Source organism: Streptomyces sp. NPDC096013 (assembly GCF_044763565.1).
In the GTDB taxonomy this organism is placed as follows: domain Bacteria; phylum Actinomycetota; class Actinomycetes; order Streptomycetales; family Streptomycetaceae; genus Streptomyces.
On record NZ_JBIWGK010000001.1, the window covers coordinates 112365 to 226687 of the forward strand.

A 114323-nucleotide genomic window follows, 5' to 3' on the forward strand; every position below is an offset into this window, starting at 1 on the left:
GGAGCTCGGCGGCGGTGCGGGACCAGTCGCGGTGCTGGGCGGTCGTACGGCTCACCGTGCGTTCCAGGACGGCGAGTTGGACCGCCAGATGCCCGGCGAGGCCCACCGCGAGCAGGGCCACGGCGACCCGCCGCCATGCCCCGGTCGGCACGGTGACCAGGTGGATCAGGGCGTCGGCGACGGGGATCGCCACCAGCGCGTAGGCGGGCAGGAGGAAGCGCGGAGCCGCGTAGCCGATCATGAACAGATACGGGAAGGCCGCCGTCACGGCACACGCGAGCGGGACGAGGGTGGCCGCCGTACGCCGTGCGCGGACCGCGACCACGAGGCCGACGACGGCGAGCACGGGGAGGACGAGCCACCACACCTCGACCGCGGGGTTGGGCATCGCCCCCGTGCACGGGCGGCACAGCGCGCGTCCGCCGAGGCTGCGCAGCTGGTCGACGACCGCGACATGCCAGCCCAGCCCGCCCTCGATCGCCGACGCCGCGTGCAGCCGCTCGGTCAGGCCGCCGTAACTGACGTACGCCTCGATCACCCACTCCACGGCGCCGGACGCGAGCCCGGCGAGGAGGGCGACGAGCAGGCGCCAGTGGCGGACGGTCAGGGCGAGGACGAGCAGGGGCAGCGTCCCCCACACCGCGTCGGTCGGCCGCATCCACGCCATCAGGGACGCGCTCGCGGCGAGACCCCACACGGCGGCCCGGTCGGAACGGTCGGCCCAGGCACGCAGACAGCAGCCGGTCGCGGCCAGGGCGCCGACGGCGACCCAGTAGTTGGGCATGGCCTGCGGGCCGTAGAAGAGGGTCACCCAGAGGGAGGCGAACAGGGCGCCCGCCAGGGCGAGGACGCGGACCGGGAAGAGGCCGCGCCAGGCGCGGAGGGCCAGGTACAGGGCCAGGCCCGCGAGGACGGCGAGGTAGACGCGCAGGAGCGGGGTGGACGAGGACCAGGAGGTGACGGGGGCGACCAGGAGGGAGATGCCCCGGGCGCGGGGTGCGCTGAAGAAGGCGGCGGGGGCGTGCGCGCTGAGCTGGCTGACGTAGACCGTCTCGTCCCAGCCGAGGCCCAGGCCGGGGCGTACGAACACCAGTTGGGCGAGTGTGAAGGCTCCGGCGACCGCCGCGAGGGGTCCCGCGCCGCGCGGGGACTCCGATCGGCGGGACGCGGTCGGCGGTCCGAGCCGACGCGTCCCGGCGAGTGTGGCGTATGCGCTGCCGGACATCTGCCCACCCCTCCCCCTACAGTTTGTAGGGTTTCCAGCACCCTACAGCCCGTAGGAGCAGTGACGTCGGGAGCCTGTGGAAACACGGACAAATTACCGCGCGGCGGGCGTGACGGGGGGCTCTGATTCGGCCAAGCGAATGACGGCCCCGTGGGCGGCGACGGGTTCGCCGGGCTGCTTCCCGCCTCTCGCCGGGCTCCGCGCAACCCGGTCACCTTCGACTCCTGAAGCCGCCGCGCGTGGCCCGTGGACGGCATCGAAGGTCGTCGCCCGGGCGGCAGGTCCTCCTCTCCGATGGCGTCGGCACGGAACCGCAGCTCAATGGCGCGGAGCCGGGCGCGGCCGACCGCCTGAGAGCGCTTCGCGGCTTGGCGGAGCCTGGTTCGGACCAGTTCCGGGGCTCCAAAGAGCGTCGTCAACAGTTCCGCCCTTCAACGGATCACGTTGAAGCCATTGACGCACCCAGGGGCGCGCCGGACACTCCTGCATTGACACGGCGATCCCTGCACGGTGAGCGGCCAACTCGGGCCGCTACCGGACGAGATGACGGATCGTCCGTACTCAGCCGCGCGCACCGGGCCTCACCGTGCTGCGGCGGCGTGGACGCAGAGGAGGACAGCGCACACCGCGAACCCATGATCCCTCTGAGAGCGCTCTCACACGCAGCAGCAGACCGTGCCGACAGGACCCGCTGAAGCCATCGCCCGCATGTTCCGGGGCGGTTGACCCGACGGCGGGGGCGACCTGATCCCCGGCCCCACCCGGAGCCGGGCCCCTGCGGCACTCCCCACCCGCACGCTTGACAGGGAGAACCACCACGATGACCACCTCCCCACCGCCCGCCATCGCGCCGGCCGGCCGGCAGAGAACCGTCCCCCTCGTCCTGGGCAGCGCCCTGCTGCTGCTCATCGGCGCGCTCGCGGGCCTGATCGGGTCCGGCGGCAGCGCCTCGGCGGCCGTACCGGGTGCTCCGACCGGCTGGAGCACCGTCTTCTCCGACGACTTCAACGGCTCGTCCGGCAGCGCGCTGAACCGGGCCGACTGGCTGTACGACCTGGGCACCGGCTACGCGGGCGGTGCCGCCAACTGGGGCACGGGCGAGATCGAATCGGCCACCGACTCCACGAACAACGTCTACCAGGACGGCCAGGGGCACCTGGTCATCAAGGCGATCCGGGACGGGTCGGGCCACTGGACCTCGGGGCGCATCGAGACCCAGCGCACCGACTTCGCCGCCCCGGCCGGCGGACAGCTGGAGCTGAGCGCGTCCATTTTGCAGCCCAACCCGCAGAGCGGACTGGGCTATTGGCCCGCGTTCTGGGCGATGGGCGGCGCGGCCCGGCCGGTCGGCGCCACGAACTGGCCGAGCATCGGCGAGCTGGACATCATGGAGGACGTCAACGCGCTGAGCCAGCACTCCACCACCTTCCACTGCGGTGTGTGGGCGGGCGAGTGCCACGACCCCGACGGCATCACCAGCAACCTCCAGCCGTGCGCGGGCTGCCAGACCGGCTACCACACCTACTCCGCGATCATCGACCGCACGAACACCGCCGCGGAACAGCTCCGCTTCTACCTCGACGGCAGCCTGACCTTCACCGTCAACGAGAACCAGGTGTCGGTCGGGACCTGGCAGGCGGCCGTCGACCACGGGTTCATGGCCATCTTCGACCTGGCGATCGCCGGTTCCTATCCGGACAAGGTCTGCGGTTGCAGCTCGGCCGCGCAGGCGGGCAGCATCACATCGGGTGCCGCGATGAGCGTCGACTGGTTCGCCGTCTACCAGCAGAACCCGGGCGGCAGCATCACCGGCGGCACGACGACCGGCGGCACCACCGGCAGTACGACAGGCGGCACCACGACGGGCGGAACCACCGGCGGGACCACGACGACGCCCGACTACACCGCCGGGGTGACACGGGTGAACGCCGGCCAGGCGCAGATCACGTTCGCTCCCACCACACCCGCGGCCTACGTCGACGTGCACTACCTCGTCAACGGCGCCAACCAGCAGAACTTCCGGATGACCAACAGCGGCGGCACCTGGACCCAGAACGTCTCCCTCGCCACCGGCTCCACCCTGACCTACTGGTTCACCTACGAGAAGAACGGACCCCAGTACGACAGTCCGCACTACACCTACGTCCAGTGAGCCTCCCGGGCTGGTCCGCCAGGACCAGCCCGGTCCCGGCCGGCCGTCAGGGAGCGATCCCCACCCCGGGAATCCGGCTCCACTCCCGTTCCCGCGCCGCGGTCATGGCGGGCCAGACGAGCCCGCCCGGCCGGGGGCGGATGCGTGAGGCGTACGGCGCGGGGTGGAAGGCCGGGTCGTAGAAGCACCCGGTGCCGTACGTCCGGTCGAAGGCCGCGCACGAGGCCGCGAGCGAGCGCGCGGTCGGCTTGCGCCCGTGACGCACCCAAGCGTCCAGCGCCGCGAGGGAGTTGGCGTACTCGGAATCGCTGAGCGCGCTGTGTTCGGTCTCCTTCGTGAAGGTCTGGACGAGGTTGCCGCCCCGGCCCGCACCCTGGAGCGTGGCGCGGTACGCCGCCTCGTGCTCGACGAACGCCGTCGGGTCGTCGATCGCGTGCAGGGTGAGGACCGGGAGGGAGACCTTGCCCGTCAGATCGCTGTCGTAGGAGAGGTCGCGGCGTGCGGTGGGGTCGGCGGCGAAGCGTTCGACGCCCGCGTTGAGCGCCTTGTCGTCGTGTGAACCGGAGTACCGCACGCCCTGGTTGCCGAACGGATTGCGGCCGCCGAGGCGGGTCGACACGATGTCCCGGAACGTGAAGGTGGCGAACCGCAGATGTGATTCCAGCGCGCGCTCCGGGATGCGGGTGACGGCCAGGATGTCGTCGAGGTTCCGCTGCTGGAGCGCGGTCCGCTCCGCGGGGGCGGAGGAGAATCCCGTGCACTCCTGGAGGCGGGTACGCAGACCGGCGCTGGTCATGGTGGAGTCCGCGCGCAGGCCCTCCCACAGCGGGTACTGCGGCTCGTTCGGGCGGGGGTGGTTGTGGCAGTAGTACTGGTAGACCACCCGGAGGTCGACGCGGTAGTCGTAGCCGCGCGAGCCGCCGCCGAGGACACCGCTCGTGAGCAGCGCGCCGTCGTAGGCTCCGGGGCGGTCGCCGTAGGTCTCGGCGACCTTGGCGGCGACGTCGCCGCCCCAGGACTGGCCGTGGACATAGGTTCGCTTGGGCTTGCCGAACTCCGCGACGAACAGCTTTCGTACGTTCTCGGTGTCGGCGGCGGCCATCCGGGTGCCGTAGCCACCGCGGCGGTACGACGAGCCGGCCCAGGCGTAGCCCTCCTCGACCATCACCGCCCAACGGTTCAGATCGTCGGTGCTGCGGGCCGGGTCGGAGGAGTCGCCGAGGTCGGGTCCGCCGTGCGCGTGCACGACGAGGGAGCCGTTCCAGCGGGTCGGAACGGCCATCGTGTAGTACGCCCCGTTGGTGTCCTGGCCGGTGTAACAGGTGGCTTTCCCCAGCAGGTCGGGCGGGCACGGGGCCACGGCGGGCGGCTCGGTCCGCGCCCGGGGCGCGGGGGCGTTGCCGAGTGTGCCGAGGAGTGCCGCGGCCACACCGGCGGCGAGTACGGCCCGACGGCGGCAAGGGGCCGGGCGTCTCCGGCGTACCGGTTCGGGCGCGTCGAGTGTCGTCACGGGAGCGGCTCCTATGAGTGCGCTGTGCGAAGTTGCCCTGCGACCCGTGATGCTAGGAACCGCCGCGTGCGGGGACTACCCGTCGATCATTGAGTTCATAGTGTTCGCCCGCCCCGCCTCCGCCCGTCCGGCCTCCGCCGGCCGCGCGGTCAGCCGCCCTGTGCCGGGGTGACGGTGACGAGCTGGTGTTTCATCAGGGGCTGGTCGCTCTGCCTGCTGTAGTCGTCGAGCCCGCAGAGGATGTTGAGTTCGGGCATGTAGCCCGCGACGCTGCCGGCCGGGATGTCATAGGCGATGACGCGGTAGCCGTAGACCTCGCGGGTGCTGCCGTCGCGGGCGTGGCTGGTGATGTCGATCAGGTCGAACTCGACGAGGCCCCGCGCGTCCATGTCCTTGAGGTTCATGAAGAGGAGGGTGCGCAGGTTCTTGACCCCGCGGTAGCGGTCGTCGTCGGAGTACACGGTGGTGTTCCACTGGTCGTGCGAGCGCATGGTGGAGAGGACGAGCATGCCCTCGGGCGGTGTCACGTCGGGGAGTTGGCTCGCGTGGAACTCGGCGCGGCCGGAGGGGGTGTGGAACTCGCGCTCGCGGGCGGGCTGGGTGATGCGGAAGCCGAGCGGTTCGCGCACCCGCCGGTTGAAGTCCTCGAAGCCCGGGAGGACGCGGGCCATGGTGTCGCGGATCCGGTCGTAGTCCTCGACGTACCGCTCCCAGGGTGTCGCCGAGTCGGGCAGGGTCGCCCGTGCCATTCCGGCGACGATCGCGCACTCGGACCGGAGGGTCTCGGCGGGCGGTCTGCGCATGCCGAAGGAGAGGTGCACCTCGCTCATCGCGTCCTCGACGCTCACGCCCTGCTCGCCCGTCGCCTGGGTGTCCTTCTCGGTGCGTCCGAGGCACGGGAGGATGAGCGCGCGGCGGCCGTGGACGAGGTGGCTGCGGTTGAGTTTCGTGCTCACCTGCACGGTGAGTTCGGTGGTGCGCAGCGCGGCCGTGGTGGCGTCGGTGTCGGGGGCGGCGAGGACGAAGTTGCCGCCCATCGCGACGAACACCTTCACCCGGCCGTCCCGCATCGCCTTGATCGTGCCGACCGTGTCCAGCCCGTGCTGTCGGGGCGCGGAGATCCCGCACACCTCGTCGAGCGCGTCGAGGAACGCGGGCGCGGGGCGGTGGTCGATGCCGCAGGTGCGGTTGCCCTGGACATTGCTGTGGCCGCGCACCGGCGAGGGTCCGGCGCCCTCGCGGCCGAGGTTTCCGCGCAGCATCAGCAGGTTCACGATCTCGCGGACGGTGTCCACGCCGTGGTCCTGCTGGGTGACGCCCAGGCACCAGGAGATGACGGTGCGGTCGGCGCCCATGTAGCGGTCGGCGACCTGCCGGATCTCGCTCTCGCTCACCCCGGACTGCCGCACCAGCTCGGCCCAGTCGGTGGCGCGGACCAGGTCGCGGTACGACGCGAAGCCCGCCGTGTGGCGTTCGATGAAGTCGGTGTCGAGCACCGCCGGGTTCTCCTCGGCCCGTTCGAACACCGCCTTGGCGACCCCGCGCAGCAGGGCGAGGTCGCCGCCGATGCCGACCTGGACGTTCTGGTCGCCGGTCGGGGTGGCGCGGAAGGCGGCCATCGCGGCGAACTCGTGCGGCACGATGGTCCGTCGCGCGCCGGCCTCGAGGAGTGGGTTGACGTGGACGATCTGGGCGCCGCGCCGGTGTGCCTTGGCGAGGGTGGTGAGCATGCGCGGGGCGTTGGACGCGGCGTTCACACCCATGATGAACAGCAGGTCCGCCGCGTCCCAGTCGCCGATGTCGCAGGTGCCCTTGCCGGTGCCCAGCGCGGCCTGCAACGCACGGCCGGAGGCCTCGTGGCACATGTTCGAGCAGTCCGGCAGATTGTTGGTGCCGAACTCGCGCACCCACAGCTGGTAGAGGAACGTCGCCTCGTTGTTGAGCCGCCCGGACGTGTAGAACGCGGCCTGGTCAGGGGTGTCCAGGTCACGCAGTGTCTGCCCGACGAGCGCGAACGCGTCCGGCCAGGAGATCGGGACGTACCTGTCGGTGGCCTCGTCGTAGACCATCGGCTCGGTCAGCCGGCCCTGGTCCTCCAGCGCGTAGTCCGGCCAGTCCGCCAGCTCGGTGACCGTGTGGGCGGCGAAGAACTCCGGGTCGGCCTTCTTGCGGGTCATCTCCCAAGTGACGTGCTTGATGCCGTTCTCGCAGATGTCCAGATGCAGGCCCTTGCGGTCGTCCGGCCACGCGCATCCCGGGCAGTCGAACCCGCCGTTCTCGTGGTTCATCTTCACGATCGCCCGCGGCCCGCTGACCGGCTCGCGCGTCCTGGCCAGCACCCGCGTCACACTCCGCGCCGCACCCCACCCCGCCGAGGGCGCGGTGTCGTCCTCCTGCGAGATGTCACCGGGCCGATTCGGCCCACGGCCGCGCGCCGGGACCCCCGGCGCTCCCCGCCCCAAGTCGTCCCCAGGACGGTTTCCGGCATCCGAGCGGTCCATGGTGCTGCCCTTCGCTGTCACGACGCCGGTCATCGGTTACGCGTGCTGACGATGCCTGCACCTGTCCGGTTTGGTGGGATTTTACAGCTGGGGATGGAAGGCGCACATGGCCGCAAGCCCTGATCGAACCCGGAAGACCCTGAGGTCACCGCCCCCGCTCCAACTCGGCATACCGCGCCCGCATCCCCTCGCTCGCGGCCGGCCCGGCGGTGAAAACATACGCCTCACTGTCGTCGAGCCGCTTCCCGGTGCGGGCGTCGACCACCACCGGCTCGGCCTCCTCGCCGGTCTCCGCGTCGACGAGGATCATCGACCGGTCCCGCGGGTCGAGGTGCCGGTTGCCCCAGGCGGCCAGCGCGACGATCACCGGCCGCAGGGAGCGCCCCCGTGCGGTGAGGACGTACTCGTGGCGGACCGGGTTCGTCTGATAGGGCCGACGTTCCAACAGGCCATCGCCCACCAGGGTCTTCAGGCGCGCGGTGAGCATGCTGGTGGAGATGCCCAGGCTCTGCTGGAACTGGTCGAAGCGCGTATAGCCGTCGAAGGCGTCATGAAGGATCAGCAGCGTCCACCACTCACCGACGTGCTGCACCGTCGTCGACAGCGGACACTCGCGGTCCTCCAGTCGGATCCTGCTCGGCATGGCACCCTCCGGGGTTACTGCTAAAGTGAAAGTCACTGGCTTCTATTTTAGCAGTAACCGGGGCTGCGCGCCTTGAGCGGATACCAGGGGCTGCACGTCGCGCCGCGCGCGGGACATCGCCCCGGACCTGGCGGTACGCCCTCCGCGCAACAACCGGCCCCACCCCGACGACAACCCGGGCCACCACCGTCCAACGCACATGCGAGGCAGCAGACATGACCGAACACCACGACACCGTCGATTTCGCCGACCTGCCGGAGGTCGTCAGCCGCTATCTCCACGCCCACGACGCACGGGACATCCCCACCGCCGAGACCGCCCTCGCCCCCGAGGCCACCGTCACGGACGACGGCCGCACCTACGAGGGGCAGGCCGCCATCCGGCGCTGGCTGGAGCGGGAGGGCTCCCAGTACACGTACACCACCACACCGCTCGGAGCCGAGCGCCACGGTCCCGCCGAGTACACCGTCGTCCAGCGCCTCGAAGGCGATTTCCCCGGCGGGAAGGTCGATCTGAGGTTCCGCTTCGCCCTCGACGCGGACGGCCGGATCAACCGGCTCGTGATCGCCCCCTGACGCCAGCCGACCGGTCACGGAACCCACGACTCATCGACTCATCCACTCATCGACCCGCCTGCCCTCGGTTCACGGAGGAAGCATGAAGACCTGGTTCATCACCGGCGGCACCCCGGGCGGTTTCGGCCCGGCCTATGCCGACCTCGCCCTGGAGCGCGGCGACAACGTCGTCCTCACCGCCCGCCGCCCGAAGCTGCTCGACGCCTGGGCACGCCCTCACGGCGAGCGGGTACTCGTCCTGCCGCTGGACGTCACCGACACCGAGCAGATCCGTACAGCCGTCCGGGCCGCCGAGGACCGTTTCGGCGGGATCGATGTGCTGGTCAACAACGCCGGCCGGGGCTGGTACGGCTCGGTCGAAGGCACACCCGACGCCGATGTCAGACGGTCCTTCGAGCTGAACTTCTTCTCCGTCACCGAGCTGCTGCGGGCCGTCCTTCCCGGCATGCGGGCCCGCGGCAGCGGATGGATCGTCAACATGTCCTCCGTCGCGGGCCTGCGGAGCGCGCCCGGCTTCGGCTACTACAGCGCCGCGAAGTTCGCCGTCGAGGGCCTCACCGAAGAGCTACGGCGCGAGGTGGCGCCCTTCGGCATCCACGTGCTGGCCGTCGAACCCGGCGCCTTCCGCACCCGCGCCTACTCCGGCTTCACCGACGAGCCCGTGTCCGAGACGGTCGACGCCTACCTCCCGTTCGTCGAGTCCGTCCGCGCCTCCATGGTCGACCAGGACGGCAAGCAGCCCGGCGACCCGCACCGAGGAGTGCGGGCCGTCCTGGACGCGATGGACCGGGATGACCCTCCTCACCGGCTCGTCCTCGGCTCGGCCGGCTACGACGCCGCCCATGGCCAACTGACCAGCATGATCGAGGAGTTGCGCACCAACGAAGCCGCGTCACGCAACGCGGACTTCCCTGCCGCGCCGTAGGGCGAGTGCGGAGCGTTCCGCTCACTCAACGGCGGCTGTTCCGTGATCCGGCCCGCGCCATTCCTCGACGGCGGGCTCCCGATCGGGGAGCGCGCGCAGCTTCGACTCCGGCGCCCGCCGGCCGGCGAGCCACCGCATCCACCGGCCATCCGCCGCGAACCCGGCGCGCGGTCCGGGTGCACTCCTCCCGGTCGAGCACCTCCAGGTAGGTCACCCGGAGCGCCTCCCGTGGGGCTGCCGTACACCCCATGGCCTCGGGGCGTGCGTCCCATCCCTCGCAGTCGCTCATGCACCACAGCAGCCGAACGACGTGATCGGCCGTCTCGGTGTCCGTGTCGAGTTCCGCGAGCGCTTCACGCAGTCCGGCGACGGTGGCGACCTTCCCGGTGACGTATCCGTTGAGTCCGTCGCCGTCGCGGGCCCGTCGGAGCGGCCACGGGCGGGCGGCCGGGTCGTCGAGACGGCAGAGAGCATCTAGCGCAGACGCGCCCCCAGCCCGTGACGCGCTCGGCGAGCCGGAGCAGCGCCGCGACGCCTGGCGGGCATGGCCGTTCGGTCCTTCCGTCCGGCCGCTCGACCCGGCACCGGTGAAACGCTCTTCGGACGCCCCGGCCGACTCCGGGAACGAAATCGGCGGCCCGACGCCGACAACCCTCCGCTCCCCGAAGGCCAACTCCAGGCGGCCTACGGTCCGTTGAGCCTTCGCGCACCAGCCGTTCCGGCGCCTCCCCGTTCCCGGTCAAGGTCCAGTTCACCAACTGGTGTGACGTGCGGGAGAGTTGGTGCGACTCGGGGCCGCCGATGGCCTTCCCGCCACCCCGACGGCCGTATGATCGGCGACCGCGCCCTCGCCCGTCCCGTGCACCGGCGCACCGATCACCCTCAACCAGGGCAAAGCCCCTGGTCAGAGCACCGACGCTAGGCAAGCCCCGCCCTACACGCTGTAAGGTGGCGCACATGGCTGGCACAGACCCGCGGAGCCGGGCCGAGCGGCGCAACGCCGGTGCGCTGGAGAGCGAGGTCCTCGCCTCGCTGTGGGCGACCGAGCGCCCTCTGACACCGGCGGAGATCCAGTCCGGAATCGACGGGCCCCTCGCGTACAACACCGTGCACACGATCCTCAAGCGGCTCTACGACAAGGGGCTCGTCGTGCGGGACGCGGAGGGGCGGCGCGGCGCCTACCGGCCGGCGAAGAACGCGGCCGAGTGGACCGCCCAGGCGATGCACGAGGCGCTGGACCGGGGGCCGGATCCGATCGGCGCGCTGCAACAGTTCGTGACCGGGCTGAGCCCCGAGGAGGAGCGAGCCCTGCGCGATCTGCTCGCCGGAGAGTGAGCGGCGAGGGGCGGACATCGGGCTGTTCTCGTGGTCCGGGACTCGACAGCGAGGTCGGCCCGTGCGGACCGCGACCGCATCCCCTCCCCCCCGTCCCCCTGTCAGCGGCCCCTAGGCTTACCGCGCTTCGCGCCCTTGGCACCGCCGGAGGAACCGCGGGGGTTCCTGCCGCCCGACTTGCCGGTCGTTTTCCCTGCCGCCGGTGTGCGCCTCGGCGGGGTTTCGGGCCGCTTCGCCTTGGTCTTCGGCTGCGGCGGCGTCGGCGTACGGCCCCGCGTGCTGTTGACCGTGCGACCGCGCACGATGCCGATGAAGTCCTCGACCAGGTCGGTGGTCGCGTCCTCGGGCCAGGACAGAGCGACGTCCGACTGGGGGGCGTCGACGACGGTCCGGTAGGTGAGGTCCTTGCGGTGGTGCAGCCGGGCCAGGGACTGGGGGACGTAGAGGATGCCGATGCCCGACGCCACGTGCTCGATGGCGTCCTCGGTGGTCGCGGGACGCTCGAACGCGGGCTCCCCCGGCGGCTGTTCCCACCCGAGGACGTCGTCGAGGGGGTGCAGGACGACCTCGTCGGCGAGTTCGTCGAGGGACACCTCTTCGGCCGCCGTGACGACATGGTCCTTCGGGGCCACGACGACGGTCGCCTCGGTGTAGAGGGGGATCGCGCTGAGGACCGTACGGTCGACCGGCAGGCGTACGAGTCCGGCGTCGGCCTCGCCGCGCCGGAGCACATCGGACGCGTCCGCGGCCGGGACCGGGACGAGGGTCAGGGGGATGTCGGGCAGGCGCTCGTTCCAGATCCGCACCCACTTGGCGGGCGTCACCCCGGGGACGTACGCGAGCCGGAACGTGGGGGATGCTTCCGAGCCTGTCACCCCGCAAGGTTACCCGCCGTGGTCAGAGGTCTCGAACGCGGTCGATACTCTTGACGGTATGAAGTCGCACCAGACCACCCAGACCATGAAGCCCGCCACGGCGGCGAAGAAGCTGGGTGTGTACCTCGAGGCCACCCCCGCCGAGTTCCAGAAGGGTGACGTCTCCCGCGCCGAGCTGAACGAGTTGCAGGCCAACCCGCCCGAGTGGCTGCGCGAGCTGCGCGCCAACGGCCCGCACCCGCGCCCGGTCGTCGCGGCCAGGCTCGGCGTCTCCATCGCCGGACTCGCCCGCGGCGGGGTCACCGAGCCCCTCACCACCGAGCAGATCGACGCGCTGAAGACGGCCGGCCCCGAGTGGCTGGAGAAGGAGCGCGCCACCCAGGCGGAGGTCCGCAAGGAAGCCGAGCGGATCAAGAACAAGAAGAGCGCCGAGAACGCCGACAACAGCTGACGGCCGCGGGGCCGAGGCGTTCAGGACGGAGATCCACGCGGTGCCGGACGGCCCGGCCGGCACGGGAAACCCGAGGCGATGTACCGGAAGGCCGCGGCCGACCTCGGCCGGAAGATCGGTGAGGGGCGCTACGGCTCCGGCGGCCGGCTGCCCGCCGAGGCCGACCTCGCCGAGCGCTACGGCGTCTCGCGGGGCACGGTCCGCCAGGCGATGGCCCTGCTGCGCACCGAGGGCCTGTTCGCCTCCCGGCGCGGCACCCGCCGGGTCGTGATCGGCTCGCCCCGGCCGCAGAGCTTCGGCGAACTCCTCAGCTTCACCCGCTGGGCACGGTCGACCGGCGAGGAGCCCGGCGGCCGGACCGTCGCCGTGGAGACCCGCCCGGCCGACCCGACCGAGCGCGAGCAGCTGCGGCTGGAGGCCGGGGCCGAGGTGTACGAGGTACGGCGGCTGCGCACTCTCTCGGGTCGCCCGGTGATGATCGAGCGGACCGTATACCCGCCCGCCGTGGGCGAGTTGATCGCCGAGCTGCCGGCCGACACCGTGTCGCACACCGTCGCCCTTGAGGAGTCGGGCGTGCTGATCGCGAACGCCCAGCACACCATCGACCTGCGCCGGGCCGACGAGGAGGACGCCCGGTTGCTCGGCTGCCGGCCCGGCGACCCGCTGCTGCGCGAGCGCCGGTGCAGCACCGATCCCGCGGGCACCCCGGTCGAGTGGTCCGAGGACCGGTATCTCCCGGAGACGGTGGCGTTCGCCGTGCACAACTCGGCCGCCGCCGGTTCACTGGCCCGCCGCCCGGCCGACGGCGCCTGACCTCAGGCACACAGGGTCTTGCCGTTCTCGGCGCGCCGGTCCCCGGAGTCGTCGCCGGCCTCGGGGCGGTGGGCGGTCAGCCAGTGCGCGGAGTGCGCGGACCGGTGTCCGTCGGGCGCCCAGTCGATCTCGACGCCTTCGGCGGTCGGCCGTACGGCGCCGAGCGCGAGGCCGGTGGGCAGTTCGGTGATCCGGAACAGCTTCGATGACAATCCGGCGACCCGTTGACGAACGAGGGCGGCGGCTCCGTCAGCGGGGCAGGCGCATGCCCGCGACGAAGACGTCGACCAGCCGGAGCGCGTCGTAGCGGTCGTCGCCCTCCGCGCCGGCGCAGAGGTTGCCGACGCCGCGCATGATCTCGTAGCCCGTCAGATCGGCCCGGATCTCACCGGCGGCGACCGCCGCCTCGAACAGCTCGGTGCATACGGGCAGCAGGCGGTCCAGGAAGTAGCCGTGCAGGGCCTCGAAGCCGGCGGTGTCGGACCTCAGTACGCCGGCGAGGCCGTGCTTGGTGACCAGGAAGTCGACGAAGAGATCGATCCACTCGCGCAGTGCGGTGTACGGCGTCGCGCTGCTCGCCAGCAGCGTCGGACCGGCTTCGGCGCAGGCCTCGACCTGGTGCCGGTAGACGGCGATGACGAGATCGGCGCGGGTCGGGAAGTGCCGGTAGATCGTGCCGAGTCCGACCCCGGCCTCGCGTGCGATGTCGCGCACCGGGGCGTCGACGCCCGACGCGACGAAGACCTTGGCGGCGGCGTCGAGAAGGATCTCCTTGTTGCGCCGGGCGTCGGCACGCCTGGACTGGCCGTCCGCCGCCTTCGACGGGGTCACAGGCCCCGCGTCCGCGCTGTTCTCACTCACCGCGCAACTCCTCCACCTCACGACTTGCCAAACCGGAACATCGTTCCGTATCGTTTCCGGAACAAGGTTCCGCTTGCCCATGATGCCAGAGCGGAGGCCGGCCGACCAAGCCACGCCCGCCCGAGCCTGCCGCCCCGCCCTGTCGAGGAACGGACGACCCATGCCCGACACACCCCGCCCCAGCTTCGGAATCATGACGGCCCCCATGCAGGTCGGCTACGACGACCTGCTCCGCGTCTGGCGCGAGGCGGACACCGTCCCGGAGATCGAGCACGCCTGGCTGTTCGATCACCTCATGCCGATCGGCGGCGACCCGGACGGCCCGGCCTTCGAGGGCTGGACGCTGCTCTCGGCCCTCGCCGCCCAGACCCGGCGCCTGCGGCTCGGCGTGATGGTGACGAGCAACCGCTTCCGGCCGCCCGCACTGCTGGCGAAGATCGCCACGACCGTCGACATCGTCTCCGGCGGACGGCTCGACTTCGGCATCGGCGTCGGCTCGCGCCCGGATCATCCGCTGGCCCGACGGGAGTACGCGGCGCACGGCCTCCCCTTCCACGACTCCGCGGACGCCGTCGCGAGCCTCGCCGAGGCCTGCACACTGATCCGGCGCCTGTGGACGGAGGAGAAGCCGTTCGACTTCGAGGGCACCCACCACCACCTGACCGGGGCATTCGGCAACCCCAAGCCCCTCCAGCGCCCCCACCCGCCGATCCTGATCGGCGGACGCTCGGCCGCGACACTCCGCGTGGTCGCCGAGCACGCCGACCTCTGGAACATCCCCGGCGGCGACATCACCGACGCCATCGCCCGCAGCGCCCTCCTCGACCGCTACTGCGCCGAGACCGGCCGCGATCCCGCCGCCATCATCCGCTCCATCCACCTCTCCGTCTCCTACGACCGACCCGAGGCGACCCGGGCCGCGATCCGCGAGGCGCTCGACGCCGGCTTCCACCACATCGTGCTGGGGCTCTCCTCGCCGTACCCCGCCGAGGTCGCGCACTGGATCGCCGACGAACTGATCCGGAAGGTGAGCTGAGCGGGTGAGCTGAGCGGGTGAGCTGAGCGGGTGAGCTGAGCGGGTCGGCTGAGCAGGTCAGTCGTGCGGGAACGAGTGGTGTTCGTGAGCGACCAGCCACCGGCCCCGCTCCTTGCGCAGGCCGAAGGTGAGCCGGAGCCGCAGGGTGGGGTGTTCGGCGAACTCCTCGGGGGTGCCGCACCGGAGCAGGGCATGGGCGTAGGCGACATCCGTGCCGGCCGTGATGTCGAGGGAGTCGATGTCGAAGCAGGCGCCCTGGGCCTGCCAGTCGAAGAACGGCGGCCAGGTGGCGCGGTAGGCGGCGAGGCCGTGGATGCCCGCGTGCGGGGGCGGGACGTCGTACATGACGAGGTCCTCGGCGTGGTCCGCCATGACGCCTTCGAGGTCGCCGCGGTGCACGGCCTCGGCCCAGCCGGTGATGAGGGCACGGATCTGTGTCGCGTCGTCGGACATGGCGTCGGCTCCTGTTCCTGTCCCCCACTCCATGGTCTCTCTGCCGGGTCGCCTCCCCGATCTTCGGCGCGTCATCGCCTCGGCCGGGCCGCTGAGACGGATGGCACACTCTCCGTGTGCCGCTGACTTTCGACGACCTCCTCGCCCGTGCCACCGCGCTCACCGCCCCCGGCCGACGTGCCGTCCTCGGGATCGCCGGCAGCCCCGGCGCCGGCAAGACGACCCTCGCCGAGCGCCTGGTGCGCGAACTGAACGGCACCGGGGAACCCTGGGTCGCGCACGTCCCCATGGACGGCTTCCACCTCGCCGACGTCGAACTGGACCGCCTCGGCCGCCGCGACCGCAAGGGCGCCCCGGACACCTTCGACGCGGCCGGTTACGCGGCACTGCTGCGGCGGGTGCGCGAGGAGACGGGCGAGGTGGTGTACGCGCCGGGCTTCGAACGGGAGCTGGAGCAGCCGATCGCGGGCGCGATCCCCGTGCTGCCCTCGGCCCGGTTGGTGGTGACGGAGGGCAACTACCTGCTGCTGCGGGAGGGTTCATGGGCGCGGGTACGGCCGTGCCTGGACGAGGTGTGGTTCTGCGAGGCCGACGAGGGCGAGCGCGTCCGCCGACTCGTCGCCCGGCACGAGGAGTTCGGCAAGGACCACGAGACGGCGGAGGCCTGGGTGGCGGGCACCGATCAGCGCAACGCCGACCTGGTGGCGACGACACGGGACCGGGCGGAGCTGGTCGTGCCGGCCGGCGCGCTGCCCGCGCCGGAGCGGAACTCGGCGGCGCGGGCAGGCGGATGAGGACCCTCAGGCGCGCAGGGTGAGCTCCGGCTCGGCGTCGGCGCCGCCCGCCGCGTCCCCGATCACCGCGGTGAACGCCTCGGTCCGCACGGTCAGGCCGTCCTCGCCCGCCTCGAACGCGGGCGTGAAGGCGGCGTCGCCGGGTCCGTACCGTACGGCGAACACGTGCAGGTGCTCCGGGGCTCCCGGTGCCGGTTCGGCCTCAAGGGCCGAGGAGCTGACGAGGTGGCGCCAGCCTTCATCCGGGTTGCCGTAGCCGCGCGGGTCGGCGGCGAGGGCGAACGCGGCCTGTTCCTGGGTGAGTTCGGAGCGGGCGTCGAAGTGCTCGGCGCCCTCGGCCGCCGGGTGGGTGAGGCGCAGGGTGCCCGCGGAGGTGACGTCGCCCTCCGCCGTCCTGCGCACCCGCTCGCCGTCGTCCGCCGCGTACGGCAGGCCGGCCAGCAGGTACGGTGCGCCGTCGAGCCGTTCGACCGCCACGACGGTCCACAGCCGCGCGCCGTCGGTGACGTACAGGGACTGGAGGTGCCGCAGGACGTGGTCGCGGCCGACGACCGGCTTGGTGACCAACTTGGCGGTCAGGCCGTCGGCTTGGACGTCCCTGACCCGTACCTCGCCCATCGGGCGGCAGAGCAGGAAGCCGTCGAGCACCGGACCGAAGCCGTGCTGCCGGTTCACGGCGGCGGCCAGGTAGTACGTGCCGTCCGCCTCGACGAGCGACGGGGTCATCCTGCTGTCGAAGGCCACGGACACGGTTCCGGCGCGGAGTTGGTGGCGGGCCGCCTTCGTGGACGGGGTGCGGTGCCACCGTGTGCCGTCCTGGATCTGCCAGACCAGCATCCAGGCGAAGTGGCCGTCCACTCCCCCGTCCGGCTTGACCGCGTGCCGGCCCCAGCGGCTGTCGCCCCGGTAGCGGCCGATGTCCGAGCCGATGCGGTCGCCGAAGTAGCGCAGGCCGAGGACCGATTCGAAGCCGGAGTGCTGCTCGCTGTAGCGCGGGCCGCCGTTGTCGAAGCCGCCGTTGGTGAGGCGGGCGTCGATGTAGCGGGCCAGCGCCTCCCCGTCCTCGGCGAAGACCTCCTCGCCGCTTTCGATGTGGGCCTTGGCGAGGAACGACAGGGAGATCGGGCCGTAGTTGTTGTCGTAGGCGCCGCCGTGCTCGGGCGGGAGGAGGGCGCCGCGGTCGCTCACGCGGTGGGCGCGGATCTCGTCGGCGTACACGCCGAGCGCACGCGTGCGGACCGACTCCCCTTCTTCCGGGGGGAGATGGCGGGCCAGCAGCAGGCCGCCGACGACGCAGCCGATGGCCTGGTTGCCGGCCTCCTGCGGGTTGAAGAAGGTCGCCTCGGTGAGCCAGCGCCAGTAGCCCTGCGCCAACTCGACGAGCGCGGTGCGCTGTTCGTCGTCGACGAGGCCGTCCGTCGCGTCCAGGATGTTGACGGCCTGGAGCAGCGCCCATGCCGTGCTCGGCCAGTCGCCGATGGGGTGGGCGCCCGCCTCCAGGACGTAACGGGCGTACGGGAGTCCGGAGTTGCGGACCTTCAGGTTCGGGTAGCCGGGGTTGTCCTCGGTGTAGACGCGCTCGCGGAGGTGGAAGGCGAGGCTGCGCCGTACCGCCTCCGGCAGCCGCGGGTCCTTGCCGCGCTGCCAGGCGAGGGCCAGCAGGGACGTGATGCCGAGCGAGGTGTCCCCGATGTCGTCCTGGCAGTCGGGGTGTTCGAGGTTGCCCTCGGGGGTGATGCGGCGGAGGGCCTGTTCGGCGACGTCGGCGAGCACCGCGTCGTAGTCCTCCGGGGTGTCGGGGAGGTGGTGCAGCGGGCCGCGCTGGTGGAGGAGGTGCACGGGTGGGTCAGCCCTTCATGCCTGAGGTGGCCATGGCGTGGGTCGTCGGGGTCAGGAGACGGGTCCGGGACGGCGGGTGCGCAGGGCGACCGTCAGGGTCTGCGGGCCGTGTCCACCGAGGTAGACGCGGTTGCCCGTCGTCGCGTCGGTGCCGCCGACCACGGTGTGGTCCTGGCCCGGGTCGTACCGTAGTACGTCGTCCTGGCCGGGTCCCGCGAGTGGGCCGCCGGCCTCGACCGCGGCCTCGACGCGGATCTCGTCGTCGCCGGCCCGGTAGGTCATCGGGGCGTTGGTCAGGCACCAGCGGGTGTCGCCGATCGGTGCGGCTCCGTCCACAACGCCCCCTGGGCGGAAGGTGAGTTCGAGGCACCAGGGCACCTGCGGGCCGCTGATGTCGATCCGCAGGTCGGCGCCGTCGTCCCGCAACTCGACGTCGACGCACGTCGTGTGGGAGACCTCGTCCTGTGGGCGGTCCGCGAAGGACAGCGCGGCGGAGAAGCGGCCCTCGTCCTCCAGGCGGTAGGCGGCGTCGTCGCGTCGCCGGTCCGGCGGAAGGGGCTGGTAGTAGGCGGCCGACTGGGTCTCCGTGAGCCGGTACCGGTTGTCGGCGAGGCGTTGCGTGTCGGCGGCGCGGAACGGGCCCAGGTCGAAGAAACCGCGGGAGAGGCGGACCGCGTCGAGGACGGCGTCGCCCGCGAACAGGCGCAGGAAGGTGGGGTTGCAGGCGAGGCCCGAGCGGATGCGCCGGTGTGCGGGCACGTCCGAGCCGCCGTACAGGACGCCGTGCGTGGTGACGGAGGCGTGGGAGGCGAGGCGCGCGGTGGTGAAGTACCGGTCGCGGGGCAGGAGTTCGGGCTCCGGCGGCGGCAGCTCGCGGCAGAGGTCGGGGGTCAGGAAGGTCTCGGCGAGGAGGTTCGGGTCGTCGATGCCGTCGGCCGCCGCCCGGTGCGCCGCCCTGCTGAGGTCGCCTCGGCCGGTGCGGATCGCGAGCAGCCGGTAGTGCGCCAGGTAGGGCGCCAGCGGGAACGGGTGCTTCTGGTCCTGGCGCCGGGAGTGGAGGGTCTCCACCGTGCCGTCCGGCCTGATGAGGTCCAGGGTCGCGGTGAGGTTGCGCTCGACCGCGTCCCGCAGGTCGGTGCGGCCGAGGACGTCGGCAAGCAGCAGGAGCGAGGGGTTGGAGACCTGGGAGGCGTAGACCGCGCTGCGCTCCGAGTAGAGACCCTCCGCGTCGATGTCGACGCCCTCGGCGAGCCACTGCTCGGCGCGGTCGAGGAGACGGCCGTCGGGGAAGGACCGGTGCAGCCTGGCCAGTGCCGCGCTCAGTTCCCAGCGGTGGTTCGGGGTGTGCACCCCGCCGGTCAGGAGGCTCGCGGACGCCGCGCCGGCGATCTCGGCCAGGGCTGCGGCGACCTCGCGCGCCTCCGGACCGGCGCCCGCCGCGAGGACGTGGGCGTCGCACACGTCGTTGACGGTGAACGCGGAGTCCGGCGGAGACTGCACGTTGTCGCCGCCGGCGAACAGACCGGTGCCGGTCTGCGCGGCCCGGAGGGCGCGGAGGTGGGTGAGCGCGGCGGCGACGGCCTGGCCGCTGCCGTGCAGGGCCGAGTCCGGGGAACGGTACGCCGCGACCAGGGTCTTCACCCTGCGCGCCAGGACGCGATGGGTGACACCGGCGGGTTCCTCGTCGGGGACGGCCGCCGTCGGTACGGCCGTCCGGTCGGCGGCGCGGGCCGCCGACCGGACGAACGCGTGGTCGAGCGCGGTGGGCACAGTCAGTCCTTCAGTCCGGCGTTGATGTCGGCGCTCATGACGTACCGCTGGAAGACCAGGAAGATGGCGATCAGCGGGATCATCGAGATGACCGAACCGCCCAGCAGCACCGACCAGTTGATGTTCTGCGCGCCGACGAGGCTCTGGATGCCGATCTGGACGGTGAACTTGTTCGGGTCGTTCAGCATCAGCAGCGGCCAGATGTAGTCGTTCCACCGCCACTGGAAGGACAGGATGGCGAGGGTCAGCATGATGGGCCGGGAGATCGGCACCATGATCCGCAGGAAGATCGACAGTTCGCGGGCGCCGTCGATGCGTGCGGCCTCGACGAGTTCGTCGGGGACCGTCAGGAAGAACTGGCGGAACATGAAGCAGCCGGTCGCGGTGAGCACGGCCGGGAGGATGATGCCGGCGAAGGAGTTGTAGAGGCCGAGGTCGCGGACCACGAGGAACTCGGGGGCGAGCATGACCTCGGACGGCAGCATCGTGGTGGCCAGGATGCAGAGGAAGAAGAACTTCAGCCACCGGTTGTTGTACTTGGCCAGCGCGTACCCGGTGCAGCAGCTGACCCCCACCGTGAGGATCGTCGTGATCACGCACACGAGGGCCGTGTTGACGAAGTACTGGGAGAAGTTGGCGCTGTCCCACGCCGCCTTGTAGCCCGACACGGTGGGGTGGTGCGGCAGCACCGTCAGCGGGAGGGAGAACAGGTCCCCCGCCGGCTTGAAGGAGCTGAGGACGAACCACGCGACCGGCAGCCCGTAGAGGGCGGCGAGAATCCACAGCAGTGTCGTCGCGGGTACCGCGCTCCGGAGCCCGCCGTCGCGCGCGTTGCGCCGCCGCCTCTTGGAGACCGTCCGGAGGGCTTCGGCGTCGACCGGACGCGGCGTGTCTGTGGTTGTCATCGGTTCTCCACCCGTCGGTTGACGACCAGCTGGATGATCGCGACGGCCATCAGGATGAGCATGAGCACGAACGACGCGGCGCTGGCGTAGCCGATCTGGCCCCGGTTGAAGCCGGTCTCGTAGATGTACTGGACCAGCAGGTTGTTCGAGGTGCCCGGTCCGCCGTTGTTGAGGGAGACGAACAGGGGATATTCCTTCATGGCGTTGATCGTGTTGAGCAGGATCACGATGAAGGAGGTGGGCGCGATGCTCGGCAGGGTGATGCTCATGAACTGGCGCCAGGGACCGGCTCCGTCGAGCGAGGCCGCCTCGTAGTACGACACCGGCACGTTCTTGATCGCCGCGATGAACAGCAGCATCGAGAACGCCGTTCCCCACCAGGCACCGGCCATCACCACGACGCCCAGTGAGAGGTCCGCGTTCGACTGCCACGCGATCGCGTGCCCGCCGAACTTCTCGATGACGTAGTTGATCAGTCCGAAGTTCTCGCCGAACAGCCAGCGCCACAGGACGCCCACGACGATGGGCGAGATGAGCCACGGGACGAAGAAGACGACACGCGCGACCGAGGCGCCCTTGGCCTGCTTGCTCACCACCAGGTTGGCGATGAACAGCGACAGCACGAAGTTCAGCGGGACGACGAGGACGGTGTACAGCAGCGTCCGGAACAGCGCGTCGTAGAAGGTGGAGTCCCCGAACAGGTGCTGGTAGTTGTCCAGTCCGATGAACTGGAAGGCCCCCACTCCGGTGTAGTTCGTGAACGAGTAGACGAGCCCGATCACCGCAGGCCACACGAAGAACAGCGCGAAGAGCACGACATTGGCCGCGATGAGGACGAGCGGCGCGAGGGTGTAGGTGCTACGTCGTTTCCTGGGCGGCCTCACGGACACGTCCGCGGCGCTATGTGTCATCTTCCTGACTTCCGTGCTGGTGGAATGGATCGCTGTGGGCTCACGCCGTGAGCCCGGCATGCCGTGGGCGACCAGGGCGGGCGGCGGCGTCTGGACCCCGCCGCCCGGCCCTGTGGCCCACGATCAGCCGCCGACCGCCTGGTTGTAGCCGTCCACGATGTTCTTCAGCGCCTTGTCGACCGACTGCTGGCCGTTGATCGCCTTGCCGAGCTCCGTCTTGGTCGGGTCGGTGGTGAGGCTCTTGCCCTTCAGCACCCAGTTCGTCTGGGCGTTGTTGAAGTAGCCCGAGATCGGCGCGTAGAGCGGGATCTCCTCGTTGTAGAGCTTGAAGGCCGCCTGCGCCGCCGGGGACTTGAAGGGGTACTTCGGGCTCAGGCCGCTCTCGACCGGGAGGAACCCGGAGGTCTCGACCAGCTCGGTGTACTGCTTGGGCTCGTACACCCAGGACATGAACTTCTGGCCCGCGGTGGCCGCGGCGCCGTTGTTGTTGAAGCCGACCATCATGCCGCCGCTGTTGACGTCACTGGCCTGCACCGGCTGGGCCGGGGTCGGGACGCTCGCCCAGTCGAACTTCTTGATGCTGTCCGCGAAGGCGGGCACCTGCCACACGCCGGACCAGTAGGCGACGACGTCACCGCTCTGGAACATGGCGGACGGGTCGGCGCCGCTGGTCCACACCGACTTCGGCATGACCTTGTCGTCGTTGAGACCGACGAAGTACTCCACGGCCTTCTTGGTCGCGGCGTCCGCCGAGAACTTGCCGGAGGAGTCCGCGTGGATGTACTTGCCGCCCATCTCGTACACCATGGCGCGCAGCCGGGACGGGGACTGGTCGAACGTGAGGGAGTACTTGGCGCCGGTCTTCTCGCGGACCTTGTTGGCGGCCGCGATGAACTCGGTCCACGTCCAGGTCTTCGCGGGCGAGGCGGGGACGGCGACGCCGGCCTTCTCGAACAGCGACTTGTTGATGAACAGGCCGGACGCGGTGACGTCCGAGGGGATGGCCAGCACCTTGCCGGACGAGTCCTTGGCGAGGAAGTTGGAGTTGATGTTGTAGCTCTTGTTGTTCGCGATGGAGCTGAGGTCGATGAGCTTGCTCGACCAGATCGGGTCCAGCGCCGGCACGTCCGCCACGTCGGGCAGCGAGTTGGCCTGCGCCGCGTTGTGCAGCTTCGTCGGGTACCCGTCGTAGGGGATGTTGACGAGCTTGACGCTGACGCCGGTCTCCTTCTTGTACTGCGCCACCAGCTTCTTCCAGCCCGCGTCCTGCCCGGGAACCGTGGAGATCCAGAACGTCAGGGACTTCGCGTTCCCGCCCGAACCGGAGCCCGATCCGCAGGCGGAGAGCAGCAGGGCGCCTGCCGTGGCGACGGCAGCGAGGGGAACAAGGCGGCGCATGCCGCCGCGGCCGAGTCGGCTGGAGCGCCGCACACCCACAGTGGTCATCTTCGATCCCTTTTTCGTCGTAGGGGACGGAGCACGGCGCCGACCGATGCGGCACGGGTGCATTTTGCAAGAAAGGTCGCTTTCCGGGGGCGCGGCCTCGCCCGGCCGTGTCTTCCACACGGGGCGAGGTCCCCGGCCGTCGTGGCCGTCACCGCATGAGCACACCCTCATGCGGCTGCCGTACGTCGCGTACGGGCTGAGAGGCTCACCCCAAGTCGGCGTCCCGACCGACTTAGAAAGCGCTTGTCCGGACATTGGCAGACCAAGTCGGAGGCCGTCAATCCTTGACCCCCGCACCATCGGTCACGGTTTGGACTCCTCTGGCCACGGCGAGCCGGGCGGCGCCCACCACGGTGCCCAGATCACCGACCGTGCTGCTGACCACCTCGGTGGGCCAGCTCAGCCGCCCCAGTTCGGCCCGCACACCGGGCAGGAGCTGCGGGTCCGTGCCCGTGCTGCCCCCGAGGACGATCAGTCCCGGGTCCAGTACGGCGGCCACGGCGGCGGCCAGCCGGCCCACGTCGGCGGCGTGCCGGCCGACCACCTGGGCCGCCGTGCCGTGTCCCTGCCGGGCGAGGGCGAAGAGCCGGTCCACGCTGCCCGGGCGCGGCCCGTCGGTGTCCTGCCAGGCCGCGGCGGCCCGGCGCAGCAGCGAGCGGGCGCCCACGTACTCCTCCAGGGCCTCCCGGCGCGGTTCCACGGCGTCGTCCCAGGGGTAGGGCAGCCGGGCCAGCTCACCGGCCGCGCCGTTCGCGCCGCGCAGCACCTGGCCGCCGACGACGATGCCGAGACCGATACCGACGCCGATGCGGAGATAGCCGAAGGTGGTGCGGCCCCGGGCGGCGCCCTCGTGCAGTTCGGCGAGGGCAGCGCAGTTGACGTTGTTCTCCAGGTGCACCGGCACGCCCGGCGGCAGGGCGACCGCCATGGCGTCGAACACCGGGCCCGCCTTGGCGGTCGCGGGGCGCATGCCGGCGCCCGCGCGGTCCCGGGCGGCGACATCACCGACGGCGACGACGACCGTGCGCAGCGGGGTGCCGGCGGGCAGCGCGCCCAGGGCCTCGCGGACGGCGTCGGCCGCGTCGTCCCGGGAGCCGGTGGCCTCGGCCAGCAGGGTGCCGTCCAGGGCGCAGCCGCGCACCCGGGTCAGGGCGGGGCCCAGATCGACGGCGAGTACGGCGCCGGCGGCCGGGCCGAGCCGGTAGACGGCGGCGTTGCGTCCTGTGCCGCCGGAGGCGGTGCCGGAGTGGGCGGCGAGCCGGAGGTGCTCCAGCTCCACGACGGCGGAGGACACCGTCGGCTTGGACAGGCCGGCCAGGCTGGCGAGCTGCGGCCGGGTAGCGCTGCCGGCCCTCGCCAGCACCTCGAAGACCGCGCTCGCGCTCTCGGTCAGCCGAGACTCCCGCGCCACGACGTGTTCCACACTTCCCCCAGTTCACGGGCCGCGCTCCTGGAGGGTGTCCGTGGGGCGCGGCGATGGGATGTCCTGACGTCACGCGGGCCCGGACGACGGTCCCTGTGACCGAGTTCGCGATGACTCTTGACGCACTGTACTTCGTTAGTTAACTTCCTAACGAACGTCACGGTACTCGCCTGCCGTGGTCCGTCAGAAGCCCGTCCCGGGGCTTCCCTAGTGCTCCAACCACCGTTCCCCCGGACACGGTTCGCCCGCCGTCGCAGCACCGCGCAACGACGAAAGAGGTTCCGTGCAGGACTCCACGCCCCTCGTGGTCGGCATCGACGTGGGTGGCACCAAGACACATCTGCGCGCCTGCGCGGGTACGGATGTCGTCGCCGACCACATCCGTGCCAGCAGCGGCTGGCGGCCGCACGACCCCGTGGCCGCCGCCGACTGGCTGACCGCCCTCGTCCACGACGCCCTGCCCGCGCACGCGCGCCCGTCCGCGGTCGCCGTGGGCGGACACGCCTGCGAGACACCCCGGCAGTGCGCCGGTATCCGTGCCGCGCTGGAGGACCGCCTCAGCGCACCCGTACTCGTGGTCGGCGACGCCGAACTCCTCGTCCCCGCCACGGGGTTGGACAAGGGTGTCGGCCTGGTGGCCGGCACCGGTTCCGTCGCGGTGGGCCTGCTCGCGGACGGCGGCCGGCTCCAAGTGGGCGGCTGGGGCGCGGTTCTCGGCGACGAGGGCGGCGCCGCGGGACTCGTCCGCGAGGCGGCCCGCGCCGCCTGGGCCGCGCACGACCGCGGCGAGGTTCCGGACCAACTCGCCCTGGGACTCGTCGAGGCGTTCGGCGTGGCCGAAGTCCCCGCGCTGGGCGCCGCGTTGGAAAGCGCTTCCGACGTCTCCGCCGACTGGGGCCGCCACGCCCGCGTCGTCTTCACCGCGGCCGACGCCGGCTCGCTCCTCGCGCGCGAGGTGATAGCGGAGGCCGGCCGGTCCCTCGCCGCACTCGTCGTACGGCTCGCCGAACGCGGTGTCCCCGTCGACGACGTGGTGGTCTCGGGCGGCACCGTCCTCGCCCAGCCCCGGCTGTACGACGCCCTCACCGCCGCGCTCGCCGAGCGGCTGCCCAGGGCGCGTCCGCGGCCCATCCAAGTACCGCCCGTCGAGGGCGCGGTGGCGCTGGCCCGATCGATCCTGTGAACCGCACGGCCCCCGTTCACCCGGGGGCCATGTGCTGGACGCCGTACCCCTTCCCACGGGACACGGCCCGCCGCGAATCTTCGCACGTACGCGCCAACCGACGTATGCGCTTTCTCGCGTCGTACCGCGCACCTCGCACCACAGCCGACCGCACGACCCCGCCGGCCTCACCGCCGTAGAACTCAAGAGAGGCACACCCATGCCGTCACCCGCCGGGCAGCGCACGAACGACGTTCGACCCGCCGTGAACAGACGTGGTTTCCTCAAGACCTCGCTCGGCGCCTCGGCCGCCGTGGTCGCCGCGCCCACGCTGGTCAGCTGGCTGGCCGCCGCGGACGCCAAGGCCACCACGGTTCCGCTGCCGTTCGTGGACGACTACCGGACGAACGTCGGCACGAACCTCACGCCCGAGACCAACGCCGTGGTCCGGGTCCTCGGCGGCATGGCGCAGATATGGAAGACCGGCGGCGCCTGGAACACCGGCACCCCGCTGCGCCCCGAGATCCTGCGCGCCAACATGCGGTACTGCATCGACCTCACCGCCCGCCGCACCCAGGCACAGGCGAAGGAGGCGTTCCTCTACGACCGCCAGCACCAGAGCTACGCGATGATCGCGGGCCTCGGTCCGCTGGCCGACCTCTACAAGTCCGGTGCCCTGGCGGTCACTTCGATCACCAGCGCCCCCGACGGAACGCCCGCCACCACCATCAGTGACGCCGTCCCCGCCGACGCGCCCGCCGGTGCCGCGCTCGGCGCCGGCTCGCACGACTCGGCGCTCGGCAAGGTGGCCGAACTGGTCGACACGCTGCGCGGCACCTACGCGTCGGGCAACCCCAGCAAGTACGCCTACCAGTACCCGCGTCCGTGGCGCATGAACGAGCGGAGCGAGGTCGTCGACACCGGCAAGGTCGACGACCTCGGCTACCCCGTCTACGACTCCGAGGTCGTCGTCGCCCCTCAACTCCTGCGCCAGCGCAGCACGTCACCGGTCGACGACGGCGGTTTCCCCAGCGGCCACACCAACGCCTTCCACCTGGCGGGCCTCGCCTACGCGTACGCCGTACCGGAGCGCTTCCAGGAACTGGTCACCCGCACCCTCCAGTTGAGCCACACCCGGATCATGGCCGGCATGCACTCCACGGTCGACGTCATCGGCGGCCGCATCATGGCCACCGCGCTGGCCGCCGCCACACTCGCCGACCCGGCCAACGCCGCGCTCAAGGCGGCTGCTCGCGCCCAGGCCCTCGCCTACTTCGAGGCACGAACCGGCACGACGGCGGACACCCTGTACGCGTACGCCCACTCGGGAACCACCGCGACCGACCCGTACGCGGACCGGACGGCCAACTCCCGTCTGGTGGAGCCCAAGTTGACCTATGTGCTCACCCGCAGCGGCCGTAACAAGGCGCTGACCGTGCCCAAGGGCGCGGAGGTGCTGCTGGAGACCCGGCTGCCCTACCTCGACGCGGCGCAGCGCCGCGAGGTGCTGCGCACCACCGCGCTGCCGTCCGGGTACGTCCTGCTCGACGGGTTCGAGCAGTGGGGCCGCCTCAACCTCTTCGCCGCTGCGGACGGCTACGGCTCCTTCGACTCCGATGTCGTCGTCGCCCTCGACGCGGCGGCCGGCGGCTTCGGCGCGGCCGACGCCTGGCGCAACGACATCGACGGCTGCGGCGGTCTGACCAAGCAGGGCACCGGCACCCTCACCCTGACCGGCCACAACGCCTACACCGGCGGGACGGTGCTCACCGACGGTGCGCTGGTGGCCGGTTCGGCGCACGCGCTGGGCCACGGTGACGTGAGCGTGCTCGGCGGTGCGCTGCGGGTCGCGGAGTCCGTGCGGATCCACGGCTCGTACACCCAGCGGTCCGCCACCCTCGATGTCACGCTCCGCTCGGGCCGCCGGCCCGCCGTCGAGATCACCCGGCGCGCGTCCCTCGGCCGGGGGAGCGCCCTGTCCCTGCGGTTCGACGCCGAACACCCGCCGGCGCCGGGCTCGACGGTGCGGGTCCTGGGCGCGTCCGCGCTGCGCGGCCAGTTCGACAGCATCACGGTGAACTCGGACACGCTGCGGGCCGTACCGGTGTATACGACGGAAGGTCTGTCGGTACGACTCCTGAAGCGGTGACGCCCCTGGTGACGGGAGCGGTGCGACAGTAGGGCCATGCCCCGGCTCCGCAGCGCTCCCGCCACCGCACGGCCGGCCTCACCGCAGGGCGGATGATGGCGCGCGAACAGCACTCGGTCCTCGACCCCGACACGCTCGACGACGGTGGCGGCGGGGACTCGCCGCCGCGCACAGACGGCTCGTGGTCGACCCGCCTCTACGCCGGGCTGCGGCGCCATAAGCGCCGGCTGGTGCCCCTGCTCGTGGTGGTGCTCCTCGCGCAGCTGGCCGCCGTGATGATCACGACCGCCATGCAGCAGACACCGACCATCGACGAGCCGGTCTACGTGGCCACGGCCACCGTCTATCTGCGCGAGCACAGCCTCGACTACAACCCCGAGCATCCGCCCCTCGGGAAGCTGGTGATCGCCGCCGGAATCGCGATCGCCGATCCGCACTTCGACGCCGACTACCGAGGCGATCAAGGGGCGTTGGGCCGTCATCTGCTCTACGAGTCGGGCAACGACCCCTGGCGGCTGATGTTCTGGGCACGGCTCCCGGTGATCGTCCTGACGCTGCTCTTCGGGCTGGTCGTGTTCGCGTTCGCGCGGGAACTCGTGGGCCCGGCACGGGGGTTGATCGCGCTCGCGCTGTACGCCTTCTCGCCGGACGTCATCGCGCACGGCTCGCTGGCCACGCTCGACGTGCCGGAGGCCGGTTTCCTGCTGACGTCGGTGTGGATGCTGTGGCGGGCCAGACGGCGACCGAAGTTGTATCTGCCGCTCGCGGGGGCCGCGCTCGGGGCCGCCGTGGCGACGAAGATGAGTGCCCTGCCCGCCGTCCCCGTCCTCATGCTCCTCGCCGTCGCGTCGGTGTGGTCCGCCCGCCGCCCGGCCGAACGCGCGGCCCGGCTGCGGATGTTGGCGCTCGGTGCGGTGGGCGCGGCCACGATGGCGGTCGTCGCGCTGGCCGTCGTATGGGCGTCGTATCTCGCCGTCGATCCGCAACTGCGGTTCACGGCCACGGAGCCGGTGCCCGTGATCCACGGCCTGCGCGGACAGGTGGTGCAGCTGCTGCCGTTCCCGCGGGCGTTCCGGGACGGGATGCTCATCCAGTTCGGCATGGAGGACTACCCGTGGCAGGGTTTCCTGTTCGGGCACCTCTACACCGGGTCGCACTGGTACTACCTCCCGGCGGCCCTGCTGGTGAAGACACCGCTCGGCATGATCGCGCTGTGGGCGGCGGGTGCCGTCGCGGTCGTGGCGGTACGGCGGTTGCGGCCCGCGGCGCCGTATCTGCTGGTCCCGACGGCCGTGCTGCTGGCCACGGCGATGGACGGCTCACGGGACTTCGGCACGCGCTACGCGATATTCGTGCCGATGTTCCTCGCGGTCGCGGCGGCCTGTGTGCCGGCGCTGCGGTCGTGGTGGCGGTGGGCTCCGCCGGCCACGGGGCTGCTGGTGGCGTTCGTCGCGGTCAGTTCGCTGCGGACGTTCCCCTACTATCTGCCGTACTCCAACGAGGCGTTCGGCGGTCCTTCGAAGACCTATCTGCGGCTGCACGACTCCAACGTGGACTGGGGCCAGGACCTCGGCCGCCTCGCCGACCGGCTGCGCGACCGGTACCCGGGCGAGCGGGTCTGGCTCGTCTACAAGGGCAGCGGGGTGCCGTCGTACTACGGCATCGAGTCGTCCGATCCGCGCAAGGCAGGCGTGCGCGAGGTGCACGGGCTGCTGATCGTCTCGGACACCGCGATCGACAAGGCGCAGGGGAAACTGGCCGAGTTGATCGACAGCAGTCGCCCGATCGATCAAGTCGGTCATTCGATCACGATCTACCGGCGCTGATCACTCTCTGGTCACAACGCTCTGTGAGCTATGTTGAGTGGCTGTGGGAGACAAAGGAGGCGCACCGGTGCCATCGCCGCAGCAGGCACGCGCCCAGGCATCGGCGATCACCTCGGGAAAAACCGACCCGGAAGTCGGCGCGGCACCGACGTCCCAACTCAGGGAACTCTTCGACGGGCCACGGCTGTCACCGGGTCAGCGGCGTATCGCCCAGTACCTGATCGAGCACATCACCGAGGCCGCGTTCCTCTCCATCACCGACCTCGCGGAGCGCGTCGGCGTCAGCCAGCCGTCGGTGACCCGGTTCGCGGCGGCGGTCGGCTTCAGCGGTTACCCGGCGCTACGGGAGCGGCTCCAGGCGATCGCCCTGCGCACCCTCGCGGGCGGCCCGGCGGCGGCCGAGGTGAACCGCAGCAACGAACTCCAGGCCGCGGTCGACGCCGAGATCGAGAACCTGGAGAACCTGCGCCGCGACTTCGCCGACCCCGACCGGCTGATCGAGGTCGGCCGCGAACTGTCGGCGTCCACCCCGCTGACCGTCCTCGGCCTGCGCATCTCCGTCTCGCTCGCCGAGTACTTCGCGTACGCGGCACGCCGTATCCACCCCGACGTACGACTGGTGACCCGGGGCGGCACCGTCGCCTACGACGCGATCCTTCAGTCCCGCGAGGCGGGCGGCACCTGGCTCCTCGCGTTCGACATGCCGCGGCACGCGCACGAGACGCTCACCGCGATCCGGGTGGCGCGCAGCGCCGGGCTCAAGGTCGCCCTCGTGACCGATCTGGCGCTGGGCGCGCTGGCCGACGAGGCCGACGTCACCTTCGCCACCGGCACCGGCTCCCGCCTGGTCTTCGACTCGTACGCGGCCCCCGGTGTGATGGCCTCCGCCCTGCTCCAGGCCATGACGGACGCCGATCCCGAGCGGACCCAGGCCCGCCTGGAGGACTACGAGCAGATCGCCGAGCAGCACCAGTTCTTCATGCGGGACTGACCCGCCACTCCCCCCTCATAGGTATACACACCGGGACGATTCCTCCCATTTCCCGCATGAATGTTTTCATACGCCTTGCAAAGCGGACGGCATATATAAATACTGCTCACGGATCGCACCCGCCCCGAGAAAGCCCGGCCCGCCCATGCGCACCTCCGCTCGACCCGCCGCGCCGGCGACCGCCGTCTCCCGGGGCTCTCGCACGAGCACTCCCCGGCGCCGATTCCTACCCGCCTCGGCGCCGGGCGTGTTCGGTAGGGCATCGCCTCCGCGAGCGCCCAAGGCGGCCTCGGTCATCCCCTGGGCCGGGGCCGCCTCACACCGTCGACCCACCCCCGCGACGCCGCACATCGGGAAGCGATGACATGCAACTGACCACCACGCGCATCAGCCAGGACTGGCCCTGTCAGGTCAAGACACCCGGCAGCTACGACTGGGAGCGCTCGGCGGCCAAGTGGCTGCGCGAGCTGGTGCCGGCCCGCTACGCCAGCTATCCCGCGTTCATCCGCCACCCCGTCCTGCTCGCCCGACACGCGCAGATCCAGGTCCAGCACGAGATCCGGGTGGCCCGCACCGCCCTGCAGACCGCGCGCGCCGACCTGCCCGGCATCGGCCTCCCCGAGTCGGTCATCGAGCACACCATCAAGCTGTACGCCGCCGAGGTCCTCCAGCTCCAGCACATCGCGCGCAGCGTCCGCGCGGTGACCGAGGCCCTGGTCGGGCACAGCACCGGCCGCTGACCCCGACTGCGGGTCGCGTTCAGTCGTCGTCGCGGTGCCGCCAGTACCAGAACGCGCCCACGACGAGGGCCAGCAGAAGGACTCCGGGCAGGATCAGACCCGGGACGCGCGAGCCGTTCATCGGCGTGGCCTTCGGTTCGGAACGGGCACGACACCACCGACCTGCGGCGCCGCGCTGTCCATGATGAGGCTCCGCGGCCCCACCAGCAGCGACTTTCCCCAGGCCTTGCCGCGCGTTCGAAACCCCGTTCGCCTACTGGCCGTTGTCGAGCGTGGTGCGGGACTCCAGGTCCTTGCGGGTGTCGTCGCCGTAGACGCCGTTCTCGTCGCCCCGGATGCCGTACCAGAGCTGGAAACGGGCGACCGCCGCCGTGAGCGTCGCGTCGTACCGGCCGCTGGTCGAGCCGTTCTCGTAGACGTTGGGGATGCGCAGGAGTCGCTGTTCCAACTCCGTCACCTGGGGGCCGCTGTCGCCCTCGCGGAGCGTGCCGGCGCCGTCCGGGTCGGCGGTCCCCGCGCTGGTGGCCGGCGCGGAGGTCACCGGAGTGGGCGTGCTGACCGGCTGGGACGTGCTCGCCTCGCCCTTGCCCGGCAGCAGGAGGGCGCAAGCGAAGCCGACCAGCGCGGCGGCACTCACACCGACCACGATCGCGGCCCGGCGCAGCCCCGGACCGAAGGGACTCGGGGGCGGCAGCGGGTGCGACTCGCCGGGTACGGGCGGCAGTTCCTGTGTCTCGGCCTCGGAGGCGAAGAACGGCCGGGGCACCGGCACCGACTCGAAGACGGAGGAGTCCCGGCGGGGCTCCCGCATCAGCGCCGCGAGGTTGTCGGAGCGGCGGCGGCGCAGCACACGCGCGGGTTCCAGGACCGGGCCACCTGACGAGGACCCCGGTTCGGGCGGTGTAGACACGCTGCTCTCCTTCCGTTCCGCGCGCACGGACATCCACGGTCCCCCGCAAGAGATACGCGTGGACAGCCGCCGGAGTTCAGCGCGGGGTCACGCGCGCACGAACCGGTGCAGGGACGCCTTCAGCGCGGTGATGAACGCGTCCCGCCGGGTGTCGTCGAGCGCGTCCAGGGAGAGGTACGGGTTCAGGTCCTCCAGTTCGACGAGGAGCAGTCGGCCGTCCGGGGCGCGGCAGGCGTCGACGCGCTGGATGCCGTGGTCGATGCCGTTCCAGTCGATGAACCGCTGCGCGAACTCCAGGTCCGCGGGGGCGGGTTCGTACGGTTCGAGCTGCCAGCGCTTCTCGGTGTCCGGGGCGTGGAGGGCGTACTGGAAGTCGTGGTCGACGAAGTAGAAGGACACCTCGTACGAGAAGTCCACGCACGGCTGGACCAGGACGCTCCCGTCGGCCAGCGCGGGCAGCCGCTCGGCCGGGACGATCTCCAGGCCTATGGAGTCGGCGCCGAGTTTGGGCTTGACGACATAACGGTCCGTGCGGGGCAGCAGCTCCAGGTCCTCGACGCGGTCGACGGTCGGGATGACCGGGAACCCAGCGGCGCTGAGGTCGAGGAGGTACTGCTTGCCCGCCATGTCCGCGCGGCCCGACAGCTGGTTGTAGACGCGGGCCCCGGTGCGGAGCGCGTGCTCGCGGAACGCGTCGTACTGTGCCTGGTATCCGAGCACGGGCCCGCTGTTGCGGACGACGACCGCGTCGAAGCCGTCCATCAGCGCGGCGGCGTCCAGCGGATGACACAGCGCCAGGTCGAAGTCCTCGCGCAGCCGGGAGGTCAGGTCGATGTCCTCGTCGCCGTAGCGTCGTCCGCGGGCCGGGTAGGCGAGGTCGGTGACGTACAGGACGCGGGGGCGGGCGAGGGGTGGGGTGGGCATGCCGGTTCTCCTTGGTCGAGAGCGTTCGCGCGGAATGATCAAAACGGTCGGCCCGTGGTCAAGGGGCGAGCGTTGTCGCTCCGCAGGACGAGCGAATCCTCAACTCGGGGAGGAGCTCGATGTGTTGACGCGGGGCCGGCCCCTGTCCGCTGCCGCGCTCGGCGAGCCGGCGCAGCAGGAGCTTCGCGGCCCACTCCCCCACCGACCGTTTCGGCGGGGCGACGGCGGTGAGCGGGACGTCGGCGAGGCCCGCGACCTCGTCGTCGTAGGCGATGAGCGCCAGGTCGTCGGGGACGCGGATGCCGCGGGCCTGGAGGCGGGGCACGAGCACGATCGCGTCCTCGTCGCCGTGCACGAGGGCGGCGGTGACTCCGCGCTCGCGCACCGCGTCGACCAGGTAGTCCACGCTGGACGCGTAGTCGCCGTGTTCACGGACGGAGGGGGCGCCCCGGGCGTCGTCGAGACCGAGCGAGCGTACGGCCGACTCGTAGCCGGCGAGAATCCGGTCGGCGTGCGGGCCTTCCTGGAGTACCGCGGTGATCCTGCGGTGGCCGAGGGCGGCGAAGTGGCCGACGGCGACGGCCGCTCCGTGGGCGCGGTCGGTGCGCACCCGGTCGAGGGCGGCGGCGGGGTTGCCGGGCGGGGCGGCGCGTTCGACCAGGACGGTGGGCACATCCCGGTCGAGGAGCCACCGCTCCTGGCCGCCGACGGGTACGCCCGCCGACCAGCTCGGCGCGACGAGCAGTCCCTCGGCGCCGCCCGCGAGGAGATGCCCGGCCTGGACGGCGTCCTCCGTGTCGACGTGTCCGGAGACTCCGAGGACAAGTCGGCCGCCCTGTGCGGCCACGGCCTCGCGGGCGCCGCGCACTATGTCGGCGAAGATCGAGGCGGTGGTCGGAACGATCATTCCGATCACGACGCCCTCGGCGGACCCTGGCCGCGCGGATCGCTCGTTTTCCACGGCGGGTTCCCGCCGCTCCCGCGTATCCGCGGTGTCTGCGCCGCCGGGCCAGACCACCGCGCCGTGCAGTCGCCGTACCCGGCCCTGGGCGGCCAGGGCCTCCACGTCACGCCTCAACGTGACGGCGGAGACGCCGAGTTCGGCCGCGAGTTCGGCGACGCGCAGGCTGCCGCGCTCGCGGACGAGTGCGAGCACCCGTTCATGGCGCTGGTCGACATGGAGTCGCATGGGTCCCCCTGAGAGCCGTGCCGGTCGCGGTCACTCTATGCCGCGGATCGTATCGACCGTCTCGACCGCATCGATCGTTCCGAGCATATCGATCACCTACCGATCGGAGCCCGCGAGGGGACTCAGTTCCCCGCCGTCGGCGCACTCAGTGCCATCCGTGTCGGCCTGGTGCTACGTTCCCGTCCATGAGCTCCAAGCCGCCCATGCGGGACGCCCTGGTGGCGGCCGCGTTCCAGTTGTTCCTGGAGCGGGGCTACGAACAGACCACCATCGACGACATCGTGGCGCTGGCGGGGGTCGGACGGCGGTCGTTCTTCCGCTACTTCCCCTCCAAGGAGGACGTGGTCTTCCCCGACCACGAACGCTGCCTCGCCGACATGACGGCCTTCCTCTCATCCTCCGGCGACGAGCACGAACCCGTGCGGCGGGTCTGCGACGCGGCCCGGCTGGTGCTGCGCATGTACAACGAGAACCCGACGTTCTCCGTGCAGCGTTACCGCCTCACCAAGAAGGTGCCGGGGCTCCGGGCCTACGAACTCTCGGTCGTGTGGCGCTACGAACGCGCCCTCGCCGACTATCTGCGCGGGCGCTTCGCCGGGCGGCAGGACGGCACCCTGCACGCCGACGTGATCGCCGCCGCCGTGGTCGCCGCGCACAACAACGCCCTGCGTTCCTGGCTGCGTTCGGACGGAAAGCGCGACGCGGGCGCCGAGGTGGACCACGCGCTCGGGTATGTGCAGTCCGCCTTCGGGCAGCCGGCGGCACCGCCCGTCATCGCCGAACAGGGCCCCGAGGACGTCGTGGTGGTCGTCTCCCGGCGGGGCACCCCGCTGTGGCGGGTCGTCCAAGAGATAGAGACCGCGCTCGACCACGGCTAGAGCACGACCGGAAACAGCGCAGCAAAGGGTACGCAGTGTCTTTACGCCTGGCACTGAGTGCCATACGCTGAGGCCGTGCACGGTGGCACGGGGTACCGCGCACATGCGTGCCCGGCTCGGCCGCGCACGCGGGATTCCGGCCGAGCGCAGGGAGTTGACAGCGTGTACCACCACTCAGGATTCGCGACCCGTCCGGCAGGCGGCTCCCCCGCGGGCGTGCTCGACGCGCACACCCCGGACGGCGAGACCATCCACTTCCAGCGCTGCACCTGGTGCGGAACGGCCATGTACCACCGCCTGTTGTGCCCGGTCTGCCAGGGCGGCGACCTGCGCACGGAACGCAGCGAGGGCACCGGCACGGTCCGCCACTCCACGACCGTGCACCGCAACACCCCGGCCGCCCGCAATGTGTCGCTGATCGAGATGGCCGAGGGCTTCGTGGTGCGCGGCCGGGTCATCGGCCCGCCCATCGGCATCCACAGCGGCGACCGCGTCCGGCTCTCCACAGCGAAGGACCCGGTGCGGGGCGAGCCGGTCTTCCAGCTCGTCGACGAGCCGTACCGGGCCTGGCACTGACCGCCCCGGCCCGCCTCGCTCGACGGGCACTCTCCCAACGGCCGTAGCGTGGGCGCGAGTTCGAGCCCGACCGACGAAGATCGGACGAATCCTCCTCCACAGGCAACCCACAGGCTCTGTCCGCCGTCCTCCGGGGCGCGAGAGGCTCCCGTGACCGACGGGACGCCTGAGCCTGGGGTCAGAGGAGGAGAACACTTTGTTCCGTGCCCGGCGAATATGGGTCACGGCCGCGACGGTGCTCGCGGTGGCGGGAGGGATGTCCGGGTCGGCGCAGGCGGCGCCGGTCTCGGACGGCGGTCCGTTCACGGCGACGGCGACAGCCGACGACGGTACGCTTCCGCCCGGTTGGCGGATCACGGGGAAGGGTTCCGCGCAGCAACTGGTCTGGCGCTCCGGCACCCGGGTGCCCATGGGCGACGCCCGGGTGGAGTTCCACGCCGGCGGTCAACTCCTCGGAGTGCCGAGACCGGCGAAGGACGGCCACACGTTCCGGCTCGGCCTCGGTGCCGTTCCGCCGAAGAAGCTAACGGACCTCCAAGTGCTGGCCGCAGGGCGCCGGTTGGACGCGGCCGGTGACACCACCGGCTCCGGCGCCGGGCGTTCAGGAGCCGCCGCCGCACAGCCCGCGGCGCCGCTCCCGGCCGGTGCGATCGACCCCGGCAAGCCGGGCTCGTACCGTACGACGACCGGCGAGTACGCGCTCAACTCGGTGAAGCTCCCCGGGTTCCCCACGCCGGTCGAGATGCGGGCCGTCGTGGTCGCGCCGAAGGGCGCCACCGGCAAGCGGCCCCTCGCCCTGTTCCTGCACGGCCGCCACTACACCTGCTACCAGCCGGGCACCGAGGACATCACCGGTGACTGGCCCTGCCCCACCGGCCTCAAGTCGGTGCCGAGCTACCGGGGTTACCTGCGCGACCAGCGACTCCTGGCCTCCCAGGGCTATGTGACGGTGTCGATCTCCGCGAACGGCATCAACGCCCAGGACGCCGACGTCGAGGACGCGGGCGCGCAGGCCCGTTCCTCGCTGGTCCGGCTGCACCTGGCCCACTGGGCCGAGTGGTCCGCGCACCCGGCGACGGCCCCGGCGGCCGTCCGGAACGCGCCCCGCGCCGACCTCTCCCGCGTCCTGCTGGTCGGCCACTCGCGAGGCGGCGAGGGCGTCAACCGGGCGGCGATGGACAGCCTCTACCCGCCGCCGGCCGCCCAGGACGGCTACCGCGGCCCGGTCCGCTGGAAGATCCGCGGCACGTCCTGATCGGCCCCACGATCTTCGGCCAGAACCCGGTGGCCGACGTCCCCTCGACGACGATCCTGCCCGGCTGCGACGGTGACGTCTCCGACCTCCAGGGCGAGGTCTACGTCGACGGCACGCGCGGGGTCAGCAAGGGCACCGCCCTGCACAGCGCGGTCTACGTCGAGGGCGCCGACCACAACTTCTTCAACACCGAGTGGACGCCCGGCCAGGCCGAGGCGCCCGCGTCCGACGACTTCTACGACGACCCCGACCAGCGGGACCCGGTGTGCTCGCCGGGCGCCGCGACCCGGCTGACCGCCGACCAGCAGCACCGGGCCGGCTCCACCTACATCGCCACGGCGGCACGGCTGTTCGTCGCCGGGGACGACCGGGCCCGCGAGCTGCTCGACGGTTCCGGCCGCCGCGCCCCCTCGGCGGACCCCGCGCGGGTCCTCACCCACGCGGTGGGCGCGAACCGCAACGCCGGGTTCCTGCCCGACGGCCAAGTCGCCGTCTCCGGCGGCAGGTTGTGCTCCGCGGTGGACCCCGACCCGGCCGTCGCCTGCCTCGGCCCCGACACCAAGGGCAGCTCCCCGCACTTCGCGAGCTGGGAGACCTCGAAGGAGATCGGCCGCCGTGCCGTGGCCCTGCACTGGTCCGCCGCCGGCTCGAAGACGACCGTACGTCCGAACAAGCCGGTCTCCCTCGGCGGGGACAAGGATCTCGCCCTGCGCGTGATCGTGCCGCCCAACACCACGGGCACCCAGCTCGACGTGTCCGTCACCGACACCGCGGGACACCGCGCGACCCTCGGCCGGGTCCGCGTCGACGGCCTCCCCGGCACCGAGCGCACCGCCTCGTACTGGGCCCGCGAGGTCCGCGTACCCCTGACCGCCGCCACCCGCGCCGGACTCGACCTGCGGCACGTCAAGTCCCTTGACCTGACTCCCCGTTCGCGCTCGGGGCAGGCCTGGCTGATGGACGCCTGGGGCTGGCGCCCCGGCACCCCGGCGGCCGTCCCGGCCCCGCTCCCCCGCGTCGACATCGGCCGACTCACCGTCAAGGAGGGCGACTCGGGCGTGAAGACCTACCGCGTCCCCGTCCAGGTCTCCGGCCGGGGCAGCGGCCAGGTCCGGCTCTACGTCACCGACCCGGTCACGAACGAGGACACTTCACGGCTGGTGACCGTACGGCCCGGCGGCAACACCATCGACGTGCCGGTGAAGGTGGAGGGCAACACCCGCTTCGACTACGGCGTCCAGCACGACATCTTCGTGAAGGCGGTGCACGGCGCGGTCGTCGGCGCCCACCGGGGCGGGGTGACCACCGAGAACGACGACCCGATGCCGACGTTCAAGGTCACCCCGGTCGCGGACCGCGTCACCGAGGGCCAACCCCTCACGTGGAAGGTGACGCTGTCGGCGCCCGCCGACGTGGAGCTGGACCCGTCGTTCATCGTCCGACCGGTCTCCACAGGACCGGAGTTGTCCACCCTGGACGTCAACCCGACGTGGCTCAGCGAGAACTCCGGTGAGGAACCCGCGCCGGAGCGGGCCCTGTCCACCCTGCCGGGCCTCTTCCTGTGGACGTCCGTCCCGGCGGGCCAGCTCAGCGGGGAGATCAGCGTGCCCACGATCACGGACCAGGTGACGGAACAGCCCGAGTCCGTACGGTTCGTGGCCGTGGACCAGAACGGGGACCCGCAGAGCGGCGGACCGGAGCTGACCGGGACGGTGCTCGACGCGTCGTAGCCGAAGGTCGTAGCGGATCGTCCAGCAGGACGCCGTAGGAGGTGAAGGGGTCGCGGTGCGAGAGCCGCGGCCCCTTCGTCGTGCGGCTGACCGCGTCGCGTCGATGCTCAACTCCGCTTCTGCGCGCCGCCGTTCATCTTGGCGCGGTTCTCGGTCAGGAGTTGCTGGACGCGCTGTTCGACCTCGCGGGGGTCGAGTCCGAGGGTGGCGCCGATCTGGGCGGACCAGACCTCGGAGCGGAGGTTGGTCTCGAAGTCGAGGTCGGCGCGGACGTTCTCGCGGGCCGCCTGGCGGTTCTGGCTCACCATGACGAAGGTCGACAGGAAGATCGCCTCCAGGCTGACGATCATCGTGAGCAGCCCGAAGGGATACGGGTCGAAGATCCCGGCCCGGCCGAGGAGTCCTTCGTTGAGGGCGATCCAGACGGCGAACCAGAACGCGTGGAGATAGACGAAGAGCATGGTGCCGGCGAAGGCGGTGATCGCGTCGGCGACCCGGTCCTGGGTACCGCGCATCCGCGCGAAGACGACGCGCTCCTGCCGCAGCGGCAGGTCGTCCGGGTTCAGCGCGGGGTGCACGAGCGCTCCCTGATGTCGATGGGTGAGGGGATCGCCGTCAGGGCGTGAGTCTCACGCGGATGCCGACGGTGCCGTCCGCCCCGCGGCGCAGACGGCTGCCGAGCAGCGTGATGCGGCCGGTGAGGCCGTACTTCCGCTTGATCAGGGCGCGGTAGCGGGCGGTGGTCTCGGCGTCGACGATCTCGGCGGTGCCGGGGACCGGGCTGCCCGTCGGGTTGCCGCGCAGGTCACAGGGGCCGACGAGGACATCGGCGCGGGCCCGGATGCGCTTGACCTTCCAGGAGTCGGCGACCGTCCACACGCCGAGGGAGTCGCCGTCCCGCACGACCCACACCGGGGTGGCGACCGCGCTGCCGTTCTTGCGGTAGCTCGTGAGCAGCAGGTACTGGCCTGCGCCGAGCCGGTCCAGCGGGGTCTCGTCCATGGTCGGCAGTCTAAGCACCCGGGGCGTCCCGCAGCAGAGCGAGATACCGGCGGGCGAAAAGGTATGCGTCGCCGGGCCAGCGCGCCGAGAGGTAGGCGCCGTCCTGGACGACGAACGCGTGACTGTCGTCGCTCGCGGTGCCGCGCCGGGTCAGCTCCCTGGGGCCGCGCTCGAACTGCGCTCCCGGGTCGTCCAGGGCGGCCCGCACCTCGTCCTCGACATAGGCCGGGTAGGTGCGGTAGTAGCGGCCGAGGCGCCAGGCGGTGGTCAGGTAGGCGGTGCGTTCCATGTACGCGGGGAGGCAGGTCGTGCGGCGTCCGGCGAGCACGCTGCGGCCGGTGGCCGGGTCCTGGGTGCGGGCGAGCACGAGGACGCCGTGGCAGATCGCGCCGACCGGGCGGCCCAGCTTCCAGAACTCCCCCACCTTGGCGCCCAGTTCGGAAGAGCCCAGGTACTGACGCATGCCGGGCGCGTGTCCGCCCGGCAGCAACAGCCCGTCGAAGCCGGCCACGTCCAGGTCCGTCCACGCGACCGTGTCGGCGAACTCCGGTGCCTGGGTGAGCTGTCGGTAGAACCGCTTGGGTTCGTCCTCGGCGCCGAGCCGGCCGAAGAGGACTCCGGTGAGCAGTCGGGGGTCGGCGGCGGGCCGGGTCCCCGCGTGCTCGGTCGCGAAGACCACCTCGTGCCCGGCGTCGGTGAGCATCCGCCAGGGCACGGCGACCTCGGTGACGTCGAAGTCGCGGTCCGGGACCGGCATCAGCACGCGCATGAGGTCATCATGGCAGCCGGGCCGGGTGTCCATGACAGCGCGGGCGCGCAGCTGATCCGGTTCGCGGGAGGTGTCCTGCGGGATGCTGGTCATGAGGCACGACTGAGGGGGAGGTGCGATGACCGGGAATCCCGCGAACGGCGTGGTCATGGAGATCGCCTGCGACGAGTCCGGTTCGGACGGCGAGAACCTCACCGGCGGCAACACGGACGTCTTCGCGCACGCCAGTGTGCGGCTGCCCCAGGAGACGGCCGCGGAGTATGTGCGGGAGATACGGCGCAGGATTCGCTCGCCCGCGGAGGAGTACAAGGCGAACCATCTGCTGCGGGAGAAGCACCGGGCGGTGCTGGAGTCGTTCCTCGGCCCCGCCGGACCCCTGCGGGACGGGAACGCGCATGTGCATCTGACCGAGAAGACGTACTTCGTCGTGGACCGCGCGGTCGACCTGCTGCTCGACGGGGCGGGCGAGGGCACCGAGGCGGCCACCCTGTTCCGGGAGGGGCCGCGGACCTTCGGTGAGCGGGGCTGGCGGGACTTCCTGACCGCGTCCAACCAACTGCTGCGGGTCAGGAACGACGGAGCGCCGACGGTCCCCGCCGACGTCTTCTTCCGCACGGTCGACGCCCTGCGCGACACGTATCCCGATACGGCCGCGGGGGTGATCGTCGGCCGGCTCGCGGCGGCGCGGTCGCGCGCGGAGTCGTACCGGGAGCGGATGCGGGACTCCCCCGTACTGTTCCCCGTGCTCAATCCACTGCTGCCCGCGATCGTCGGCACGGCCCGGTACTGGATCGCCGACGGACGCGGCGTGCGCCTGGTGCACGACCGGCAGAACATGCTCACCCCGGAGCGCATCGCCTGGATCATGGACGCGGCGCCGCTGACCGACGTGGTGCTCGTCGCCGCGCGGTCCGACGCGCGGGTGCAGCTGGCCGACTTCCTCGCCGGCATCGCCCGCAAGCTCGCCTCCGACGAGCTGAACGGCCACGGCGACCCCGTCCTCACCGCTCTGCTGCGGCCGTACCTCGGCCCGGACTCCGTCTGGGGCGACGCGGCCAGCGGGCTGCGGCTGGGCACGGCCGGTGCCAACTCGGCGGTGCAGCGGGCCTGTTGACGAGAGGAACGGAACCCGGTCCGCCGTCGGGTGAACAGGAGAGCGCCGGGCCACGTATGGAGGAAGGGCACTCGACGACCGGAGAGCCCCGCGGTGTCGTCACCGCACGTTCGGGGTTCGGGAGCCAGGCATGAGGCACGCACGACGACGGGTCATCCGGCGAGTTACACGGTTGGCGGCCGTCGGCGGACTCCTGTTGGGAGGCGCCATGGTCACCCAGGCGGCCATGGCCAGCGATTCCCCCGGCACGTCCGCCGCCACGCTCAGCGCGCCGCAGACACCCGCGGACAAGGGTTCCGCCCTGGTGGCGAAGCTCGGTTCGGCCCGCACGGCGGGCAGTTGGGTCGACACCGGCGGCCGTACGGTCGTCGCGGTGACCGACGAGAAGACGGCGGCCGAGGTGCAGCGGGCGGGCGCCGAGGCGAAGGTCGTGCGGTACAGCATGAACGTGCTGAAGTCGGCGGCCGGCACGCTGAGTTCGGCGCCCAAGGTGCCGGGCACCGCCTGGGCGATGGACTATCGCAACAACAGGGTGCTGGTGGAGGCGGACAGTTCGGTCTCCACCGCCGGCTGGTCCGCGATGACGAAGGTCGCGAAGGCGATCGGCGCCTCGGTCGAGATGCAGCGCACGCAGGGCAAGTTCACGACCCGCATCAACGGCGCGCAGCCCATCCTGTCGACCGGCGGGCGCTGTTCGGCGGGCTTCAACGTGACGAACGGGCAGGACGACTTCATCCTGACGGCCGGGCACTGCGGGCCGGTCGGGTCGATCTGGTTCGCCAACAACCAGGGCGACCAGCAGCTGGGCAAGACGGTCTCCGACAACTTCCCCGGCAGTGACTTCTCCTTGGTGCAGTACGCGAGCGGCTCGGCGGGCGACGGCGCGGACGTCGTGGCGATCGGCAACGGCAGCGGGGTCACGATCACGGGCCTGGCCGACGCGGCCGTAGGGGAGAAGGTGTTCCGCAGCGGCAGCACCAGTGGGCTGCACGACGGCGAGGTGACCGCGCTGGACGCGACGGTCAACTACCCCGAGGGCACGGTCACCGGCCTCATCCAGACCACGGTGTGCGCCGAACCGGGCGACAGCGGCGGCCCGTTGTTCGCCAACGGCATCGCGCTGGGCGTGACCTCGGGCGGCAGCGGCGACTGCACGGCGGGCGGCACGACGTTCTTCCAGCCGCTGACGAAGGCGCTGTCGGCGCTGAACGTGAAGCTGCTGGTGGCACCGAAGACGGCTGCCTCGCCCGCGCCCGCCGCCTCGCCCACCGCCGGTGCGGCAGCGGCCGGTGCGGCCACGCCCGGGACCTCGGCGCCCGCGACGAACACCACATCGGGCGCGACGACCCTGGCGGCCCGGCTGACCGACCCCAAGAACGTGGGCCCGGGTCTGCTGGTGATCGCGGGAAGTCTGATCGCGCTGGTGGCGACGCGCTGGATCCGCGCGGAGCAGGACCGCAAGGCGTTCCAGCGGCACCACACGGCGATGTGGGGCTGATCACTCGAGGGAGGTCAGCGGGGAAGGAAGGAAAGGGGTTCAACAGGGGGTGACGGGGATCGACCGGCTCGGCCGAAGGTCACGAGGAAAGGCCGGGCGACGGGATCCCAACGACACCTGCGTCGGTCGGCTCGGCGGCCCTCAGGCCGCCGGCGGAGCTGCGGCGGCCCACTCCATCACAAGCCGTCGGTACTCCTCGCGCTGCTCGACGCTCAGTGTCCCGCCCGATCGGAGCCACAGGGCCCTGATCTCCTCGTTGACCTCGGCTGCCGATCGCTCGGTGGCTGATTCAACACTGGTGGACATGGTGTGAAGCATACGTCGCCGAAGGTGAAGGCGATGTGAGTAATCACGAGCTAATCGGACATATCGGACCGTGTTACTGATCACGTCCATCTGTCAAGCCCTGTAACGCAATTCACACCTCGGCCACACCCAGGACGAGCACCTGGATCGCCAGCACGGCGGCGCCGCGCGCCCAGTCGTGGAAGTCGGAGACCTTCGTCTCGACGTCGAGCGGGACGGCCAGCGGGTGCCGGTGGGCGCGGAGGGTGTCGTCCACCGTCTTGCCGGCCACGTCGATCAGGCCGACGCCCTCGCCGGCGAGCAGGATCTTCTGCGGCAGCACGAAGTTGGCGATCTGGGCGACCAACGTGCCCAGCGCGCGGGCCGCTTCGTCGATGACGCGGGCGGGCATCGGCTCACCGGCGGCGGCTCGGGCGAGGATCTCCTCGTACGTCAGATCGCGGCCGGTGGCCGCCTGCACCTGGTAGCGGATGCTGGGGATGGTCAACAGCGAGACGGCGCTGCCCCGTTCACCGGCCGGGGTGAGCGGGCCGTTGGGGTTCAGGATCCAGTGCCGGCCGAACCCGCGGTCCTCCTCGGCGTACGGCACGCGCTTGCCGCCGAGGACGAGGCCGTAGCCGATGCCCGCGCCGATGGTGAGGACGACGAAGCGGTCGAGGCCGCGGCCGGCGCCGAACCAGGTCTCGGCCTCGACGAGCGCGGCCACGTCGTTCTCGACGACGACCGGCAACCCCGTGCGCCGCTCGACGAGTTCGGCCAGCGGGACGTCGCTCCACTCCAGGAAGGGCGACTCCCCCACCACGGCACGGTCCTGGACGAGTCCGCCGACACCGATGCCCATGCCGCTGAGCGTGGGGAAGCGCGCGGTGAGTTCACCGGTCATCTCGGCGAGCACGTCGGCCACTTGGCCGGGGTCATGGGTGGTGAGCGGCCGGTCGAGACGGGCGACGATCTCGCTCCTGAGGGTGGTGACGACGCCGTAGACCATGTCCTCGGTGAGTTTGAAGCCGAGGAAGGTGCGGGACTCGGCGACCACGTCGAGGGGCTGCGAGGGGCGGCCCTGGCGGACCTCGGCCGGGCCGCCGCCGTCGGGGACCTCGACCAGCAGGCCGGACTCGATCAGCGGTTTGGTGAGGCGGGTGAGGCTGCCGGCCGAGAGGTCGAGCCGCCGGGCGAGGTCGGTGCGCGACAGCGGGCCGTGGACGAGCACCTCGATCGCCACCGAGCGTTCACCGGGGCTCAGCGGCTGCCAGCTGGCGGCACGTGTGGTCATGAGCGTCAGACTCCCACAAGCAAGATTTTTTCACTCTGGAACTAACGCGACCACTCTATGGCCGGAAGAGTGGCTCGGAAAAGATGTCTGCACGACTCTTGACGCAGGGATTCTTCCGCCTCAAAAGTATGTGGCCCGAGGATGAGCCGCCGCAGACAAGGGAGTCTCTCGATGACCATCGCCTCAAGCAGTCCCCCGACCCGTCGGCCGCGGACCCGTGAAGACGAGGGCGACGGTCAGCTGGCGGCGGTCTTCATCGCCCCGGCCCTGCTGGGTTTCCTGGTCTTCCTGCTCTGGCCGACCCTGCGGGGCATCTACCTGAGCTTCACCCGCTTCAACCTGCTGACGCCCGCGAAGTGGGTGGGCCTCGACAACTACGACCGGATGGTCCACGACCCCATCTTCTGGTCGTCGTTGAAGGTCACCGTCGAGTACGTGATCATCAACATCGGCATCCAGACGGTGTCCGCCCTGGCCATCGCCGTCCTGCTGCAACGGCTCACCCAGTCCGCCCTGTTGCGCGGGATCGTGCTCACGCCGTACCTGATGTCGAACGTCGTCGCCGGCATCGTCTGGCTGTGGATTCTCGACACCCAGCTCGGCATCGGCAACGAGATCATCGGCGGCCTCGGCTTCGACCACATCCCCTTCCTCGCCGACAAGACCTGGGCGATCCCGACGATCGCCCTGATCAACGTGTGGCGGCACGTCGGCTACACCGCGCTGCTGCTCTTCGCCGGACTTCAGGCCATCCCGAACGACATGTACGAGGCGGCGAAGGTGGACGGCGCGAGCGAGTGGCGCATGTTCTGGCGGATCACGATGCCGCTGCTGCGGCCGGTCCTCGCGGTCGTGCTGATCATGACGGTGATCGGTTCGTTCCAGGTGTTCGACACGGTCGCGGTGACCACCGCGGGCGGCCCGGCGAACGCGACGAACGTCCTCCAGTACTACATCTACGGCTCCGCCTTCGGGCGCTTCCAGTTCGGCTACGCGTCCGCGATGTCTGTGGCGCTGCTGGTCGTCCTGAGCGCGATCACGTTCCTCCAGTACCGGCTCACCCGCGCCGGCCAGACCGACCTCGGCTGACGGGAAGGAGTCGACATGGCCACCCTGACCACCACCCCCAACGTGCCCAACACCCCCACGACGACCGAGCGGCAGACCGTACGACCGTCCCGGCGACCGCTCTCGGCCGGCAAGGTCGTCGCCTGGATCGTGATGGCCGCGATCATGCTGATCACTCTGCTGCCCTTCTACTGGATCCTGCGCACCGCCCTCTCCACCAACACCGGTCTCGCCGCCCACCCCTCAAACCCGCTGCCGGTCGACTTCACCACCGGCGGTTTCGCCCGCGCCCTCGGCCTCCAGTCCACCAAGGAGGCGATCGCGCAAGGCGGTTCGGGCGGCGGGCTCACCTTCTGGCGCTATCTGCTCAACTCGGTGATCGTCTCGACCCTGATCACCGTCTGCCAGGTGTTCTTCTCCGCGATGGCCGCCTACGCCTTCGCCCGGCTCCGCTGGCGCGGCCGGGACCGCGTGTTCGGGCTGTTCCTCGCCGGGCTGATGGTGCCGGCCATCTTCACCCTGCTGCCGAACTTCGTCCTCATCAAGCAACTCGGGCTCGTGGACACCTTGTTGGGGATCGCGCTGCCGACGATGTTCATGACGCCCTTCGCGGTGTTCTTCCTCAGGCAGTTCTTCATGAACATCCCGCGCGAGGTCGAGGAGGCCGCGCTGCTCGACGGCGCGGGCAAGGTCCGCGTCTTCTTCCGGGTCCTGCTGCCGATGGCCTCGACGCCGGTCCTGACCCTGGGTGTGCTGACGTACATCACGTCCTGGAACGACTACTTCTGGCCCCTGATGGTGTCCTACAGCGACAGCTCCCGTGTGCTGTCGGTGGCCCTGGCCATCTTCCGGTCGCAGACCCCGCAGACCGGCTACGACTGGTCGGGCCTGATGGCGGCGACCCTGATCGCCGCGCTCCCGATGCTCGTGCTGTTCGGCGTGTTCGCGCGCCGCATCGTGAGTTCCATCAGCTTCACCGGAATCAAGTAAGGGGACGGGCATGCGTATTCGTACGGTCGCGGCACTGGCCGGGGCACTCGCACTGTCCCTGACGGCGGGCTGCGCGGGCGGCGACTCCGTGGGGTCGGAGTCCGGCACGGTGACGTACTGGCTGTGGGACTCCAACCAGCTCCCCGCCTACCAGGCCTGCGCGAAGGGCTTCGAGCAGGAGAACCCCGGACTCAAGGTGAAGATCACGCAGTTGGGCTGGGGCGACTACTGGACCAAGCTGACCGCGAGCTTCATCGCGGGCACCCAGCCGGACGTGTTCACCGACCACATCCAGAAGTTCGGCCAGTTCGCCGATCTGAAGGTGCTCCAGCCGCTCGACGACCTCGGCATCGACGCGGCGAACTACCAGCCGGGACTGGCCGCCAACTGGGTGGGCCAGGACGGCCATCGCTACGGCGCCCCGAAGGACTGGGACACGGTCGCCCTCTTCTACAACCAGAAGATGGTCACGTCGGCCGGTCTCACCGCGGACCAGCTCAACACCCTGTCCTGGAACCCGGCCGACGGCGGCACCTTCGAGAAGGCCATCGCCCATCTCACCGTCGACCGCAACGGCAGGCGCGGCGACGAACCGGGCTTCGACAAGAACCATGTCAAGACCTACGGCCTCGCCAGCGGTGGCGCGGGCGACGCCGACGGCCAGACGACCTGGAGCCCGTTCACCGGCTCGGCCGGCTGGAACTACACGGACAAGAAGCGCTGGGGCACCGCGTACCAGTACGACAGCAAGACCTTCCAGTCCGTGGTCAAGTGGTACTTCGGGCTGGCGAAGAAGGGCTATCTCGCGCCGTACACGGACTACAGCGACGGCGCCAACCCGGCCAACGCGCAGGTCGCGGCGGGCAAGGCGGCCACCTCCTTCGACGGGGCGTGGATGATCTCCACCTACGCCGGGGCCAAGGGCATCAAGGTCGGCACGGCCTTCACACCGGCCGGTCCGAGCGGTCAGCGGGCGACCATGATGAACGGTCTCGCCGACTCCATCACCAAGAAGGCGCACAACAAACCGGGCGCGGAGAAATGGGTCGAGTATCTCTCCTCCGACGACTGCCAGAAAACGGTCGGCAGCTACGGAATCGTGTTTCCCGCGACCCCGGACGGCACCGACACCGCCGTCGCCGCCTACAAGAAGAAGGGCATCGACGTCACCGCGTTCACCAGGCCGGTGGCCGACAAGAAGGACTTCGTCACCTTCTCCTATCCGATCACCAACTACGCGGCGGACGTGTACGCGTTGATGCACCCCGCCATGCAGGACGTCTACGCCAATGACGCACCCGTCAGCGGCCTGGGCAAGACCAACAAGCAGATCAACTTCATCCTCGGTCAGTGACCCTCCGGTCGGCGACCGCTCGGTCCGTCACACCCCCGTCAGAGAAGGACACGCACCTATGACGTTCTCCCTCGGCATCGTCGGAGCAGGCCAGTTCTCCGGTCAGTTCGCCCGACTGTTCCAGGCCCATCCCGGTGTGAGCGAGGTCCATGTGACCGACCTCCTGCCGGAGCGCGCGGAGCAACTCGCCGCCGAACAAGGGCTGGCGGGCACCTTCCCCTCGTACGAGGCGATGCTGGAGTCGAAGGCCGTCGACGCCGTCGCGATCTTCACCCAGCGCTGGACCCACGGCCCCCTGGTCCTCCAGGGACTCGCCGCCGGCAAGCACGTGTACTCCGCGGTGCCCATGGCGATCAGCACGGAGGAGATCGCGGCGATCATCGACGCGGTCCGGGCCACCGGGCTGACGTACATGATGGGCGAGACCAGCCAGTACAACCCGGCGACCGTGCACGCCCGCAACCAGATCGCGGAGGGCGCCTTCGGGCGGATCTTCTACGCCGAGGGCGACTACGTCCACGACATGGATCTGGGGTTCTACGAGGCGTACCAGTACAGCGGCGGCGACAACTGGAAGGCCACCGCCAGCTATCCGCCCCTGCTGTACCCGACGCACTCGGTGGGCGGGGTGCTCGGCGCGTGGCAGACGCACGCGGTGAGCGTGTCCGCGATCGGCGTGGTCGACGAGCGCGGGGACGGGGTCTTCGACAAGGACGTCAGCCAGTTCGGCAACGACTTCTCGAACGCGACCGCGCTGTTCGAGGTGGCGGGCGGCGGTTCGTTCCGTACGAACGAGTTCCGGCGGGTGGGCTATCCCTCGCAGATCCGGGAGTCGCGTTTCCGGTTCTTCGGCACGGACGCGAGCATGGAGCAGCTCGCGACGGTGGCGTTCTGGCAGGACAAGAAGGGGGTGCAGGACATCAGCGAGCTGCTGGAGCCCAAGCCCACCATGTCTCCTGACGATCCGTCACTTCAGCACATCGCGCCGGACCTCCGGGCCGCCTTCACCTCGGGCTCGGCGCCGGTGCACGACCGGTCGCGGCTGCCGCGGGAGTTCGACAACCTGCACAACGGCCACGAGGGCAGCCACCACTTCCTGGCGGACGACTTCGTGACCGCGGTCAACTCCCGCACCCTGCCGTCCGTGAACGCGTGGGTCGCGGCCCGCTACACCCTGCCGGGCATCATCGCGCACGACTCGGCGCGGCAGGGCGGAGCGAGGCTGGAGATCCCGGACTTCGGGGACGCGCCCGCGTAACGGCGATGGTGCGCAAGCCGGGTGACCGTCCGTCAGGTGCCCGGCTTGCGGCCGTACACGAAGACGTCGTCGCCGTTCTTCAGCAGCGACCAGTACTTCTTGGCGGTGGCCGGGGTCATGTTGACGCAGCCGTGCGAGCCCGGCGGGTTCCACATGCTGAGGTTGACGGAGTGGAAGGCCTGGCCGCCGTCGAAGAACTGGCTGTAGGGCATCGAGACGTCGTAGATGTTCGAGACGTGGTCGATGTCCCGCCAGTAGATCTTCTTCAGACCGGTGCGGGTCTCGTAGCCGTTGCGGCCGGTGCGCACGGGGACCGGGCCGTAGACCAGGCGGCTGCCGTCCTGGATCCAGCTGATCTGGAGCGTGAGGTTGACGCAGGCGATGCGGCCCTTGTTGGTCGGGCACTTGCCGGCCGCGTTGGGCTTGGTGCCCACGGCCTTCTGCTTGTTCATGAGGTCCATCACGCCCCAGGTGACGGAACCCGCGTAGCCGATGTTCGGCGTGATGCCGTGCTTGGTCTGGAAGGCCTTGATGGCCTTGCAGTCGGCGGCGGACTGCTTTCCGTCGACCGGCCGGCCGAGGAACTTCTCGACCTGCTTCTGGTACGGCCCCTTCTGCGTCGTACAGCTCGACGCCGCCTGCGCCGGAGCGGTGCCCAGCGCGAGCGTGAGCGGTGCCACCAGCCCGGTGACACCGAGCGCTATGGCTCCTCGTCTGCGTATGTCCCTCATGTCGGACCCTCCCCCTCAGCCGGTACTGCGATCTCTGCCACCTAGACCCGGCGCACGGGCCGCGAGGTTGTGGGCCGGGCCGGACCGCGACGAAACGGTGACATTCTCCGCCGCTCGGCCGTCCCGGCGGAAGACCGCCTCGGTAAGCGGACGGTGGGTTTCCGGGTGGTCCGCACCGGTTAGGCGTCATCAAACAGCACTCCGCGGATCGCACGGCGCGCGAAGCGGAACCCCGACGACACGCACAGGTGCACATGAGGTCACACAGGCGGGATGCCGGGCGCCAGGGCGATCCACGACGCGGACTCGGTTCGGGGAACGCGCGCACCGAACGGATGGTGCGCACGCTGCTGCGACGGCGCAAGAAGTCCCTCAGCGCGCACGACGTGAAGGTGGCCGACCGGCCCGCGGTACGGCGCGCGGTGTCGGCGGCGGCGCTCGGCAACACCATGGAGTGGTTCGACTTCGGCGTCTACGCCTACGTCGCCTCGACCCTCGGCAAGGTCTTCTTCCCGTCCAGCTCACCGGGTTCCCAGGTCATCTCGACGTTCGCGACGTTCGCGGCGGCCTTCCTGGTCCGGCCGCTCGGCGGGCTCGTCTTCGGGCCCCTCGGCGACCGGGTGGGACGTCAGAAGGTCCTCGCCGTCACCATGATCATGATGGCCGTCAGCACCTTCGCGGTGGGCTTCCTGCCGGGCTACGACTCGATCGGCCTGGCCGCCCCGCTGCTGCTCCTGCTCTGCCGGCTGGTGCAGGGCTTCTCGACGGGCGGCGAGTACGCCGGTGCCACCACCTACATCGCGGAGTACTCGCCGGACCGGATGCGCGGCTTCCTCGGCAGCTGGCTCGACTTCGGCACCTTCATCGGCTACTCCCTCGGCTCCGGCCTGGTCACCGTGCTGACCGCGGCCCTGTCCGAGGACCAGATGGTCCACTGGGGCTGGCGCATCCCCTTCTACGTCGCGGGACCGCTCGGGCTGATCGGCCTCTACATGCGGCTCAGGCTGGAGGAGACACCCGCGTTCCGGGAGGTCGAGGAGAAGCGGGGCGAGGAGGCCCGGATGTCCGGCAAGGGCCGCTTCAAGGAACTCTTCACCGACCACTGGCAGGCCATGCTGGTCTGCGTCGGTCTGGTCCTGCTCTACAACGTCACCAACTACATGGTGACCTCCTACCTCCCGACCTATATGAGCTCCACCCTCGGCGAGCCCGAACTCACCGCACAGCTCCTGGTGCTGGGCACGATGGTGCTCGTCGTCCTGACCATCACCGCCGTGGGCCGCTCCTCGGACCGCTACGGCCGCAGGCCGCTGTTCCTGTGGGGCGGCGGCGCCATGGTGGTCCTCTCGATCCCCGTCTTCCAGCTCATCCGCCAGGGCGGCATCGTGCTCCCCGCGATCGGCTGCGCCATCCTCGGCCTGTTCCTGGTCTGCTTCGCCGGGACGAGCGCCGCGACCCTCCCCGCGCTCTTCCCCACCCATCTGCGCTACGGCGGCCTGTCCCTGGCCTACAACTTCTCGGTCTCCCTGTTCGGCGGCACGACCCCGCTGATCGCCTCCGCGCTGGTCGACGTCACGGGCAACGAACTCGTCCCCGCCTACTACCTCATGGTCACCGGCGTGATCGGGGTGATCGCCGCCCTGTTCCTGCGGGAGACCGCGCGCAAGCCGCTGCGGGGTTCGTCGGCGATGGCCGCGTCCGAGCGGGAGGCGCGGGAGATGGTGGCGCACAGCCGCACCCGTGCGGGCCGCCGGGCTCGGGACACCTGGCTCCGGCTGCGCCAGGGACACCTCCCGCACCGCTCCCGCCACGACGACTGACAGCGTCGCCCTCCTTCAGTCCAGTTCCGCCGAAGTGGCCCGATACCCGGCCCGCCGCCTGCGCCTACGCTGCCGACCATGCACCGCACTCTCGCCGACGACCTCGCCCGGCTCCCCGACCTCCTCCAGTCCGCCCGTGACCTCGCCGCCCGCGAACTGGCCGGGGTCGCCGAACGGCCGGTCGTCCGGCTGGAGCGCGCGCCCGAGCGGGAACCGCTGCCGGCCGAGGGCGCCGGGGGCGAGGCGGCGCTCACCCGGTTCGCACAACGGTGGGCGCCCGGCCTCTCGGGCTCGGCGGGCCCGCGCTACCTCGGCTTCGTGACCGGCGGCGCGACCCCCGCGTCGGTCACCGGGGACTGGCTGACCAGTGCGTACGACCAGAACGTGTCCGGGGCCGCCGGGTCCTGGGCGGCGGCTCTGGAGCGGGAGACGGTCGACTGGCTGCGCGAGCTGTTCGGCCTCGGTACGGCGCATGCGGGCGCCTTCGTGACCGGCGCGACGGTGTCCAACACGGTGGGCCTCGCCGTCGCCCGCGAGTGGCTGGGCGAGCGCCTGGGCGTCGACGTGTCGCGGGACGGTGCCGCCGCGCTCGGCCCGGTCGACGTGCTCTCCGGCAGCCCGCACTCCAGCGTCGCCAAGGCACTCTCCGTCCTGGGCATCGGCCGCGACCGGCTGCGTCACGTGCCTGTCCTCGCCGGGAACCGCGAGGCCGTCGACGTGGACCGACTGGAGGCGGCCCTGGCCGAGTCGGAGGGCCGCCCGGTGATCGTCGTCGCGAACGCGGGCACCGTGAACACCGTCGACTTCGACGACCTGAGGGCGATCGCCGCCCTCAAGGAACGGTACGACTTCTGGCTGCACGTGGACGCCGCGTTCGGCGGCTTCGCCGCGCTCTCCCCCGCGTACGCCCACCTCGTCGACGGGCTCGACGCGGCCGACTCGGTCTGCGTCGACCTCCACAAGTGGCTCAACGTGCCCTATGACGCGGCCGTCCAGTTCACCCGCCGCCGCGACCTCCAGACCAGGGTGTTCCACAACGCGTCCCCGTACCTGGGCCTGCCGACCGGCGACCCGGACTTCCTCCACCTCACGCCCGAGAACTCCCGGCGCCTGCGCGCCCTCCCCGCCTGGTTCTCCCTCATGGCCTACGGCCGCGCCGGGCACCGCGAGATCGTCGAGCGCAACGTGGCCCTCGCCCACCGGCTCGGCGAGGGCATCGCCGCACTCCCGGGCCTGCGGCTGTCGGCGCCGGTCCGGCTGAACGTCGTCTGCTTCACACTTGCCCAGGACCCCACGCAGGAGCGGGTGGCCGCCGTCGCCGAAGCGGTCGCGGCCACCGGCGAGGCGTTCCTGACGCCGACGGTCCACGACGGGACACCGGCGTTGCGTGCCGCGTTCAGCAACTGGCGTACGGACGAGGCCGATACGGACCGGGTGCTGGCGGCGCTCGCCTCACTGCCTCTCGGCCCGGCGCTCCGAAAGGGACTGGTGGAAACCGGAGTTGACCGCGGTGAGCCCGCCGTCGACGGCGAGGGTCGTGCCGGTGATCCAGGACGCGTCCCGTGAGGCGAGGAAGGCGACGGCGGCGGCGATGTCCTCGGGCTCGCCGACCCGGCCGAGCGGGAACAGACCGCTGACCGCGTCGAGTTCGGCGTCCCGGCCCTCCCACGCGGAGGTCCGTACCGTGCCCGGCATCACCAGGTTCACCCGCACACCCCGTGGGCCGGCGTGCCCGGCGAGGGTGCGGGTCAGCGAGGCGAGTCCGGCCTTGGCCGCGCTGTAGGCGTGATTGCCGAAGTCCTGACTGCCGTTCACGGAACCGATGTTGACGACCGCCCCGCGTCCCGAGGCGACCAGGTGCGGTAGCGCGGCCCGGCAGCAGCGGTGCGGACCCGTCAGCGTGATGTCGAGGTCGGCGGCCCACTCGTCGTCCGGTTCGTCCTCGAAGAGCGGATGGTCGGGCGTGCAGTGTGCGGCGCTGTTGACCAGGACGTCCAGTGCCCCGAAGGACTCGACGGCCCGCGCGACCGCCCGCTCCACCGACTCCTGACTCGCCACGTCACAGCCGAACGCCTCGGTGGCGAGCCCGAGTTCACGCAGCCCAGCCGCCGTCTTCTCCGCCTCGGGCAGATCGACGTCGGTCACCAGGACCCGCGCGCCCTCCGCCCCGAGCCGCCGGGAGACGGCGGCGCCGATGCCGCGGGCCGCACCGGTGACGAGAACTCCGTACCCCTCGAAGCGCGTTGTGTCAGTCATGCACCCGAACGTACTGCCGGAACGATCAACTCGGCAGATACCGTGCGGACATGAACGCGTTCATGCAGCAACTCCCCGCGCTGATCGGTGTCGTGATCGGTGCGCTCGGTTCGTACGTCGCGATCGTGCGGGGCGATCAGGCGAGGTTCCGCCGTGAGCGGGACGCCCGTTGGGAGGAGCGGCGGCTTGAGGTGTACGCCGAGTACGCCCGGTCGCTGAAGAAGTCGGTGACCCTGACATACCGGGTCGCCTCCCATTTCGGCAACGACCCGCATCCGCACCCGCTCTCCCCGGCCGAGGCGGAACCGCTGCTGGCCGAGGCGACCGTCGACCGGGACCCGCCCGGTGAGGCGCTGCTCCTGCTGGGAAGCACGGAGGTGGTGGACAAGGCCCGGGCATGGGTCGGCGCGGTGATGGCGATGGAGCGGTTCATGCGCGCGGAGACTCATGACCCAGACGCCTGGCGGGAGTTGATGGAGCGTCAGCGTGCCCGGCGCGAGGGCTACTACGCGGCCGTGCGGGACGATCTGGCGCTCCCGCCGGGCCACTCGGGGCGCTGGCCGGTGACCCAGATCTGACCTCCTCGCACGTCAGCGGTAGCCGGTCACGTCCGCCGGTTTCCCCGCGTCCTGCACCTCCACCAGGTACCGCCACGCGTCCGGGCGGCTGCCGTCGAGGTCGGTGAAGCCGTACACCCCGGCAAGTCCGCCGCTGGAGAGCGACTGGCCGTTCCAGCGGACTAGTTGGGGGTCTGCGGCGAGGGCGGTGACGGCGCGGCCGACGTAGCGCGGGGTCTCCGAGATGGCGAAGTGCGGGACCTCGGTCAGGGCGTCGCGCCAGTTCTCCTCGCGCACGCCGAACTGGTCGAGCATGATCTCGGAGCGCATCCAGCCCGGGGTGAGCGCGACGGCGGTGGCGCCGCGCGGGCCGAGTTCATGGCCGAGGGCGAAGGCCATGCGCAGGACGGAGGACTTGGCGATGTCGTAGAAGAAGGAGACACGGTAGGTGTCGCGGTTGTACTCCGCGGTCCCGTCGGTCATCTCGACGACCAGGCCGCCGGGCCCGCGCAGCAGCAGGGGCAGCGCGTGGTGGCTGGTGACGGCGTGCGTCTCCACCGCCAGTCTGAGGAGGCGCAGGCCCTTGTCGAGGTCGTGTTCCCAGACGGGGGTGTCCCAGGCGAAGAGGTGCTCGCCGCCCCAGATGTCGTTGACGAGGATGTCGAGGCGGCCCTGTTCGTCGTCGATGCGGTCGACGAGGGCGCGTACGGCCGCCGGGTCCAGGTGGTCGGTGGGGACGGCGACGCCCTGGCCGCCGGCCGCGGTCACGAGATCGGCGGTGTCCTCGACGGTCTCGGGCCGGTCGTACTCGGAGCGCTGCGCGCGGGTGCTGCGACCGCTCACGTAGACGGTGGCGCCGGCCGCGCCCAGTTCCACGGCGATCCCGCGCCCGGCTCCGCGCGTCGCCCCCGCGACCAGCGCGACCTTGCCCTCCAGTGGACCCGGCATGTCCGACCTCCCGTGCTCGTTCGACCTGTGTGATGCCGATCGTGCACGGGAAGCCGGACATCTTCTGTCGGGTATTCGCCGGTGTCTCAGTGACCCCGCGCGATCCACTCGTCCAGGTGACCGGCCTCCGCGCCGACGGTCGTCGAGTCGCCGTGCCCGGTGAGCACCTTCGTCTCCGGCGGCAGGGTCAGCAGCCGCTCGCGGATCGAGTCGATGATCGTCGGGAAGTGGGAGTACGACCGTCCGGTGGCTCCCGGGCCACCGTGGAAGAGGGTGTCGCCGGTGAAGACCGTGCCGAGCCCGGGGTCGTACAGGCACACCGCGCCGGGCGCGTGACCGGGGGTGTGCAGGACCTTCAGGTCGGCGCCCGCGGCCTCGATCACCTGGCCGTCGGCGAGATGGGCGTCGGGGTCACGGTCGGGGTGGGTCTGCTTCCACAGCGGCAGGTCGTCCGGGTGCAGCCAGATCGTGGCGCCGGTGCGGTCGGCGAGTGCGGGCGCCGCGTCGATGTGGTCGTTGTGGGCGTGGGTGCAGACGATGGCGGTCAGCCTGCGGTCGCCGATCGCCGCGAGAATGGCGTCGGCGTCATGGGCCGCGTCGATGACGACGACCTCGTGGTCGTCGCCCACGATCCAGACGTTGTTGTCGACGTCCCAGGTGCCGCCGTCGAGGCTGAACTGCCCTGAGGTGACGAGGTGTTCGATGCGAGCGGCCATCACAGCACCACCACCGAACGCAGCACGTCGCCGCCGTGCATCCGCTCGAACGCCTTCTCCACCTCGTCGAGTTGGATCGTCTCCGTGACGAACGCGGCCAGGTCCAGGCGCCCTTGCTGGTGCAGGTCGATGAGCATGGGGAAGTCGCGGGAGGGCAGACAGTCGCCGTACCACGACGACTTCAGCGAACCACCCCGCCCGAAGACGTCCAGCAACGGGAGTTCGAGCTTCATCTCCGGCGTCGGCACCCCGACGAGCACCACCGTCCCCGCCAGGTCCCGCGCATAGAAGGCCTGCTTGTACGTCTCCGGGCGGCCGACCGCCTCGATGACGACATCGGCACCGAACCCACCGGTCAACTCGCGGATCGCCTCGACCGGATCGTCCGCCTTCGAGTTGACCGTGTGCGTGGCCCCCATGGACCGGGCCTTCTCCAGCTTCCGGTCATCGATGTCCACAGCGATGATCCGCGCCGCACCCGCGAGCCGGGACCCCGCGATCGCCGCGTCACCCACCCCACCACACCCGATGACCGCCACACTGTCACCCCGCCCGACATTCCCGGTGTTGATCGCCGCACCGATACCCGCCATCACCCCACAGCCCAACAACCCCGCGACAGCCGGAGAGACAGCCGGATCGACCTTGGTGCACTGCCCGGCAGCGACCAGCGTCTTCTCGGCGAAGGCACCGATACCGAGGGCCGGGGAGAGTTCCTGGCCGGTCGAGGCGAGGGTCATCTTCTGCTTCGCGTTGTGCGTGTTGAAGCAGTACCAGGGGCGGCCACGCAGGCAGGCCCGGCAATTACCGCACACGGCACGCCAGTTGAGAATCACGAAGTCGCCGGGGGCCACGTCGGTGACGCCCTCGCCGACCGACTCCACGATTCCGGAGGCCTCGTGGCCGAGCAGGAAGGGGAAGTCGTCGCTGATGCCGCCCTGTTTGTAGTGCAGGTCGGTATGACAGACCCCGCAGGCCTGTACCTTCACCACGGCCTCGCCGGGTCCGGGATCGGGTACGACGATCGTCTCGACCCGGACCGGTTCGTCCTTGCCCGGTGCGATCACGCCGCGTACTTCCTGCGCCATGGTCCTGAACCCTTTCGTCGACCGTTGTGCCTGCCTCCGACCCTACGCGTGACTGATCGGTAAGGGCACGACCGAGGGCCCGCCGTCGCCGGGTAGGCCGCAGCATTGGTCGACGGCGCGGGCGGTGGCCGACGTAGCCTGAATGCTCCGACCGATCCCCGAGGAGTGCCGTGAGCGTCGCAGGGACTCGGAGCGGCCCGCCGACCTGGCGACTGCTCCTCGACTACGTACGACCGCACCGCTGGGCCCTGTTGGCGGGCGCGCTGCTCTCGCTGGTCACCGGGGGTGCCGGTCTGCTGCTGCCCCTGGTGGCGCGCGGCCTCATCGACGACCTGTCGCACGACCGCGCCATCACCGGGGCGCTGCTCGCGATGTCGGCGCTGGTGGTCGCCAACGCGGCGCTGGGCGCGCTGGGTTCGTATGTGCTGCGGCGCACCGCCGAGTCGGTGGTGCTCGGTGCGCGGCGCGCCCTGTCGTCGTATCTGCTGCGCCTGAGGATTCCCGCCGTGGACCGCAGCGAGCCCGGCGATCTGATGGCACGCATCACCTCGGACACCACGCTGCTGCGCGAGGTCACCACGGACTCGCTGGTCGGCCTCGGCACCGGCGGGCTCACGCTGATCGCGACTGTCGTCATGATGGGCGTGGTTGACCCCGTGCTGCTCGGTGTCACCCTCGCCGTGATCGCGGGTGCGGGCACCGTGCTCAGCCTGATCGTGCCACGCATCAACCGGGCCAGCCGGCAGGCGCAGGACGCGGTCGGCGTGATGGGCGCCTCCCTGGAACGCATCCTGGGCGCGCTGCGCACGGTGAAGGCGTCCGGCGCCGAGGACCGCGAGGAGCGCACGCTGCACGCGGCGGCCGAGGAGTCGTGGCGGCAGAGCGTGCGGGCCGCCAAGTGGACCGCGGCGGCGGGCAATACGGCGGGCCTGTCGATGCAGGTCGCGTTCATCACCGTGCTAGCGGTGGGCGGGGCGCGGGTGGCGACGGACGCGATCGACATCGGCACGCTGGTCGCCTTCCTCCTCTACGTCTTCTACCTGATGCAGCCGATCCAGCAGGTCGTCGGCGCCATCACCCAGTACCAGACGGGCGCCGCGGCCCTCTCCCGCATCCAGGAGGCACTGCGACTCCCCGCCGAACCCCCGTCCCCGCAGGCCGAGTTGCCCTCCCCCGGCGCCGCACCCGCCGCCCTCACCTTCGACGACGTCCGCTTCCGCTACGCCGACGACCTGCCCTACGTCCACCACGGGGTGACCTTCGACGTACCGGCCCAGGGCATGACGGCGTTCGTCGGCCCGTCCGGCGCGGGCAAGACCACCGTGTTCTCCCTCATCGAGCGCTTCTACGACCCCGAGTCCGGCGCCATCACCCTCGACGGCCGGAACCTCGCGGACTGGGATCTGCCCCGGCTCCGGTCCGCCATCGGGTATGTGGAGCAGGACGCCCCGGTCCTGTCGGGCTCCCTGCGCGACAACCTGCTGCTGGGCAACCCGGACGCCGACGACGACTCCGTCACCCGCGTCCTGCGCACGACCCGCCTCGACGGCCTGGTCGCCCGGCTCCCCCAGGGCGCCGACACCCTGGTCGGCCACCGCGGCACCCGGCTCTCGGGCGGCGAACGCCAACGCGTCGCCATCGCACGGGCGTTGCTGCGCCGGCCCCGGCTGCTGCTCCTCGACGAGGCGACCTCGCAGCTGGACGCGGTGAACGAGGCGGCCCTGCGGGACACCGTCGCCGACGTGGCCCGTACGACGACGGTCCTGGTCGTCGCGCACCGGCTGTCCACGGTGACGATGGCCGACCGGATCGTGGTCATGGACGCGGGCCGGGTCCGCGCGGTGAGCACGCACCGGGAGCTGGTGACCGCCGACCCGCTCTACGCGGAGCTGGCGGCGACGCAGTTCCTGGCGACGACGGGCTGATCCCGGGGAACGGCTGAGGGCCGCCCGGTTCCGGACGGCCCTCTGGGTCCACCTGCTCCGCGGGATCAGTACCGCGGGCTCACGGCTCGATGCTGGGGAGGAGTCCCGTCACCGGCGCGGTCATGTCGGTGACCTGGTGCAGCTGCTGGAGATCGTTCAGGTGGTTCAGCCCCTGTAGCTGGCCGGCGATCCGCGGGACCTCCGCACGGTGCTCGGCGGGGATCTCACTCACCGCGAGCGAGTCCAGGAGGGCGACCGGGCTGACCTTGCCGTCCTTGAAGGCGGGCGCGTCGGCAGCGTTCGCCATCGGCGCGACGAGGCCGGTGACCCCGACCGCGAGACCAACGGCGGCGGCAATACGTCGTGTTGAGATCATGCCCTCAGCAACGCGGCCGGTCCCCGCGCGGTCACGGGTACCGGGCACCGCTCACCCGTGAGGCGGAGCGTGCCGCCCGGTTTGCCGAGCCCGGCGCGACGGAGGAGTCTCGTAGGAGAGGCCCTTCGCGGCTCGCCCCTGTTCGGGCCGCAGCCCTCTGAGGAGGTCACCATGGGCACCGCTGCACACCCCGGCTTCGACACTGACGCCCTGCGCCGGGGCATCGAGGATCACACCGCGGCGACACTGCTGTCGCTGTACGCGGACGACGCCGAGATCCACGTCGTCGACCACCTGGCCCAGCCCAGCCACCCCAAGGTCCTGCACGGCCGGGACGAGATCGGCGCGATGCTCGCCGACGTCTACAGCCGGGACATGACGCACAAGCTGGAGGAGTGCGTCGTGGACGGGGACCGGGCCGCCTACAGCGAGTCGTGTCAGTACCCGGACGGGGCGCGGGTCCTGGCCGAGTCGATGCTTCTGCTGAACGACGGCAAGATCACCCGGCAGACCATGATCCAGGCATGGGACGGATAGCGCGGATGGTGCCGAGGGTCCGGATCAGCACGCGCGTGACCTGGACCTTCTCGGCGACGACGGCACCCGCGCGCGCCGCTGCCGCTCGACGGCGGACCCCGGTCTCGGCGGCGGGCCTGCGCGCGTCCGCCACGCTGCTGGGTTCGGCGCTGCGGGCGGCACGCTCTCGCTCGCTCCCGGCACCGCCCGCCGCCCGGACTCGGGGGTTCCGGCATCGGTGAGCGCGCCGGGGCTGTCGTAGGACGGTCGGTTAGGCTGTTCGTGGGTCGTGACTGGCGCTGAGGTGGAGCACCACCGTGGAGCGGCCCACGCGGAGTCGATGCCGTGCGCCTGGGCGATTGGTCAACCAGCTCAGGAGTGGATCATGTCTCAGGCACGGCTCATGGACGGCAGCGCGCTCGCCCGGCGCATCGTCGAGGACACCGCGAAGAAGGCCGCCGACATCACGGAGCGCACCGGTACCGCGCCCTGTCTCGCGACGGTCCTGGTCGGTGCGGACCCGGCCTCGGTCACCTACGTCCGGATGAAGCAGAACCGCAGCCGCAAGGCCGGTATCGAGTCCCGGCACGTGGAACTGCCCGCCACCACGACCACCGCCGAGCTGGTCGCCACGCTCGACGGACTCTCCTCCGACCCGGCCGTGCACGGCATCCTGCTCCAGCATCCGATGGGTGAACACATCGACGAGCGGGCCGCGTTCGAGGCGATCGCGGCGGAGAAGGACGTGGACGGCGTCACCTTCGCGTCGTTCGCGACGATGAGCTTCGGCCTGCCGGGCTTCGTGTCCTGTACGCCCGGCGGCATCATGCGGCTGCTGGACGAGTACGGCGTCGACCCGTCCGGCAAGCGTGCCGTCGTCGTGGGCCGCAGCGCGATCCTCGGCAAGCCGGCGGGCATGCTGCTCCTGGCCCGTGACGCGACGGTCACCTACTGCCACTCGCGCACCCGGGACCTGTCCGAGGTGGTCCGCGAGGCCGACATCGTGGTCGCGGCGGTGGGACGCCCCCGGCTGATCCGCGGCGAGGACATCAAGCCGGGCGCGGTCGTGATCGACGCCGGTTACAACGCGGGCAACGTCGGTGACGTCGACTTCGACTCCGCCGTCGAGCGCGCCTCGCTGATCACGCCCGTGCCGGGCGGTGTCGGCCCGATGACGATCGCCACGCTGCTGGAGCAGACGGTGACCGCCGCGGCCCGGCAGCTCGGGGTGTGATCAGCGCGTCCACGCGCTGTACTCCATGACGTCCCCGGCCTTGACGCCGTACTCGGGCTGGTCCTTCGTGAAGGTGCTCTCCATTCCGAGGACGGCGCCGGTGGCCGGGTCCATGATCAGCATCAGCCGGCTGCCCGAGCGCCGGTAGACGTAAGCCTGCCCGCTCCGCCCGAGCCGGTCGGTCACCTCCCCCACCGGCCGCAGGCCGTCGACCCCCGCGAGCAGCCGCGCCAACGCGGCCGACTCACGCGCCCCGAGCGTCCAGTGGTCCAGCAACTCCCCCACGGCACCGAGGAGTTCGGGGGTGGTCAGCGGGGTCTTGCTGTACGCCGTCTCCTGGAGGTACGCCCGCAGTCCGGCCACGTCGTGCGGCGGCCGGGCATCGGGCGGGACATCGCTCCAACTCGGCGGATACGTCGTCTCCTTGAGGACATGCCCGTCCGCGACAAGGCGCTCCGTGTGGCTGTCGTCCGCGTTCCACCGCACGATGCGCTCCTCGGGAACGGTCACCGGCGGCTTGTCGTCGGACATGCCGAGACTCCACGACTGCACATGGGTTCCCCTGCGCAGAGCGGGAGTTCCGTCGGCCGCCACCGCCGCCGCGAGTGCGGCGAGCTGCTTCAGGGATACGGGCGTGGAGTGCGCCTGCACCACCAACGGCCGCGGAGCCGCCACCGCCGGCGTACCGCTCGGCCCGCCCAGCACGAGGGCGAGCACGGTCGCGGTGACGGCAGCACTGGCAGCGAGGCTCCACACCATGCGCCGACGCCGTGAACGCCGTTCACGCAACAGCAGGTTGAGCCCCCGCTCCGCCTGATGATCGAGCGGCCCGTCACCGTAGGGGACCCCCTCGCTGGTGAACGGGTTGGCGCTGCGCAGGAGTTCGAGTTCATCAGCCACGGCGTTGATCCTTCAAGGAGCTAGTGGCAGCACCCCGAAGGGGCGCGGGCGGCATCGATGTACGGCTCCGCCGCGTGGGCGCGACCGGCCACGACGGCGCGGCAGCCGACCGACAACACAGCGCGGGACCAGGAACGTTCAGCACCCCGAACCTCCCAGCACCGCGAGCCGGTCGATCTCCGCTCTCAGCCTCCGCCGCGCCCGATGCAACCGCATGGCCGCGGCCCGCACACCACACCCAAGGACCACGGCGACCTCCTCCACCCCCAGCTCCTCCCACGCCGTGAGCCGCAACACCTCCTGATCGGCCGACGACAACCGCGCGAGCGCCTCGTGCACCCAGCCGCCGGGGGCATCCGCGTCGGGACCCACCTCGACCTGCCGCCCATGCGCGACCTCGTCGTTGCCCAGCCGATCGACGAGCCGACGCCGCCGCCCGTACCCCCGCACCGCGTTGGCCAGGCAGTTGCGGGCCACCCCGTACAGCCAGGGCAGCGGAACCGCCGGCAGATCCGCACGGCGGCGCCAGGCGACGGTGAAGACCTCCGCCACCACTTCCTCGACCTCGCCGCTCCGCCCGTCCAGTCGCCGCGCAACATAGCGGCTGACCGCCCAGTAGTGCTCGCGATAGGCAGCGGCGAAGTTCTCGTCGTTGCTCATGTCCCGTTCGTGTCCGGCACCGGTGCGATCGTCACACCCGATTCCGTGATTCTCCTCGCGTCCGGCAAGTGTGACGCTCGGGCCGGGCGCGGACACAGGCGGGGCGTGAGAGACCTCAAGAGCATCAAGTGGCTGACGACCACGGACCACAAGACGATCGGCACGCTGTACCTGGTCACGGCGTTCGGGTTCTTCCTGATCGGTGGCGTCATGGCGCTGCTGATGCGCGCCGAACTCGCCAGACCGGGCCTCCAGATCATGTCCAACGAGCAGTTCAACCAGGCGTTCACGATGCACGGCACGATCATGCTGCTGATGTTCGCGACACCCTTGTTCGCGGGCTTCGCGAACTGGATCATGCCGCTCCAGATCGGGGCGCCGGACGTCGCGTTCCCCCGGCTGAACATGTTCGCGTACTGGCTGTATCTCTTCGGCTCCACCATCGCGGTGGGTGGCTTCCTCACCCCGCAGGGCGCTGCCGACTTCGGCTGGTTCGCCTACAGCCCGCTGTCGGACGCGGTCCGCTCACCCGGTGTCGGCGCCGACATGTGGATCATGGGTCTGGCCTTCTCCGGCTTCGGCACGATCCTCGGTGCGGTCAACTTCATCACCACGATCATCTGCATGCGCGCACCGGGCATGACGATGTTCCGCATGCCGATCTTCGTGTGGAACGTGCTGCTGACCGCCGTCCTGGTCCTGCTGGCCTTCCCCGTCCTCGCCGCCGCGCTCTTCGCGCTGGAGGCGGATCGGAAATTCGGGGCACATGTCTTCGACGCGGCCAACGGCGGTGCGTTGCTGTGGCAACACCTCTTCTGGTTCTTCGGCCATCCAGAGGTGTACATCATCGCGCTGCCGTTCTTCGGCATCATCTCCGAGGTCATCCCGGTCTTCTCCCGCAAGCCGATGTTCGGCTACATGGGTCTGGTCGCCGCGACCATCTCCATCGCCGGCCTGTCCGTGACGGTGTGGGCCCACCACATGTACGTCACCGGCGGTGTGCTGCTGCCGTTCTTCTCCTTCATGACGTTCCTCATCGCCGTGCCCACGGGCGTGAAGTTCTTCAACTGGATCGGCACCATGTGGAAGGGCTCCCTGTCCTTCGAGACCCCGATGCTCTGGGCCACCGGCTTCCTCATCACCTTCGTGTTCGGCGGCCTGACCGGCGTGATGCTCGCGTCCCCGCCGCTCGACTTCTCGACCTCCGACTCGTACTTCGTCGTGGCCCACTTCCACTACGTGGTCTTCGGCACCGTGGTGTTCGCGATGTTCTCCGGCTTTCACTTCTGGTGGCCGAAGATGACCGGCAAGATGCTCGACGAGCGCCTCGGCAAACTCACCTTCTGGACGCTGTTCATCGGCTTCCATGGCACCTTCCTGGTCCAGCACTGGCTGGGCGTGAACGGGATGCAGCGCCGGATACCCGACTATCTGGCGGTGGAGGGCCTCACGACCCTCAACACGGTGTCGACGATCTTCTCGTTCCTGCTGGGCCTGTCGATCCTGCCGTTCCTCTACAACGTGTGGAAGACGGCCAAGTACGGCAGGAAGGTCGAGGCCGACGACCCGTGGGGCTACGGCCGTTCCCTGGAGTGGGCGACCTCGTGCCCGCCGCCGCGCCACAACTTCGTCACGCTCCCCCGCATCCGCAGCGAGTCCCCCGCCTTCGATCTCCATCACGCCGATATTCCGGCTCTGGAACGGGAGTTGACGTCCCGGTGACCGCGATGGACGAGCACCCCGTCGATACCCGGGCCTTCCTCAACGACATCGAGGGACATCTGCTGATCGCCGCCGCCCACGCGGAGGGCCGTACCGCCGCCGCCCGGTTCACGGCGCGGCTCGACTGGCTCACCGACGGGCAACGGGCCGAGGTGGAGCGGGAGTTCGAGGCGGAGTACCTGGCTCTCACCCGGCTGTCGTGGCAGCGGACGGCCGAGCGGGGCCGTCACCTGCGGGAGGAGTACGAGGAGACGTACCGGCGACTGCGGCAACGCGCCCTCGCCTGCTGCCTGTTGGCGTGCGCCCTGCTCGCGGCGACCGGCCTGGTCGCCCTCGCGTTCCCCTAGGCACGCGTGTCCCGCCGGTCCTGACGACCGGCGGGGCGATGTGCCGACAGGCGGCCCGGTACGGCTATGTCAGCGTCCATTTCTGGTTGTCGGCCGTGCCGCAGGTCCACAGGATCAGCTGGGTGCCGTTGGCCGTGGCGGCGCCGGACGCGTCCAGGCAGAGGCCCGCGTTGACGTTGGTGAGGGTGCCGTCGGAGTTCACGGTCCACTTCTGGTTGTTCTGGCCGTTGCAGTCCCAGATGACGACCTTCGTGCCGTTGATGGTGCCGTTGTTGTAGGCGTCCAGGCACTTGGTGCCGTAGACCACGAGTTCCTTGCGGGAGGTGTACGTCCAGGCCTGGTTCTGGCCGCCGTTGCAGTCCCAGATCTCGGCCTGGGTGCCGTTGGTGATGGTGTTGTTGTAGACGTCGGCGCAGCGGCCGGACTGTTTGCCGACGACCAGGGAGCCGTTCGTGCCCGGGATCGGCTGGACGTTGACGGCCCCCAGGGTCGGGAGTGAACTGCCGCTCAGCGTGAGGGAGTTGGCCGATCCCTTGGACAGGTCGGCCTGCACCGAGACGGTGCCCGCGCCGGAGCCGGTCGGCGGGAAGGAGACCGTCGTGGCGGTCTGGCCGTTGACGGAGAGGGTGCCGGTGACGGCCGTGGACCCGGTGTTGGTGTAGGTGACGTCGACGACGTTCAGGCCGGTGTTCGCCGCGTTGACGCCGGTGTACTTGCCGGTGGAGGTGGCGGTGTAGGTGGTGCTCGCCGCTTCGGTGCCGCCGCTGATCTTCAGGAACACGGAGCCGCCGGCCGGGACGCTGGCCGTGTAACTCGTGCCGTAGGTACCGATGTTCGTGCGGGACCACAGGTCGCGGACGGTGGCGGACGCGGTGGTCAGGCCGAGGTCGGACCAGCGGACGGTGATGTTCTGGGCGGCGGAGGTGCGGTTGAGGAGGGTGACCGCGCGGTTGCCGAGGCCGGAGAGGACCTTGCCGTAGACCTGGAGTCCGGTCGTGTCCTCGGCGACCTTGACGCCCTGGAGGCCGCGCGGGTCCTGGTCGACCGCGATCACCTCGGGGTTGGTGAGGATGCCGGTGGTCTCGGTGGTGAGGGTCGTGAGGTCGTTGCCGGCGAGGAGGGGGGCGCCGGAGATCGCCCAGAGCGCCATGTGGGTGCGGTTCTGGGTGGCGGTGAGGCCGGGCATGCCGACCATCAGCATGTCGGGGTCGTTGTAGTAGCCCGTGTGCTGGGCGGTCGGGTGCAGGCCCTGGTCGAAGTTGGAGAGCATGTTCGTCGTCGACGGCGAGTTGCCGTAGTAGATGATGTCCGTGCTCGTCCGGTACATGGGGGCGAGGCCGGGGGCCCAGTTCCAGGGGTTCTGGTTGCCCCAGTTGCAGATCGAGAGGGTCAGCGCGCGGCCGGTGGTGGCCGTGGCCTTGGCGACCGAGGCGCTGATCGCCTTGTACGCGGTGGCCGCGTCGAGGCCCTCGGCGTCGCCGCCGCACCAGTCGACCTTCACGAAGTCGAAGCCCCACTGGGAGAACTGGAGCATGTCCTGGTCGTAGTGGCCCTCGCTGCCGGTGTTCGCGGCGGCGGGGCGGCCCGTGGGGTAGTAGTAGCCGCATCCGTTCGCGCCCGCGTCGGTGTAGATGCCGGCCTTGAGGCCCTTGCTGTGGATGTAGGCGGCGATGGCGCTCATCCCGCCGGGCCACTCGCCGGTGTCGACGGTGATGTTGCCCGCGCTGTCCCGGGTGCCCTGCCACCAGCCTTCGTCGATGTTGATGTACTTGTAGCCGGCCGCCGGGAGGCCCGAGGCGACGAACGCGTCGACCTGCTGCTTGATGACGGTGTAGTCGATCTTCGACGCGAAGCTGTTCCAGGAGGCCCAGCCCATCGGGGCGGTGGGGACGGCGATCTGGCGGGTCGTCGAGGCGACCGGGGCCGCCCGGAGGGGGTCCACGGGCGAGGGTCCGGCGATGAGAAGCAGGGTGACTGCTGCTGCGGCCATCGCCAGGGCGCGCAGGACGAGGGTGCGAAACATACGGCTCCTTTGCCGATATTTTCGAGATCTCGAACGAGGATCGGGTTACCGAACCAGACGGCGCGCTGAAAGTAGAGCCACCGGAGAACTAAGTCAACGGCTGTGACACGAGGGGCACTTGGCGTCCCCCGCTCGTGATCCAGGGGGCGGGATATCGTCCGGCGCGGGCCGGGGTCGCGCCCGCGCTCGACGAGTACGCCTAGCGCGCCTGCCTTCGCAGCGCCTCGGGGGTGACCGGCGTGAAGAAGTTGATCAGGTTGCCGTCGGGGTCCCGGAAGAGGAGGGACCGGTTGCCCCACGGCATCGTCGTCGGCTTCTGGACGAACGCGCAGTCGAGGGCTGCCAGCCGCTCGTACTCGGCGTCGACGTCGGCGACGCGGAACTCGGTGATCACCGAGTGGTTGGCGGCGGGGCGCGCGGAGCCGGTGCCGAACAGGGCCACCGTATGCGTGCTCGCGATGGCCAATGTGCAGGCGGGCGTGGTGAGTTCGGCGAAGTCGGGGGTCGACCAGGTGGCCGTGACGCCGGTGACCTGTTCGTAGAAGCCGACGAGGCGGGCCACGTCGTCGGTGATGACACGGATCGAGACGAAGTTCATGAGGGTCTTCCTGTCGGATGCGGTGCCGCGTGAAGGGGCGTCTCTCACGCTAGGACCAATACCGGACAGCTTCCGCCCGGTATCCGAGGCAGACTTTCCGGGTGACCACTTCGACCGCGCGCGTGCTCGCCCTGCTGGAGATCCTCCAGGGCGGCGGCCTCCGTACCGTCCCCGACCTGGCCGCCCGGCTGGACGTCGACGAACGCACGGTGCGCCGCTACGTCGGCCATCTGCTGGAACTGGGGGTGCCGGTCGACTCGGTGCGCGGTCGCCACGGCGGCTACCGGCTCGCTCCCGGCTATCGGATGCCCCCGCTGATGCTCACGGACGAGGAGGCCCTGGCCGTGGTGCTGGGGCTGCTGGCAGGCCGGAAGGCGGGGCTCGTCACCACGTCCACGGCAGCGGGCGAGAGCGCCACGGCGAAACTGCTGCGGGTGCTGCCCGCCGCCCTGCGCCGACGGCTGGACGCCCTGCTGGACACGGCCGACTTCACCGCGCAATCCCGTACCGCCAACGCCCCGGAGACGGGCGTGCTCCTCGAACTCGCCGAGGCGGCGCTCCACCGGCGGCCGGTCGCCCTCGCCTACACCGACCGGAAGGGCCGGGCGAGCGACCGTACCGTCCTGCCCTACGGCCTCGTGGCGCATGCCGGGCGGTGGTACCTGACCGGCGCGGACCCCGTCGACAGGGAGGTGCGCACGTTCCGGCTGGACCGGATCACGGGCCTGCGCGTGGAGTCGGGTTCGTTCGACGTCCCGGCCGATTTCGAACCGGCGGCCACGGTGCTGGACAGCCTCGCGAGCACGCCGTGGACGCACGATGTGGCGGTGCGGATCCAGGGCGGTGTCCCGCACATCCGCGCGCATCTCCCGCCCGGGATCGCCACCCTGTCCGCACCCGCGGGCGCGGCGGACGACGACTGGGTCCACGTCCGGATCCGGGCCGAGCGGCTGGAGTGGATCCCGGCCGTGCTCGCCGCCGTGGACCGGCCGTTCGTCGTCGAGCGTCCGGCCGCTCTGCGTGATCTCGTCCGGGCACTGGCCCGCCGCCTCGACGGGTACGCGGCGGCCGACGACGTCTCGAACTAGCCGTCCCAGCCCGGCGGTTGCATGATGCCGAGCAGTTGCCGGACGAGTTCCTCGACGACCTCGTCGAGCGTGGCGTCGACCCAGCCCGCGCTCCAGTCGTGGAGGAGGCCGTTGACGCTGCCGATGAAGGCCGTCGCGGCGATGCGGTAGTCGCGGCGGGCCGCTTCCCCGCGCAGGGCGGCGGCCCTCGCCTCGCCGCAGATGAGGTTGATCCAGCGGGCGCGGCGGGCCAGCCGCTGTTCCTCCAGCCGGGGGCTGACGCCGATGATCTCGACGAAGGTGATGCGGATGCGGCGCGGATCGGCGGTGACGTTCGCCGCGTAGGCCTGGAAGATCGCGGTGGAGCGCTCGGCGATCGGCAGGCCCTCGGCGGCGGTGAGCGCGGTGAGGACGGCTTCCTCGGCCCAGTCGTTGACCCGGAGGTGGAGAGCCGCAAGCACGTCCTCCAGGCCGCGGAACTCCTCGTAGAACTGCCGGGTGGACAGGCCCGCGGCCTCGCTGAGCGCGGCGACGGTCGTGGCGCGGTAGCCGGGGGTGTCGCCGAACAGCTGGAGCGCGGCGTCCAGGAAGCGTCCGCGCCGCTCGGCCTGCCGCTCCTCGGCGGACTTGCCGCCGTAACGACCGGTCGGCGCCTTGAGCCTGCCCGCCACTGTCACACCCCTGTCTCGTTGTCCACCGGCCAATCTTGTCGTGTCCGTGGTCTTGCGGAAAAGAGCACTCCTTCCTCACTTCTCATCAAATTCACTCCGAATCTGTGTTTGTTCGGATGTCTTCACATGTATACGAAGGGGCGCCGGCCCAGGGGAAGACCGGCGCCCCGTGGTGCTCAGCTGTGTGCCGCCGCCCAGGCGGTCAGTTCGGACCTGGCCGCGTTCAGGAGGGTCGAGGAGGGGCTCGTCGCGCCGTTGGTGATCAGGGCGTAGTGCAGGGTTCCCGAGCCGGTGGCGGAGAGCAGCAGGCGGTGGCTGCCGGTGCCGCCCGGTTCGCCGGCGTAGCCGACGGGGGTCGACGACGTGTACGCCGGCACGCCCGAGACGGCTCCCAGGTCGGAGACCACGGTGGTGGACGCGGCCGGGAAGGACGCCGGGAGGTGGAGTTCGGTCGGCGCGGTGGAGCTGTTGGAGCGCCACATGAGCAGGCCGTACTGGCCGGAGCCGACCAGTGAGGAAGTGTTCGGGAGCGAACTCGGGACCGGGTTCCAGGTGAGGGTCGTCGAGCCGTCGCGGGACCGGTCCTCGTAGGTGAAGGCGACGGTGGTGCCGGCGGTCGCGCTCGGGTAGATCCGGTCGAGCAGCCGGGCGTCCTGACGGAGTGTCACCGTGCCGGAGGCGGTCATGTCGACGGCGGAGAGGTCCTCGTCGTTCCAGGCGTCGCCGGAGGTGAGCACCTTGTCGGGGTTGTCGTTCATCAGCTCGTCGTGGCGGCCGTTGTAGATGTCCCACTGCCATTGCGTGCCGGAGAGGACCGGACCTGAGCCGGCCGGGTTGGACCACCAACTCGACCCCGGCAGGCGGGAGTCGAGGGCCTGGTACATCGCCTTGAGGACAGTGGGCGCCTTGCCCGCGACGGTGCCGGACAGCGGATGCCCGAACTCGCTGACGATGGCGGCGGTGCCGGCCGCGGCGGCCCGGTCACGGACCGTCCCGAAGTCGGTCGCGTACTGCCCGTCGGCCGCGTTGCCCCACATCAGGATGCCGGAGATCGCCTTCTGGTCGTAGAAGTGGGTGTTGAAGACGTACCGCGGCCCGAGCGTGCCCGCGTCGAGGAGTCCGCCCTCCTGCACCTGGGTGGAGATGTTGGAGTTCCAGAACAGGTTCGGCTCCACGAGCGCGGGCTTGGCCGTCCAGCCGGCCGCGTCCATCCGGGCCCGGAACTTCACATAGAACGGCCAGAGGAGGTTCTGCTCCCACGTACGACTGGTCTGGCCGGAGTCATAGGTGCCCGCGAAGGGCTCGTTGTACGGGTCGAAGCCGACGACGCCCGCGAACTCGTCGGTGGTCAGGTGCTGTTGGATGTACGTCATCGTGGACTGCGCGGTGACGAGGAAGGCGTCCTGGACGCCGTAGTTGTTGTGCCAGAAGTCGTACTGCGCCTTGGTCACGGCCGAGTTCTGGGTGATGTTCTGGCCCCAGAAGAGGCAGATCCCGCAGGACTCCTGGGGATAACTCCCCAGCGCCACGGCCCACTTGGGGGCGCCGTCGCCCGTGTACCAGCTGCCGGTGTTGAACAGGTAGCGGGAGTAGAGGTCCTGGTGGAAGTCGGGGTAGACGCGGATGCCGGCGTCGAGGAACGCCTGCATCTGCGCGGTCGCGGCGGCCAGGTAGGTGGTGTCGACCTGGCCGCGTACGGGTTCGGCGTGCGCCCAGGACAGCAGGAAGCGGACCGAGTTGCCGCCGCCGAGGGCACGCAGCGCGGTGGCGGACTTCTTCGCGTCGGCGACCGACGCGAAGGGGAGGCCGCTGTTCTCCTCCAGTTTGGTCTCACCGGAGACGTTGTAGCCGCGCAGCACGACCTGGCGGCCGTAGCCGTCGACGAAGCCGCCGTTCTGCACAGTCAGCGGTGAGCCGTCGAACCAGAGGGAGTCGGTGGGGGTGGCGGCGGAGGCGGGACCCGCGCCCGCCACCGACAGGAATCCGCAGAGGACAACCAGGATCACGATCAAGCGCGCCCGGACATTCGTCATGTCCACTACAGTCCGGGGAATTCCGGACACTGTCAACACTTCTGACTCACGGGTAAGTATGCGCGCCACCAGCCCTGTTGACACATCAGGAGAGCCGACGCGTCACGTGCAACAGATACTCCTTCCGGTTCAGCGGGTTGTGATCCGTGCGCGCCCGCTCCGGTACGACGCCCTGCGCGACCGGGGCATAGTGGTCGAAGGCGCTCTCCCACTCGCCCTCCCCGCGCGTCAGCCCCGGCAACTGCCGCTCCAGCCCGTGCACATGAGCCGCCGGCACCTCGCCCTCCAGCACACAGAGGTCCCCGTGCGTCTCCGTGGTCTGCGGTACGGCGCGCACCGCGGCCAGCACCGGCAGCAGGGCGGCGAGGGTGTCGGCCGGGGCCTCGGCGCGGAACCGGTGCAGCGGCTCGTACACCTGGCTCCCCGCGCGCCGCAGCGCCTCGACGAGGACCAGCGGGGTCAGGCCGCGGAAGTCGGCGCCGGTGCTCGACATGCTCTTGTCGAAGCCCTGGTGGGCGTGGCTCTGCCGGGCCGAGTAGCCGGAGTGCGTCATGGTGACCACGCAGTCGGTGACCTGCCAGCCGTGCAGCCCCTGCCCGAGCGTCTCGCGCACGGTGTCCTCGACCGCCTTGAAGAAGGCGTACGGCATCGCGCCCAGCTCCACCTCCAGCTCGAAGCGGACGCCCGAGCCGACCGGGCCGGGTGCGACGCGCAGGCCGACGGTGGCGAGGAAAGGGTTCGCGTCCTTCTTGTTGTACTCGACCGCCTCGCCTGTCCCGATGGGCCGCTCGATGCACAGCGGAGTCGTCTCGCGGAAGGTGACGTGCACCCCGAACTCGTCGGCCAGGGTGTCCTGGATGACCTCCTTCTGGACCTCGCCGTAGAGGGACACGGCGGTCTCTCCGCGCACCTCGTCGTGGCGCAGGCCGATCAGCGGGTCCTGTTCGGCGAGGCGGGTCAGCGCCAGGTGCAGGGCGCGGCGGTCGGCGTCCGGCCCCGGGACGACGACGGTCTCCAGGGTCGGCGGCGCGAAGACATGCCCGACCTCCTTGTGCGGTACGCCGATCGAGTCGCCGATCCGGATGTCCCCGAGCCCGCGCAGCCTGCCGATCCGGCCCGCCGGGACCGCGTCGCACTCGGCGTCCGTGCCGTGGTCGAAGACGCTGATCGCGGTGACCTTGCCCTCCTCGCCAAAGCCGCCGAAGGTGATCCGGTCCCGGATGCGGAGGGTGCCGGAGAACATCCGCGCGTAGGCGATCTTCTCCCCCGCGAGTCCACGTTCGACCTTGAACACCGTGCCGGAGAGCGGGCCTTGGGGGTCGCCCTCGGCGGCCGGGAGGAGTTCCTCGATGCCGGTGATCAGCGCGTCGACGCCGGCGCCGGTGATGGCGGAGCCGAAGTAGACGGGATGCACGAGGACTTGGCGGGTCTGGGCGACGAGGGCCGCGCGCAGGAGGTCGTGGGACAGGGTGTTCTCGACATAGGCGGTGAGCAGTTCGTCGTCGTGCTCGGCGAGGACGGCCGGGGCACGTTGGTCGAGACCCGGAACGAACCGCGCGTCACGTGTCCCGAGGCCGTCGACCGAGCCCATCGGTACGACGGCGGCCCTGAGCCGCTCCGACATCTCCGGGAGGAGGTCGTCGTAGCGCGCCCCTCGTCGGTCGATCTTGTTGACGAAGAGGAGGGTGGGGATGCGGAGCCGCTGGAGCGTGCGCATCAGGACACGGGTCTGCGGCTGGACGCCCTCGACGGCCGAGACGACCAGGACGACGCCGTCGAGCACGCCCAGGACGCGCTCCACCTCGGCGATGAAGTCCGGGTGGCCGGGGGTGTCGATGAGGTTGACGGTCACGTCGTCCACCGGAAAGGAGACGACGGCCGACTTGATGGTGATACCGCGTCGCCGCTCCAGCGCGAGGGTGTCGGTACGAGTGTTGCCCGCGTCGACGCTGCCGATCTCGTCGATCACGCCGGCCGAGTGCAGCAGGCGCTCGGTGAGGCTGGTCTTACCTGCGTCGACGTGCGCGAGGATGCCGAGGTTGAGCAAGTGCACCTGGTGTCATGTCCTTTGGTGAGGGGGGCTTTCCTTCCTGGGCGGACATGAGGGGTGCGCGCATCTCAGGGCTCCTTGGTGGTGATGGCTGGTGGGTAGTGGGTGGTAGTGCAGCAGGCGGGGTGGGGTGGGGGCAACGGGATTTCGGCGGGGCGGGCTCAGGGCCGGTGCACGCGAGGGCCGGGAGGTCGGCGCGTGGCGTTCCGGTTCGGGTGAGGGGCTGGATGCGACGCTTGCGGCGTTCCGGCGGTGGTGGTGACAGGAGCCGAGCATGCGTGACCTTCTCCCGGTACTGAGCGGCTGGTACGCCGCGCGGGCCCCGTTCGGCCTGGCCACGGTGGTCGCCGTCAGTCGCAGCGCGCCGCGTGATCCCGGGGCGGCGATGGCGGTGGGGCCGGGTGACGAGGTCGTGGGGAGTGTGTCGGGCGGGTGTGTGGAGGGGGCGGTCTTCGAGCTGGCGCGGGAGGTCGTGGCCGGCGGCGAGGCCCGGTTGGAGACCTTCGGGTACAGCGACGCGGACGCCTTCGCGGTGGGGCTCACCTGCGGCGGGGAGATCACCGTGCTGGTCCGGCCGGTCTCGCCCGAGGTCGATCCCTCGTTCGGGGCGGTGGCCCGGTCGGTCGCCGCGGGTGAGCCGGTGACGGTGGCGACGGTGGTCGACGGGCCGGCGGTGCGGGGGGCCACGCTCGCCGTTTGGGCGGAGGGGGCGGGGGGCGATGGTGGTGGTTCCGGGGGGACCGGTGCCGTCGGGGCTTCTGGAACCCCGACCCGGCCCGGCACTGCCCGCACTCTGGGCACCCTCGGCACAAGCGGCCTGGACATCGCGGTGGCGGCCGACGCCCGTGGTGAACTCGCCCTCGGTGCAACCGGGTTGCGGCACTACGGGCCTCATGGTGAGCGGCGTGAGGATTCCGTCAGCGTCTTCCTGCACTCCTTCGCTCCGCCACCCAGGATGCTGGTCTTCGGCGCGATCGACTACGCGGCGGCGGTCGCCCGCATCGGTGACTTCCTCGGCTACCGGGTCACCGTGTGCGACGCCCGGCCGGTGTTCGCCACGCCGCGGCGGTTTCCGGCGGGTGTGGAGGTGGTCGTGGACTGGCCGCACCGTTATCTGCACGGCACGGACACCGACGAGCGGACGGTGATCTGCGTTCTGACCCACGACCCGAAGTTCGACGTACCGCTGCTGGAGGAGGCGCTGCGCCGGCCGGCCGCGTACATCGGGGCGATGGGCAGCCGCCGTACGCACGACGACCGTATCCGGCGCCTGCGCGAATCCGGCCTGGACGAGGGCGAGTTGGCCCGCCTGCGGTCACCGGTCGGGCTGGACCTCGGCGCCCGTACACCCGAGGAGGTGGCCGTGTCCGTGGCCGCGGAGATCATCGCGCTGCGATGGGGCGGGACGGGAACGCCGTTGACGGGGACGGCGGGGGCGATCCATCGGGGCGCGGGGCGGTGACGCGGGCGGTGCCGTACCCGGCGGCGTCGGCCGCCCTCGCCAACAGCAGCCGTTGGACGGGCAGTTGGGCCGGACCATCCGGAACCGCGAGGTGCGCAGTCCGTAGCCGGGCCACCCGCCCGCGCTGAGCATCCCCTCCGCGAACCGCCCTCGTCCTCCATTGGACCGGCGACCGCTCCCGCCACGGCGGTCAGCTTCTCGGCGGCAACCGGTGCAGCACGACGTCCGTCAACGCGCCCGCGTCCACCCTCGCCGTCATGTATGTGCAGTACGGCTGCCGTCGCCGGTCCGTCGGAGAGCCCGGGTTCAGCAGACGCGGCCTGCCCGCGGCCGTCGTATCCCAGGGAATGTGGCTGTGCCCGAAGACCAGCACGTCCAGGTCGGGAAAGCGCGCCGCGCAACGCGCCTCGCGGCCCTGGGCGGGGCCCGTCTCGTGGACGGCGCCGAAGCGCAGGCCGTCGAGTTCCACGTGGGCCACTTCGGGGAGCCGGGCGCGCAGGGCGGGGCCGTCGTTGTTGCCGTGGACCGCGACGAGCCGGCGGCTGCGGCTCTCCAGCAGGTCGAGGGTGGCGGTGTCGACCCAGTCGCCGGCGTGGAACACGACGTCGGCGCGCGGGAGTTCGGCGAGGAGCTGCGCGGGGAGTTCCCTCGCGCGCTTGGGGATGTGGGTGTCGGACATGAGCAGCAGACGCACGGTCTCAGGGTAGGGGTGCGGCCGTCGTTCCGGAGGAGTCGGCGGGGCCGTACGAGATCTACAGTCCAGACTGTTCAGTCGTGGCTGGACAGTTTGCCCTGGCCAGTTCTACGGTGGAGGCATGGCACATGAACCCCTGGAGACACCGGCGGGCGTCTCCGACTCGGCGGCGCGGTCCGCCCGCGATCTGCGGGTCGTGCTCAGTCGGCTGCGCCGCAGGATCCGGGAGGTCGCGACCGACGAGGACCTCACCCCCTCACAGGAGTCGGCGCTCACCCTGGTCGGCAAGCACGGCGCGGCGACTGCCAGCGCCCTGGCGTCCGCCGAGGGGGTCAGGCCGCAGTCGATGGCCGCCACGCTCGCCGCCCTCGACCAGCACGGCCTCATCCGCCGCAGCCCCGACCCCGACGACGGCCGCAGGCACCTCGTCACCCTCACCGAGGCCGGCCGCGCGCGCATCGAGGACAACATGCAGGTGCGCTCCGAGTGGCTGGCCCGCGCCTTCGAGGACCGGTACACGGAGCAGGAGCGGCAGACCATCCTCAAGGCCCTGGGGCTGATGGAACGGCTGTCGGAGCAGTGATACCGAAGCTCACCCTGGCGCCGCGGGCCGCACGCCCCGCGCCGAGCGGCTTCGACCGGCGCCTGATCGCGCCGATGGTCCTCGGTTCCGTACTGAACCCGATCAACTCCTCGATGATCGCCGTGGCCCTCGTGCCCATCGGGGTCGCCTTCGGGGCCCCGCCCTCGGAGACGGTGTGGCTGGTCTCGGCGCTGTATCTGGCCACCGCCGTGGGGCAGCCGGTCATCGGGCGGCTCGTCGACATGTACGGACCCCGGCGTCTCTATCTCATCGGTACGGCCCTGGTCGGCATCGCCGGTGTGGCGGGCGCCCTCGCGCCGTCGCTCGGCGTGCTGATCGCCGCCCGGGTCCTGCTCGGGTTCGGCACCTCGGCCGCGTATCCGGCCGCGATGCAGCTCACCCGCAGCGAGGCCGAACGCACCGGCAAGGACAGCCCCGCCGGTGTCCTCACCGCGCTGGCCGTCTCCGCGCAGACGGTGTCGGTGATCGGACCCACGCTCGGCGGCTTCCTCATCGGCGTCGGCGGCTGGCGCGCCATCTTCACCGTCAACGTGCCGCTGTCCCTGGCCTGCCTGGTCCTCGGCGCGCTGCGACTCCCGAAGCCGGGCAAGGAGACCGCGGAGACCCGGCGCGACGTGGACCCGCCCGGCATGCTCCTGTTCGCGGTGACGCTGGTCTCGCTGATGATGTTCCTGACCGCCCCGAAGCTCTCCGAGTGGTATCTCCCGGTCCTCTCCGCCGTCGCGGCGATCGCCTTCGCGCGGCGCGAACTGCGCGTCCCGGAACCCTTCGTGGACCTGCGCGTCCTCGGCGGCAACCTCCCCCTGGTGACCACCTACGTCCGCCAGTTCCTCGCGTACACGACGTCGTACGCCTTCCTCTACGGCTACACGCAGTGGCTGGAGGAGGGGCGCGGGCTGCGGGCCTCCACCGCCGGGCTCATCCTGCTGCCGCTGTCGGCCACCGCGCTCGGCGTCTCCTCCCTCACCGGGCGCCGTGAGGCGGTCCGCGCCAAGCTGCTCGTCGGCGGTGCCGTCCAGGTCGTGGGCTGTGCCTCGCTGCTGCTGGTGAACTCCGGCAGCCCGGTCTGGCTGCTGCTGGCCGTCGGCGCGGTGCTGGGCGTACCGCAGGGCCTGCTCGGGCTGGCCGGGCAGAACGCGCTGTACCGGCAGGCCGAGCCCACGCGCATCGCGTCCGCCGCCGGGCTGCTGCGCACCTTCATGTACCTGGGCGCACTGGCAGCGTCGGCGGCCACCGCGGCCTTCTTCCCGCACCGCGCCGACACTCCGGGGCTGCACGGCCTGGCCCTGTTCATGGCCGTCGGGTCGGCGCTGCTCCTGGCGATCACCCTGCCGGACCGTTCGCTGCGCACCCTCACCCCGCAAGCCGCCTGACCCACGCAATCCCCCGTATCTCCTGAAAGGCCCCTCCCATGGCACTCACCACGCTCGACCCGCGTACCGCCCTCGTCGTGATCGACCTCCAGGGCGGCATCGTCGGCGCCCCGACCCAGCCGTACAGCGGTCCCGAGGTCGTCGCACGGACCGTCGAACTCGCCGACGCCTTCCGGGCGGCCGGCCTTCCGGTGGTCCTGGTCCGGGTCAGCTTCGCCGAGGACGGCGCGGACGCCGTGCCCGGCCGTACCGAGCAGCAGCGTGCCGGCGGCGGGGCCCGTCCCGAGGGCTGGGACGTCATCGTGGACGATCTGGCCGGGCACCCCGCCGACATCCGGATCACCAAGCGGAACTGGGGCGCCTTCCACGGCACCGACCTCGATGTGCAGCTGCGCCGCCGCGGCGTCACGCAGATCGTGCTGACCGGCATCGCCACCAGCATCGGCGTCGAGTCCACCGCCCGCGCGGCCCACGAGCACGGCTACCACGTGACCCTGGCCACGGACGCGATGAGCGACCTGGACACGGTCGCGCACACCCACAGCATCGAGCGGATCTTCCCGCGCCTGGGCGAGACGGGCACCTCCGCCGAAGTCCTGGAACTTCTGGCCAAGACCCACGGCGTGAGCTGACTTCCGCCGACGCCGGGTGAACCGTTGCCCAACACCAGCCCAATGGGCGGCATCGGGACGGACCGGGTTAGCATCAGCCCACCGCGCCGTTCCACAACAGGGGACGGGCGGCGCAAACAAGGGGGCTAGTAGCCGGATGTCGGTCAAGGTCAGTGTCGTCGTCCCTGTGTACAACCCAGGGCCTTATATCGAGGACTGCATCTCCTCTCTCCTCAGGCAGTCGCTGCCCAACGATGAGTACGAGGCGATCTTCGTCGACGACGGCTCGACGGACGGCACACCCGCGCGGCTCGACGAGATCGCCGCCGAGCACCCCCACATGCACGTCATCCACCAGGAGGCCTCGGGCTGGTCGGGCAAGCCCCGGAACGTCGGCATCGCCGCGTCCCAGGGCGAGTTCGTCATGTTCGTCGACAACGACGACTACCTCGGCGACGAGGCCCTGGAGCGGATGTACGACTACGGCGTGGCCAACGGCGCCGACGTCATCGTCGGCAAGATGGCCGGCAAGGGCCGCGCCGTGCCGGTGGAGCTGTTCCGCAAGAACTACCCGCACGCGTCGGTCGCGACCGCGCCGCTGATGGACAGCCTCACCCCGCACAAGATGCTCCGCCGCGCGTTCCTCGACCGCATCAACCTGCGGTTCCCGGAAGGGCGCCGGCGTCTTGAGGACCACGTCTTCGTGACCGAGGCCTACCTCGCCGCGGACAACGTCGCCGTGCTCAGCGACTACGTCTGCTACTACCACATCAAGCGCGAGGACGCCTCGAACGCCGGCTTCCAGCGCTTCGACCCCGTCGGCTACTTCAAGAACCTGCGCGAGGCCCTCGACGTCGTCGAGAAGTACACCGAGCCCGGTGCGGCCCGCGACAAGATCTTCCGCCGCTGGCTGCGCGTCGAGATGATGGAGCGCCTCGGCGGCGGCCGCCTCCTCAAGGCCCCCGACGACTACCGCCGCGAACTCCTCAAGGAGATCCGCGGGGTCATGACCGAGCGCTTCGGCCCCGGCGTCGCGGCCGGTCTCGGCCCGCGCCTACGGGTCGTCGCCGCCCTCGCCGCGGCCGACCGCTACGACGACCTCGTCGAACTCGCCAAGTGGGAGGCCTCCCTCAAGCCGCAGGCGGTTCCCGGCGAGATCGAGTGGCGGGACGGCAAGCTCCTGGTCCACTACCAGGCCGAGTTCGTCATCGACGGCAAGCCGGCGATCTTCCCCGCCGAGGGCGCCCCCGCGCCCAAGCACCCGGAGCCGAAGACCCTCGCCGAGGCGACCGGCATGCTGACGGCCGACGCCACCCACGTCTTCAAGAAGGCCACGGCCGACCTCGTCGTCCGCGAACGCACCAGCGCCGCCTCCCACTTCCAGCCCGTGCAGATCTCGCAGGAGACGGTCCCCGACGGCGACGGCGTCCGCCTGGTCCTGCACGCCACGGCCACCGTCGACCCGGCCACCGCGGCCGGCGGCTCCCCGCTGAGCAGCGGCCTCTGGGACACGTACGTCCGTATCGTCATCGGCTCCTGGAACAAGGAGTGCCGCCTCGGCCCCGTCCCGCAGCACGGCGAGAACGCCGGACACGCCGGTGTCGTCAGCGGCCAGGTCCTGCTCCCGTACTACACGGAGCCGCACGGCAACTTCTCCCTGGACGTGGACAAGGCGAGCAAGCGCCTCGGCCTCGCCGACCTCAAGCCCGGCGACTTCACCGTCACCGGCGCCCGCGTCGGCGTACTGCTCCCCTTCTACGTCCCCGCCACCACCGACGTACTGCTGCGGCTGACCCACAAGTCGTCCGGTACGACGCTGGACGTGCCCGGTGTGGTCTCCCCCGAGTCCTCCGGCGCGCGGCTGGCGGCCGAGGTGCCGGCCGCCGAGCTGAAGGACGCGGCGTGGAACGCGTCGGTGTGCCTGACCCCGTCCGCCACCGGGCAGCGCTTCCTGGCACTGCCGGTCCGGCTGACCGGTGACGCGGGCGGTATCCGGGTGGAGGCGGCGCCGAAGGCCCCCAAGTCCGCCGAGCCGAAGCCCGCGCCGAAGCCGGTGGCCGCCAAGCCCAAGCCGGGGCTGGCCCGCCGCGTGGCCCGCAAGCTGAAGCGCGCCCTGAACAAGTAGCGGTACCCGCACCCGTCGCGGTACCCGGACCAGCAGCAGTGCCCGAGCAAGTCGGAGGACAAGAGAACGTGCGATCACTGGGGATTGAAGGCGCCTGGGTCCTGGAACCCAAGGTCTTCCCTGACGACCGGGGCAGTTTCCACGAGTGGTACCGCGGCGAGGAGTTCCGCGAGGCCACCGGGTACGACCTGGCTCTGTCCCAGGCAAACTGCTCGGTCTCGCGGCGCGGTGTGGTGCGCGGAGTGCACTTCTCCGACGTGCCGCCGAGCCAGGCGAAGTATGTGAAGTGCGTGCGCGGCGCCGTCCTCGACGTGGTCGTGGACATCCGCGTCGGCTCTCCCACGTTCGGTCAGTGGGAGGCCGTCCGGCTGGACGACGAGACCAAGCACGCCGTGTTCCTCGCGGAGGGTCTCGGGCACGCGTTCATGGCCCTGACCGACGACGCGACGGTCGTCTACCTCTGCTCGACGGGCTACGCGCCCGGCCGTGAGCACGGGATCAATCCGCTCGACCCGGCGCTGGGCATCGCCTGGCCCGAGGGCTTCGAGCCGGTGCTGTCGGAGAAGGACGCGGAGGCGCCGACACTGGCAGAGGCGGAGCAGTCAGGACTTCTTCCGTCCTACGCGGACTGCTCCGCCTACTACGAGCGACTGCGGAGTGGCCGGCTCAGCGACTGACGCTGAGCTGCTCCACCGAGCGGCGCAGGGGCTCCCAGCCGCGGGACCGCTTGGTCCCGCGGTCCCGCGCTTTGGCGAGGGGGCCCCAGAAGCCGGCACCGAGCAGTGCTTCGGGCTTCACCGCGGTAGTGCGCTCCAGGATCGCCTCGGGCACCTTCTGCGGGTCCGGGACCTCGAACTCGGCGACGATCTCGTCGTACTTGTCCTTGAGGACCGTGCTGGTGGGATCAGCGCCGAAGACCACGAGCTGGCCGGTGGGCTGCGTGTCGACCAGGACCGTCACCAGGTCGGGACGGTAGCGGGCGAGGATCTCGACCAGCTTGTAGACGTCACCGGTCCAGGCGTCGGTGTGCCGGTCCCGGGCGGCCTCGTCGATGCTGCGCGGCAGCATGTCGTCGAAGACGATGACGCTGGCCCAGTCCGAGTGCTTCTCCACGTTGATGAAGTCGCGCAGCGCGTACTCGAACAGGTGCATGCCGTCGATGAACGACAGATCCAGCGTGGTGGTCCGCCACCAGCCCAACGGGCTGCGGTTGCGGGCCAGTTGACGCAGGGGGTGCCGACCGCCGCGCAGGTGGACCAGCGGGTTCTCCCGAGCGAAGAAGTCGTCGCTGGTCGCCTTGGCCAGGTGGACGTCACAGCGGATCTCCGTGACCACCTTGAACGCGGGATCGATCGCGACGCTGGGCACCCGGGAGAGCGTCAGGCTGCGGCCGTCGTTGACGCCGATCTCCAGGTAGTTGCGGTTCGCGGTTGACTTGTGGAGCCCCCGCAGGAACTCATGACGTTTCACGAAGAAATCTCCTTGCGGATGTGAGGAAGTGCTTCGTGCAGGGCGGACCGCCAGTCCCTCGGCGGTTCCAGACCGACCTCCCGCCACCGCTCGTGCCCGAGGGCGCTGTAGGCGGGGCGGGGCGCGGGACGGACGAAGGCCGCGCTGGTGGTGGGGTGTACGCGCTCCGGATCGGCGTCGATGAGCCGGAACACCTCCTGTGCGAAACCGTGCCAGCTGGTCTCGCCGGAGCTGGTCGCGTGGAACACCCCGTGCGCGCCTTCGACTTGGCCGATACGGGCGCCGAGATCGGCGATCCGTACGGCGACGTCGGCGGTCCAGGTCGGTTGACCGCGCTGGTCGTCGACGACGTCGAGAGTGTCGCGACGTGCCTCCAGCCCGATCATCGTGCGGACGAAGTTACCCCCACAGGCTCCGTACAGCCAAGCCGTGCGCACGACCGCGCTCGCACCGGGCAGTTCCGCCAACACGGCCTGCTCCCCGGCGAGTTTGGTCCGGCCGTACGCGGTGCGGGGTGCGGTGGGATGGGTCTCCGGGTACGGCGTGCTGCGGGCCTCGCCGTCGAAGACGTAGTCGGTGGAGACGTGCACCAGCCGCGCGCCCGAGGCGGCGCAGGCGCGGGCGAGGAGCCGGGGCCCCTCGCCGTTGATGCGAAGGGCCCGCTCCTCGTCGATCTCGGCGTCGTCCACGGCGGTGTACGCCGCGCAGTTCACCACCACGTCGGGGTGGTGCTCCGCGAACGCCCGGTCCACCGACGCGGGGTCGGTGATGTCCAGGGCGGCGCGGTCGAGACCGACGAACTGCTCACCGCGCCGGGCGAGTTCCTCCAGCACATCGTGGCCGAGCATCCCGCCGGCACCGGTGACCAGCCACTTCATCAGACGCGCTCCACCCGGGCCTTGAGGGGCTCCCACCAGGAGCGGTTGTCGCGGTACCAGGCGACGGTGTCGGCGAGGCCCGTGGTGAAGTCGTGCTTCGGGGTGTAGCCGAGCTCGTCGCGGATCTTGGACCAGTCGACGGAGTAGCGCAGGTCGTGGCCCTTGCGGTCCTCGACGCGCTCGACCCGGTCCCAGTCGGCGCCGCACGCCTCGAGCAGGAGACCCGTGAGCTCCTTGTTGCTCAGCTCGGTGCCGCCGCCGATGTTGTAGACCTCGCCGGCCCGGCCCTTGGTGCGCACCAGCTCGATGCCCTGGCAGTGGTCCTCGACGTGCAGCCAGTCGCGGACGTTGAGGCCCTCGCCGTAGAGCGGGACCTTCTTGCCGTCGAGGAGGTTGCTGACGAACAGCGGGATGACCTTCTCGGGGAACTGGTGCGGCCCGTAGTTGTTCGAGCAGCGGGTGACGCGGACGTCCAGGCCGTGGGTGCGGTGGTAGGCCAGGGCGAGCAGGTCCGAGGACGCCTTCGACGCGGAGTACGGCGAGTTGGGCGCGAGGGGGTGGGTCTCGGGCCAGGAGCCGGACTCGATGGAGCCGTAGACCTCGTCGGTGGAGATGTGCACGAACGGGGTGCGGTAGCGCAGGGCCGCGTCCAGCAGGACCTGGGTGCCCACCACGTTGGTGCGGACGAAGTCGGCGGCGCCGTTGATCGAGCGGTCCACGTGGGACTCGGCGGCGAAGTGGACGACCTGGTCCGCCTCGGCCATCAGCTTGTCGACCAGTTCGGCGTCGCATATGTCGCCCTGGACGAACTCGAGGCGGGGATGGCCGAGTTCGAGGTTCTCGAGCGTGCCGGCGTACGTGAGCTTGTCCAGCACCGTGATGCGGGGCGCGTCAGGGGCGTCCGAGGCGAGGAGCGTGCGGACGTACGTGGAACCGATGAAGCCGGCGGCGCCGGTGACGAGGAGATTCATGAACGGATCTGCACCTTGCTGTGGTCTCCGAGAACGAGGCGGTGGGCGCTGGGTACCCCCGGAGCGGGGGTCACTTCGACGTGCTTGCCGATGAGCGAGGACTCGATCCGGCCCACCCCGGCGATGGACGAGTCCTGGAGCACTATGGAGAACTCCAGCTCACTGTCCGTGATGCTGCAGTTCTCCGCGACCGAGGTGAACGGTCCGACGTAGGAGTCGCTCACGACGGTTCCGGAACCGATGACGACGGGTCCGACGATGCGCGAACGCTCGATGCGCGCGCCTTCCTCGATGACCACGCGGCCGATGGTCTCGGAGACGTCGTCGACCTCGCCGTCGATACGGCGGTCCATGCTCTCCAGGACGGTCCGGTTGACCTCGAGCATGTCGACGACGTTGCCCGTGTCCTTCCAGTAGCCGTGGATGACCGAGGAGCGCACGTCGGCGCCGTCGTCGATCAGCTGCTGGATGGCGTGGGTGATCTCGAGCTCGCCGCGCCAGGACGGCTTGATGGCGCGCACGGCGTCGTGGATGGCGGGCGTGAAGAGGTAGACACCGACCAGAGCGAGGTCGCTCTTGGGATGCTCCGGCTTCTCCTCCAGGCCGATGACCTGGCCGGATTCGCTGAGTTCGGCGACGCCGAAGGAGCGGGGGTCGGGCACGTGGGTGAGCAGGATCTGCGCGTCGGGCTTGTTGGCCTGGAAGCCCTCGACGAGTCCGGTGATGCCGCCGACGATGAAGTTGTCACCGAGGTACATCACGAAGTCGTCGTCGCCGAGGTACTCGCGCGCGATCAGTACGGCGTGGGCCAGTCCGAGGGGACGGTCCTGCGGGATGTAGGTGATCTTCAGGCCGAACTTCGACCCGTCGCCCACCGCCTCCTCGATCTCCGCCGCGGTGTCACCGACGATGATGCCGACCTCGGTGATTCCCGCGTCGGCGAGCGATTCGAGCCCGTAGAAAAGGACGGCCTTGTTGGCCACCGGGACGAGCTGTTTTGCCGATGTGTGTGTGATCGGCCTCAGGCGGGATCCAGTGCCGCCGGAGAGAACGAGAGCCTTCATCGCTTCACCTTAGCGTCATCTTCGGACGCGCATCGTTCCTCCCTGTGTTCGTTTGTTACGACCAGCCAACAATGAGCCGAACATGAGGTGTCTAAGGTGCCGTCGGGCCGGAGGTGCCGCCCGCCGCGCGCTGGATGTCGGCCTCGACCTCGGCCCGGTCCAGGCCCTCGTCCTTCGCGTACTCGTTCAGCGCGGCCTGGGTGTCGCGGGCGAGGTCGCGCCAGGCCCGCCAGGCGGTCTCGTAGGTGTCGGTCTGGGCCTCGGTCCAGGGTTCGTGGGCGGGGGCTCCCAGGGAGTCGCGCATCTCCTGGACCCGGGCGCGTGCCGCTTGGGTCGCGCGCTGCTTCTCGACCAGTTCTTCGAAGGTGTGTGCCACAAGCAGGCACCCCATCACGCCGGGCCCGCGCGCCCGTCCCGACCTGCCGTTACGTGCCGCAGAGGCACCCGTGCGGCCGTCTACCGGTCGAGGGCGATCTCGGCCCACACCTGTTTGCCGCCGCTCACCGGCACGGTGCCCCAGGCCGCCGACATGGCCTCGACGAGGAGGATGCCGCGGCCTCCGGTGGCCTCCCAGCCGATGCTGGTCGGTTTGACCGGGGTGCGCGGCGAGGAGTCGGCCACGGAGACGCGGAAGCGCCGGTTGACGAGGGTGAGGTCGAGGCGGACCGGGCCGTCGGTGTGCACCAGGGCGTTGGTGACCAGCTCGGAGACGACCAGGAGGATGGTGTCGGTCTCCTCGGTGACGCCCCAGGTGCGCAGGGTCCGCCGGGTGAAGCGGCGGGCGTGCCGGGCGGCCTCGGGGACGCGCCAGACCGTCCAGTTCTCGCGCCGGGGGCGGGTGGCGAGGCCGTCGTAGCGCATGAGGAGGAGGGCCACGTCGTCCTCGCGGCGGGCGTTGCCGAGCAGGGCGTCGGCGACGAGGCCGAGGTGGGCGGGGTCGGAGACGGCGAGGCCGTGGGCGAGGCGGTCGAGGCCCTCGTCGATGTCGGCCTCCTTGGACTCGACGAGGCCGTCGGTGGTGAGGGCGACGACGGTGCCGGGCTGGAGCCGGAGCGGGCTCATGGGGAACTCACCCTGGACCACCACGCCGAGTGGCGGGCCGCCCTCCGCGTGGGGGATCTCGGTACCGCCGTCCGGGTGACGCAGGACGGGTGGCAGGTGACCGGCCCGCACGTACCAGGCGGAACCTTCCTCCAGATCGACGTCGACGTAGCAGCAGGTGGCGAAGAGGTCGGTCTCCAGGTCGATGAGCAGGCGGTTGGCGTGCGAGACGACGACGTCCGGGGGGTGTCCCTCGACGGCGTAGGCGCGCAGGGCGGTGCGCATCTGGCCCATGAGGGTGGCGGCGCCCGCGTTGTGGCCCTGGACGTCGCCGATGACGAGGGCGACGTGGTTGTCGGGCAGCGGGATCACGTCGTACCAGTCGCCGCCGACCTCCAGCCCGGCGGTGGTCGGCAGATAGCGGGCGACGGCGACCGCGCCGGGCAGTTTCGGCAGGCGGCGCGGGAGCAGCTGGCGCTGGAGCATGCCGACGAGTTCGTGCTCGGCGTCGAAGGCGCGGGCGCGCATGAGGGCCTGGCCCGCGAGACCGGCGGAGGCGGTGAGGAGGGCACGTTCGTCGGGGCCGAAGACGTGCGGGGCGTCCCAGCCGATGAGGCAGGCCCCGGAGACCCGGCCGCCCGCGGACAGCGGGAGGACGGCGAGGCCACCGGGTCCGACCTCGGCGAGGGCGGGTTCCAGGTCGGTGCCTGCGGGCCAGATCGCGGCGCGGCCCTCGCGCAGGGCGGCGGCGAGGGTGGGCATCGTGCGCACGGGCGCGTCGGGCCATTCGGTGCGCCACTCCAGGCGCCACAGCTCGGGCCAGGCCTCCGGTTCGGGCGGGTCGAGGACGGTGACGACGAGGCGGTCGCCCTCCAGTTCGGCGAGCGCGATCCGGTCGGCGCGCAGCGGTTTGCGCAGGGCGGCGACGACGGCCTTGCTGACGTCGCGGACCGTACCGGCCATGGCGAGGGCGGCGGCGAGGCGCTGGACGCGGGCCACGTCGTTGACCCCGGAGCGCAGCTGGGAGGCGTCGCCGACGGTGCCGACGAGGCGGGCGGGGCGGCCGTCGCCGCCGGGCAGGAGCCGGCCGCGCAGCCGCAGCCACTTGGGTGACCCGGAGGGCTGGAGGACCCGGAACTCCAGTTCGCGGTCGCCGATGGCCATGTGGTCGGCCTCGACGACGGACATCAGCGAGGGCAGGTCTTCCGGGACGGTCATCCCGAGGAGGGTCTCGACCCTGCCGTCGAACTCGTGCGGGCCCAGACCGAACAGGGCCAGGACCTCGTCGCCGATCTCGACCCGCCCGGTGTCCATGGCCAGGTCGAACGCGCCCGCCGCCAGGTCCTCGCCCGCTACGGCCTCGCCGGGTACCGGGATCGCGACCGCCTCGGCGATCAGCGTGATGCACGCGCGGTCGTCGGCGCCGAAGCCGTCCGGGCGCTCGCTCACCGCGAGGAGGCAGCCACCGCCCCCGTCGCCGCCCACGGGCAGCGCCGCCAGGTGGAACCGCGCCGGGGGCAGCCGACGCGAGTCGCCGCCTGCGGCCAGTTCGGCGGGGCCGAGCCACACCGCGTGCCCGGCCCGCCACGCCTCGGCGGCCGGCGCTCCCCCGGACGCCGGATACCCGTCCCGCAGCCCGTACAGCGTGCGCGGCACCCCGACCGACTCGACCAGGCACAGCAGGTCGCCGTCGGCTCCGGGGGTGTACACCCCGGCGAAGCTCGCACCGGCGAAGACAAGCGTCTGTTCGAGGACCCGGCGCAGCCGTTCGCGGGGGTCGAGATCGACTGTGAGCGTTTTGAGGGCAAGTTCGGCCCGCTGCGTTCGCGTTCCGCGTCCCTCGGCGCCCTCACTGACCACGCCGCAATTACAGCGCTTATGCGCCGACTGCGCAGCCCCTATGACCGTTCCGTGGAGATGTGCGACCAGATGGACCCTTCTCCGGCTCGAAAGGTGCCGAACAAGTCTTTACGCGTGCGTAGCGCACAGGTTTCTCGTGACAGGCGTGACTGTCCCCCTCCGTGGCCCGGCTGGGAGATTCGAGCCGGGCCACGGAGGGGGACGACATGGACAAGCGGTACGAGGTGTACGCGCTCGCCGACAGACACTTCTACGAGACACCGGACCGCCTGTCCGGCTCCGGCACACAGACCGCCGCGCCCCTGTTCGACACGGCGCGCCGCGAGGTCCCGGAGGGCTGGAGCTCGGCCCGGATCGGGGACTGGCTGACGCTGACCCCGCTCGACGAGGACGGCGGCCCGTTACCCGGGCCGGCCCAGGGCTGGAAGATCCATGCCTCGGCCACCCGGGCGAACGCGGACCGCGTCGCCGCGATCGTGTGGGACTACTGCGTGCCGCGCCGCATCCCGTTCAAGTTCGTCCCGGGCCCGCACCTGCTGCACCTGCGCAACACCAAGTACGCGGGCCGCGACACCAGCGGCAAGTTCGTCACGGTCTACCCGGCCGACGAGGTCCGGCTCCAGGAGATCCTGCACGAGTTGGGCACGCTCCTGGAGGGCTTCGAGGGCCCGTACATCCTCACCGACCTCCGCTGGAACGACGGGCCGCTCTACGTCCGCTACGGCGCTTTCGCCCGCACCTTCGTCGTCGACGAGCGGGGTTCGCTGGTCACGGCGGTGCGGGACGGATCGGGCGCGTTGGTGCCGGACCGGCGGGCGCCGTCCTTCCAGGTTCCGGAGTGGGTGACGCTGCCGGCGTTCCTGGAGCCGCAGCTCGCGGCGCGCAACACCACGACGGTGGGCGAACTGCCGTACCGCATCGAGAAGGCGCTGCACTTCTCGAACGGCGGTGGGGTGTACGCGGGCACCGACACCCGGGACGGGCGCAAGGTCGTCCTCAAGGAGGGGCGGCCGCACGCGGGGCTCGCCTCGGACGGCGCCGACGCGATCGCCCGCCTCGAGCGGGAGAAGCTGGCGCTGGAGCGAGTCGCCGGGACCGGGGTGGTGCCCGAGGTGCGGGACTGGTTCCTGCTGGGTGAACACCGGTTCCTGGTCATGGACTTCATCGAGGGCCGCCCCCTCAACTCCTTCTTCGCGGAACGGCATCCGCTGCTCACCCCGGACCCCGACCCGGACGCGGTCGCCGCGTACACGGCGTGGGCGCTGAGAATCCACGCGGCGGTCGAGCGGGCGATGGAGGCGGTGCACGAGCGCGGGATCGTCTTCAACGACCTGCACATCTTCAACGTCATCGTCGCGCCCGACGAGGAGTCGGTGTTCCTCATCGACTTCGAGGCAGCGGCGCCGGCCGAGGAGAACGGCCGCCAGGTCGTCGCGCATCCGGGCTTCTTCGCGCCGCCGGACCGCCGGGGCATCGACGTCGACCGGTACGCGCTGGCCTGTCTGCGGCTCGCCCTGTTCCTGCCGGTGACCACGCTGTTCGTCGTCGACCGCGGCAAGGCGGCCCATCTGGCCGAGGTGATCGCGAGTCAGTTCCCTGACGTGCCGGAGGAGTTCCTGGACAAGGCGGTCGCGGAGATCACCCGGGGCACGGACACGATCGCCCCGGCCTTCGTACGGCCCGGCGACTGGCCCTACAGCCGTGACTCGATGGTCAAGGCGATCCTCGCCTCGGCGACCCCGGAGCGCGACGACCGGCTCTTCCCCGGCGATGTCGCCCAGTTCTCCGACGGCGGCGGACTCGGCCTGGCGCACGGCGCCGCCGGTGTCCTCCACGCCCTCGACGCGACCGGCGCCGACCGCCACGAGGAGGGCGAACGCTGGCTCCTGGACCGCACCGCGCCTCCCCCGGTCGGCACCCCGCTCGGTCTCTACGACGGTCTCGCGGGCGTCGCCCATGTCCTCGACCGGCTCGGCCACCGCCGACGCGCCCTGGACCTGATCGACGGCATCCTCGCGGAACGCTGGCAGAACCTCTCCTCCGATCTGCACGGCGGCCTCGCGGGCCTCGGCCTGGTCCTGGGGCAACTGGCCGCCGACACCGGCGAGTCGGAGCTGCGCGCACGGGCGGCGGAGGCCGCGGACATCCTCGTACGACGCCTGGCCGAACCGCGCCCCGCCGCACCCCGGCGACGGGCCGGGCTGCTGCGGGGTGCGAGCGGGCCCGCGCTGTTCCTGCTCCGGCAGTACGAGTGGACCGGCGACAAGCACCTGCTCGACGCGGCAACTACCGCTCTGCGCCAGGACCTTGAGTGCTGCACCGTGCAGCGCGGCGGCGGCCTGGAGGTCGACGAGGGGTGGCGGACGCTGCCGTACCTCGGCGACGGAAGCGTGGGCCTGGGCATGGTGCTCGACGACCTCCTCGCGCATGTCCCCGACGAGACAGGGGAGTTCGAGCGCGCCCGGGCCGGCATCCTCACCGCCGCGACCTCCCGTTTCTACGCGCAGCCCGGTCTCTTCCAGGGCCGCGCGGGGATGATCCTGCATCTCGCCCGGACGACCGCGCCGGGCGCCGACGCCGACCGGCTCGCCGAACAGGTCGCGGGCCTGGGCTGGTTCGCGATGTCGTACGAGGGCCAACTCGCCTTCCCCGGGCACCAGATGATGCGGCTCTCCATGGACCTGGGCACCGGTACCGCCGGGTGTCTGCTCGCGCTCGGCGCGGCCTTCGGCGATGCCGAGTCGGCCTCCGGGCTGCCTTTCCTGCCGCCGCTCCGGCGGCCCCTCAAGCGCGGCTCCGCCAACTGACGGAGTCGTGACACCAAAACACCCCGTCCCCACAACGAAAGGACATCTCATGGCACTTCTCGACCTCCAGACGATGGAATCCGACGAGCACAACAGCGGCGGCGGCGCGAGCACCGTCAGCCTGCTCTCCTGCGTCAGCGCGGCGAGCGTTCTGCTGTGTCTCTGACGACACGGTGAGTCCACGGCTCCGGGCGACCCCCTCGTGCGAGGGGGCCGCCCGGGGTCCACGCCATGTCACCCCGGGGGTCCGCCGTATGACGACACATGCCGAGGGCGACCCGGTGACCGGTCCGCTGCTGCGGTCGGCCGTCCGTGCCGCCGGGGTGCGCTGCGCGGTGCTGGGCGCGGTCGGTACGGCGTCCACGGCGTCCGCGCTGCTGCTGCCGGCGGTGCTGGGCCGGACCCTGGACCTTCTGCTGGCGCACGCTCCGGCGGCGCGCTGGGTGTGGGGGTGCGCGGGGCTCGTGCTGCTGACCGGGCTGCTGGACGCGTGCGGGACGGTGCTCGGCGGGACGGTCACGGCGGGTTCGACGGCCTGGTTGCGCCGACGCGTCACCGGGCACGTACTGGCGCTCGGGCCGCGCGCCAACACCCGTTTCGGCTCGGGGGAGTTGGTGGCCCGGCTGGTGGGCAACGCGGCGCAGGCCGGGACGGCACCGGGTGCGGTGGCGGCCCTGCTCGCGGCGCTGGCGGGACCGGTCGGAGGGGTGGTCGCACTGGCGTTGATCGACCCGTGGCTGGCGGCGGTGTTCCTGGCCGGGGCACCGGTCCTCACCTTCCTGCTCCGCGCCTTCGCGAGGGACACCTCGGAGTGCGTGGGCCGGTACCAACAGATCCAGGGACGGATGGCGTCGGCGCTCGCGGAGGCGATCGGCGGCTTCCGCACGATCCGGGCGGCGGGCTCGGCGGACCGCGAGGCGGCACGCATCCTGCGACCGCTCCCCGACCTCTCCCGCGCTGGCCACCGCATGTGGCGGGTGCAGGGCCGGGCCGCCGCACAGGCGGTGACCGTGGCCCCCCTGCTGCAACTGTCCGTCGTCGCCGTGGCGGGCTACCTGCTCACCCGGCACCGCCTGACGGTGGGCGAGGTGCTGGCCGCTTCCCGGTACGCGGTGCTCGCGACCGGCGTCGGCGTCCTCGTCGGCCATCTGTCGGGCCTGCTCCGCGCGAAGGCGGCGACGCGACGCCTGGACGAGATCCTGACCGTACCGGCCCCCAGCCACGGACACCACCAACTCTCGCCGGGGCCAGGTCACTTGGAGCTGCGCGAGGTGACCGCCCGGCACGGCGGACGCACCGTCCTCGACGGCATCGACCTGGTCGTCCCCGGCGGCTCGACCCTCGCCGTCGTAGGCCGCTCCGGCGCCGGCAAGTCTCTTCTCGCGGCGATCGCCGGCCGTCTGACCGATCCGGACGCGGGCGAAGTCCTCCTCGACGGTGTCCCGTTGCGCACCCTGCGCCACGACGCGCTGCGCACCGCGATCGGCTACGCCTTCGACCGCCCGGCCCTGCTCGGCACGACGATCGAGGACACGATCGCCTTCGGCCCGCGCCCGCCGTCCCCCGCCCGCGTCAGGGAAGCGGCACGCCTCGCCCACGCGGACTCCTTCATCCGCCGCCTCCCGCAGGGCTACGCCACCCCCGTCGCCGACGCCCCTCACTCCGGCGGCGAGTCCCAACGCCTCGGCCTGGCACGGGCGTTCGCCCGCGACACCCGCGTCCTGATCCTCGACGACGCCCTCTCCAGCCTCGACACGGTCACCGAACACCGCATCACCGACTCCCTCACCGGCCCCGACACCACCGGCACCCGTCTCCTCATCGCCCACCGCGCCACCACGGCGGCCCGCGCGGACCTGGTGGTGTGGCTGGACGGGGGACGGGTGCGGGCGGTGGGGACCCATGCGGAGTTGTGGGGGTCGGCGGCGTACCGCGGAGTGTTCGGGGAGGTCGAAGCGGTGGGGGGTGCCGAGGGTTCGGGCCGTTCGGCGAAGGCACTGCCCGGAGCGGGCGCACAGGGCGGGGCAGCCTGATGCCGGACGACGCCCCGCGGCCCACCGGGACCCACGCCCACAGCGACACCCCTGCCGAGTCGCCGCGGGCCACACCCCCCACCCGCCCTCACCCCTCCGGCACCCTCCCCCACCGCGGCCTCCGCTTCCTCCTCGCCCGGCGTCCCGTGCTCATCCGGCTCGCCGCCTGGTCCGTGCTGGAGACAGGGCAGACGTTCCTCGTGGGCTACGGGCTCGCCCGCGCGCTGGACGCCGGGTTCCTCGTCGGGCGGGGTGGCGTCGGGCTCGGCTGGCTCGGGTTGGCCGGGGTCGGCGTGGTCGTCGGTGCCTTCGGTACCGGCCGGGTCTACCGCGGTGTCGCCGATCTCGTCGAACCGCTCAGGGACCGGCTCGTGGAGCGGGTGGTCGTGCGCGGGGTGCGGGAGGGGAACGGCGGGGCGTTGTCCGGGCTGACGCAGCAGGTGGAGCTGGCCCGGGACACCTTCGCCGGGCTGGTGATGGTGTCCCGGTCGTTCCTGTTCACCGCCGTGGGCGCGCTCGCCGGGCTGTTCTCGCTCGACCCGCTGCTCCTTCTCGTCGTCGCGCCCCCGCTCCTCGCCGGGATCTCCCTGTTCGCGGCGACTCTGCGTCCGCTGGCCCGGCGACAGGAGACCTTCCTCCTCGCCGACGAGGCCCTCGCCGACGGTCTCGGCACGGTCTGCCCCGGGCTGCGGGACATCACGGCGGCCGGTGCCGAGGAACGGGTCGCCGCCGACACCGCCCGCCTCGTCGACAGCGAATTCCGTGCCGCCCGTTCCCTGGCCCGCTGGGGTGTCCTGCGCGTCGCGGCCCTGGCGATCGGCGGCCAGGTGCCGATCGTGCTGCTCCTCGCCACCGCCCCCTGGCTCCTCGGCCGCGGCGTCACCCCGGGCGGCCTGGTCGGCGCCCTCGCGTACGTCACCCAGTCGCTCCTGCCCGCCCTCCAGAACCTGGTCCACGGCCTGGGCACCAGCGGCTCCCGCCTCACGGTCGTCCTCCGCCGGCTGACACCCGCGTCGGCCACACCGTCCCCAAGCCCTGTCCCTCAACTCACTCCGCCGACGGACGACCCCCGGGCCCCCGCCCTCACCCTCACCTCGGTGACCTTCGCCTACGGCGCCGGCGGCGACCCCGTCCTCCGCGACCTCACCCTCGCCCTCCCGCAAGGCGCCCACCTGGCCGTCGTAGGCCCGAGCGGTATCGGAAAGTCCACGCTCACCGCTCTCGCCGCCGGACTGCTGCGGCCCGCCCACGGCACGATCCGGATGTACGGCCGGCCGGTGTCCGAGACTCTCGCCCGGCGCGTGCTGATTCCCCAGGAGGCCTACGTCTTCAGCGGGACCCTGGCCGAGAACCTCGGCCATCTGCGGCCGGACCCGGTACCGGAGGCGGAGCTGCTGGCCGCGGCGGAGGCCGTAGGGCTGGCCGCGTTGCTCAAGGACCTCGGCGGGCCCGACGCCCCGGTCGACCCCGCGGCGCTCTCCGCGGGCGAGCGGCAACTGATCGCGCTGACGCGGGCCTATCTGTCGTACGCGCCGCTCGCTCTCCTCGACGAGGCGACCTGTCATCTCGATCCCGAGGCGGAGGAGCGCGCGGAGCGGGCGTTCGCCGCGCGGGAGCGACCCGGTGGGGCGCTGGTCGTCGTGGCGCATCGGATCAGTTCGGCGCGGCGGGCCGGGCGGGTGCTGGTGATGGACGGGCGGGAGACCGCGCTCGGCCCGCACGATGATCTGCTCCGTCGCTCTCCGCTCTATCGGAACCTGGTCGGCAGCTGGTCGTCAGAGCCAGCCCTCGCCCTGGGAGATACGGATCGCGTCGACGCGGTTGCGGGCTCCGGTCTTGCGGGTGATGGCCGCCATGTAGTTGCGCACGGTCCCGTGGGACAGGTGCAGGCTCCCGGCGATCTCCGCGATGGAGGCCCCCTCGGCGGCCAGGGTTAACACGCTCAGTTCTCTTCGGGTCAGCGGCATCTCCGCGGCCTTGAGGAATCCGAAGCCCAGGGAGTCGTCAACGAAACGTTTCCCCTCGGCGACCCGGCGGATGGCGTGCACCAGCCGGTCCGGCGGGCTCGCCTTGTCGACATAGCCGAGCGCACCCTCCTCCAGAGCGCGTTTCAGCAGGCCGGGGCGGTGCGCGGTGGCCAGCACGAGGAGGCCGGGCGGGGTCGGGCCGGTGCCGCGCGGGCCGACTTCGCCGAGCGGCGGGATGCCGTAGGTGTCGGAGCAGTCGAGGTCCGCGGCGCAGACATCCGGCCGGACGGACCGGACATGACCGGGTGCGGTGCGCCACGGCGTGTCGTAGACCCCCAGGTCGGGTTCGCGGCGGAGCCATTCCGCGAGGACCGATCGCACCAGACACGCGTCGTGCACCAGAAGTAGCCGGATCACTGCCGTCCCCTCAACTAGCTGTTCGCCGGTTCCACGGTGGTTACACGGGTGCCCCATTGTTCGCGACCGCGACCGTGTCCGGGGCCGGAGATCCGGCCAACAGGGTGCGCGGGGGCGCACGCGGGGCGCCCGCACGCCGCGGCGCGCTTCGACTCGGGAGGTATACGACCGGGGCTTCGGGGGTACGGACACGCCCCGCCCGGCCGGTGGACGGGCTCGCTCGCCGTGCGCGTCGGGCGCCCTGGGTGGAGCCTGATCACGGGGACCGGGACCGCACGGCCGGACGAGGAGGTGGTCGGCGTGTCCGACGGAGGGGCCTCGGGGCAGGCGCCGGTCGGCAGGCCGATGCTGTCGCTCGCCCTGGCCGCGATGATGGACGGCGTCCACGCGCACTCGGGCGCGGTGTATCTGCTGGCGCCCGAGGACGAGGTGCTGGAGATGGCGGTGATGGCCGGGCTGCCCCGCGCCTTCGCGGCGCCCTGGGAGCGGGTCGGGCTGAGCGCGCCGATCCCGGTCGCCGAGGCGGTGCGCGAGCGGCGGCTGATCTGGGTCGGCGGCGAGGAGGACATGGCCCGCCGCTATCCGCGGATCGCGGTGGTGCTGCCGTACCCCTTCGCCCTGGCCGCGGTGCCGATCGCCACGGAGTCGACGGTCTACGGCGCGGTCTTCGTGACCTGGCCCGGTTCGCATCCGCCGGTCCTCTCCGACCGGGACCGCGATCAGCTGACCGCCGCCTGCGACCGGCTCGCCCTGCGGCTGGAGCGGGCCGCCGCGGAGCAGCGGCCGGTGCGGGCCGAGCCGGATCTGCTGACGACCGGCCCAGCGACGAGTGTGGCCGGGACGCTGGGCACGGTCGAGGCGGCCCGGATGGTGGCGCGGCTGCCGTACGGACTGTGTTCGCTGGATCTGCAAGGGCGGGTCGGCTTCGCGAACGCGGCGGCCGGGGAGCTGCTGGGCCTGTCGGCGGGCCGGCTGCTGGGCACGCATTTGTGGGCGGCCGTGCCCTGGCTCAACGACCCGGTGTACGAGGACCGTTACCGCGCCGCGCTGCTCAGTCAGCAGGTCACGTCGTTCGTGGCGCTCCGGCCGCCGGGCGAGTGGCTGTCGTTCCGGCTGTATCCGAACACGACCGGCCTGAGCGTACGGATCAGCCGGGCGCGGGCGGTGACAGAGCTGAGCCGTGCGGTGCCCGAGCCGGGTGAGGGACCGGCGCGCCTGGTGACCATCTCGCAGGTGCTGAGCCTGGCCGGGGCGCTCACCGAGGCGGTCGGGGTGCAGGACGTGGTGCAGCTGATCGCCGACGAGGTCGCGCCGGCGGTGGGCAGCAAGGCGCTGGTCGTCCTGGGTTCGCAGGGCGGACGCTTGCATGTGCTGGGGCACCGGGGCTATGTCGACCCGCATGTGGTGGAGCGGTTCGACGGGATGGCACTGACCGAGCCGACGCCGGGGACGGCCGCGCTGAACAGCGGTGTGCCCGCGTTCTTCGACTCCCGGCAGGAACTGGAGCGGCTGTACCCGAACCGGCACGCGACCCCGGACGGCTTCGCGGCCTGGGCGTATCTGCCGCTGATCGCGTCCGGCCGCCCGGTCGGCACCTGCGTCCTTGCCTACTCCGAGCAGCACCCCTTCCCCGCCGACGAACGGGCCGTCCTCACCAGCCTCGGCGGTCTGATCGCGCAGGCCCTGGAGCGCGCGCTGCTCTACGACGCGAAGAACCAGCTCGCCCACGGACTCCAGGCGGCGCTGCTTCCCCACACCCTGCCGCCGCTCCCGGGCATCGAGGCCGCCGCCCGCTATCTCCCGGCCACGCGGGGCATGGAGATCGGCGGCGACTTCTACGACCTGGTGACCTCGGAGGGGCTGGCGGCCGTGATCGGCGATGTGCAGGGGCACAACGTGACCGCGGCCGGGCTGATGGGCCAGATCCGAACCGCCGTCCGCGCGTACACGACGGTCGGCCAGGCGCCGGCGGAGGTCATGCGCAGCACCAACCGGCTGCTGATCGACCTGGGTTCCGAACTCTTCGCGAGCTGTCTGTATCTACGGCTGGATCCCGCGCGCGGTACGGCCGTGATGGCGCGGGCCGGGCATCCGCCGCCGTTGCTGCGCCGCCCGGACGGGCGGGTGCGGGTGCTGGACCTGGCGGGCGGTCCGCTGCTGGGCATCGACGCCGACGCCGTCTATCCGACGACGGAGGTCGATCTCGCGCCGGGCTCCGTCCTCGCCCTCTATACGGACGGGCTCATCGAGTCGCCGGGCGTCGACATCGAGGACGCCCTGGCCGAACTGGGCCAACGCCTCGCGGCGGCGGGGGACTTGCCGCTGGAGGAGATCGCCGACGAACTCGTGCGGCACAGCGCGGCGGCGCAGGAGCGGAACGACGACGTGGCGCTGTTGCTGCTGCGGGCCCGGGAGCCGGGACCGCGCTGACTGCCGTACAAGCAGGGCGGTCCGGCCCTCCCGCCGGAGGGCCGGACCGGTCCACCGCCGACCTGAAACGCTGAGAGCGGCCGGGTCAGTGGTTCGAGGTGAGCGAGGAACCGTCGTCGGCTCCGGTGCCGGTGCCGGTGTCCTGGCCGGTGCCGGTGCCGTCCGTGGCGGACGGGTCGACCGCTCCGGACTGGTCGCCCGTGCCGTCGGTGGCCGACGGGTCGACCGCTCCGGACTGGTCGCCGGTGCCATCGGTGGCCGACGGGTCGGCCGCGGTCGCCGACGGGTCCGCCGTGGCGGCGCCGTCGCCCGCACCCGCGCCGGCCGCGCCGTCGCCGAGGGTGGCCCCGGTCGCGGTGAGCGCGGCGGTGACCGGCTGGAAGAAGGTCTTGCCGCCGCTGGTGCAGTCGCCGCTGCCGCCGGAGGTGAGGCCGACGGCGCCGCCGTCCTGGGTGAAGAGCGAGCCGCCGCTGTCACCCGCCTCGGCGCAGACGTCCGTCTGGATGAGGCCGTTGACGGTGTCGACGCCGTTGGGGTCGGTCTCGCTCTGGAAGTTGACGGTCGCGTCGAGCCCGGTGACCGTGCCGTCGTGCAGACCGGTGGTGCTGCCCATCCGGAAGACCTGGGTGCCGACCGTGGCGTCCTCGGCCTGGGTGATCTGGACGGTCTGGCCGTTGCCCACGTTGACGTCGCTGGTGGTCTGCGTGGCCGGGTCGTCGTACTTCACAAGTGAGAAGTCGTTGCCGGGGAAGGTGGCCTGGTCGACGGTGGCGATCGGCTGGCCGTCCTGCGAGTCGGACCACTGCTTGGCCGCGACGCCGCAGTGGCCGGCGGTCAGGAAGGCGGGGGTGCCGTCGCTCGCGGTGACGTTGAAGCCCAGCGAGCAGCGGACCCCGCCCTGGTCGGTCTGGGCGAAGATGGCGTCGCCGCCGGAGACCAGCGTCTTGAAGGAGCCGGCGGTCTTCTTGACGGTGGCCATGTTCGTGCCGAGGCTCTTGACCGTCGACAGGACGGTGTCCCACTTGGCGCCGGTGACGCTGCTGTCGGCGAGGACCTGGATCTTGTTGGTCTTCGGGTCGACCGACCAGGCCGTGCCGGGCACGGTCGCCTTGGTCTTCAGCACCTTTGCGGCGGCGGCGAGTTCGGCGGTGCTGTTCTGCACCTTGCGCACCTTGGCGCCGGCCTTCTCCGCCTGCACGACGACGTTGTTGTTGTCGCCCGAGATCACGTTGACGACGAGCTGCTGGGTGGCGCTGTCGTAGTAGGACCCGGCGAACGCGTCGCCCAGCAGTCCGGCGAGCTGCGAGGAGAGGTCCGAGGCACCCGTCGCCTTGAGGGTCTTGGGGGTGGCGGCGCCTGCCGAATTGTCCTGGGACGCGTTGGCGTTCGGCAGCAGGATCGCCGCCGCTCCGAGAGCGGCGACACCGCCGATGGCTATCGCGGCCTTACGCTTCGGGATTCGCTTGTGACTCAAACTGCTCGACCTCCTGGGGACCGGGGTCTGCGCCGCCGTGCGGCGGCGATGGGGGGCGCCTGGATGCCCGTTGATACGCACGTGCCACATGGGCCGTTCAATTCCGTTTCTCAACTTCCTTTGCAAAATCGCGAATCGGCCATGCCCAAGCTCTGACCCCGCGGGGGCGTGCGACGGTCCCGGGCCCACGTGACCGCGCGCCGGGGCATATGCGCCCGGCAGACTCCGCCCGGCCCGGGTGTCCTGATCGAATCGGTGCCGCCCCAACTCGTCCGTACGCGGCCCGCGTTCACCCCTCCCGCGATTGCCACGCAGCGCGACCGGGCGGCGACCGTCCGTCGAGATCGGTGAGCGGAATCCTTGCTTCAGGGAATCTGCACAGCGCGTACCCAACGAAGTCACGGCACTCGACGGATCTGCACATGCGCACGCCCCCGGCACACCTTTGGCGAGGAGTGCCCCATTCCGCTTCGGCGCCGCAAGTGCTCCCGCGAACCGATGCCGTGCAGTGTGTGAAGAAGTCGCCGACACCTCGTGCCCGCGCCTGCACGGTTCGCGCCTCCTGGGGCTCAAGTGCCCTGGTGGGACAGGAGTTTGATTGGCTGCGTCCACCCGCACCGTGCTTTGATCCATCGCATCGCAGGGGCCGACAGGGCTCCGGAAACGGCGCCCGGCGCCTGCGGTCGCGGCCGTCGTCTGTCCCCAGAGGGGGCCGCTCCCCCCTTGTGAATATCCATATGAAGGGAAGTTCCCCCATGAACTCCACCCCCCAGGTTGAGACCGTCGAGATCTCCGACGCCGAGCTCGACAACGTCTCCGGTGGTCTGTCCGTGAACGCGCTCGGCACCGTGACCGGCCTGGTCGACGGCGTTGCCCCGGTCTCCGGCCTGGTCAACACGGTCGTCGGCACCGTCGAGGGTGTCACCGGCCTCAACGTGGCCCCGGTCACGAACCTGGTCGCCGGTCTCTGATCGCACCTTGTTCCACCGAGTCCCGGAGCCGTTTCCCGGCTCCGGGACTCTTGGATGCCGTAAAAGATCTCTCCCCTAGGTGAGGGAAGTCCCGTGCAGTTCCGCCAACAGGCCCTCGCCAAGCTCCAGTCGCCCGAAGAGCTGGATCTTCCGGTGCGCTTCGCGCGTCCGCAGGGCTGGCTCGTGCTCTCCGTGACGGTGGTCGTGGTGGCCGCCGCGTCCGTGTGGGCGGTGACCGGTTCGGTCGCGTCGACGGTCGGCGCGTCCGCCATCCTCACGCACGGGGAGGGCAGTTACATCCTGCAGAGCCCGGTGGCCGGGCAGGTCACCGCCGTCCTCGCGCGGCAGGGTGAGCGGCTGCCCGCCAACTCCCCTGTGCTGAAGGTCCGTACGAGCGACGGCGACTCCGTCGTGCGCACGGTCGCCGCGGGCCGTGTCACCGCGCTCGCCGCCACCATCGGCCAGATCATCCAGACCGGCGCGAACGTCGCCGCCGTGGAGAAGGTCGCGCACGCCGGCGATCCGCTCTACGCGACGGTGTACGTCCCCGCCGAGAACGCGGCCTCCATCCCCGCGAACGCCGATGTCGACCTGACCGTCTCCTCGGTGCCGACGCAGACGTACGGCGTGCTGCGCGGCCACGTGAAGGCGGTGGACCGGTCTGCCCAGTCGGCGCAGCAGATCTCCGCGTTCCTCGGCGACAGCCAGCTCGGCGAGCAGTTCACCAAGAAGGGCAGGCCGGTGGCCGTGCTGGTGAAGCTCGACACGTCGAAGCGGACGAAGAGCGGTTACCGGTGGTCGTCCGCCGACGGACCGCCGTTCGCCCTCACCTCGATGACCATGGCCTCGGCCTCGATCCGGCTGGCCGATCAACGCCCCCTCGATTGGCTGCTGCCGTGAGCCCCGCCCAGGACACCCGTTCCCGGCGCCGGTCCGCCCCGCCGAAACGCCCGGTCCCCACAGGCCGCGTGAAGACGGTCCGCACCCCGACCGTCCTCCAGATGGAGGCCGTCGAGTGCGGCGCCGCCTCCCTCGCGATGGTCCTCGGCTTCTACGGCCGCCACGTCCCGCTGGAGGAACTCCGCATCGCCTGCGGTGTCTCCCGCGACGGCTCACGCGCCAGCAACCTGCTGAAGGCGGCCCGCAGTTACGGCCTGACGGCCAAGGGCATGCAGATGGACACGGCCGCCCTCGCCGAGGTCCGCTCCCCCGCCGTCCTGTTCTGGGAGTTCAACCACTACGTCGTCTACGACGGCATGGGCCGCCGCTTCGGCCGGCGCGGGGTGTACATCAACGACCCCGGAAAAGGGCGCCGGTTCGTGCCCATGGAGGACTTCGACGCGAGCTTCACCGGCGTCGTCCTCGTCATGGAACCGGGCGACGGCTTCGAGAAGGGCGGCCGCAAGCCGGGCGTCCTCGGCGCGATGCCGGCCCGGCTGCGCGGCACCGCGGGCACGATGCCCGCCGCCGTCCTCGCGAGCCTGCTGCTGGTGGCGGTCGGCGCGGCGATGCCCGCGCTCAGCCGGACCTACATCGACATGTTCCTGATAGGCGGTCAGACGTCCCTGTTGGGCGTCCTGTTCGCGTCGATGGGCACCTGCGTCCTGCTCACGGTGGCGCTGACCTGGCTCCAGCAGGCGAACCTGCTGCACGGCCGCATCATCTCCTCCACCCTCTCCAGCGCCCGCTTCCTGCGCCATCTGCTGCGGCTGCCGGTGACGTTCTTCTCCCAGCGCAGCCCGGCCGACCTGGTGCAGCGCCTCCAGTCGAACGACGCCGTCGCCGAGACGCTGGCCCGGGACCTCTCGGCGGCGGGCGTGGACGCGGTGGTCGTGGTGCTGTACGCGTTCCTGCTCTACACGTACGACCCCCAACTCACCTACGTGGGCATAGGAGTTGCCCTGCTGAACGTGGTCGCCATGCGGGTCGTCATCCGGCTGCGCGCGACCCGTACCGCCAAACTCCGCGCCGACAGCGCACGGCTCACCAACACCGCCTACACCGGGCTCCAGTTGATCGAGACGATGAAGGCGACCGGCGGTGAGGACGGCTACTTCCGCAAGTGGGCCGGACAGCACGCCACCACCCTGGAGGAACAGCAGCGGCTCGGGGTGCCGAGCGCCTGGCTGGGTGTGGTCGCGCCGACGCTCGCCTCGCTCAACAGCGCGCTGATCCTGTGGATCGGCGGTATGCGCGCGGTCGAAGGGCACATCTCCGTAGGCCTGTTGGTCGCCTTCCAGGCGCTGGTCACCCGCTTCACCGCGCCGATCACCCGGCTCAACGGCGTCGCGGGCCGCATCCAGGACTTCGCCGCCGATGTGGCCCGCCTCAAGGACGTCGAGAACTTCCAGGCCGATCCCCTCTACTCCCGTGCGGGCGGCGCCGATTCGACCCGCCGGTTGCAGGGGCACGTCGAGCTGGAGAACATCACCTTCGGCTACAGCCCGCTCGACAAGCCGCTGCTCACCGGCTTCGACCTGACGGTGGGCCCGGGACAGCAGGTGGCGCTGGTCGGCGGCTCCGGCAGCGGCAAGTCCACGGTGTCCAGGCTGATTTCGGGTCTCTACACGCCCTGGGAGGGCGTGATCCGCATCGACGGCCACCGACTGGAGGACATCCCGCGCGGCGCACTCGCCGCCTCCGTGTCCTTCGTCGACCAGGACGTGTTCCTCTTCGAGGGCTCGGTCCGCGACAACGTGGCGCTGTGGGACCCGTCGATCCCGGACGAGGCCGTGGAGGACGCGCTGCGCGACGCGGCCCTGTACGACGTGGTGCTGCGGCGGCCCGGCGGCATCCACAGCCGGGTCGAGCAGGACGGCCGCAACTTCTCCGGCGGCCAGCGTCAACGCCTGGAGATAGCAAGGGCGTTGGTGCGCAGGCCGAGCATCCTCGTGCTGGACGAGGTGACGAGCGCGCTGGACGCGGAGACCGAGCTGGTCGTGATGGACAACCTGCGCAAGCGCGGCTGCGCCTGCGTGGTGATCGCGCACCGGCTCAGCACCGTGCGCGACAGCGACGAGATCGTCGTCCTCGAACACGGGACGATCGTGGAACGCGGGCGGCACGACGCCCTGGTGGCGGCGGGCGGCGCGTACGCCACGCTGGTCAAGGAGCGCTGAGATGACGTCTGTTCACGAGGGCGACCTGGTCCTCGGCGCGCTGGGGAACCTCGGCACGCCGATCGACTGCGCCGCGTCCAACCGCCTCGACCTCGAAGGCCCGCAGGTGCTCTGGCTGGTCGCGTCGGGCGCCATCGACCTGTTCGCGGTGGACGCCGTGCAGCAGGGCCACTGGCACCACCTCGGCCGGCTGGAGGCGGGCTCGCTGCTGCTCGGCCCGGTCGCCGGGCCCCAGCACACCCTGGTGGCCCGCCCGTTGCGGGACTGCGTGGTGCACCGCATCAACCTGCGCGAGCTGTACCAGCCCGCCAACACCCAGACCTGGTCGTACGACGAGTACGGCAACCCCCAGTACGTTCCCCCGACGTCGAGCCCGCTCGAATACGCCCTCGCGCTCGGTGTCGGCCGCGGCCTCTCCATTCTCTTCCAGGCCCCGATGGCGAACGAACGGGCCGCCGCACCCACCGACGACGACGTCTTCTGGATGCAAGTCCCCCCGGGCAGCGTGCAGTACGGCTCGGTGTACGGCGCCGAGGCCGCCGCCGACCTGCTGATGGACCCCGGTGTCTGGCAGGGCATGGTCGACCAGCAGTACCGGCTGCTGTCCACGCTGGACAAGTGGATCGAGCAGCTGGAGCGCACCCACGAGACGCGCACCGCCGCCGGTATCAAGGCCGGTGAGGCGGTGCGCGCGCAGGCCGACCGGACGCTGCTGGCGTCGATCGGCAAGTCCGCGGCCCGGCGCACGACCGCGGCCGACGCCGACGCGTCGTACGCCGCCTGCAAGCTGGTCTCCGAGGCGGCCGGCATCACCCTCGCCGAACCCTCCCAGAGCGGCAGCGAGAGCGACCGTCTCGACCCGGTCGAGCGCATCGCCCTCACCTCCCGGGTCCGGGTGCGTGCCGTACGGCTCGACGGCCGCTGGTGGCGGGACAACGTCGGCCCGCTGGTGGGCCATCGGGCGCTGTCCGGGGCGCCGGTCGCCCTGCTGTGGCGGCGCGGCGGCTATGTCGCCGTCCACCCGGCGACCGGCCGGGAGACACCGATCGAGAAGGCGAACGCGGCAGAGTTCGAGCCGCGCGCGGTGATGTTCTACCGTCCGCTGCCCGAGCGGCGGCTCAGTCCGCTCAGGCTGCTGCGGTTCTCCATGCACGGCACCGCGGGCGATCTCTCCAACCTGCTGATCAGCGGACTGGTGACGGTCGCCATCGGGGCGTTGGTCCCGATCGCGACGGGCAAGGTGCTCGGCGAGTTCGTGCCGAAGGCCCAGACGGACCTGATCGTCCAGGTCTGTGTGGCCGTGATGATCACGAGTGTGGTGGCGGCGGCCTTCATGCTGCTGGAGAACCTCACGATTCTCCGCCTGGAGGGCCGGATCGAGGCGACGCTCCAACCGGCCGTCTGGGACCGCCTGTTGAGGCTGCCCACGAAGTTCTTCACCGAGCGCTCGACGGGGGAGCTGGCGAGCGCGGCGATGGGCGTCAGCTCGATCCGCCGTCTGCTGGCGGGAGTCGGCCCGGTCGTCGCCCAGTCGGTGACGGTCGGCCTGATGAACCTCGGCCTGCTGTTCTGGTACAGCCCCTCGATGGCGCTCGCGGCGATCGGCATGCTCATCGTGATCGCGGCCGTGTTCCTGGGGCTCGGCCTGTGGCAGGTGCGCTGGCAGCGCCGGCTGGTCGTGCTCGGCAACAAGCTGAACAACCAGGCCTTCCAGACCCTGCGCGGCCTGCCCAAGCTCCGCGTCGCGGCGGCCGAGAACTACGCCTACGCGGCCTGGGCCTCCGAGTTCGCCCGCAGCCGCGAGCTGCAGCAGCGGGTCGGCCGGATCAAGAACCTCACCACGGTGATGGGCGCGGTGTATCTGCCGGTCTGCACCCTGCTGATGTTCATGCTCCTCGCGGGCCCGGCACGCGGCTCGATGTCGGCGTCCTCCTTCCTCACCTTCAACACGTCGGTGACGATGCTCCTGACCTCCGTCACCAGCCTCACCGGCGCCTTCGTCTCGGCGGTGTCCGCGCTCCCCCTCTTCGAGGAGATCAGGCCGGTCCTGGACGCGGCCCCCGAGGTCCGCACCGCGAGCACCCGCCCCGGCCGGCTGTCCGGCGCGATCGAGGCCCGCCGGGTCTCCTTCCGCTACGCCGACGACGGCCCCCTCGTCCTCGACGACGTGTCCTTCGAGGTCCGCGCGGGCGAGTTCGTGGCGATCGTCGGCCCCAGCGGCTGCGGCAAGTCCACCCTGCTGCGCCTGCTCATCGGCTTCGACAAACCGGTCTCCGGCAGTGTGCTGTACGACGGCCAGGACCTCGGCGCCCTCGACCAGTCGGCGGTGCGGCGGCAGTGCGGGGTGGTGCTCCAGCACGCGCAGCCGTTCACCGGTTCCATCCTGGACGTCATCTGCGGCACCGAGCCGTTCACGCCGGAGGAGGCGATGGCGGCGGCCGAGATGGCGGGGCTCGCGGAGGACATCAAGCGGATGCCGATGGGCCTGCACACGATCGTCTCCGGCAGCGGCGCGGTCTCGGGCGGCCAGCGTCAACGCCTCATGATCGCCCAGGCGTTGATCCGCAGGCCGCGCATCCTCTTCTTCGACGAGGCGACCAGCGCGCTGGACAACGAGACCCAGCGGACGGTGATCGAGAGCACGAAGGCGCTCAACGCGACCCGCATCGTCATCGCCCACCGGCTGTCGACCGTGCTGGACGCGGACCGGGTCGTGGTCATGGAGGACGGCAAGGTCGCCCAACAGGGGCCGCCCGCGCAGCTGTTGGCGGATACGGGCGGGCGGTTGCACGAATTGGTGCGGCGGCAGATGGCGTGACGGGTCGGGCGGTCGGACGGTCGGTGGGGTGAGTCGCCGGGCCCGACCGGTCAGTCCAGGCCGGGGACGGCCGCGCCGGAGGGAACCCCCGCCGCCAAGTAGCCCTCGTAGAACGCCTTCCAGGGCACACCCGCACCGGTGTGCGGCCCCGCGACCCGCTCGCCTCGGGCCGTCGCGTCCAGGGCGGCGAGGCAGACCTCCCAGCCTGCGCCGTTGCGGGACGCGGTGTTCGCGGCGCCGAGGACGTTGGTGAGTGTGAAGCGGGTGCGTTTCTCCTCGATCTCCTCAAGGTCGAAGTGCAGTTCGTCGTCGCCCCACTCGAAGGACAGGTGCCGGGGTGCGTCGACGGCGATGACCCGGCCTGTGGACTCCGGCATGTTCGGGTCGCCGCTGAACGTGACCGTGGCGCCGGGGCGCAGATCGAACTCGGCGCGTGAGGGGAACCACCGCGCGAGTTCGTCGGGGTCGGTCACGAACCGCCAGACGCGGTCGCGGGGTTGGTCGTAGGTGCGGCTGAAACGGACGGCGGGGCGGCCGTCCTCCAGGGTCAGATACGTGCCGGTGAGATCGACGGACATGGCGGATCAGTCCTTCGGGGTGGGTTCCTTGACGGCGTCGGTGCGGTCGGCGTCGTCGGCATCGGTGTCGTGCGTGTCGTCCGACGCCTCGTCCAGGCGCCGGCCCAGCCGGTCCAGGCTGCGGTTCCACAGCTCGCGGTAGGGAGCGAGCCAGGCGTCGAGGGCGGCGATCGGGGCGGGGTCGAGGGCGTAGACACGGCGTTGCGCGTCCTGCCGTACCCGGACCAGGCCCGCGTCACGCAACACCCGCAGGTGCTTCGACGTGCTCGGCTGGCTCAGGCCGCAGGCCTCCACGATCTCCCCGACGGGCCGGGGCCGCTCCAGGAGCAGGCCGACGATGGCCCGCCGATGGGGATCGGCGAGGGCGGTCCAGAGCGCGGCGTCGGACATGGCTCCAATATGCCTCGCCGGTTATATTCCCGTCAAGGAATACAGGGCAAGTCGCCCCGACCCCACGCCCGCCAGGCCGCCGTCACGCGGGCAGGCTCCACGTCCCAGCGAAACTTTGCCGTTTCGCTGAAAGTGCTCTAATCTCGATGTGTACGAAACCGTTTCGTTTACGTTTTGGTAAACCCTGAACGACTTCCCTGGAGTGGTTCCGATGTCCCAGAAGACTCTGACCGAAGGCACCCGCACGGGTGCCGAGGAGGCGCAGGCCGCCTCCTCGAAGCGGTGGTGGATCCTCGCGATCGTCGCCATCGCTCAGCTGATGGTGGTTCTCGACGCCACCATCGTGAACATCGCCCTGCCGTCGGCCCAGAAGGACCTCGGCTTCTCCGACGGCAACCGGCAGTGGATCGTCACCGCGTACGCCCTCGCGTTCGCCTCCCTGCTGCTGCTCGGCGGCCGCATCGCCGACCTGTTCGGCCGCAAGACCGCCTTCCTCGGCGGTGTCGTCGGCTTCGCCGCCGCGTCCGCGCTCGGCGGTGCCGCCACGAGTTTCGAGATGCTGGTCACCGCACGCGCCCTCCAGGGTGTCGCGGGCGCACTGCTCGCACCGGCCGCCCTGTCCCTGCTCAACACGACGTTCACCGACGCCCGTGAGCGCGCCAGGGCGTTCAGCGTCTACGGCGCCATCGCCGGCGCCGGCGGCGCGGTGGGCCTGTTGCTCGGCGGTGTGCTGACCGACGCGTTCGACTGGCGCTGGACGCTCTACGTGAACGTCGCCATCGCCTTCGTCGCCTTCGCGGGCGGCTGGGTCCTGCTCAGCAACCACCGTGACGCCGCCGGCTCCAAGCTGGACGTGCCGGGCACGGTACTGGTCGCCGGTGGTCTGTTCTCCGTGGTCTACGGCTTCTCCAACGCCGAGACGCACGACTGGAGTTCACCGCAGACCTGGGGCTTCCTGATCGTGGGCGGTCTGCTGCTCGCCGCCTTCGCCTGGTGGCAGAACCGCGCCGCGCACCCGCTGCTGCCGCTGCGCATCCTGCTGGACCGCAACCGGGGCGCCTCGTTCCTCGCCGTGCTGATCACCGGTGCGGGCATGTTCGGCGTGTTCCTGTTCCTCACCTACTACCTCCAGCTGAACCTGGGCTTCAGCCCGACCAAGACCGGTGTCGCGTTCCTGCCGATGATCGGCGCCCTGATGGTCGCGGCCCAGCTCGGCACCACGGTGCTCGTGCCGCGGCTCGGCCCGAAGGTCGTCATCCCGCTGGGCTTCGCCATCGCCATGGTCGGCATGGCCTGGCTGACCGGCATCGGGGTCAGCTCGTCCTACGTGAGCCACGTGCTGCCGCAGCTGATCGTCATCGGCGCGGGCCTCGGCATGGTGATGCCCCCGGCGATGCAGCTGGCGACGGGCGGAGTGGCCGCCGAGGACGCGGGTGTCGCCTCGGCGACGGTCAACGCCATGCAGCAGGTGGGCGGTTCGATCGGTACGGCCCTGCTGAACACGCTGGCCGCGAGCGCCGCGACCGACTACCTGGCCGGGAAGGACGCGCGCGACAAGCTGGTCCAGGCGCAGGCGACGATCGAGAGCTACACCACCGCGTTCTGGTGGTCGGCGGGCTTCTTCGCCGCGGGCACGCTGATCGCGCTGGTGCTCTACCGTCGCGGGGTTCCGCAGCTGGACGAGGACGCCGCTCCCGTCGTCCACATGTGACCGGCTCCGCCCGAGCCCGGGCCTGAGCCGCACCGACCGAGGGGCCGCCGTCCGCAGGGAGACGGCGGCCCCTCTTCTTCGCAGTGACAGCCCTTCCGCTGAAGTGGCGGCTCTCCTGTGCCGTGGCGGCCGAACGGAAGTCAACCTCCCGAACCGAAATTCACCTTGTCGGGTGAACCAGATCTTGCGGGCGGCGTGTCGGGGATGCTCGGGGCCCCTCCGGGGTAACTACCGAGACCGGATGCGTCCCGTGCCGAGGTGGAGCGGCCATGACAGCGGAAGCGGACGAACGCGACGGCCCCGCGGCCAACTCCTGTGCCCGTACGCGGTCCGGGGGCCCCTTCACGGTGGTCGAGGTATCGGGCGAGATCGACATGGCGACGGCCGGCTTCGTCGTGGAACATCTGGACGCGGCGACGGCGGTCGAGGAGCCCGATGTGCTGGTGGATCTGCGGCCGGTCGCGTTCTTCGACTGCTCGGGGCTGCGGGTGCTGTGCCGGGCCGAGCGGCGGGCCAAGGAGCGCGGCGGCCGGCTGCGCATCGTCTCGGACGGGCCGCGCATCGACCGGCTGTTGCGCGCCTCGGGACTGCTCGGCCGCTTCCCGCCGCTCCGCGCGCTGCCGGCCCGGGCCGAGCGGCCGTGATGAGCCACGTCGGGCGGCAGTCGGGCCATGACAATGCCAGGGGCCGGCACGGGCGACCCCACACCGCCCGGCCGACCCCTGGTGCGGGATCGCAGTACTCCGCGACAGGGGCACGCACTCCCCAGCTACGGACCCTCCCTGTTGCTCACGGAGACGGTGCGACCCCGGTCTCTCAGAACGTGAAGACGCCTCCGTATCCGTAGGAGTCCTTCACGCACTCGTTGGAGAAGACGCGCTCGTAGGAGACGCGTCGGCCCTGCCACACACCGTCGACCGTCACGACGACGGGGTGGTAGAGCTTGTTGCAGAGCACGTCGTCCCGAGCCTTCAGGGCGTCGAAGTCGCCCCCGATGCCGCGCAGTTCGGCGCAGGCCTCGGCGGCTGCCGGGTGGGTGCCGGAGGCGGTGGGCGCGCAGGTGAGGGTCACCGCGCGTTCCGGTGTGGCGAGGGCGGCGTCGTTGCCGTGGCCCATGGTGAGCACCAGGGCCGAGGGGGCGTAGAGCGCGGCCGGGGCGGCTCCCTGGGCGGCGAGGGCGGACCCGGTCAGGGGCCCGCAGACGGCGGTGGCCGTCAGACCCAGGGTCGCTGCCCAGCGCGCGGTGTTCCGCATTGTGTGCATCCTTCCGCTCGATGCGAACCGATCACGAACCGATCGGTTCGAAGAGGTGCCGGTCCCGCTCGGTCGGTGCCGGACCGGCGGGCGCCACTCTGCCGAGTCCCACGCGGAAACTCACATCCCACCCACAGCTTTCAGTAACCTTGCGTGTTGAATCAGTGGCGCGAAGTCACGGAATTCGAACACGTCGACCCCGTAACCACGCGGTTCTTGATCGCCGAAGCGGGTCGGATGGCCGGTTTACCCGTGCTCGCCAATCGTCCTGAAACAGTCCCGAAACATTCCGTTTCAGCTCTCGGCACACTCCGCCGCGGTCCCTTGCGTTCGCCCTGTCAGCGAGTAATGGTGATTACATGATTACGACAGAGCAGCAGGAGAAGCTTCGCGGCTGGTTCACCGGCCGTCTGCCCGACGACCTGTTCGAGGAGCTGGTCGAGGTCACGGTCGACCGCGAGGAGGTCACCGTCATCGGCCGCATCCCCGCGCCCAAGCTCGCCGAGGGCGTCTCGGACGCCGAGAAGGAGGCGGCCGTCCAGGGCCGCGTCCAGGAGTTCCGCGAGCGCACCCGGGAGACCCGGATCGCCCTCGCGCGCGAAGCCGAGCACCGGTTCCGCAGGAAGGTCTCGTGGGGGGTGGAGTGCGCCGGGGAGCGATCCCTGTTCACGCACATCGCCGCGCCCGTGATGACCCGGCTGCGCCAGCCCGAGCGTCAGGTCCTCGACACCCTCATCGCCGCCGGCGTCGCCCGCAGCCGCAGCGACGCGCTCGCCTGGTGCGTCCGGCTCGTCCAGCGCCACACCGACGACTGGCTCACCGAGCTGCGCGACTCCCTCGAACACGTCCAGCGGGTCCGCGCCCAGGGCCCCGACACCGGACCGGAGGACGCCCCGGGCGACGACGAGTGACTCCGGGGTGGACGATTCCTCCACCCGCCGCACGAAAGATGGATGAACCGTCCTCTGGTGCGGGTGTCACGGCCGCCATAGCGTCGGCGGACACCCTGAGGACGGCATCCGCTCACCCCGCCCACCCCGCGCGCGTGACGCCCGTCCCCACCGCCACCGCGCTACAACGCGCTCCACCGCCGTCCCCCGCTGGAGCCCCCCTTGTCCCCCTCGTCCGAGCAGCCCGCCCCCTCCCCCGCCGCGCCGAACCAGTCCCTGACCGAGGTCGAGACCTACGGCGTCGAGCGCATCCCCGACGCGGACCGCACCGCCACCCCGCTCGACCTGTTCCGGGTCGCGTTCGGCGGTGCCAACACCTTCTCCACCTGCGTGCTGGGCGCCTTCCCGATCCTGTTCGGCCTCTCCTTCTGGCAGGGCCTCGCGGCCACGCTCCTCGGAGTCGTCGTCGGCGCGCTGATCCTCTGCCCGATGGCGGTGTTCGGCCCGGTCAACGGCACGAACAACGCGGTCGCCTCCTCGGCGCACCTGGGCGTGCACGGCCGGGTCGTCGGCTCGTTCCTGTCGCTCCTGACGGCCGTCGCCTTCTTCTCCATCTCGGTGTGGAGCTCCGGCGACGCCCTGGTCGGCGGGGCGCACCGCCTGTTCGGCCTGGAGCAGAGCACGCTCTCCTATGTCGTCGCGTACGCGCTGTTCGCGGTGCTCGCCCTCGCGGTGTGCGTCTACGGCTTCCGGTTCATGCTGTTCGTCAACAAGATCGCCGTGATGTCCGCGACGGTCCTGTTCCTGCTCGGCGCGATCGCCTTCGCCGGTGACTTCGACCCGTCGTACGCCGGTGTCTTCACGTCCTCGGCGGACGCGGCGACCCAGTCGCTGTTCTGGCCGTCGTTCATCGGCGCCGCCCTGATCGTGCTCTCGAACCCGGTGTCCTTCGGCGCGTTCCTCGGCGACTGGTCGCGCTACATCCCCGCGAACACCCCGCGCCGCAAGGTGGTCGGCGCGGCCTTCCTCTCCCAGATCGCGACCCTCCTGCCGTTCGTCTTCGGTCTGGCGACCGCGAGCATCATCGCCACGAAGGCCCCCAAGTACGTCGACCCGGGCGCCCCGGACTTCGTGGGCGGGCTCCTCGCGATCTCACCGAGCTGGTTCTTCCTGCCGGTCTGTCTGCTGGCCCTGATCGGCGGCATGTCGACGGGCACGACCTCGCTCTACGGCACCGGGCTCGACTTCTCGTCGGTGTTCCCCCGGCTGTCACGGGTGCAGGCGACGTTCCTGGTCGGGGTGCTGTCCATCGCGTTCATCTTCATCGGCCGGTTCGGCCTCGACCTCGTGCAGTCGATCTCGACCTTCGCCACGATGATCATCACCTGTACGACGCCGTGGATGGTCGTGATGATGCTGGGCTTCTACACCCGGCGCGGCTGGTACGACCCGGACGCGCTCCAGGTCTTCAACCGCCGTCAGCGCGGCGGGCGTTACTGGTTCGCGCACGGCTGGAACTGGCGCGGCATGACCGCCTGGTGGGTGGCCGCCGTCGTCGGTGTGCTGTTCACCAATATCCCGGGGCAGTTCGTCGGCCCGCTCGGCGACCTCGCCAACGGCGTCGACATCAGCCTGCCGCTCTCCCTCGCCGTGGCCGCCGTGCTGTTCCTGGGTCTGCTCCGGCTGTTCCCCGAACCCCGGGCCGCGTACGGCCCGGAGGGCGCCCGGCTGGCCCGTACCGTCGAGGTCCCGGTGCCGCCGATCACCGGTCCCGGCGCGGCGATCGAGGCACCCATCGTGGCCGCCGAGGCCGGCTGATGCCGGGCTGGATCGACCTGTCGGTGCCCGTGGTCACCGGGATGCCCGTGTATCCCGGTGACCCGGCCGTCGAGGTCTCGGCCGCCCTGCGCGCACCCCGGGACGGCGTCAACGTCCTTAGGCTGCACATGGGTTCGCAGTCGGGCACGCATGTCGACGCCCCGTACCACGTGGACGACGCGTGGCCCCGCCTCGACGAACTGCCCCTGGAACGCTTCGCCGGGCACGCGGTGGTGGCCGACGTACGGGGGCTGCCGGACCGCGCGCCGATCACCCCCGACCTGCTGGCACCGGCGCTCGGTCAGCTGCGGCCGGGCTCCCTCTTCCTGCTGGCCACGGGCTGGTCGGCGTACTGGGGCACCGACCGGTATCGCGCCCACCCCTGGCTCACCCCGGAGGCGGCCGAAGCACTCGTGGCGGCCGGGGTCCGTACGGTCGCCGTCGACGCCCTGAGTGTCGACCCGACACCCGAACCCGGCGCCGGGACGGCCGACTTCGGCCTGCCCGCGCACCGGGTGCTGTGCGGCGCGGGCGGGGTGATCGCCGAGAACCTCACCGCTCTCGACCAGTTAGTGGGCCTCCCGGACGTGGAGCTGTTCCTGTTCCCGCTGCGGCTGCCGGGGGCGGACGGGGCGCCGGTACGGGCCGTGGCGCGGGCGGTCTGATCGGTTCGCGTGGGTCGTTGTCAGACCCGGCGGTTACGTTGGGACCATGACTCGGTTCGTGGTGGTGGCGGGGGCGTGGCTCGGGGCGTGGGCATGGGACGAGGTGGTGTCCGAGCTGCGTGCGGCCGGGCATGAGGCGTATGCGCTGACTCTGTCCGGGCTGGCGGAGAGGCAGGGGGTTCCGGCCGGGCAGCAGACCCATGTGCGGGACATCGTCGAGGAGGTCGAGCGCCTCGGTCTGCGGGATGTCGTCCTGGTCGGCCACAGCTACGCAGGTGTGCCTGTCGGTCAGGCGGCGGAGCGCCTCGGCGACCGGACGGCCCGGGTGGTGTTCGTCGACGCGAACGTGCCGGTCGACGGGAAGTCGTTCCTGGACGGCTTCCCGAGCGACCACATCAGGAAGGCGCTCGACGAGAACGGCGGGGCCTGGCCGCCCCTGGACCCCGCCGACTTCGCGGGGCAGGGCCTCACCGACGAGCAGATCACGCGCATCGTCACCGACGGGACCGCGCACCCGGGTGCCTCCCTCACCGAACCGGCCGTCCTGGCCCACCCGTTGGCCGGGCTTCCCGCCACCTATGTCAAGTGCCTGCTCGACGGCGACGAGTTGATGCCCCCGGTGGACGAACTCGTCGGGAGCGGACGCTGGGAGCTGGTGCGGATGGACACGGGCCACTGGCCGATGTTCTCGCAGCCTCGTGAACTGGCCCGCGTTCTGGGCGAGTCGGCCGCCGGACGCGCCTGAGCCAGGGTTCAGGTCCGTCCCGGCGGGCGGACGCGCGCCCACTCACCGATGCCCCCGCCGGTCGTGCATGCTCGGCGACGACAGCTCCGCCCCTCTCCTCAAGGATTCCGCATGCCCCCCACCAAGCACGTCCTGGCCGTCGTCCCACCCCACATGGGCGGCCGCGCAGCCGGAGCCGGCCTCGCGACACTGCTGCCCGACGGGGTGGACGTCACCGTCGTCGAGACCGTCGGCGAAGATCCCGACGCCCTGCGCGCGGCGCACGTCATCATCACCGCGCTCTCCCCGGTGACCGCCGAACACCTCGCCGCTGCACCGGAGTTGGAGCTGGTGCAGTGCGCGAGCCACGGCTTCGACTACGTCGACCTGGATGCCGCGCGCGCTCAGGGGGTGGTCGTCTGCACCATCGGTTCCAGCGGGGCCGAGGCGCAGAACGTGGC

Annotated in this window: 99 protein-coding genes, 2 pseudogenes and 1 riboswitch (2 of these 102 cut by a window edge); of the genes and pseudogenes, 54 read left to right on the forward strand and 47 right to left on the reverse strand. The window is 71.1% G+C overall.

The genetic code is table 11. The features are described 5' to 3' along the window. A protein-coding gene (locus tag ACIRB1_RS00505) for a hypothetical protein (RefSeq protein ID WP_403463975.1) crosses the window boundary here: on the reverse strand, positions 1–1225 show its 5' portion. The gene continues 272 nt to the left of window position 1, outside the view; the window shows 1225 of its 1497 coding nt (coding positions 1–1225); the start codon lies at positions 1223–1225; its stop codon lies off the left edge, out of view. An 820-nt stretch (positions 1226–2045) separates the two neighbouring features. Here ACIRB1_RS00505 and ACIRB1_RS00510 point away from each other — a divergent pair. After that, positions 2046–3377, forward strand: a complete 1332-nt coding sequence (locus tag ACIRB1_RS00510; RefSeq protein ID WP_403463977.1) for a glycoside hydrolase family 16 protein — start codon at positions 2046–2048, stop codon at positions 3375–3377. 46 nt (positions 3378–3423) lie between these two features. Here ACIRB1_RS00510 and ACIRB1_RS00515 read toward each other — a convergent pair whose 3' ends face one another. The 3 genes from ACIRB1_RS00515 to ACIRB1_RS00525 all read right to left on the reverse strand — a co-directional run bounded on the left by ACIRB1_RS00515 (position 3424) and on the right by ACIRB1_RS00525 (position 8031). Then, the gene (locus ACIRB1_RS00515; RefSeq protein ID WP_403463978.1) at positions 3424–4887 is read right to left on the reverse strand and encodes a hypothetical protein; all 1464 of its coding nucleotides are present in this window, start codon (positions 4885–4887) and stop codon (positions 3424–3426) included. A gap of 149 nt (positions 4888–5036) precedes the next feature. Next, positions 5037–7388, reverse strand: coding sequence for an FdhF/YdeP family oxidoreductase (locus ACIRB1_RS00520; protein ID WP_403464870.1), 2352 nt, complete (start codon positions 7386–7388; stop codon positions 5037–5039). Between the two features lie 145 nt (positions 7389–7533). Continuing rightward, positions 7534–8031 (reverse strand): helix-turn-helix domain-containing protein, encoded by a 498-nt coding sequence (locus tag ACIRB1_RS00525; RefSeq protein WP_352178341.1) that lies wholly within the window; start codon positions 8029–8031, stop codon positions 7534–7536. 215 nt (positions 8032–8246) lie between these two features. Here ACIRB1_RS00525 and ACIRB1_RS00530 point away from each other — a divergent pair, with 215 nt between their 5' ends. The 4 genes from ACIRB1_RS00530 (at position 8247) to ACIRB1_RS00545 (ending at position 10866) form a co-directional block, all read left to right on the forward strand. Continuing rightward, positions 8247–8606, forward strand: a complete 360-nt coding sequence (locus tag ACIRB1_RS00530) for a nuclear transport factor 2 family protein (RefSeq protein WP_403463979.1) — start codon at positions 8247–8249, stop codon at positions 8604–8606. Positions 8607–8688: 82 nt separating this feature from the next. Beyond that, positions 8689–9531 carry an SDR family NAD(P)-dependent oxidoreductase gene (locus ACIRB1_RS00535; protein ID WP_403463980.1) on the forward strand — a complete coding sequence of 281 codons (843 nt, stop codon included), beginning with the start codon at positions 8689–8691 and terminating at the stop codon, positions 9529–9531. A 310-nt stretch (positions 9532–9841) separates the two neighbouring features. After that, on the forward strand, positions 9842–10009 hold the full coding sequence (locus tag ACIRB1_RS00540) for a hypothetical protein (protein WP_403463981.1): 168 nt from the start codon (positions 9842–9844) through the stop codon (positions 10007–10009). Between the two features lie 479 nt (positions 10010–10488). After that, positions 10489–10866 (forward strand): BlaI/MecI/CopY family transcriptional regulator, encoded by a 378-nt coding sequence (locus tag ACIRB1_RS00545; RefSeq protein ID WP_352178337.1) that lies wholly within the window; start codon positions 10489–10491, stop codon positions 10864–10866. A 101-nt stretch (positions 10867–10967) separates the two neighbouring features. Here ACIRB1_RS00545 and ACIRB1_RS00550 read toward each other — a convergent pair whose 3' ends face one another. Then, the gene (locus ACIRB1_RS00550; RefSeq protein ID WP_403463982.1) at positions 10968–11741 is read right to left on the reverse strand and encodes a LysR family transcriptional regulator substrate-binding protein; all 774 of its coding nucleotides are present in this window, start codon (positions 11739–11741) and stop codon (positions 10968–10970) included. 58 nt (positions 11742–11799) lie between these two features. Between ACIRB1_RS00550 and ACIRB1_RS00555 the strand changes: the two genes are divergently transcribed. Together ACIRB1_RS00555 and ACIRB1_RS00560 are read left to right on the forward strand one after the other, a co-directional pair. Then, complete coding sequence (locus ACIRB1_RS00555; protein WP_352178335.1) at positions 11800–12192, forward strand: DUF5997 family protein; 393 nt, start codon at positions 11800–11802, stop codon at positions 12190–12192. A 78-nt stretch (positions 12193–12270) separates the two neighbouring features. Next, on the forward strand, positions 12271–13005 hold the full coding sequence (locus ACIRB1_RS00560; RefSeq protein WP_403463983.1) for a GntR family transcriptional regulator: 735 nt from the start codon (positions 12271–12273) through the stop codon (positions 13003–13005). A 2-nt stretch (positions 13006–13007) separates the two neighbouring features. Here ACIRB1_RS00560 and ACIRB1_RS00565 read toward each other — a convergent pair whose 3' ends face one another. Next, positions 13008–13217: a hypothetical protein gene (locus ACIRB1_RS00565; protein ID WP_403463984.1), complete on the reverse strand. Its 210-nt coding sequence runs from the start codon at positions 13215–13217 to the stop codon at positions 13008–13010. A gap of 37 nt (positions 13218–13254) precedes the next feature. After that, entirely contained in the window at positions 13255–13866 is a 612-nt protein-coding gene (locus ACIRB1_RS00570; RefSeq protein WP_403463985.1) for a TetR/AcrR family transcriptional regulator, read from the reverse strand. 160 nt (positions 13867–14026) lie between these two features. On the opposite strand from ACIRB1_RS00570, the gene ACIRB1_RS00575 reads away from it, so the two are divergent. Continuing rightward, complete coding sequence (locus tag ACIRB1_RS00575; protein WP_403463987.1) at positions 14027–14902, forward strand: LLM class flavin-dependent oxidoreductase; 876 nt, start codon at positions 14027–14029, stop codon at positions 14900–14902. A 57-nt stretch (positions 14903–14959) separates the two neighbouring features. On the opposite strand, the gene ACIRB1_RS00580 is transcribed toward ACIRB1_RS00575, so the two are convergent. After that, positions 14960–15355: an SgcJ/EcaC family oxidoreductase gene (locus ACIRB1_RS00580; protein ID WP_352178329.1), complete on the reverse strand. Its 396-nt coding sequence runs from the start codon at positions 15353–15355 to the stop codon at positions 14960–14962. A 116-nt stretch (positions 15356–15471) separates the two neighbouring features. Between ACIRB1_RS00580 and ACIRB1_RS00585 the strand changes: the two genes are divergently transcribed. Beyond that, positions 15472–16149, forward strand: a complete 678-nt coding sequence (locus tag ACIRB1_RS00585) for a nucleoside/nucleotide kinase family protein (protein WP_403463989.1) — start codon at positions 15472–15474, stop codon at positions 16147–16149. 6 nt (positions 16150–16155) lie between these two features. On the opposite strand, the gene ACIRB1_RS00590 is transcribed toward ACIRB1_RS00585, so the two are convergent. The 6 genes from ACIRB1_RS00590 to ACIRB1_RS00615 form a co-directional block, all read right to left on the reverse strand. Then, positions 16156–17988, reverse strand: a complete 1833-nt coding sequence (locus ACIRB1_RS00590) for a hypothetical protein (protein WP_403463990.1) — start codon at positions 17986–17988, stop codon at positions 16156–16158. A 51-nt stretch (positions 17989–18039) separates the two neighbouring features. Continuing rightward, positions 18040–19758, reverse strand: a complete 1719-nt coding sequence (locus tag ACIRB1_RS00595; protein WP_403463991.1) for a hypothetical protein — start codon at positions 19756–19758, stop codon at positions 18040–18042. A 2-nt stretch (positions 19759–19760) separates the two neighbouring features. Beyond that, the gene (locus tag ACIRB1_RS00600) at positions 19761–20663 is read right to left on the reverse strand and encodes a carbohydrate ABC transporter permease (RefSeq protein WP_403463993.1); all 903 of its coding nucleotides are present in this window, start codon (positions 20661–20663) and stop codon (positions 19761–19763) included. Continuing rightward, a complete protein-coding gene (locus tag ACIRB1_RS00605) occupies positions 20660–21574 on the reverse strand; it encodes a carbohydrate ABC transporter permease (RefSeq protein WP_403463994.1) in 915 nt (304 codons plus the stop codon). The genes ACIRB1_RS00600 and ACIRB1_RS00605 overlap by 4 nt, the downstream gene beginning before the upstream one ends. Before the next feature lie 123 nt (positions 21575–21697). Continuing rightward, positions 21698–23020 carry an ABC transporter substrate-binding protein gene (locus ACIRB1_RS00610; protein WP_403463995.1) on the reverse strand — a complete coding sequence of 441 codons (1323 nt, stop codon included), beginning with the start codon at positions 23018–23020 and terminating at the stop codon, positions 21698–21700. A gap of 277 nt (positions 23021–23297) precedes the next feature. Then, on the reverse strand, positions 23298–24431 hold the full coding sequence (locus tag ACIRB1_RS00615) for an ROK family protein (RefSeq protein WP_403463997.1): 1134 nt from the start codon (positions 24429–24431) through the stop codon (positions 23298–23300). Positions 24432–24726: 295 nt separating this feature from the next. On the opposite strand from ACIRB1_RS00615, the gene ACIRB1_RS00620 reads away from it, so the two are divergent. The 5 genes from ACIRB1_RS00620 (at position 24727) to ACIRB1_RS00640 (ending at position 31311) form a co-directional block, all read left to right on the forward strand. Further along, positions 24727–25626, forward strand: a complete 900-nt coding sequence (locus tag ACIRB1_RS00620; protein WP_403463998.1) for an N-acetylglucosamine kinase — start codon at positions 24727–24729, stop codon at positions 25624–25626. Between the two features lie 199 nt (positions 25627–25825). Further along, positions 25826–27754, forward strand: coding sequence for a phosphatase PAP2 family protein (locus tag ACIRB1_RS00625; RefSeq protein WP_403463999.1), 1929 nt, complete (start codon positions 25826–25828; stop codon positions 27752–27754). A gap of 92 nt (positions 27755–27846) precedes the next feature. After that, entirely contained in the window at positions 27847–29580 is a 1734-nt protein-coding gene (locus ACIRB1_RS00630; protein WP_403464000.1) for an ArnT family glycosyltransferase, read from the forward strand. A gap of 67 nt (positions 29581–29647) precedes the next feature. Then, positions 29648–30571, forward strand: coding sequence for a MurR/RpiR family transcriptional regulator (locus ACIRB1_RS00635; protein WP_352178318.1), 924 nt, complete (start codon positions 29648–29650; stop codon positions 30569–30571). A 365-nt stretch (positions 30572–30936) separates the two neighbouring features. Continuing rightward, the gene (locus tag ACIRB1_RS00640; RefSeq protein ID WP_019064417.1) at positions 30937–31311 is read left to right on the forward strand and encodes a hypothetical protein; all 375 of its coding nucleotides are present in this window, start codon (positions 30937–30939) and stop codon (positions 31309–31311) included. 253 nt (positions 31312–31564) lie between these two features. On the opposite strand, the gene ACIRB1_RS00645 is transcribed toward ACIRB1_RS00640, so the two are convergent. The 3 genes from ACIRB1_RS00645 to ACIRB1_RS00655 all read right to left on the reverse strand — a co-directional run bounded on the left by ACIRB1_RS00645 (position 31565) and on the right by ACIRB1_RS00655 (position 34334). Next, the gene (locus ACIRB1_RS00645; RefSeq protein WP_403464001.1) at positions 31565–32221 is read right to left on the reverse strand and encodes a peptidoglycan-binding protein; all 657 of its coding nucleotides are present in this window, start codon (positions 32219–32221) and stop codon (positions 31565–31567) included. A gap of 87 nt (positions 32222–32308) precedes the next feature. After that, the gene (locus ACIRB1_RS00650) at positions 32309–33145 is read right to left on the reverse strand and encodes a hypothetical protein (RefSeq protein ID WP_403464002.1); all 837 of its coding nucleotides are present in this window, start codon (positions 33143–33145) and stop codon (positions 32309–32311) included. 58 nt (positions 33146–33203) lie between these two features. Next, complete coding sequence (locus tag ACIRB1_RS00655) at positions 33204–34334, reverse strand: substrate-binding domain-containing protein (RefSeq protein WP_403464003.1); 1131 nt, start codon at positions 34332–34334, stop codon at positions 33204–33206. A gap of 203 nt (positions 34335–34537) precedes the next feature. Between ACIRB1_RS00655 and ACIRB1_RS00660 the strand changes: the two genes are divergently transcribed. The 3 genes and pseudogenes from ACIRB1_RS00660 to ACIRB1_RS00670 all read left to right on the forward strand — a co-directional run bounded on the left by ACIRB1_RS00660 (position 34538) and on the right by ACIRB1_RS00670 (position 38773). Beyond that, positions 34538–35212: a TetR family transcriptional regulator gene (locus ACIRB1_RS00660; RefSeq protein ID WP_403464871.1), complete on the forward strand. Its 675-nt coding sequence runs from the start codon at positions 34538–34540 to the stop codon at positions 35210–35212. A gap of 162 nt (positions 35213–35374) precedes the next feature. After that, the gene (locus ACIRB1_RS00665; RefSeq protein ID WP_352178314.1) at positions 35375–35788 is read left to right on the forward strand and encodes an OB-fold domain-containing protein; all 414 of its coding nucleotides are present in this window, start codon (positions 35375–35377) and stop codon (positions 35786–35788) included. Between the two features lie 196 nt (positions 35789–35984). Then, a pseudogene (locus ACIRB1_RS00670) lies at positions 35985–38773 on the forward strand (alpha/beta hydrolase family protein). A 107-nt stretch (positions 38774–38880) separates the two neighbouring features. Here ACIRB1_RS00670 and ACIRB1_RS00675 read toward each other — a convergent pair. The 3 genes from ACIRB1_RS00675 to ACIRB1_RS00685 are packed head-to-tail and all read right to left on the reverse strand — an operon-like array spanning position 38881 to position 40637. Then, a complete protein-coding gene (locus ACIRB1_RS00675; RefSeq protein WP_403464005.1) occupies positions 38881–39351 on the reverse strand; it encodes a DUF1003 domain-containing protein in 471 nt (156 codons plus the stop codon). A 37-nt stretch (positions 39352–39388) separates the two neighbouring features. Beyond that, positions 39389–39775: a PPOX class F420-dependent oxidoreductase gene (locus ACIRB1_RS00680; protein WP_403464006.1), complete on the reverse strand. Its 387-nt coding sequence runs from the start codon at positions 39773–39775 to the stop codon at positions 39389–39391. 10 nt (positions 39776–39785) lie between these two features. After that, positions 39786–40637 (reverse strand): type 1 glutamine amidotransferase domain-containing protein, encoded by an 852-nt coding sequence (locus ACIRB1_RS00685; protein ID WP_403464007.1) that lies wholly within the window; start codon positions 40635–40637, stop codon positions 39786–39788. Positions 40638–40662: 25 nt separating this feature from the next. Here ACIRB1_RS00685 and ACIRB1_RS00690 point away from each other — a divergent pair, with 25 nt between their 5' ends. Next, positions 40663–41658 (forward strand): hypothetical protein, encoded by a 996-nt coding sequence (locus ACIRB1_RS00690; protein WP_403464009.1) that lies wholly within the window; start codon positions 40663–40665, stop codon positions 41656–41658. A gap of 130 nt (positions 41659–41788) precedes the next feature. Next, entirely contained in the window at positions 41789–43156 is a 1368-nt protein-coding gene (locus ACIRB1_RS00695; protein WP_352178309.1) for a S1 family peptidase, read from the forward strand. 141 nt (positions 43157–43297) lie between these two features. Here the strand turns inward: ACIRB1_RS00695 and ACIRB1_RS00700 are convergent, their stop codons facing one another. Both ACIRB1_RS00700 and ACIRB1_RS00705 read right to left on the reverse strand, forming a co-directional pair. Next, positions 43298–43462, reverse strand: coding sequence for a hypothetical protein (locus ACIRB1_RS00700; RefSeq protein WP_266779712.1), 165 nt, complete (start codon positions 43460–43462; stop codon positions 43298–43300). 112 nt (positions 43463–43574) lie between these two features. Then, entirely contained in the window at positions 43575–44735 is a 1161-nt protein-coding gene (locus ACIRB1_RS00705) for an ROK family protein (RefSeq protein WP_403464010.1), read from the reverse strand. Positions 44736–44906: 171 nt separating this feature from the next. Here ACIRB1_RS00705 and ACIRB1_RS00710 point away from each other — a divergent pair, with 171 nt between their 5' ends. Genes ACIRB1_RS00710 through ACIRB1_RS00725 form a run of 4 tightly spaced genes read left to right on the forward strand, consistent with a single transcriptional unit; the run spans position 44907 to position 49405 of the window. Continuing rightward, positions 44907–45824: a carbohydrate ABC transporter permease gene (locus tag ACIRB1_RS00710; protein ID WP_403464011.1), complete on the forward strand. Its 918-nt coding sequence runs from the start codon at positions 44907–44909 to the stop codon at positions 45822–45824. 15 nt (positions 45825–45839) lie between these two features. Further along, on the forward strand, positions 45840–46793 hold the full coding sequence (locus ACIRB1_RS00715) for a carbohydrate ABC transporter permease (RefSeq protein WP_352178306.1): 954 nt from the start codon (positions 45840–45842) through the stop codon (positions 46791–46793). A gap of 10 nt (positions 46794–46803) precedes the next feature. Then, the gene (locus ACIRB1_RS00720; protein WP_403464012.1) at positions 46804–48147 is read left to right on the forward strand and encodes an ABC transporter substrate-binding protein; all 1344 of its coding nucleotides are present in this window, start codon (positions 46804–46806) and stop codon (positions 48145–48147) included. 58 nt (positions 48148–48205) lie between these two features. Then, positions 48206–49405: a Gfo/Idh/MocA family protein gene (locus tag ACIRB1_RS00725; protein WP_403464013.1), complete on the forward strand. Its 1200-nt coding sequence runs from the start codon at positions 48206–48208 to the stop codon at positions 49403–49405. A 32-nt stretch (positions 49406–49437) separates the two neighbouring features. Here the strand turns inward: ACIRB1_RS00725 and ACIRB1_RS00730 are convergent, their stop codons facing one another. Next, complete coding sequence (locus tag ACIRB1_RS00730; RefSeq protein ID WP_352178303.1) at positions 49438–50136, reverse strand: L,D-transpeptidase; 699 nt, start codon at positions 50134–50136, stop codon at positions 49438–49440. Between the two features lie 335 nt (positions 50137–50471). Here ACIRB1_RS00730 and proP point away from each other — a divergent pair, with 335 nt between their 5' ends. Beyond that, entirely contained in the window at positions 50472–51956 is a 1485-nt protein-coding gene (gene proP, locus ACIRB1_RS00735) for a glycine betaine/L-proline transporter ProP (RefSeq protein WP_403464872.1), read from the forward strand. Positions 51957–52034: 78 nt separating this feature from the next. Next, on the forward strand, positions 52035–53522 hold the full coding sequence (locus tag ACIRB1_RS00740; RefSeq protein ID WP_403464015.1) for a pyridoxal phosphate-dependent decarboxylase family protein: 1488 nt from the start codon (positions 52035–52037) through the stop codon (positions 53520–53522). Here ACIRB1_RS00740 and ACIRB1_RS00745 read toward each other — a convergent pair. After that, positions 53409–54212, reverse strand: a complete 804-nt coding sequence (locus tag ACIRB1_RS00745; RefSeq protein WP_403464016.1) for an SDR family NAD(P)-dependent oxidoreductase — start codon at positions 54210–54212, stop codon at positions 53409–53411. The genes ACIRB1_RS00740 and ACIRB1_RS00745 overlap by 114 nt on opposite strands. A 50-nt stretch (positions 54213–54262) precedes the next feature. Between ACIRB1_RS00745 and ACIRB1_RS00750 the strand changes: the two genes are divergently transcribed. Further along, complete coding sequence (locus tag ACIRB1_RS00750; RefSeq protein ID WP_352178300.1) at positions 54263–54790, forward strand: hypothetical protein; 528 nt, start codon at positions 54263–54265, stop codon at positions 54788–54790. A gap of 12 nt (positions 54791–54802) precedes the next feature. Here ACIRB1_RS00750 and ACIRB1_RS00755 read toward each other — a convergent pair whose 3' ends face one another. The 3 genes from ACIRB1_RS00755 to ACIRB1_RS00765 form a co-directional block, all read right to left on the reverse strand. Further along, positions 54803–55717, reverse strand: coding sequence for an SDR family oxidoreductase (locus ACIRB1_RS00755; protein WP_403464017.1), 915 nt, complete (start codon positions 55715–55717; stop codon positions 54803–54805). Positions 55718–55803: 86 nt separating this feature from the next. Further along, positions 55804–56433, reverse strand: a complete 630-nt coding sequence (locus tag ACIRB1_RS00760; protein WP_403464018.1) for an MBL fold metallo-hydrolase — start codon at positions 56431–56433, stop codon at positions 55804–55806. Next, on the reverse strand, positions 56433–57521 hold the full coding sequence (locus tag ACIRB1_RS00765; protein ID WP_403464019.1) for an S-(hydroxymethyl)mycothiol dehydrogenase: 1089 nt from the start codon (positions 57519–57521) through the stop codon (positions 56433–56435). Before ACIRB1_RS00765 ends, ACIRB1_RS00760 begins: the two co-directional genes overlap by 1 nt. A 170-nt stretch (positions 57522–57691) precedes the next feature. Here ACIRB1_RS00765 and ACIRB1_RS00770 point away from each other — a divergent pair, with 170 nt between their 5' ends. Beyond that, the gene (locus tag ACIRB1_RS00770) at positions 57692–59446 is read left to right on the forward strand and encodes an ABC transporter ATP-binding protein (protein ID WP_403464020.1); all 1755 of its coding nucleotides are present in this window, start codon (positions 57692–57694) and stop codon (positions 59444–59446) included. 79 nt (positions 59447–59525) lie between these two features. Here the strand turns inward: ACIRB1_RS00770 and ACIRB1_RS00775 are convergent, their stop codons facing one another. Further along, the gene (locus tag ACIRB1_RS00775) at positions 59526–59822 is read right to left on the reverse strand and encodes a hypothetical protein (protein ID WP_352178295.1); all 297 of its coding nucleotides are present in this window, start codon (positions 59820–59822) and stop codon (positions 59526–59528) included. 171 nt (positions 59823–59993) lie between these two features. On the opposite strand from ACIRB1_RS00775, the gene ACIRB1_RS00780 reads away from it, so the two are divergent. Both ACIRB1_RS00780 and ACIRB1_RS00785 read left to right on the forward strand, forming a co-directional pair. After that, positions 59994–60359, forward strand: coding sequence for a nuclear transport factor 2 family protein (locus tag ACIRB1_RS00780; protein ID WP_403464022.1), 366 nt, complete (start codon positions 59994–59996; stop codon positions 60357–60359). A 258-nt stretch (positions 60360–60617) separates the two neighbouring features. Further along, positions 60618–60702: riboswitch (ZMP/ZTP riboswitch) on the forward strand. Between the two features lie 21 nt (positions 60703–60723). Further along, entirely contained in the window at positions 60724–61572 is an 849-nt protein-coding gene (locus ACIRB1_RS00785) for a bifunctional 5,10-methylenetetrahydrofolate dehydrogenase/5,10-methenyltetrahydrofolate cyclohydrolase (RefSeq protein WP_352178292.1), read from the forward strand. Here the strand turns inward: ACIRB1_RS00785 and ACIRB1_RS00790 are convergent, their stop codons facing one another. Together ACIRB1_RS00790 and ACIRB1_RS00795 are read right to left on the reverse strand one after the other, a co-directional pair. Further along, the gene (locus ACIRB1_RS00790; protein WP_403464023.1) at positions 61573–62472 is read right to left on the reverse strand and encodes a CU044_5270 family protein; all 900 of its coding nucleotides are present in this window, start codon (positions 62470–62472) and stop codon (positions 61573–61575) included. A 138-nt stretch (positions 62473–62610) separates the two neighbouring features. After that, entirely contained in the window at positions 62611–63132 is a 522-nt protein-coding gene (locus tag ACIRB1_RS00795) for a sigma-70 family RNA polymerase sigma factor (protein WP_352178290.1), read from the reverse strand. A 105-nt stretch (positions 63133–63237) separates the two neighbouring features. On the opposite strand from ACIRB1_RS00795, the gene ctaD reads away from it, so the two are divergent. Both ctaD and ACIRB1_RS00805 read left to right on the forward strand, forming a co-directional pair. Further along, positions 63238–64854, forward strand: coding sequence for a cytochrome c oxidase subunit I (ctaD, locus tag ACIRB1_RS00800; RefSeq protein ID WP_403464024.1), 1617 nt, complete (start codon positions 63238–63240; stop codon positions 64852–64854). Between the two features lie 5 nt (positions 64855–64859). Then, complete coding sequence (locus ACIRB1_RS00805) at positions 64860–65201, forward strand: hypothetical protein (protein WP_403464873.1); 342 nt, start codon at positions 64860–64862, stop codon at positions 65199–65201. 64 nt (positions 65202–65265) lie between these two features. Here ACIRB1_RS00805 and ACIRB1_RS00810 read toward each other — a convergent pair whose 3' ends face one another. Together ACIRB1_RS00810 and ACIRB1_RS00815 are read right to left on the reverse strand one after the other, a co-directional pair. Continuing rightward, a complete protein-coding gene (locus tag ACIRB1_RS00810) occupies positions 65266–67224 on the reverse strand; it encodes a ricin-type beta-trefoil lectin domain protein (RefSeq protein ID WP_403464025.1) in 1959 nt (652 codons plus the stop codon). A 199-nt stretch (positions 67225–67423) separates the two neighbouring features. Then, positions 67424–67822 carry a VOC family protein gene (locus tag ACIRB1_RS00815; protein WP_403464026.1) on the reverse strand — a complete coding sequence of 133 codons (399 nt, stop codon included), beginning with the start codon at positions 67820–67822 and terminating at the stop codon, positions 67424–67426. 101 nt (positions 67823–67923) lie between these two features. On the opposite strand from ACIRB1_RS00815, the gene ACIRB1_RS00820 reads away from it, so the two are divergent. Continuing rightward, positions 67924–68910 (forward strand): helix-turn-helix transcriptional regulator, encoded by a 987-nt coding sequence (locus ACIRB1_RS00820; protein ID WP_403464027.1) that lies wholly within the window; start codon positions 67924–67926, stop codon positions 68908–68910. Here ACIRB1_RS00820 and ACIRB1_RS00825 read toward each other — a convergent pair. The 3 genes from ACIRB1_RS00825 to ACIRB1_RS00835 form a co-directional block, all read right to left on the reverse strand. Next, positions 68907–69560: a TetR/AcrR family transcriptional regulator gene (locus tag ACIRB1_RS00825; RefSeq protein WP_352184794.1), complete on the reverse strand. Its 654-nt coding sequence runs from the start codon at positions 69558–69560 to the stop codon at positions 68907–68909. The two genes, ACIRB1_RS00820 and ACIRB1_RS00825, sit on opposite strands and share 4 nt — an antisense overlap. Positions 69561–69736: 176 nt before the next feature. Further along, a complete protein-coding gene (locus ACIRB1_RS00830) occupies positions 69737–71593 on the reverse strand; it encodes a cellulase family glycosylhydrolase (RefSeq protein ID WP_403464028.1) in 1857 nt (618 codons plus the stop codon). 85 nt (positions 71594–71678) lie between these two features. Next, a complete protein-coding gene (locus tag ACIRB1_RS00835; RefSeq protein ID WP_403464030.1) occupies positions 71679–73646 on the reverse strand; it encodes a GTP-binding protein in 1968 nt (655 codons plus the stop codon). A gap of 271 nt (positions 73647–73917) precedes the next feature. On the opposite strand from ACIRB1_RS00835, the gene ACIRB1_RS00840 reads away from it, so the two are divergent. After that, the gene (locus ACIRB1_RS00840; RefSeq protein ID WP_403464031.1) at positions 73918–75105 is read left to right on the forward strand and encodes an XdhC family protein; all 1188 of its coding nucleotides are present in this window, start codon (positions 73918–73920) and stop codon (positions 75103–75105) included. Positions 75106–75295: 190 nt separating this feature from the next. Here the strand turns inward: ACIRB1_RS00840 and ACIRB1_RS00845 are convergent, their stop codons facing one another. Continuing rightward, a complete protein-coding gene (locus ACIRB1_RS00845) occupies positions 75296–75799 on the reverse strand; it encodes a metallophosphoesterase family protein (protein WP_403464032.1) in 504 nt (167 codons plus the stop codon). Positions 75800–75920: 121 nt separating this feature from the next. Here ACIRB1_RS00845 and ACIRB1_RS00850 point away from each other — a divergent pair, with 121 nt between their 5' ends. The 5 genes from ACIRB1_RS00850 (at position 75921) to rfbC (ending at position 81189) form a co-directional block, all read left to right on the forward strand. After that, positions 75921–76382 (forward strand): MarR family transcriptional regulator, encoded by a 462-nt coding sequence (locus ACIRB1_RS00850; protein ID WP_352184789.1) that lies wholly within the window; start codon positions 75921–75923, stop codon positions 76380–76382. Next, positions 76379–77776, forward strand: coding sequence for an MFS transporter (locus tag ACIRB1_RS00855; RefSeq protein ID WP_403464033.1), 1398 nt, complete (start codon positions 76379–76381; stop codon positions 77774–77776). Before ACIRB1_RS00850 ends, ACIRB1_RS00855 begins: the two co-directional genes overlap by 4 nt. 38 nt (positions 77777–77814) lie before the next feature. Further along, entirely contained in the window at positions 77815–78408 is a 594-nt protein-coding gene (locus ACIRB1_RS00860) for a hydrolase (protein WP_403464034.1), read from the forward strand. Positions 78409–78544: 136 nt separating this feature from the next. After that, positions 78545–80512, forward strand: coding sequence for a glycosyltransferase family 2 protein (locus tag ACIRB1_RS00865; RefSeq protein ID WP_403464035.1), 1968 nt, complete (start codon positions 78545–78547; stop codon positions 80510–80512). Positions 80513–80580: 68 nt separating this feature from the next. After that, complete coding sequence (gene rfbC, locus ACIRB1_RS00870) at positions 80581–81189, forward strand: dTDP-4-dehydrorhamnose 3,5-epimerase (protein ID WP_352184785.1); 609 nt, start codon at positions 80581–80583, stop codon at positions 81187–81189. On the opposite strand, the gene ACIRB1_RS00875 is transcribed toward rfbC, so the two are convergent. The 6 genes from ACIRB1_RS00875 to ACIRB1_RS00900 form a co-directional block, all read right to left on the reverse strand. Next, on the reverse strand, positions 81179–81982 hold the full coding sequence (locus ACIRB1_RS00875) for a class I SAM-dependent methyltransferase (protein ID WP_403464037.1): 804 nt from the start codon (positions 81980–81982) through the stop codon (positions 81179–81181). The genes rfbC and ACIRB1_RS00875 overlap by 11 nt on opposite strands. After that, entirely contained in the window at positions 81979–82860 is an 882-nt protein-coding gene (gene rfbD, locus ACIRB1_RS00880) for a dTDP-4-dehydrorhamnose reductase (RefSeq protein ID WP_403464038.1), read from the reverse strand. The genes ACIRB1_RS00875 and rfbD overlap by 4 nt, the downstream gene beginning before the upstream one ends. Continuing rightward, complete coding sequence (gene rfbB, locus ACIRB1_RS00885) at positions 82860–83831, reverse strand: dTDP-glucose 4,6-dehydratase (protein ID WP_352184783.1); 972 nt, start codon at positions 83829–83831, stop codon at positions 82860–82862. Before rfbB ends, rfbD begins: the two co-directional genes overlap by 1 nt. Further along, entirely contained in the window at positions 83828–84895 is a 1068-nt protein-coding gene (locus ACIRB1_RS00890) for a glucose-1-phosphate thymidylyltransferase (RefSeq protein WP_352184782.1), read from the reverse strand. The genes rfbB and ACIRB1_RS00890 overlap by 4 nt, the downstream gene beginning before the upstream one ends. Positions 84896–84986: 91 nt before the next feature. Continuing rightward, a complete protein-coding gene (locus ACIRB1_RS00895; protein ID WP_352184781.1) occupies positions 84987–85271 on the reverse strand; it encodes a hypothetical protein in 285 nt (94 codons plus the stop codon). Positions 85272–85351: 80 nt separating this feature from the next. Then, entirely contained in the window at positions 85352–87796 is a 2445-nt protein-coding gene (locus tag ACIRB1_RS00900) for a SpoIIE family protein phosphatase (protein ID WP_403464039.1), read from the reverse strand. A gap of 206 nt (positions 87797–88002) precedes the next feature. On the opposite strand from ACIRB1_RS00900, the gene lanKC reads away from it, so the two are divergent. From lanKC to ACIRB1_RS00920, 4 genes are all read left to right on the forward strand, one after another. Continuing rightward, positions 88003–90603 (forward strand): class III lanthionine synthetase LanKC, encoded by a 2601-nt coding sequence (lanKC, locus tag ACIRB1_RS00905; protein WP_403464041.1) that lies wholly within the window; start codon positions 88003–88005, stop codon positions 90601–90603. 49 nt (positions 90604–90652) lie between these two features. Further along, the gene (locus tag ACIRB1_RS00910) at positions 90653–90769 is read left to right on the forward strand and encodes a SapB/AmfS family lanthipeptide (RefSeq protein ID WP_352184778.1); all 117 of its coding nucleotides are present in this window, start codon (positions 90653–90655) and stop codon (positions 90767–90769) included. An 88-nt stretch (positions 90770–90857) separates the two neighbouring features. After that, the gene (locus tag ACIRB1_RS00915) at positions 90858–92636 is read left to right on the forward strand and encodes an ABC transporter ATP-binding protein (RefSeq protein ID WP_403464042.1); all 1779 of its coding nucleotides are present in this window, start codon (positions 90858–90860) and stop codon (positions 92634–92636) included. Further along, a complete protein-coding gene (locus ACIRB1_RS00920) occupies positions 92636–94573 on the forward strand; it encodes an ATP-binding cassette domain-containing protein (RefSeq protein ID WP_403464044.1) in 1938 nt (645 codons plus the stop codon). Before ACIRB1_RS00915 ends, ACIRB1_RS00920 begins: the two co-directional genes overlap by 1 nt. On the opposite strand, the pseudogene ACIRB1_RS00925 reads toward ACIRB1_RS00920, so the two are convergent. Continuing rightward, positions 94496–95077: pseudogene (locus ACIRB1_RS00925) on the reverse strand (LuxR C-terminal-related transcriptional regulator); the annotation flags it as partial. The gene ACIRB1_RS00920 and the pseudogene ACIRB1_RS00925 overlap by 78 nt on opposite strands. Before the next feature lie 234 nt (positions 95078–95311). On the opposite strand from ACIRB1_RS00925, the gene ACIRB1_RS00930 reads away from it, so the two are divergent. After that, positions 95312–97450, forward strand: coding sequence for a SpoIIE family protein phosphatase (locus ACIRB1_RS00930; RefSeq protein WP_403464045.1), 2139 nt, complete (start codon positions 95312–95314; stop codon positions 97448–97450). A gap of 85 nt (positions 97451–97535) precedes the next feature. Here the strand turns inward: ACIRB1_RS00930 and ACIRB1_RS00935 are convergent, their stop codons facing one another. Continuing rightward, entirely contained in the window at positions 97536–98924 is a 1389-nt protein-coding gene (locus ACIRB1_RS00935) for a S1 family peptidase (protein ID WP_403464046.1), read from the reverse strand. Between the two features lie 755 nt (positions 98925–99679). Here ACIRB1_RS00935 and ACIRB1_RS00940 point away from each other — a divergent pair. The 4 genes from ACIRB1_RS00940 to ACIRB1_RS00955 all read left to right on the forward strand — a co-directional run bounded on the left by ACIRB1_RS00940 (position 99680) and on the right by ACIRB1_RS00955 (position 105832). After that, on the forward strand, positions 99680–99895 hold the full coding sequence (locus tag ACIRB1_RS00940) for a type A2 lantipeptide (protein ID WP_352184773.1): 216 nt from the start codon (positions 99680–99682) through the stop codon (positions 99893–99895). Between the two features lie 93 nt (positions 99896–99988). Continuing rightward, entirely contained in the window at positions 99989–100795 is an 807-nt protein-coding gene (locus ACIRB1_RS00945; RefSeq protein ID WP_403464047.1) for an HlyD family efflux transporter periplasmic adaptor subunit, read from the forward strand. Beyond that, on the forward strand, positions 100792–103014 hold the full coding sequence (locus ACIRB1_RS00950) for an NHLP family bacteriocin export ABC transporter peptidase/permease/ATPase subunit (RefSeq protein ID WP_352184771.1): 2223 nt from the start codon (positions 100792–100794) through the stop codon (positions 103012–103014). Before ACIRB1_RS00945 ends, ACIRB1_RS00950 begins: the two co-directional genes overlap by 4 nt. A gap of 1 nt (position 103015) precedes the next feature. Beyond that, positions 103016–105832 carry an NHLP bacteriocin export ABC transporter permease/ATPase subunit gene (locus tag ACIRB1_RS00955; protein ID WP_403464048.1) on the forward strand — a complete coding sequence of 939 codons (2817 nt, stop codon included), beginning with the start codon at positions 103016–103018 and terminating at the stop codon, positions 105830–105832. Between the two features lie 50 nt (positions 105833–105882). Here the strand turns inward: ACIRB1_RS00955 and ACIRB1_RS00960 are convergent, their stop codons facing one another. Both ACIRB1_RS00960 and ACIRB1_RS00965 read right to left on the reverse strand, forming a co-directional pair. Beyond that, positions 105883–106410 (reverse strand): SRPBCC family protein, encoded by a 528-nt coding sequence (locus tag ACIRB1_RS00960; protein WP_403464049.1) that lies wholly within the window; start codon positions 106408–106410, stop codon positions 105883–105885. 6 nt (positions 106411–106416) lie between these two features. Then, the gene (locus tag ACIRB1_RS00965) at positions 106417–106800 is read right to left on the reverse strand and encodes an ArsR/SmtB family transcription factor (protein WP_403464051.1); all 384 of its coding nucleotides are present in this window, start codon (positions 106798–106800) and stop codon (positions 106417–106419) included. Positions 106801–107011: 211 nt separating this feature from the next. Between ACIRB1_RS00965 and ACIRB1_RS00970 the strand changes: the two genes are divergently transcribed. Together ACIRB1_RS00970 and ACIRB1_RS00975 are read left to right on the forward strand one after the other, a co-directional pair. After that, on the forward strand, positions 107012–108511 hold the full coding sequence (locus tag ACIRB1_RS00970; RefSeq protein WP_403464052.1) for an MFS transporter: 1500 nt from the start codon (positions 107012–107014) through the stop codon (positions 108509–108511). Between the two features lie 269 nt (positions 108512–108780). Continuing rightward, on the forward strand, positions 108781–109155 hold the full coding sequence (locus tag ACIRB1_RS00975; protein ID WP_352184766.1) for an STAS domain-containing protein: 375 nt from the start codon (positions 108781–108783) through the stop codon (positions 109153–109155). A gap of 172 nt (positions 109156–109327) precedes the next feature. Here the strand turns inward: ACIRB1_RS00975 and ACIRB1_RS00980 are convergent, their stop codons facing one another. Continuing rightward, the gene (locus ACIRB1_RS00980; RefSeq protein WP_352184765.1) at positions 109328–109765 is read right to left on the reverse strand and encodes a protease inhibitor; all 438 of its coding nucleotides are present in this window, start codon (positions 109763–109765) and stop codon (positions 109328–109330) included. Positions 109766–110124: 359 nt separating this feature from the next. On the opposite strand from ACIRB1_RS00980, the gene ACIRB1_RS00985 reads away from it, so the two are divergent. The 5 genes from ACIRB1_RS00985 to ACIRB1_RS01005 all read left to right on the forward strand — a co-directional run. Next, positions 110125–110676, forward strand: coding sequence for a hypothetical protein (locus ACIRB1_RS00985; RefSeq protein ID WP_403464053.1), 552 nt, complete (start codon positions 110125–110127; stop codon positions 110674–110676). 201 nt (positions 110677–110877) lie between these two features. After that, positions 110878–112473: a purine-cytosine permease family protein gene (locus tag ACIRB1_RS00990; protein ID WP_403464054.1), complete on the forward strand. Its 1596-nt coding sequence runs from the start codon at positions 110878–110880 to the stop codon at positions 112471–112473. Beyond that, entirely contained in the window at positions 112473–113138 is a 666-nt protein-coding gene (locus ACIRB1_RS00995) for a cyclase family protein (protein ID WP_403464056.1), read from the forward strand. The genes ACIRB1_RS00990 and ACIRB1_RS00995 overlap by 1 nt, the downstream gene beginning before the upstream one ends. 46 nt (positions 113139–113184) lie before the next feature. After that, positions 113185–113883, forward strand: coding sequence for an alpha/beta fold hydrolase (locus ACIRB1_RS01000; protein ID WP_403464057.1), 699 nt, complete (start codon positions 113185–113187; stop codon positions 113881–113883). Positions 113884–113994: 111 nt separating this feature from the next. Continuing rightward, a protein-coding gene (locus tag ACIRB1_RS01005) for a 2-hydroxyacid dehydrogenase (protein WP_403464058.1) crosses the window boundary here: on the forward strand, positions 113995–114323 show its 5' portion. It continues 649 nt past the right edge of the window; 329 of the gene's 978 nt are visible here — the first part of the coding sequence; the start codon lies at positions 113995–113997; its stop codon lies off the right edge, out of view.

Excerpts from the sequence above, each read along its gene's own strand:
- ACIRB1_RS00685 (WP_403464007.1), bottom strand. The coding sequence starts at position 40,637 with ATGACCAGCATCCCGCAGGACACCTCCCGCGAACCGGATCAGCTGCGC.
- ACIRB1_RS00810 (WP_403464025.1), bottom strand. The coding sequence starts at position 67,224 with ATGTTTCGCACCCTCGTCCTGCGCGCCCTGGCGATGGCCGCAGCAGCA.
- ACIRB1_RS00720 (WP_403464012.1), top strand. The coding sequence starts at position 46,804 with ATGCGTATTCGTACGGTCGCGGCACTGGCCGGGGCACTCGCACTGTCC.
- ACIRB1_RS00660 (WP_403464871.1), top strand. The coding sequence starts at position 34,538 with ATGCGGGACGCCCTGGTGGCGGCCGCGTTCCAGTTGTTCCTGGAGCGG.
- ACIRB1_RS00830 (WP_403464028.1), bottom strand. The coding sequence starts at position 71,593 with ATGACGAATGTCCGGGCGCGCTTGATCGTGATCCTGGTTGTCCTCTGC.
- ACIRB1_RS00690 (WP_403464009.1), top strand. The coding sequence starts at position 40,663 with ATGACCGGGAATCCCGCGAACGGCGTGGTCATGGAGATCGCCTGCGAC.
- ACIRB1_RS00535 (WP_403463980.1), top strand. The coding sequence starts at position 8,689 with ATGAAGACCTGGTTCATCACCGGCGGCACCCCGGGCGGTTTCGGCCCG.
- ACIRB1_RS00525 (WP_352178341.1), bottom strand. The coding sequence starts at position 8,031 with ATGCCGAGCAGGATCCGACTGGAGGACCGCGAGTGTCCGCTGTCGACG.
- ACIRB1_RS00785 (WP_352178292.1), top strand. The coding sequence starts at position 60,724 with ATGTCTCAGGCACGGCTCATGGACGGCAGCGCGCTCGCCCGGCGCATC.
- ACIRB1_RS00780 (WP_403464022.1), top strand. The coding sequence starts at position 59,994 with ATGGGCACCGCTGCACACCCCGGCTTCGACACTGACGCCCTGCGCCGG.
- ACIRB1_RS00765 (WP_403464019.1), bottom strand. The coding sequence starts at position 57,521 with ATGGCGCAGGAAGTACGCGGCGTGATCGCACCGGGCAAGGACGAACCG.
- ACIRB1_RS00980 (WP_352184765.1), bottom strand. The coding sequence starts at position 109,765 with ATGCGGAACACCGCGCGCTGGGCAGCGACCCTGGGTCTGACGGCCACC.
- ACIRB1_RS00680 (WP_403464006.1), bottom strand. The coding sequence starts at position 39,775 with ATGGACGAGACCCCGCTGGACCGGCTCGGCGCAGGCCAGTACCTGCTG.
- rfbB (WP_352184783.1), bottom strand. The coding sequence starts at position 83,831 with ATGAATCTCCTCGTCACCGGCGCCGCCGGCTTCATCGGTTCCACGTAC.
- ACIRB1_RS00910 (WP_352184778.1), top strand. The coding sequence starts at position 90,653 with ATGGCACTTCTCGACCTCCAGACGATGGAATCCGACGAGCACAACAGC.
- ACIRB1_RS00700 (WP_266779712.1), bottom strand. The coding sequence starts at position 43,462 with ATGTCCACCAGTGTTGAATCAGCCACCGAGCGATCGGCAGCCGAGGTC.
- ACIRB1_RS00715 (WP_352178306.1), top strand. The coding sequence starts at position 45,840 with ATGGCCACCCTGACCACCACCCCCAACGTGCCCAACACCCCCACGACG.
- ACIRB1_RS00955 (WP_403464048.1), top strand. The coding sequence starts at position 103,016 with ATGACGTCTGTTCACGAGGGCGACCTGGTCCTCGGCGCGCTGGGGAAC.
- ACIRB1_RS00520 (WP_403464870.1), bottom strand. The coding sequence starts at position 7,388 with ATGGACCGCTCGGATGCCGGAAACCGTCCTGGGGACGACTTGGGGCGG.
- ACIRB1_RS00860 (WP_403464034.1), top strand. The coding sequence starts at position 77,815 with ATGGCACTCACCACGCTCGACCCGCGTACCGCCCTCGTCGTGATCGAC.
- ACIRB1_RS00915 (WP_403464042.1), top strand. The coding sequence starts at position 90,858 with ATGACGACACATGCCGAGGGCGACCCGGTGACCGGTCCGCTGCTGCGG.
- ACIRB1_RS01000 (WP_403464057.1), top strand. The coding sequence starts at position 113,185 with ATGACTCGGTTCGTGGTGGTGGCGGGGGCGTGGCTCGGGGCGTGGGCA.
- ACIRB1_RS00530 (WP_403463979.1), top strand. The coding sequence starts at position 8,247 with ATGACCGAACACCACGACACCGTCGATTTCGCCGACCTGCCGGAGGTC.
- ACIRB1_RS00695 (WP_352178309.1), top strand. The coding sequence starts at position 41,789 with ATGAGGCACGCACGACGACGGGTCATCCGGCGAGTTACACGGTTGGCG.
- ACIRB1_RS00640 (WP_019064417.1), top strand. The coding sequence starts at position 30,937 with ATGCAACTGACCACCACGCGCATCAGCCAGGACTGGCCCTGTCAGGTC.
- ACIRB1_RS00555 (WP_352178335.1), top strand. The coding sequence starts at position 11,800 with ATGAAGTCGCACCAGACCACCCAGACCATGAAGCCCGCCACGGCGGCG.
- ACIRB1_RS00840 (WP_403464031.1), top strand. The coding sequence starts at position 73,918 with ATGCGTGACCTTCTCCCGGTACTGAGCGGCTGGTACGCCGCGCGGGCC.
- ACIRB1_RS00605 (WP_403463994.1), bottom strand. The coding sequence starts at position 21,574 with ATGACACATAGCGCCGCGGACGTGTCCGTGAGGCCGCCCAGGAAACGA.
- rfbD (WP_403464038.1), bottom strand. The coding sequence starts at position 82,860 with ATGAAGTGGCTGGTCACCGGTGCCGGCGGGATGCTCGGCCACGATGTG.
- ACIRB1_RS00655 (WP_403464003.1), bottom strand. The coding sequence starts at position 34,334 with ATGCGACTCCATGTCGACCAGCGCCATGAACGGGTGCTCGCACTCGTC.
- lanKC (WP_403464041.1), top strand. The coding sequence starts at position 88,003 with ATGGACAAGCGGTACGAGGTGTACGCGCTCGCCGACAGACACTTCTAC.
- ACIRB1_RS00850 (WP_352184789.1), top strand. The coding sequence starts at position 75,921 with ATGGCACATGAACCCCTGGAGACACCGGCGGGCGTCTCCGACTCGGCG.
- ACIRB1_RS00995 (WP_403464056.1), top strand. The coding sequence starts at position 112,473 with ATGCCGGGCTGGATCGACCTGTCGGTGCCCGTGGTCACCGGGATGCCC.
- ACIRB1_RS00975 (WP_352184766.1), top strand. The coding sequence starts at position 108,781 with ATGACAGCGGAAGCGGACGAACGCGACGGCCCCGCGGCCAACTCCTGT.
- ACIRB1_RS00755 (WP_403464017.1), bottom strand. The coding sequence starts at position 55,717 with ATGCCGGGTCCACTGGAGGGCAAGGTCGCGCTGGTCGCGGGGGCGACG.
- ACIRB1_RS00815 (WP_403464026.1), bottom strand. The coding sequence starts at position 67,822 with ATGAACTTCGTCTCGATCCGTGTCATCACCGACGACGTGGCCCGCCTC.
- ACIRB1_RS00970 (WP_403464052.1), top strand. The coding sequence starts at position 107,012 with ATGTCCCAGAAGACTCTGACCGAAGGCACCCGCACGGGTGCCGAGGAG.
- ACIRB1_RS00985 (WP_403464053.1), top strand. The coding sequence starts at position 110,125 with ATGATTACGACAGAGCAGCAGGAGAAGCTTCGCGGCTGGTTCACCGGC.
- ACIRB1_RS00650 (WP_403464002.1), bottom strand. The coding sequence starts at position 33,145 with ATGCCCACCCCACCCCTCGCCCGCCCCCGCGTCCTGTACGTCACCGAC.
- ACIRB1_RS00960 (WP_403464049.1), bottom strand. The coding sequence starts at position 106,410 with ATGTCCGTCGATCTCACCGGCACGTATCTGACCCTGGAGGACGGCCGC.
- ACIRB1_RS00740 (WP_403464015.1), top strand. The coding sequence starts at position 52,035 with ATGCACCGCACTCTCGCCGACGACCTCGCCCGGCTCCCCGACCTCCTC.
- ACIRB1_RS00760 (WP_403464018.1), bottom strand. The coding sequence starts at position 56,433 with ATGGCCGCTCGCATCGAACACCTCGTCACCTCAGGGCAGTTCAGCCTC.
- ACIRB1_RS00510 (WP_403463977.1), top strand. The coding sequence starts at position 2,046 with ATGACCACCTCCCCACCGCCCGCCATCGCGCCGGCCGGCCGGCAGAGA.
- ACIRB1_RS00795 (WP_352178290.1), bottom strand. The coding sequence starts at position 63,132 with ATGAGCAACGACGAGAACTTCGCCGCTGCCTATCGCGAGCACTACTGG.
- ACIRB1_RS00940 (WP_352184773.1), top strand. The coding sequence starts at position 99,680 with ATGAACTCCACCCCCCAGGTTGAGACCGTCGAGATCTCCGACGCCGAG.
- ACIRB1_RS00750 (WP_352178300.1), top strand. The coding sequence starts at position 54,263 with ATGAACGCGTTCATGCAGCAACTCCCCGCGCTGATCGGTGTCGTGATC.
- ACIRB1_RS00725 (WP_403464013.1), top strand. The coding sequence starts at position 48,206 with ATGACGTTCTCCCTCGGCATCGTCGGAGCAGGCCAGTTCTCCGGTCAG.
- ACIRB1_RS00600 (WP_403463993.1), bottom strand. The coding sequence starts at position 20,663 with ATGACAACCACAGACACGCCGCGTCCGGTCGACGCCGAAGCCCTCCGG.
- ACIRB1_RS00625 (WP_403463999.1), top strand. The coding sequence starts at position 25,826 with ATGCCGTCACCCGCCGGGCAGCGCACGAACGACGTTCGACCCGCCGTG.
- ACIRB1_RS00775 (WP_352178295.1), bottom strand. The coding sequence starts at position 59,822 with ATGATCTCAACACGACGTATTGCCGCCGCCGTTGGTCTCGCGGTCGGG.
- ACIRB1_RS00610 (WP_403463995.1), bottom strand. The coding sequence starts at position 23,020 with ATGACCACTGTGGGTGTGCGGCGCTCCAGCCGACTCGGCCGCGGCGGC.
- ACIRB1_RS00560 (WP_403463983.1), top strand. The coding sequence starts at position 12,271 with ATGTACCGGAAGGCCGCGGCCGACCTCGGCCGGAAGATCGGTGAGGGG.
- ACIRB1_RS00745 (WP_403464016.1), bottom strand. The coding sequence starts at position 54,212 with ATGACTGACACAACGCGCTTCGAGGGGTACGGAGTTCTCGTCACCGGT.
- ACIRB1_RS00920 (WP_403464044.1), top strand. The coding sequence starts at position 92,636 with ATGCCGGACGACGCCCCGCGGCCCACCGGGACCCACGCCCACAGCGAC.
- ACIRB1_RS00705 (WP_403464010.1), bottom strand. The coding sequence starts at position 44,735 with ATGACCACACGTGCCGCCAGCTGGCAGCCGCTGAGCCCCGGTGAACGC.
- proP (WP_403464872.1), top strand. The coding sequence starts at position 50,472 with ATGGTGCGCACGCTGCTGCGACGGCGCAAGAAGTCCCTCAGCGCGCAC.
- ACIRB1_RS00580 (WP_352178329.1), bottom strand. The coding sequence starts at position 15,355 with ATGTCCGACGACGCGACACAGATCCGTGCCCTCATCACCGGCTGGGCC.
- ACIRB1_RS00730 (WP_352178303.1), bottom strand. The coding sequence starts at position 50,136 with ATGAGGGACATACGCAGACGAGGAGCCATAGCGCTCGGTGTCACCGGG.
- ACIRB1_RS00805 (WP_403464873.1), top strand. The coding sequence starts at position 64,860 with ATGGACGAGCACCCCGTCGATACCCGGGCCTTCCTCAACGACATCGAG.
- ACIRB1_RS00545 (WP_352178337.1), top strand. The coding sequence starts at position 10,489 with ATGGCTGGCACAGACCCGCGGAGCCGGGCCGAGCGGCGCAACGCCGGT.
- ACIRB1_RS00965 (WP_403464051.1), bottom strand. The coding sequence starts at position 106,800 with ATGTCCGACGCCGCGCTCTGGACCGCCCTCGCCGATCCCCATCGGCGG.
- ACIRB1_RS00890 (WP_352184782.1), bottom strand. The coding sequence starts at position 84,895 with ATGAAGGCTCTCGTTCTCTCCGGCGGCACTGGATCCCGCCTGAGGCCG.
- ACIRB1_RS00710 (WP_403464011.1), top strand. The coding sequence starts at position 44,907 with ATGACCATCGCCTCAAGCAGTCCCCCGACCCGTCGGCCGCGGACCCGT.
- ACIRB1_RS00575 (WP_403463987.1), top strand. The coding sequence starts at position 14,027 with ATGCCCGACACACCCCGCCCCAGCTTCGGAATCATGACGGCCCCCATG.
- ACIRB1_RS00630 (WP_403464000.1), top strand. The coding sequence starts at position 27,847 with ATGATGGCGCGCGAACAGCACTCGGTCCTCGACCCCGACACGCTCGAC.
- ACIRB1_RS00865 (WP_403464035.1), top strand. The coding sequence starts at position 78,545 with ATGTCGGTCAAGGTCAGTGTCGTCGTCCCTGTGTACAACCCAGGGCCT.